Raw genomic sequence first — 114,131 nt, 5'->3', positions numbered from 1 at the left:
ATTGGTAAAAAACTCGATCATCAGCTCCCCACCCCTTCCGTAATGGCGAGGAATACATCCTCCAGGTTTTCCCGCGATTCGCCAAAATGCACCACAGGTACGCCCGCTTCAATCAGCATCTGCAGAAGCTTCGCCTTGTCCGCTTCTGTCCCGGTGAAGTGAAAGCGAAAATGGCTGTTTTTATTGTCCAGCCGCTTTACGTATGGAAAATCGACCAACAGCTTTTCGGCAACCTCCTGCTTTTCCAGGGCCTTCAGCTGCATGACCGAGATTCCGCGCGTACCGATGCTTACCTCGTCGACCGCTCCGCAAGCGATCAACCTGCCCTTCTCGATAACACCAATCTTGTCGCACAGCTCCGAGAGTTCCGGCAAAATATGGGAACTGATCAGGATGGTCTTGCCCATCCGCCTGAGCTCTTTGAGAATCTCCCGCATCTCGATTCGCGCCCGCGGGTCTAATCCCGATGCCGGTTCATCCAGGATGAGCACATCTGGACTGTGCACGAGGCAGCGAGCCAGGCCCAACCGCTGCTTCATCCCGCGGGACAGGGAATCGACATAGGCGTCCGCTTTGTTGGACAAATTGACCAGCTCCAAGAGATCGGCGATCAGGGACGGCCGCTTGCTTGCCGGTATGTGATAGGCGCTCGCGTAAAACTCCAGATACTCGGTCGCTTTTAAATTGTCATACACGCCAAAGAAATCCGGCATATACCCTACCGCCTGCCGAACAGCTTTTGGTTCGGCTGCCACATCGTATCCGCAGATCGACGCCTTTCCCGACGTGGGTGCCAGAAGCGTGGAGAGGATCAGCATCGTCGTAGTCTTGCCCGCCCCGTTGGGTCCGATAAAGCCAAACACTTCCCCCTGTTCAATCGACAGGTTCAGATCGGTCAATGCCTCCAGCTTTCCGTATCGCTTGGTTAACCCTTCTGTTCGAATCATCCTATCTCTCCTCCCCTTCTGCTTGGAAGAACGGAAGCGGCATCGAGAGCCGTTGGTCGGTTGGATTGTTAAAGCGTATCTGGATCGTTCCGTCGGGACCCAGGTATTGAGGGAGGTTCTCCTCCAGTATGACGCGCTGGCTGCGCTCCAGCGGCTGCCACATCCCCCGCTTCACGTCAAAAATCGCTTTCTCAAAGGGGCGGTACGGACTGAGATCAAGCGGAATCTCTACCCGTTTCACTTGCAGGTCCGCCTTGCCAACTGACAACTCATAAGTAATCGTTCCCTTCGGCGCGATGTTCCTCGGGTCGCTGTACCTGTCAAGATTGATCGTGCTGACCGGCAGCGTACCATACGGGTAGACGGTCCGTCCGTCTGGTCCCGGCATCAGCGTGATCGGCTGGGCAATGACATTCCAGTAGTGCTCGGCAAGCTGCTTGTTCTGAATGTGAAAGACCGGCAGCGCTTGATCGCTGAACCCCATCAAGTGAACGGGTGCACCGGGAAAATAGGCGCCGATATTCTGTTTCGTCAGTTCTACTCTCTCTTCCCTTGTCATCTTGAGCAGTTCGGAGGGATCGACATCACCTACCCCCGGAATGACGTACTGCTCGATTTTTTCGTCCACCTGCTTCGTTTCACCCTGTTTCAAAGGACCGAGTGAAATGCGCTGCATCCCCAGCTGAACATACGTCTGCTGCAGATCAAACGAGGTGTGGTTAGTGACGGTTCCGTGCAGTCTGAGATCGCTGACGGAAAGCTCCGCGCTAAAGTGTCCCAGATCTTGGCGAACACCGATGCCATAGGCTTGTGTCGTTGACAAATAGGGTACGTTGCCATATGTGATCCGCGTCCCGTCTTCCTCTTTTGCCAGCAAGTTTTTCAAGTCGGACTTGACCGGATAAGGCACCGCCAGAAAATCCGGTTCAGCCTTCACCGCATAATTCCCCCCTGAAATCGTCAAGAACGAAGCGGCTGAATTAACTTCTGCCATGTGGTCGTCGACGATCCTGATACTATTTACTGTAAAACTGGCGTCTTCCTTGGCTACCTGCGGGCGGCCAATCGCGTAGATGCCAATTGTCAGCAGAACCGCAAAAGCGGGTATAATGCCCCAGGCCCAGTCGCGGCGATCGAAGCGTTTGAGCAGAAAGTACAAGCCGGGTGCAACGAGGAGCAGGTAGATGATCCAAATGAGAATAATCCACTGTACGGAAGGAATCGACACCTCAGGGATCAATCTGCTGACATTCAGCAAGGGCATGTTGACGCCGTTGTAGTGGACGTCTTTTTCCAAGACACTGTCGGCGGCCTTATACTTCTGCAGAGTGTTTTTCCATAGCTGTCTGTTATACTGCCAGGAAGCAAACGGCTCGGCATTGATATCGTAGTTGACAAACAGGAACAAGCCTGAGCCTACCTGCTTATGGCTAATCAACGGAAAATCGCGATTGTAGACCGGAATCGAGTCGACCGGCAAAGAATTCTCTCCCGACAATTTTCGCAGTTGGTCAAGATCAGTCGCCATTCCGCTCCTTCCAGGCGGAATGTCCAACAGCTCGCGAAACGGCTGGACCCACTCGTCCTGGTTCGTTCCGGCAGAGACGATCAGGACACCGCCGCGGGTTACCCACTTCTTGATCGCGGCGAGCTGCCGGTCGGTGATCGCTCCGGCCGGTATACTTCCAAGCGCCAGCAAATCGATGTTATTCAAGATCCACGCCTCGTCGGGCAAGGCCTTCGGTGCGATGTTTTTTACGGTCAAGCGATCAAACGGGTATTCGCGTTCATTTCCTCTGACCGCCGATAAAAAGTGAAAAGCGTTCTGGTTGTCGTCGACCACGGCGGCGATCCGGTCAGTTTGAGCCGGCAGCGGCGGCAAGCTTCTGCTGGCCGCCACCTTGTCCCCGCGAACTAGCGTAACCACCTCTGCCTGATCGCTGAGTTCATCTACAGGCAGGTCAAAGGTAACTTGCTTCGTCTCGCCTTGCCCGAGTGTGACCTCCTGGCGGACGATGCCGCTGCGCCACTTGTTGCCTGCCGACCTGGGACCTATCCCGATCAATCCGGTAAAAGCGTCCCCCTGATTCGTGATCGTCACCTTGATTCGTGACCATTGGTTGTATTTCATCAATCCTTCAAGCGGAACATCGACAGTCAGTTCGATACTATTGTCGGCTGCTGCAGCCGGATTTGCCGATAAGCTGGCAAACAGAGCGGCAAACACGATCAGCCATTTCCACATCCGGCTTCCCCTCTTTTCTAACAGTGTAGACCTTAATCGCTGCGGACGACGGCGAAGACCAGACCCTGATTGGTCTGCTTGGCCACCAGCAGGTGCTTTCCATCCCTGGCCCATTCGGCACTTGTCAATGACACCCCTTTGTACAAGGGAACAGAGAGCGTGTCGAAGGTCCCTGTCTGCGCGTTCAAGCGGGCCTGCATCAGACGTCCTTCTGTGGAGAGGTACGTAAACCGATCCGGGCTTTGCCAGGAAGGCTTCGTACCGATCGCCGCCTTTGCCGCTGCGCCGCGAGTCAGATCGATGACCTGGATCTCTCCGTCTTGTACATAGGCAATCCGCTTGCCATCCGGGGACCAATCTGGCTGGCTTCCTTCTGCGAGCTTGTTCTCCCGGTAACTGGCCAGGTTGTTGATCCAAACCTCGACTTTATCGCCTTTTACCTTGGTATAGGCGATCTGCCGGCCATCGGGCGACCAGCTTACGTCCGCTACCTGTGCGCCTGTTTCTTCCCACAAGAGCTGGGTACTCGCTTGCCCCCCGTTGTCGTTAAATTGCATCATCCACAAGCGGGAAGCACCTTCTGTCTGCTCCAGGACGGCGATGCGCTGACTGCTGTTGGACCAGACGACAGACTCGTACCTGCCGGAGGTAGCAGGCAAGGTAAACAAATCCTTGTCCTCCGGCCGGTCGACGGGATAGGCATGCAGTTTGGCGTTGTCCGTCAGATAGGCGATCCTGTCTCCCCTCGGTGAGATGGATACCTGCTTCGCGGATTCTTCCGTCGGAATGGCAAGGACGGTTTGTTCGTGCAGCCGCAGGCCGTCCTTCGGCAAAAATACCAGCAAGGCTGCGATCGAAAGGGCCATGACTCCGCCGCCCAGCCACCAGAAACGGCGGCGGGATCGCTTGACAGGCAGCGCTCCCAGCTGAGCTTTTTGCATTTGCTGCATCTGTTCAAGCAGCCGCTGTTTTAGCTCTGCTTTTAATTTGTAATTTACGGGGACCGCCTGGCGGACATGTCCGAGGTGGGTCAGCAATTGGGCTATTTCGTGGCGTTTGTCTATCCAATTGTGCTCATTTTCCCTCATCTCGGTCACCCTCCTTGTACAACTTCTGCAGCTGCTGCAGACCGCGGTATGCAATCATCTTCACGCTTGACTCCGTTTTGCCGAGAACATCTGCCACCTGAGAAATCTTCAATTCAGCAAAGTAGCGCAGCGACAACACATCACGCTGATCTTGGGTCAGGCGGTCCAGGCGCTCCATCAGCGTGGCCAGCGTTTCTTTTGACAAAGCCTGCTGTTCCGGCTGCCAGGTGTCATCCGACTCGTCGTTCATCAGAAACTTGTCTTCTGTCGGTACCTCCCGATTTTTTCTTATGTAATCGATAAAGGTGTTGTGGGCAATCCGAAAGATCCAAGCGGCGAACGGACGTGTACGGCTGTATTGATCGAATTTTTCCAGCGCTTTTAAAAATACGGCTGTCGTCAGATCGTCCGCGTCCCAGGAATTGTAAACCCGAACGCGCAGATAACGGTTGACCCGATCGAAATACTCATCGTACAGCTCCGTAAAATCCCGCGTTTCAAAATAACCTGTTTGATCTTCGGGTGGTGAGGCGTTATGTTTCTCTTCCCGTTCCAATGGCATCCCCATCACTCTTCCTCCAAGCCTTGTTCTCTACCCTGATTGACGAGGCCTGTGCGGATATGGTCACAAACTGCGGCAAAAAAATAAAGCGGCCTCAGGCAGCCGCTTGTAAAAATGCTGTCTTCAACAGGACAGGGCCTGCTCCAAATCTTCCATGATATCTTCGGCAGCCTCGATCCCTACCGAGAGCCGAACCAACCCCATTGTAATGCCTGTGGCCTGCCGCTGTTCCTCTGTAAAAGCGCGGTGTGAAGTCGTCACCGGATGGGATACCGTCGTCTCTACACCGGCCAGGGAGGGAGCGAATTCGATCCAGCGAAGCGAGCGGTAAAACGAGTAGATCTTGCTTTCATCGGCGAGGCGAAACGAAATCATCGCCCCCTGCTGATTGCGGTGGAAAAACGCCGTTGCGTCTTCCTTCGGGTAGTATACCGCTTCAACGGCCGGATGCTGGGCGAGGAAGCCGGCCACTCGAGCTGCATTGGCGCATTGGCGTTCCATTCTGACTGCCAGCGTTTTGAGCCCGCGGGCTGTCAGCCAGGCTTCGAACGGACTGAGTGAGGCGCCATAGTTCACCACGATCTCTTGCGCCCGTCCGATCAGATCGGCGCGTCCAACCAGAACTCCCGCCGTTACATCGCTGTGTCCTCCCATGTACTTGGTCGCGCTGTGGACGACCAGATCGGCCCCATAGCGGATCGGCTGCACCAGATACGGGGTGGCAAACGTGTTGTCCACCATGGTGATCAGTCCGTGCTGCCCGGCTTGTTTCAGCCAAAATGGCAAGTCAACCACCGTGAGCAATGGATTGGTAATCGTTTCAAAATACATCATTTTCGTATTTTCTTTGACGTAAGGAGCCAGTGATTCCGCCCGATTCAAGTCGATTACGTCAAATTGAATCTGCAGCCGGGAAAGCTCTTTTTGCAGCAGTGCGTAGGTCCCTCCGTATATTTCGTGAGAGACCAGCAAATGATCCCCCGGGGACAGCACTGCTAACAGGCCGGCCATAATCGCCCCCATGCCCGAAGCGGCACTGACGCCCTTCTCCGCCTGCTCCAGACGTGCGACGGCATCCGCGAGCTGCGCCTGATTCGGGTTGCCGTTGCGTGTGTACAGGTAACCGCGTTCGCCCCGATAGTACTGTTCCACTTCCTCCAATCCCGGAAAAGAAAAGACGGAGGTTTGATAGATGGGCGTCGTTTTGCTTACATCTTTTATTTCATGGGAGCCTTTCAAGTGAACTGTTTGGGTTTCAAAGCGTTCGGTCAACGCGACCATCTCCTCGTGTATTTGTCTCTTTCACATTTTAATGTAGCGTTACCGATCGGACAATACCAACATTCTCATTAGACCTTGTATAAACAGGCTTCATATTTTTGCTATAATGAAACATGTTGGAAAGGGAGTGATGAGCTTGCAGCTCTACAGTCAAATGACATTAGCCGAACTGCAAATCGAAATGGAACGGCTCCGAAGAGAAGCAGAGGAAAGGCAGAATGCGGGAGATACCGCCAGTTTTGCCGTACTCCAGCAAAAATTTTTCATGGCGAAATCCTACTTCCTCGGAACCAAGGAATTCTTCATCGGCCAGACGTACCAGGTATACGGACACGAGCAGCCATTCACCATCGATTATTTTAATGGTGTATTTGCCTGGGGGCGGTTTGCCGGCTCGGAAGAACAGACAGGTTTTCCTGTTGGCATGCTCGAGAGAAGGTGAACGTGAGGCAGATGGATTTTACAAACCTGATCTTGCTGCTGCTGCTTGCCATTGGCATTATAGGAAATAATTCTTCCATTTCTATCTCCATTGCCGTGCTGCTGTTGATCAGACTGCTTCAATTTGACAGGGCATTTCCGCTTCTGGAACAGTACGGGCTGCAGGTCGGAATCATTATTTTGACGATCGGCGTGCTTTCCCCGATTGCAAGCGGAAAAATCAGTCCGGACCAGCTGTGGCGAACCTTCACCAATTGGCACTCGCTGGTAGCAGTCGCGGTGGGGATCCTGGTAGCCTACCTGGGCGGTCGCGGCGCCGATTACATGACGCAAAGTCCGCTTGCGGTAACGGGGCTCCTGGTCGGGACGATCATCGGCGTGGCTGTTTTCCGCGGCGTCCCTGTCGGTCCGTTGATCGCTGCGGGCATTACGGCCTTTCTTTTGCAATTTTTTCCCAAGTCCTAAAACAAGAAAAACGTTGTCCCTTAAACGGATGGACAACGTTTTTTTCACTCAACTCCAGCGTTCGCGCAGTCTCAGCCCGTAGGCGAGTATCTCGCCGGGTGTGATCAGCTTAAACCCCTGCTGCTCCACGTAGTCAATCTTCAATTGAGAAGCTCCGATAAACTGCTCCGTCTCCGGATCTACGGCGATTGACAGTCCGTCCAGCCCGGTGAGCCTGTCTGCGCTGCCGGGTTCGTCCCAGACGAGACTGTACTCTACGTTCATCCCGCAGCCGCCGACGAGCTCCCCGTTAACACGCAGAACACTGCCAGCCGGTTCGGTGTCTTTGATCTTTTCTCGTGCCGTTTTTGTCACTTCGATGTGCATAGTAATCCCCCCTCTCTACTGTAGTCAATAGAAGCGAATGCCGCAAGCTGTGTTCCCGCATGAGTCAGCCGGGCGCATTTTGCATATGATGGCAAAAAAGCGGAGAGCCTAGGTACTATGCGAAAGTGGTGCCCATGCAGCAGGATAGGGGGAATTTGCCGATGTCCACAGCAACCGAAACTGCTCAAGACCTGATTCACAAAATCCGGCGTTTCACCGCACTTGCCAACCGCAACAACCTCACGAGGACGGCTGCATACCTGTCGTTTTATCGCCGTCATCCGGAAGTAGACTGGGCCTTGCTCGCTCATCTGGTGTCCCGAAACGGCGGCTGGAGCATGACTGATCTGCGCGGCGATTGGCTGCCTAGGCTGCTTGCCGACGAAAAAACCGTCGCTTTTTTTGCCTTCCTGGAACGCTCCAACTGGCTCATCTTTCACGATGCCTACGCACAGCTTTTGCTGTACGAACGGATGAAAGCAGACAAACGGGATTTGACCCACTTGCTGCCCCCACTGGGCGTCTCCCGCTTCATGATCCCGCTCTGGCAGGAATTCCTAAGTAACGGGGACGCCACCCGGCTGACCCGCGGCTTGATCGTCAACGAGCAGCAGTACATCCACCAGCGGGTGGTGCAGCAGACTTTCTACCGGGAAGAGGTGCTCCAGTCCTTTCCCTTTCTGGCGCAATGCATCCTCTCGCTCAATCAAGTCTTGTTTCCTTACCGCGATCAGGACTGCTCCGGCCCACCCAAGCTGATTGGCATCGCCATCCGTCATTTTTCTTCTGTCACAGAGCGAATCGAAGCGGGAAAGGCTTTATATACGCTCCTCTTTTCCCATCGCGACACTCTGCAAAAGATCAAGACCTGGGCCTATCAGACTCCTCACACCGGCTCGCGTGCGGATTTTTGGCCCCACCTGTTCACACCTGTCAGGGCCACCGGAGCAGCAGCTGTGTACACGAAGCGGCTGTCAGGCGACAACCTGCTGGCCGGCCAGCCCAAGCTTTACAGTCCCCGCTTGAACGACGTTTGGGCGGACAGCGAGCAGCCGGCCGCTGACGGGACGGATTGGTACCGCGACGAGAAGTGGCTTGCTTACCTCGATGACCACGGCGACCATGTTCTCGATCCGGGCACTCCGCTGACCTCTTTGGTAAAAAATATCCAGCTCTTTTTTAGCAAACCGGGCGATCCCCTGCTGATGATGACCCAGGATGACTACGTCCAGGGGCTTAATCTGACAGATGCCGGCATTTGGCTCGCCGAGAAGCTATTCCATAGTGAGGAAAAAACAGATGAGTGAACGCCAGAACAGCCAAAAAGCTTTTATGCTGCGTTGCCAGCTGCCGAGCGGCACCTTTCGCCTGGCACCGCACAGCGACGTAATCAACCCTTACTTCACCAACATCGCGCTGACCGCTCTCGTCGAACTGGGCGAGGCAGATGCCGTCATGCGCCATCTCATGTGGTACCTCAACCACGTGACCCCCCGCGGCTACGTCAACGACTTTCGGCTGCGGGGAGAAGAAGAATGCGACACGGGCAAAGCGGACAGCGAAGACAGCTACCACGCCACTTTTTTCAGCCTGCTGCGAGTCTGGATCGAACGTACTGACCATCCAGACTGGCCTGCCGGCGTCCATGACAAACTGGCTGATATGCTGCGAGCACTGCTCCGCCTGCAGCAGCCGGACGGGTTGACCTGGGCGAAGGGGTCGTGGAGAGTAAAGTATCTGATGGACAACTGCGAAGTAGCGCAAGGGCTGGCCGATGCCAGTTGGATCTTCGCCAGACTGGGGGACGGCGAGCTCGCCGGACTGGCGCTTGAAAAAGCCGAGCAGTGCCGCCAGGGCATCCTGTCTGCCTATAGCGTAAAAAAGCAGTGTTTTCCCGTATACGATCGGGTGCTGCCCAACTGGAGGAAGTGGTACCCCGATGCCACGAGCCAGGCATTTCCCATCCTCTACGGCATCATCCCTGCAGCCGGTCCGATCGCTTCACACCTGTATGGATGCCTGACAGAACATTTCCCCTACTACGACAGCTTTATCACTGGCGATTTTTTTCCTTGGATGGTGATGGGCGAGTGGGCGGACAAAATGGGGGATCGGGAGCGATGTGTACGCATGCTCGAGCAAGCGGAGCAGCTGTACGTGTACGGCCCCCGACAAAGGTACTGGCTGCTGCACGAAGCCGGGCGCTTTCTGCGGTTGTCCCGGCAGACCGGGATGCAGCTGCCGGATTGACAAATCCGCCTGCAGCGAAATCCGAGGCATCCGCGGATGGAGCGTCAGTCCCTACGCTTTACTTTTTGACGATCAGATAGGGCTCCAGTTCGCCGTCTTTGTAAGCAAAAGGGATCGGCGTGATCGGGACGTCTCCCTTAGACGCAAAGTCGTACGCGAGGCGGGCGAGCAGCTCTGCTCCCTTCGCATCTTGTATATCAGCGATGATCAGGGAGTCTTGGTGCGGAACGGCCGCGCCGAGCATGACGCCCTGTTTCTGCCGGTCGTAATCCTCCAAGAGACCGGGAAGCAATATCCGGCTCGCCGCATATCCGTCTTGCGAACTGATAAAATACAGCCGGTTTCCGCCAAGCTCCTGGGTTCGTACAGGCACGTCAAGCCGCTGCAGATTGGCCATCGCCAGCTGGTGAAGTCCCTGTACATCCCATTTCGCTTCGTCCAGCATCGCTTGATCGATAATCAGGTAGCCCTTCTCCTGATCCAGGGCGTAGACGATGACTGTCTCCGCTGTATGCGGACGGGAGACAAGCTTGGGAGCCGCAAATGAGCTGTGGCGCAGAACCGGATAAATCCGCTGTTCCTGTCCATGCAGGCTGCGATTGGCCAGGGTGCCCTGAACCCCTGCCACAACCCGTTCAACAAAAGCGTGAAGGGCTGCCCGCCTTTCCTCAGGCTGCTGCTGGACGCGGGCAAACAGTGAGGTGAGCGAAAGGATCCGCTGTGCCGCCTCTCCTTCACGGACCAGGGTCAATTGGTCGGGTTGATCGGCGCTTTCACGGCAGCTCCACCCGTTTGGCAACGCGCGGTTGATGAGCTCTGCCACCCGCCTTCTCAACGAGTTTTGCGTGCGCTGCTGATGTTCCTCAGGCATGGTATCCTCCTTTCCGCACCGGCTTACCACGGCGGGTTGTCTTCAGGATCGTCGATTGGCCGTTCTGCAGCGGCGGCGGTCTGTGAGCGCTGTTCCAATTCCCGGACGATCTCATGGAGCTGTTTGGGCTTGAGGAATTCTACCGGTGATACCCCCCGCTCAAATTCCAGCATCTCCCCTTCGAGCAGAATCAGGTAGCGTCCATTGCTTTTGGCGATATGAATCTGGGTACCGTAATCAGCCAGCAGCGTTTTTACACTCATGTGGTCCAGTTTCAGCTTCAATTCCAACTGCGGCTGGCTATCAGCGATGATCTGCGCCGCTTCCAAGACGGTTTCATGATCCCACTTTTCCGCCAGCGCCCGCTTGGGACTGGCGGCCATCAGCTCCACCGCTTCCTCCTCCCGCTGCCGTTCCTCGGACTCATCCGGGAACGTCTGCTCAATATACTGCCGGGCCAAAGAGACGACTTCCCGGGAGACGATCTCGCCAACGGTCTCTGGATACTGGATGTACTTGAGAAATTCCTCGAAATAGCGGGCGTGGGAGAACTGATGGATCTTGACTTGGTACTCGTCCACCATGCCCGGCTCGATCAAGTGCGGGTAGAGAATAGACTTCATATTTTTCGCGTTGATCGCCATGTTGACATTGGCGATTAAGCTTTTTTCATCGGTTATCACTGCCGTTTTCTGTTCAAAATCGCACTTGAGGATAAACAAAAAGCGGTCATCGTAGCGTTCCAAAACTGCTTTGACGAACAGCAGCACCCCGCTCCGCACCTGCGATGTGCGCAGATAAGACTGAACGAACGGCTCGCAGGCGGCGGCAAATTCCTCGGGTGTTGCCGCTTGCCGCGCTTTCTGAAACAGGGCGTAATTGGGATTCGAGTCGAGTGTAAAGCCCTCTTCAATGACAAACTGCCCCAGCTTTGTCGGACTTCCCTCGCTGCGCGGATTCTGCTCTGCCTTGCGCTTGGCAATGCGGGAAAATTCTCCCTCCAAAAACGGGCGCAGCTCGCTTTGCTGATACTCTTCACGAGAGAGCGTCCTGCCAAGCCGAACGCGTTTGGGACTGCTCTCTTCCTCCTGTTGTTCAATCAAGTAAAACGATACACAATCAATCAAAAAATTCATCAACAAAATCTCCTTGCGGTTGGCCTCTGCCTCCTGACGTTCATGCCGCAGCAATGCCATGATTATACCATTCCTTTTGATGGTTCCGCCATCCGAGCGACAAAAAGCAGCGCGCAAGGGTGCGCCGCTGCTCTGCTAATAGATCTATTCCTTTATCTCCTGCTGTCTTGCCTGCTCCATCCGCTGCTTCAGCTCGGATGCTTCCCGTCTCAGCGTTTGCCGCTCGTTTTTGGATAAATCCTCGCCGCCAGCCACTCCATTCACGAGCAAATTTTCTTCGTACAGGCGGTCCTTTCGCACTCCGTTCCCTCCTTAAAGCGTTCGATTTTCTTTACGCTTATACTTTGAACGAAATGCGGGATTCTTATGTGTCTGCTCCGTCCCTTGGTTTTTCTGCGGCCGCAGCTGACTCGGTTCCACCAGTGCCCCGTGTGTCATGACCCGTTCCTCGATGGGAATCCCTGTTTTTTTGGAGAATTTCTCCACAATAAACAATTGCTTCGGTGTCAAGATGGAAAAGACAAGTCCCGCTGCACCCATCCTGCCGGTACGCCCGCTGCGGTGCAGGTAAGCGTCAGCGTCGGCGGCAGGGTCGAAGTGAACGATCAGCTCCACTTCAGGAATGTCAATTCCGCGCGCAGCCACATCAGTCGCAATCAGGACGGGGTATCGGCCCTCGCGAAATGCAGTGAGCGCCTGCTCCCGCTCCAGCTTGCTCGAATCGCGGTGAATCAGCCGGCATTCCAGTCTGTGATAGCTCAGCTTGGCCTGAATTTCCTCTACCTTGTCCAGCTCATTGACAAACACGATCGCTGCCTTGGCGTTGACCAGCCGCAGCAGCCGGCGCAGCGTATCCACTTTTTTGCGCTCCTCGCTGCGCAGGAAAAAATGCAGGACGCTGTATCCCCCTGTCGGAGCCTCCGCTTTGATCAGCTCCGGATCGGCTGTCTGTGCCAGCAGCAGTTCCCTAACAGCATCGGGTATCGTTGCCGAGAAGAACAACCGCTGAGTGTCGCGCAGCGTCCGTTTCAGGATCTCCTGAACAGGGCCGGCAAATCCCGGGTCCAGCAGACGATCCGCTTCGTCCACCACGACGCTCTTTACCTGGTGGAGCTTTAGCTTTCGCTGTTCAACCAATTCCTTTACCCGCCCGGGAGTGCCTACGACCACAGCGGGATGTGTCTTCAGCTTTTCGATTTGCCGTTTGGGGTCGGCCCCGCCGATCAAAGCGACGACGGTCCGGTCTAATGTATGTACAAGCACTTCCGCTTCCCGGGCAATCTGCATGGCCAGTTCATGGGTAGGTGCCAGGATGAGCACTTGCAGCTCTTTGTTGTTCTCGTCGAGCCGCTCACACAGGGGCAGCAGGTATGCCAGCGTTTTACCCGTTCCCGTCGGGGATTCCGCAATGACGTTTCTTCCGGCGAGTATGGCGGGTATCGCCTTCTGTTGAATGGGGGTGGGGCTCGTTATCTGTTTTTCCGCTAGAACATTCATCAATGGCAGCCGCAATTGAAACGGCAAAACCTGGTCTTCCACAAACATCCCTCTTCTCACAGCAATCAATTGTCGCACTGGTAGCATACCACGACAGAATCGCGAAAGAAAGCATAAATGGGGCCGTTTTCCAGGTTTAAAACCGCCCCATGCCTTCCCTTGGCCGATCCTAAGTGTTGGTGTCGAGGCGGGTTTCCCGCTTTTCCATCTTGTCGTGGCGATCCTTCTCGGAGTGCTGGTTGTGACTGCCTGGCGGATTCTTCCGGTATTCCTCTACCTTCTGTTGAAATTCTTTATCAAAACCGCGCAAGGGTAAATCACCTCCCGCTTGTATTGTTCCCCCCGCGGGGCGGCTCATGCTAAAGGGAAAAAGTGAAACTTTTGTCCTGACGGATCGTCATATAGGGTGCCGGCAGTGCAAAACGGACAAAGGGTGGCAAAGACGAATATGGCAGAACTTTCACGAGTCAGACAAACGCGAAGAAAAGCAAGAACCAAAAGAAGACGCCGCTGGAAGCTGGTATTTTTATCCTTTTTATCAACTTGCTTTCTGTTCGCTTCGGCAGCCCTCTTCTTTTTGTTCGCAACAGACACCGGGACGACACTGCGCGAGTGGGTGGCCGGGACGCTGCTGACAACCCAGCATGATTACCTGGCCCGCTACACCTTTTTGCCGGAAGAAAAACTTCGGGAATTAAAACGGGAGATCTCTTACCCGACTGTCGTCAACTCGGCGGCAGCAGAACAGCGAAAGCAGCAGGAGTGGACCGACACGCAAGACCCCCCGCCCCAACCGGAGAAACCGCGGGAACTCGTTGAAGTCAAGCCGGTCGAAGTTGACCGGGGGACATACTACTTTCGCGGGAAAATGATGCTGATCTCCGACCCGAATCGGGTCCATCTGCTTGTGACCAAACGGACAGAACGGGGTGACTTGCTTGATGAATTTGCCAAGCAATACAAAACGCTCGGCATCGTCAACGCCAGCGGCTTTTACGACCCGGACGGATATGCCAAGGGACAGCGGGCTTCCGGGCTGTTGATCCACGATGGAGTGCTCCTGCAGGAATACGACCCGCGGACCGGTGAAACGGCACTCGGGCTGACGTACGACGGCAAGCTGATCACAGGCAGCTACACCGGAAAACAGCTGCTCGCGATGGGCGTCCGGGATGCGATGAGCTTCCGGCCGCAATTGATCGTGGACGGCAAAAACCTGTTCGCAGGCAAACCGGCACAGAGCTGGGGCATTCAACCGCGAACGGCGATCGGGCAAAAAGCGGACGGAACCATCGTCTTTCTCGTCATCGACGGCCGCCAGCCCAACCATTCGATCGGGGCCAGCATGAATGATGTGGCAGATGTCCTGGAGCGGGAAGGCGTCGTTACGGCGATGGCGATGGACGGCGGCTCCAGCTCGATGATGCTGGAAAACGAAGAACCGATCACCAGGACGGCTTGTCCCTATCCCCGCGGCCGGTTCCTGCCAAACGCATGGGCAGTCTATTGAGAAAAAGGGCGGATGATCCGGGTTCAACTTTAAGGTTGATCTCGGTGTTCCGCCCTTTCCTGTTTGACACCCGAGGCGGCTGATTTTATAATGGTCATAGCAACTATCGTCATGATCACTATCAGGGAGGCTGCCATTGGAATTAGAAAAGTATATTGGCGTTATCGTCCACCGGGCGGATTTAAAGCTGAACAATTACTATCAAAAGGTGGTCAACCCTTTCGATATAACGGTGGACCAATGGGAAATTTTGGTTATCCTCTGGGAAAAGGAGGGGATCACGCAAAAAGAGCTTGCAGAAAGGCTCTACAAGGATCAGACAAACATCGCCCGAATGCTGCACAAGCTTGAAAAAAAAGGCTTTATTCACCGCGTAACACATGAGACGGACCGCAGATCGCTGCGCGTGTACTTAACTGCCAAAGGCCGGGACATCAAGGACGACATCCTTCCCCCCTCGATCGAAGCCTACAAGAAAACGATCGAAGGGTTAACCGAGGAAGAAGTAGAGACATTTCGAAGAATCCTGGCTGTCATGTACAATAACGTGAAGGATCTGTAGAAATGCAGCTTCGTCATAATGAGAAGCTGCGGACATATAGTTGCCATGACAACTATAGGCAAGACTATTATCATATACTTGCTATGGCAATTACCGCCTTGGCAAGTATAGAGGGGTGGAACTATGGAATTACCGCCGGTATCGGTTTCATGATTGTTGGCGTGTCACTGGTCATGGCGGCTGTAGGACTTGAGAGCGGCGGAATCGTTTTTGCCATGATTTCGCAGATATGTACCGGCTTCGGCATTGGCCTCGCCAATCCGACTACAGGTGCCATTGCGCTGCAGCACGCACGACCGGGCGAGGAAGGCGAGATTTCCGCTCATCTTCAATTCGTCGACGCCTTTTGTCCGGGACTGGGCATCGGTATAGGCGGAGCTTTCATCGCTCTCTGTGAGCACTTTAACAAAGGGATCTTATCAGGAATCATGCTGGCTTTGCTTTTGCAGCTGGTATTCGCAATATGGAGCTTCATCATTTTCTTCCGCATTGCCGAAAGAAAGCCATGAAAAAAGCTTCCCGTCACAGGGAAGCTTTTTCGTGCAGCACATTAGACCCGCATCGCGCTTTTCGCCGACTGATTGGCCCACTCTTCGACATTCCAGACCCGGGTCACCCAGTCCTGATAAAATTCCGGTTCGTGGCAGACGAGCAGCACCGTGCCTTTAAACGCGATCAGCGCCCGTTTCAGCTCTTCCTTGGCGACAACGTCAAGATGGTTGGTCGGCTCGTCAAAAATCAGCCAATTGCTCTCCCGCTGCAGCAGCTTGCACAGCCGAACCTTGGCTTGTTCGCCCCCGGATAATGCCGCCATGCTGCGGTTGATATGGTCATTGGAGAGCCCGCAGCGAGCAAGCGCACCGCGCACCTCGTGATTCGTCAAATGGGGAAAGTCATTCCACATGTCGTCAAGCGCTGTGACAGCTTTCGGCTTAACCTCCTGCTCGAAGTAAGCGGGGAACAGGAAATCGCCCCGCTCCAGTTTTCCGCCAAGCGGCGGGATGATCCCGAGCACAGTCTTCAACAGCGTGGATTTCCCCACTCCGTTCATCCCGACGACCGCTACTTTTTCTCCCCGTTCCAGACTCATCGTCAATTTTGGCATCAGCGGATGAGAGTAACCGATTTCCAGGTCTTCCGCTTCAAACAAGTATCGTCCGCTGGCGCGTGCCTCTTTAAAGATGAAGCTAGGTTTGGCCGCCGTCTCCGGCTTGTCGATCCGCTCCATCCGATCCAGCTGCTTTTGCCGGCTCTTGGCCCGGCCGCTGGTCGAGGCCCTTGCTTTGTTGCGGGAGATGAAGTCCTCCATCTTGGAGATTTGTTCCTGCTGCTTTTCGTACGCGTCGAAATGCTGGCTGCGTTTCATCTCCGACTGGGCGAGGAATGACTCGTAATTGCCGGTGTATCGCGTCAGCTTTGTGAACTCGAGGTGGTAGATCACGCCTACAACCTCGTTCATAAAGGATGTATCATGGGAAATCAGGATAAACGCGTATGGGTAATTCTTCAAATAATTTTTCAGCCAGCCGATGTGTTCATCGTCCAGATAGTTAGTCGGCTCGTCGAGCAGCAGAACCGTCGGTTGGGAGAGCAGCAGCTTGGCTAACAGCACCTTGGTCCGCTGGCCGCCGGATAAGGCCGTTACGTCCCGATCCATGCCGATTGCATCCAGCCCCAGGGCGTTGCCGATTTCATCCACCTTGGCGTCGATCAGGTAAAAGCCGCTCGTCTCCAGCCGTTCCTGAATCTCGCCCATCCGCTCCAGCAGCTGTTCCAGTTCTTCCGGACCAGCCTCGGCCATTTGCTCGGCGATTTTCATATTCTCCGCTTCCAGTTCGAGCAGAGGAAGAAAAGCTTCCTTCAAGACGTCGCGAATCGTCTTCCCCGCCGCCAACTTGGTATGCTGGTCCAGGTAGCCGTATTCCACCTTCGGCATCCACTCAATTTTGCCTTCGTCCGGAATCAGTTGGCGGGTGAGCAAGCCCATCAGCGTCGACTTGCCCGTTCCGTTCGCGCCGACAAGTCCCACATGCTCTCCTGGCTGCAGCCGAAAGGACACCTCTTTAAACAAGGTCCGATCGGCAAATCCGTGCGATACATTTTCTACGATCAAAACGCTCATGTGATCCTCCTAAAATTACTGCATATCTACTCATTGTAATCGATGGGAAACCGGATAAACAACAGGAAAATGACGTCTGCACCGCGTTACCGGAATCTCTTCCAATCGACCCATTTTTTTAACCGCATGCACCTGGGACACCCTTTCACATACTACCAGCAAGGAGCTGATCCCATGCGCAAAGAACCAACAGAAAATCCGCACCAGACGTACAACAACCAGTACCGCCCGGAACAGACCGGCGAACCGCTGTCCGGATCGAAAAAAGTAAAGCAAGCCAACCATTCGCGGCAAGTGATGACACGAGAAGGCTAGGGGCAACCCGGCCTTTTGTCATTTGTGTTTGCTCAATTTTTGCATTTTTACGAAAGGTCGTCGTTGAATTGTCCCACATTCCTGCGTATGATGAGAAAAGGAGAAAGCGCGAGGAGGAAAAAACGATGATCACAATTGGCCTAACCAAGATGCAGAACATGCGACCTGTTGTACGCTACGGCGTCTCTCCCTTGTTCGAGATGGCAGTCAGCTTGCATACGCTCAGCAGCCAGTCGCCGCCTATCCAGCATTACAACTGGGTAAAACAAACGATTGACCGGCTTCGGCAAGAAAATTTGTACCGGGAATTTCTGTACTTTTCTCCCTTGTTCATGGAATCGACTCCGCGCTTTTTCGATCCGGATGCGACTGATCATGTCAAGGGTGTGGACGACCTTTACGAGTATTTGCTCGCACTGCCGCAGGGAGAGTTCGTCGAAGGGGTAAACGAAGCGCTTCTCGCCGCCAAAAAGGGCTCCGCTGACATCATTTACCCGATTGAAAAGGGGCTGCGAGACGATCCGGCCGTGATCAAAAGCAGATTTACCCTGTTAACGGCTTCCTACCTGCAGGCGGTCTTCATGGCAAAATGGGAAGAACTGGCTCCCAAGCTGGTGGCCGAGGTAGAGTGGGCCGAGCAGGAGTTGTCCACAGCAAACGATGTCGGAGTGTTTTTACAACGTCTGGTTCCAGAGATAGGCTATAACGAGGAAGACAATCACCTGCTGATTCAACAGGAGGACGGGGCAGAAGCTCACTACGACATCACGGACATCGTCTTTCAGCCCAGCCTCTTTTTCTCTACACCTCCCAGGTACTCCCTTTCAGGGAAGACGCTGCACGTCACCTACAATGTAAACAGCCGTAGAGTCGAATAGCAGAAGCGACTCAACAAGCCGCTGCAGCCGATTTTCTCCGTCTGACGGAAAAAATCGGCTGCACTTGCTAGGAGAGGCCGCCCCCCGCCCAGTATCCGGCAAAGGCCAGCAGGATCCCGACGGTATAGCTCACCGCCAGATTGACTGCGGCAATCACGCGTCCTGCCTGCAGGCTCTCCCAGTTTAACGTTGAAAATGTGGTGAAGGCGCCTGTGAAGCCCGTTCCCAGAAACAGCAAGGCAGCCGAAGTGAGTCCTGTCCCCGTCAGCCACCCCAGCAGGAACGAGCCAAGCAGATTGACCGTCAGCGTTCCATAGGGAAACCGGCCGGGGACTTTTCTCCCCATCCAGCGGGTAATGCCATAGCGCAGGATCGCACCCAAAAATCCGCCTGCAGCCACCAGAAAAACTTGCCACTGCATTCGTACGTCCCCCTTTAGCCTTTCTTGGCCACAGCCGAGCGATATCCCAGCCAGGCAAGCGCCAGGCCGCCCCATAGGCTAGTCATGACGTATAGAAGCGCGGTCAGGGAATGTCCGGTGTGAACCAATTGAACCGTTTCCACGCTGAATGTTGAAAATGTCGTAAAGGAACCGATCAGGCCAGTCGTGATTCCGAGACGCAGCCATTCCGGTACAGGCCTGCCAACGACCCGGGTAGAAAACCAGGCCAGCACAAAACAGCCGATGTAATTGGTGACCAGCGTGCCAAGCGGAAAGGGGCCTGCCCACCACTCATGCGACCACAACCCTATGTAATAGCGCAGTAATGCTCCAATCGAACCTGCCAAGCCGATAACAAGGTACGCCATCTCTTTTACCGCTCCTACGATTGTTTCGCCGAACAGCAAACTCCCGCCTGGAAGAGATGGGCAGGAGTCTTTCACGAGCTTATGCCTATGCTTAAAACGGCAGAGGGGCAAACTTGACTGCCACCATCAGCAGGATGACCAGATCCAGCACCAGGCTCAAGACAAACGCCTTCTTTGCGCTGGCCTGGAACGATTCGTTTCGGCCTGCCGTATCCTTGACCGTTTTCAGCGCCTTGGAGATGATTCCGAGAAGAGCGGCAATCGCCAGAAACAGGATAAAGACAATCACGAGCCATAGCGTAATCCGGAATCCCCCGGCCCAGTATACGGCTAGTCCCGTTATAATGGAAACAATCAAAACAAAATGCGGAATCCGCAAGAGACCCGCCAGCTTGCCGGCGCGCTGCGCTGCTGCCTGAGCGTCCCTCGAAGCCAATGTTCCCGTGCCAAACGGCAAAAACAGGCAGAGCAGAATGAGAACAGCAGCCAACCGGTGGATCATAAACATCGCAACCATAGTTTCCCTCCTTACAACAATGGGAGAAGGGATTGTCCCCTTCTCCCAGTATTATACCTATTTATTTAACACATGGATAGGGCGTCCAAGCGTCATTTCTGCCGCTTCGACCGTCACCTCGGCCAAGGTCGGATGGGCGTGGATGGTCAGCTCGATATCTTCGAGCACAGCCCCCATCTCGATGGCTAAGCCCATCTCCGCAACGAGATCGGACGCCCCCGGTCCGACGATTTGCGCTCCAAGCAGGACATGTGTCTCCTTGTCGGCGATCAGCTTGATGAAGCCCTCGCCCGCGTTGACCGAAAGCGCACGGCCATTGGCAGCAAACGGGAAACGGCCGGAGATGATGTCGAGTCCCTGTGCCTTCGCATCGCTTTCGCTCAGTCCTACACTGGCGATTTCCGGATCAGAGAAGACAACGGCTGGAATCGCCTTGTAATCCACTTCCGCCGGATGTCCGGCGATCGCTTCCGCGGCTACCTTGGCTTCATAAAACGCTTTGTGCGCCAAGGCCGGCCCCTCGACGATGTCGCCGATGGCATACACGTTCGGAATGCTGGTTTGACCTTGTTTATCTACTTCGATCAAGCCCTTGTCAGTCAGCTTCATGCCGATATCGCGAACGCCCAATTCATCCGTATTGGGTCGGCGGCCTACAGTGACAAGCACGTATTCCGCTTCAAAGGTCTTGGCCTCGCCTTTTACCTCAGCCTTGACGACCACGCCGCTCTCCGTCTCTTCCATTCCCTGGGCCAATGCCTTCGTATGGATTTCCACATTGGTTTTCTTCAGCTTCCGTTCGACCCAACGCGTCATTTCCGCTTCAAATCCAGGAAGAATGCGGTCGCCGCCTTCCAGAATCGTCACTTTTGTACCGAAACGGGCATACATGCTGCCCAATTCGACGCCGATGTAGCCGCCGCCGATGACGACCAGGCTCTTCGGCACTTCAGCGAGGTTGATCGCTTCCGTGGACGAGAGCACGCGTTTGCCAAACGGGAAGGCTGGCAGTTCGATCGGACGAGAACCGGTTGCGATAATGCAGTGGTTAAACCGGTAGCGGTTGACATCGTAGCCGTGGAAGACGCGAACTTCGTTTTCGTTGACGAACAGCGCTTCTCCCTCGATCACTTGAATCTTGTTTCCTTTAAAGAGCGAGCTGACACCGCCGGTCAGTTGTTTGACAATGCCTGCTTTCCACTCCTGCACTTTGGCGAAGTCCACTTTCACGTTCTCGGCGCTGATTCCCATCGCCTGCGCGTTATGCATCTCCTCATAGGTGTGCGAGGCGTGGATCAGGGCTTTGGAGGGGATACAGCCGACGTTGAGGCAGACGCCTCCGACAGCCCCTTTTTCCACGACGGTGACGGTTTTGCCGAGCTGTGCGGCACGGATGGCCGCTACATAACCGCCTGGACCTGCTCCAATAACCAGTACGTCGACTTCAGTCGTAAATTCTCCCACTACCATGTGCTTATCCCTCCATGACCAGCAGTGTCGGGTTTTCCAACAGCTGTTTCAGGTAGTTGACGAAGCGCTGTGCCGGTTCTCCGTCAATCAGGCGGTGGTCAAAGCTCAGCGACAGCGACAGGACGGGTGCGACGACGATCTCGCCGTTTTTCACCACCGGTTTTTCTGCGATTCGGCCTACGCCGAGGATCGCTGCATCCGGATGATTGATGATCGGGGTAAAGAACATGCCCCCGGCTGAGCCGATGTTGGTGATGCTGAAGGTGGAGCCTTTCAGCTCGTCGGCAGACGCTTTGCGGTCGCGGGCCTTTGTCGCCAATTCGTTGATTTCCGCTGAGATTTCAAAGATGGATTTGCGGTCTGCCGCCTTCACGACGGGCACGAGCAGTCCGTCGTCGGTAGATGTGGCAATGCCGATGTTGTAGTATTTTTTATAGATAACTTCTTGTTTTTCATCATCCAGCGAGCTGTTCAGTACCGGGAACTTCTTCAGCCCGGCTACAACAGCTTTGACAATGAACGGCAGGTACGTGAGCTTGAGGCCTTGTTCCTCGGCCAGCGCTTTTCCTTGCTTGCGCAGTGCGACCAGCTCGGTCACGTCCACTTCGTCGAAAATCGTCACGTGCGGCGCTGTATATGCCGATTTGACCATTGCTTTGGAGATCGCTTTGCGCATGCCCTTCAGCGGTACGCGTTCTTCCATTTCGCCCGCTTGCGCCGTGTAGTGAACGGTCGGAGCCGCTGCTGCAGCTGCCGGAGCAGCCGGTGCTGCCGTCTCTGCTGCCGGTTGTCCTGCTGCTGGTACTGGTGCCGCTGCCTGCGCCACGCCGCCGGAGAGGAAGCTGTCCACATCTTGGCGCGTGATCCGGCCCAGTTTGCCGGTACCCGGTACCAGTGCGATGTTCACGCCCTTTTCCCGCGCGTATTTGCGCACGGACGGGGTTGCCAGCACATGCTTGCGGTCCACCGGTGCTGCAGTCGCTACAGCCGCTGCGGCTGCCGGCGTGTCAAGCGGCTTGTTTGCGTTTTCGCTGATCTGAGCACCAATGTCACAGCCCGGCTCCATGCCGCCGGCTGCCGGTTCGCTTTTCTCCTCTGCCGCAGGCGCTTCCCCGTGCACCGGCAGATTCGGCACTTCCCCTTCCGCCTCGAAGACGACCAGCGTATCGCCGACGACGGCAACGGTTCCTTCCGAGACCTTCAGCTCCAACACTTTTCCTTTTACAGGGGACGGAATTTCCACGACAGCTTTGTCATTTTGCACTTCTAAAATGACTTGGTCTTCCTCTACCGTATCGCCCTGCTTCACGTGCCACTTGACGATCTCGCCTTCGTGGATTCCTTCCCCGATATCCGGGAGTTTGAATTCAAAACGACTCACACGTGTTCCCTCCTATTCAAATTCGCTTTGCAACTCGCGGAAAAGAAGGCGGAAAGCACTCTTTCCGCCGTTATATCATTAAAAATCCAGTACTTTATTCAGAGCTTCAACGACGCGCTTCGCATCCGGAAGCCAGATGTCTTCTGCTTGGGCAAACGGGTAAACCGTGTCCGGAGCGGTCACGCGCAGTACGGGAGCCTCCAGATGCAGGATGGCTTTTTCGTTGATTTGCGCAATGATCTCAGCGGCAACGCCGGAGGTTTTTTGCGCTTCCTGGACGACGATCGCACGGTTCGTCTTTTGTACCGAAGCGATGACCGTATCCATATCGAGCGGGTTGATCGTGCGCAGGTCGATTACTTCTACTTTGGCTCCACGCGCCTTTTCCAGCTCTTCCGCCGCTTTCAGGCTGGTGTGAACCATGGCGCCGTAGGTGATGATCGTCACGTCGCTGCCTTCACGCACCACGTTGGCACGGCCGAGCGGGATCGTGTACTCCCCTTCCGGCACTTCGCCGCGGAACGAACGGTACAGCTTCATGTGCTCCAGGAAAATGACCGGATCGTTGTCGCGGATGGCAGAGATTAAAAGACCTTTGGCATCGTATGGCGAGGAAGGAATTACGACCTTTACGCCAGGCGTTTGCAGGAACAATCCTTCGAGAGAATCGGCGTGTAATTCTGGCGTCTTCACCCCGCCGCCAAACGGCGAACGGAACGTGATCGGGCTGTGGTAACGTCCGCCCGAACGATAGCGCATCCGCGCTGCCTGGGAGGCGATAGCGTCAAACGTCTCAAATACAAACCCGAAAAACTGGATCTCGGCAACCGGACGGAAGCCGTTGACGCCCAAACCGACTGCAAGTCCGCCAATACCAGATTCCGCCAAAGGAGTGTCGAACACGCGGTTCTCGCCAAATTCAGCCTGAAGGCCGTCTGTGGCGCGGAATACGCCTCCGTTCTTCCCGACGTCTTCCCCGAACACAAGTACTGTTTCATCGCGCTTCAATTCGGTGCGCAGCGCATCCGTTATCGCTTGAACCATTGTCATCTGTGCCATCGGTTACTTCGACTCCTTCTCCAGGTATTCTGCCTTCTGCGCTTGCAATTCTGCCGGCAGTGTTTCGAACATCACGTCAATCAAGTCGGTCACTTTCATTTTCGGATATTCGTCCGCTTTCTTCATCGCGTCGGCAACCGCCTGTTTCGCTTCTTCGATGACCGCTTCTTCGTCTTTTTCGCTCCACAGTCCCTTGCCTTCCAGGAACTTGCGGAAGCGGATCAATGGGTCGCGCTGTTCCCATTCACCTTGTTCTTCCCCTGTGCGGTAGCGGGTCGGATCGTCCCCGGCCATCGTGTGGGGGCCGTAGCGATAGGTCAAAGCTTCAATCAAGGTCGCTCCGTCGCCGGCCAGGCCGCGCTCCTTCGCATCTTGAACGGCTTTGTACACCGCAAGAATGTCCATTCCATCCACCCGTGCGCTGGCAATGCCGGCAGCCTTTGCCTTCACAGCGATATTTTCAGCGGCCGTCTGCTTTTCGAATGGAACCGAAATCGCATAGCCGTTGTTTTGCGAGAAGAAGATGGCAGGAAGTTTGTAGACTCCGGCGAAGTTCATACCCTCGTAGAAGTCGCCTTGAGAGGTAGCTCCGTCACCGAAGTAGGTAATCGCTACGCGCTTTTCGTTGCGCAGCTTGAAGCCCATGGCAACGCCAGTCAACTGGGTGCACTGGGCTGCAATGATAATTTGCGGCATGAGAACGTTTACGCCCTCGGGAATTTGACCACCATGTACATGACCGCGAGAATACAGGAAGGCCTGATACATCGGAAAACCATGCCAGACCATTTGCGGAATGTCGCGATAGCTGGGCAGGACAAAGTCTTCTTTGGCAAGGGCCGCTTCCGAACCGATCATCGCTGCCTCTTGTCCGGCAACAGGAGCGTAGAAGCCAAGCCGTCCTTGGCGGTTTAAGCTGATCGCGCGCTGATCCCACACGCGGGTAAACACCATTTTACGCATTAATTCACGCAATTCGTCATCAGATAACTGAGGCATCATCTCTGGTCGAACGACCGTACCGTCTGGGGCCAGAATTTGCAACGGATTGTTGTTGCTGGCTTGCTCTACAGCGGTTGAAACACTCATCATCTTCACCTCTTCTATCAAAATAGAGTGGAAAAACATGGGAAAACGGCCGTTTTCAGCAACCGTTTTCATTTCTGTTATAGTGCAGGGATGTTGTCTGTTCATATTGTTGCAACAGCTCTATAACAGGCTTTATTTCTACCCTGTTATCATTTAATATAAATTCTGTATCAATTTTTTTCAAGCGTTAAAGTGCAACTTCTTCCGAAAACGGCTATGATGTTGTTCCTACCTAACCATGAAAGCCTTGCGAACTGAGGTGTGTGCCGATGACAGATTACATGAAGCGAACCATCGTCAAACAAGAGGTGCCGAGCGGGATACTCGGGGAATCGCGGCCGGTAAAAGTATACCTTCCCCCCGGATACAACGACATGCTCTCCTACCCTGTCCTTTACTGCCAGGACGGCAATGACTTTTTTACGATGGGGCGGATCGCCACGACCGCCAACAAGCTGATCCTCGAAGAAAATATGCAGCCGATGATCATCGTCGGGGTTTCCGTCGAACGTAGGAAGCGGACGAGCGAATACTCTCCGGTCGGAGAGCTCAACGCCTCCTACAAACAGTTCTTCGCCACGGAGCTGCTCCCTTATATCGAATCTAACTTTCCGGTCAGGCGACAGCCGCAGGATCGGGTCTTGGCCGGCGATTCGCTTGGCGGAACAGTCTCGCTGCACCTGGCCATGGATTATCCCGATCTGTTCCACAACCTGCTTTCGCTCTCCGGCGCATTCCTCTCGCCGACGGTAGAGGGCATCCGCACGGCGGCCGACATGCCCCGCCTGAACGCCTGGATGATTGTCGGCCTGCAGGAAACCAGCGTTGAGACACACATGGGGACGTTTGACTTCGTGTACTGGAACCGGGAGGCAAAAGAAGCGTTGGAACGGAAAAAAGTCCGCGTCACCTATGCGGAACTGCGCGGCGAACACACATGGGGCCTGTGGCAGCAGGTGCTCCCGAACGGTCTGCGCCACTTTTTCCCGGCAACCGGCTTGTGACGCACCACCATTATGTACAAGGCGGGACGGGGGATGTTAGTAGACCCCGTTGATCTCCCGGATATCTGCATAATCGTAACGACGGCCATCGCGCATGACGATTCCCTGGTGGTCGGCGTGTTCAATCTCGCCGGCCACCTGTTGTTCGTTGGCCAGCACAATGTTGACTATCTTGCTTTCGTCCCGGTGCAGCTGTTTTTGCACCAGTTCACGCTGCTTCGCCGATATCAACTGTGACCCTCCTTTGGCAGAAAGTGTTTTTCTCTAGTATCCCAACTCCCACTCTTGTTTAACCCCGGATTTGCCATCGGATCGCCGAAAGCGGCCATACTTGACCAGGATGAGGAGGCTATACCATGTACACGATCATGATCGTCGAAGACGACTTTAAAATAGCAGAACTGCTTCGGACCCATATCGAAAAATACGGTTATCGGGCCGTTATCGCGAGGGAATTCGGCAGGATCCTCGCCCTGTTTGGCGAGGTGAACCCCGACATGGTTCTGCTGGATATCAACCTGCCGGAGTACGACGGGTATTACTGGTGCCGACAGATCCGCAGCCAGTCCAAGTGCCCGATCATATTCATCTCGGCCCGGGCTGGAGATATGGATCAAATCATGGCATTGGAAAACGGAGCGGATGATTACATCGCCAAACCGTTTCACTACGAAGTCGTCATGGCAAAAATCCGCAGCCATTTGCGCCGCACCTACGGGGAGTACGCCTCTCGCAATGAAGAACGAATCGTCGAACACGCCGGACTCACTCTATTCCCGGAGCGAATGGAAGCCGGCTTGAACGGCAAGGTCGTATCCCTGACGAAAAAGGAGTCAGATTTGCTGGAGATGTTGATGAGCCGCTACCCCCGTGTGGTGAGCCGGGAAACGCTGTTGGAAAAACTGTGGGATGACCAATCGTATGTCGACGACAATACGCTGAACGTAAACATTACCCGCGTCCGTAAAAAGCTGCAGGAACTCGGAATCGAGGATAGTATCGAAACGGTGCGCGGCTCCGGATATCGCTTGACCGTGTCGTGGGGGGAAGATCAGTGAAGCTTTTCCTTCGCGAGTCACTCCCCCTGTTCTTGGTTAATTTGGCCCAATTGCTGATCGTCTCGCTAACCTTCTGGCTGTCCGGCTCCTGGAACACGAAGATCACCTTGTACGGGCTGTTTCTGGGGATCTTCCTGCTCGCTTGTTACCTCGTTTACCGCTATGTAAGCAATCGTTATTTTTACCAGCGTTTGTCAACCCAGCTTGAATCATTGGATGCGTTCTCGATGCCGGCAGGTTCGGGACCGCTTAACCAGGCGCTGCATCGGCTTATGCAGGGCCAGTACCGCCTCTACCAAGCCAAGATACACGACTACGACCGAAAAAAACGGGAACATGTGACGTTTATCTCCCAGTGGGTCCATCAGATGAAAACGCCTCTTTCCGTCATCTTGCTAACTGTGCAGGAGGAGGACGACCCGCGTTCCCAGAGCATCCGGGAAGAGGCTGACCGGCTGGCCAAGGGACTGGAGATGGTCTTGTACGCGACCCGGATGGACGTGTTCGAGCAGGACTTTCGCGTTGAGCGCGTCGTGCTGCGGGAGCTTGTTCACAAGGTAATCCAGGAAAACAAGCGGCTGTTTATTCGGAATTACGTCTATCCCGATTTGCAGGTGGAGCCCGGCCTGACCGTGGAATCGGACGCGAAGTGGCTCTTCTTCGTCGTGGGTCAGCTGATCACCAATGCCATTCGCTACTCCTCCGGGAGCCAGCAAAACATCACCGTGTCCAGCGCCATCCGCGGGAACAGCGTGGTACTGGAGGTCCGCGACCGCGGCGTCGGCATTCCTTCGGCGGACATCAAACGTATCTTCCGTCCCTTTTTTACCGGAGAAAACGGCCGGGTCTTTCAGGAATCGACGGGGATGGGGCTGTACCTGGTGAAGGAGATCTGTACGCGCCTCAACCACCTGGTCGAAGTAGAATCTGAAGTGGGCGTAGGGACAGTCATGCGGATCGTGTTTCCGAACGCCAGCCAGCAGCGATAAAAAAGCAGCCGCTTCCCTCTCAAGAAGCGGCTGGGCTCTTTTCTGGCGCAACGAAAAACTCACAGGCGAACGCCCGACAGATCAGCGGCATTCCCGCCCAAGAGCGACAGCACATCGATGATCTGCTGGAAGAAGGCCTGGCGGTTTTCTCCGCGGTGAATTTCGTTATACAGTTCCCCGTCTTTGATGAAGACGACACGGTCGCAGTAGCTGGCGGACGACGCATCATGGGTGACCATCATCATCGTGGTGCCGTCCGTCCGGTTGATCTGCTCCATCGTTTCCAGCACGTCCCGGGATGCTTTGGAATCGAGGTTTCCCGTCGGCTCATCGGCCAGAAGCAGCTTGGGTGCGTGAATGATCGCCCGGGCGATGGCGGTTCGCTGCGCCTGACCGCCGGAGATTTCATAGATCCGCTTGTCGAGGATGTGTTCGATGCCAAGCTTCGCTGCGGCCTCTGCTACCCGCCGGTCCATCTCTTTCACACTGACACCGTCCAGCGTCAGCGGCAGGACGATGTTTTCCCTGACTGTCAGCGTATCCAGCAGATTGAAATTCTGGAACACAAAACCCAGCTCCCGCCGGCGGAACAAGGCCAGCTGGCTTCTTTTCAACTTATGGGGGTTTTTCCCGTTGATCAATACCTCTCCCGATGTCGGTGAATCGATCGTCGACACCATATTGAGAAACGTCGTTTTTCCGCTGCCGGACGGGCCCATGATCCCGACAAATTCTCCCTGTTCAATCGTCATATTGATGTTGGTGAGGGCTCGGTACGAAACCTTCCCTTCGTAGATTTTCGTGACATTGACCACTTGCAGCATGTCCATTTGTCTGTCTCCTTCCTTTTTGACCAGCTTTTTTCTTCATCCATCTAGGCCATCGATCCCGCTGCCTGTCTGTAGTGTTGGATAAACTGCTTTCTCGCCCGAAAGATTTTGATTTTGACACTGTTCGAAGAGCATCCTGTCAAATCGGCTATTTCTTTGTAGCTGTATCCGTAATAGTCTCTTGCAAGTATGACATTTCGGTAGTGAACGGGCAGTTTCCCCAGCACCTGCCGGATCTCCTCGGTGAGTTCGACATCTTGCTCAAAAGCCCGGCCCGTTTGCAATTGGCCGATGGTTTCTTCATCCTCGTACAAGGCCGGTTTGGCTTTCCTCCAGCTGTCGATCAGTTTGTTCCTGGCGCTTTGCCTGAGATACTGTTTGGTATATCGCAAATCGATCAGCAGATCCGATTTATTGATCAGGGTGGCGAAGATATCCTGAATGATGTCCTCGATCAGCTGCTTATCCGGCGTCTGGGTCGAGAGGAAATTCAGCAAATACCGGTAATGCTCTTTGTACATCTGTTCAATTTGCTGGACTCGTTCCATCTTTTGCTCCATTTTTCATCACATTCCCTTTCTTCCCAACGGTTCACAAAGGCTTTATCAATAGACCGCTTCCTTGATCTGCCGCAAATACATCGACCGAACAAACAGGAAATAGATGATTTGCACCAGGAAGAAGCTGCCCAAAACGATTGCGGATGACGTGAACACGGTGTACTGGAGAAGGTTGTGCAGTGCGACGAATGCGACTGAGCTGTGAATCACCGCCACGATCGTCGGTACGAAGAACAGCAGCAGCATCTGAGTTGTAATCACCTTGTCCAGTTCGCGCTCGGTAAGGCCAATCTTGACCAGCGCCCGGAACTGCCGTTTATCGCGCTCCAGATCGGTGTAGAGACGGAAGTAGAGAAAGCTTCCCGCCGCAACAAAGAAGATGACACCGACGAACAAACCGACGAACAGAACGGCACCGAATGTCTGATTCACTAGCAACAGAACAGAAGCCAATGCGAAGAAGGTGTATGCGTCATCGTAGCCGATCGCCTCTTCGAGCTTCATGCCAATTTCGGCCGTATCTGACAGGTGATCTACTTGAAAGCCAAAGAACGTCTCTTTTTTCCCGGATGCAGACGCCTCGTTGTAAAATTGGTCGGAGACAACAAGTCCGGTCGCCCGCGGGCTTAAGGCTTTGATCACATTTTTTTCGACGGTACCTGTCGTTTGCACGGACAAACCGCTTTCCTTTAATTTGATCGTCTCACGGGCCGGCTGCTGTCCTGCCGCTCCCCCCAGCTCCTGTGCTGCCGGCAGCCTCAGGGCTTCGCTTCCCTTTACCTCTGCCGTCGGATACCCCAATGTCCGGGCCAGCCGATTGTAGTCGGATAATCGCAACAGTGTGACATCACGACCAGATGTTTCATTCGTCTGGTGGTTCATGACTGCCTGTACCTCTTCGTACTGGATGTGTTGTTCGGCCAGTTCTTTTTCGATCAGTGACACGTGTTTTGCTTCCTGCGGGTTTCCTGCCTCCGACAAATAGCTAATCGCAAACGGGTTCGATTCTGTCTGCACCTCGATGATCATGTTCTTGAATCCCGCCAGTGACCCGATGGCGCAAAAGGCCACGGTGGAGACAATCGAAACCAGGAAAAACATGCGGGCGTTGTCCTTCATGCGGAAAGCCAGATCGGACAAACTGAGCAGGTTGGTCTTATGCCAGTAGAACAGGCGATTTCGCTTCAGCATTCGGATGACAAATACGTTGAGCTGAGTAAACATAAAGTACGTCCCGAGAATGACGATCACGATGACGGGTATCATGGCGATAACCACTTGCACCTGCTGGACCAAGAAGGAGATGACATACCCTGTCAGGATGAGCACAGCAGCCAGCAAGGACAACAGGACAGACGCCTTCGGCTCGCTCTTCGGCTTGCTTCCGCCCTTCAAAAGCTCGATCAGCTTGCTTCCGCGAACGAACACTGCAGTAAACACCGAGATAAACAGAAAAAGAGCGGTAAACGAGATGGACGTAATCAGTACGGCAGTCCATGACAGGTAAAACGGCAGAGCTTCTGTCTTCAGCACATAGGCCGCAGCCAACAGGAACAGCTTGGAGAAGATCAGGCCGACTCCGATCCCGGTAGCGATCGCTGTGAGTCCGATGATCATATTTTCCAAAAAGATGAGCCGCTTCAACTGGGCCGACGACATTCCGTGCATCATGAGAATCCCGAATTCTTTTTTTCGCGACTGCAAAAAAGCGCTCATGGAGTAAAACACAAAGAAAATGGAAAACAGGTAGATGATGTATTCCGATATCCCCATGACCGTTGTGGTCGTTCCCCCAATCTCCTCCCGCTGCAGCCCCGGGTGAAACACGAACATGGCAAAGATAAAAAATATCATGACTGAAAACGCGCTGCTGAAAAAGAATGCCGCGTATGTACGCTTGTTGCGCGTGACGTTGCGCAGCGCGAATTGGCTAAAGGTCATCACATATTCCTCCTGACACCCAAATTGATTTCGCCGTTGATATGATCAGCATGACTTTATTGTAATGAGAAGGCGGATCGATTCCCATCGAATAACCTTACAGCTACCTTACATATTTGTAAGCTTGCGCAAAAAAACACACAAGAAAAATCCCTTTCGAAAAATAGCCGCCACTTGCAGACGGCCGTTTTTCAAAAGGGATCGTTTGATTGTCTGTCTTTTACATTTATGGACGGTTTTATTATCCGAGCAGGCGGATAAACTCGCGCATGAAACCAGGCAGATCAGGCCAAGCATGCCCGGAAACCAGCTTGCCGTGAACGTGCAGAGTCTCCGTCTTGTACACGGCGCCGCACGCTTCGACATCGGGACGGCAGGCTTGGTAAGCCGTCATCTCCCTGCCCTCCAGGTGCTCTTTGACCAACGCCAGCACCTGTGAACCGTGGCAGATCGCGGCAACAGGCTTGTCCGCCTCAAAGAAATGGGCGACGATCGGCTTCAGGTGCGGATTCAAACGGATGTACTCCGGAGCCCGCCCTCCGGGGATGATCAAGCCGTCAAACTCTTCCGGACGGACATCTTCGAATGCGGTATGTGAAGGAAGCTGGTAGGCAGGTTTTTCTGTGTAGGTCTCGCTGTGGGCCTCGAAATCGTGACAAACCGTGTGGAGGGTCTTCTTGGTCGGCGAAGCGATCACCGTTTCAAAACCTTCCTCCAGACAGCGGTAATACGGATAAAAAACTTCTAGTGCCTCGACCGCATCACCAGTGACAATCAACACCTTTTTACTCATCCAAAGGCCTCCTCTTGTGTTTCAGTATTTGAATCCATGTTACCCATTTTCTCTGTCCAAAGCCGAATTCCTGCACGGTTTCCTGGACGAAAAAAAGACACCTGAAACAGGTGCCGCATTGAAAGTTTTGAAGAAGTGGTGCCGGCGATAGGACTTGAACCCACAACCCCCTGATTACAAGTCAGGTGCTCTACCAATTGAGCTACACCGGCAGAAACTGGCGGATGGGGTGGGATTTGAACCCACGAGGCGAGTTATCCCCGCCTACACGATTTCCAATCGTGCTCCTTCGGCCTCTCGGACACCCATCCAGTTACGGAAACGACAAGATTTAGTCTACTATGTTTGATTCTGAAAATCAAGATACTTTTTTGAGAATTCTCGGGATGATTTCTAGCATTCTGGGTAAAATGTTGTCTGAAAGGAGGATGAGTAATGGATCCCAACCGATATGTCGAGATTTCGGACATGCCCATGTACGACCTCTACGAGCTGTCTTATCCCCTCCGTGATGAGGAAATGTACCGGGACGAGATGATTTGGACCGACCCGACAGAGTTGAACTAAACGCCGGCGGCGCGGTCTTTTGCGCCGCTTCGCTTTTTATGGAACTTGTGCGAAAAGGACCTGGCAGTGGCGCAAAGCCGGACAACTTTGATATGATAGAGTGAAGTCATATTCACGAGGAGAATGTTCGCATGAAATGCAAGATTACGCGCAATGCGGCCAAGAAGCTGAACGAGGTGCTGGAACAAGAAGAAGACAAGACGCTGAAGCTGCGCGTCTACGTCACTCATAAACACGGAAGTCACGCCCATTACGGAATGGCGCTGGACGTTCCCACCGAGAACGATTTGGTCGTATCGACTGATAAAGGAATTGACCTCATTCTACAGAAGGACGAAGAGCTGCTGGACGGCGTGGTCGTCGATTACCTGTACATGCCGGAAGAGGGCTACGTCATCTCCAACCCGAGCAAAGGAAACCACGGGGATCACTAGACAAAACGCCGCAAGGCCATTCCCTGGCGCAAGATGTCGTATCCAATCAAGGACAGCCACGCTTCCTTGATTGGATACTTTTCGTTTTGCCGCCTACAAGCTGATCTTAATGGCGATATTCTTGACTTGCGTATAGTACTTCAACGCCTCCAGCCCCTTCTCCCGGCCAAAGCCGCTCTTGCGGTATCCTCCAAAGGTCATCTCTACGCCGCCGCCGGCACCGTAGTTGTTGACGAATACCTGCCCCGCTCGGAGCCGCGATGCCAGCCAGTGCGCCTTGTGAATGTGATTGGTCCAGATTCCCGCCACCAGTCCGTACTCTGTGCCGTTGGCGATCGCCAGTGCCTCCTCAATGGTGTCAAACGGCAGGACGACCAGCACTGGTCCGAATATCTCCTCTTGGGCCAGCGGACTCGCTGCCGATACATGCTCCACGACAGTTGGTTCAAAGAAGAAGCCCGCACCCGCTGACGGGCAGCGCCGGCCGCCGATGCGAATCTCCGCCCCTTCCGTCTGGGCGAGACGCATGTACGATTCGATCCGCTCCAACTGTTTTTGCGAAATAATCGGTCCCACATCGGGGTTATCCAGTCCCGGACCGATGCGCAGCTGTTTCATTTTTTCCGTCACCAGCGCGACGAATTCTTCGCGGATCGGCCGTTCGACCAGCAACCGCGAACCTGCCGAGCACGTCTGCCCCGCATTCTGTACGATCGACCGGACCACCCACTGAGCCGCTTCATCCACATTGGCATCCGCAAAGACAATGTTGGGAGACTTCCCGCCTAATTCCAGAGTGACAGGCTTGATGTTCTCAGCCGCAGCCTTCATCACCGCAGTCCCGGTAGCGACCGATCCGGTAAACGTAATGTGGTCGATGTCCGGATGAACTGCCAATGGCGCTCCTGCCTCTGTCCCAAAGCCGGTGACGACATTAACCACTCCGGCTGGTACGCCAGCCGCTTCCGCGATCTGCGCCAGCTTCAACGCGGTGATCGGGGTGTCCTCCGCCGGTTTGATGACCATCGTATTCCCCGCTGCCAGAGCCGGAGCGAGGCTGCGCGCGGCGATTTGGATCGGGTAGTTCCAGGGGACGATATGAGCAGTGACGCCAAGCGGCTCCCGGACGGTATAATCCAGGACGTCGGAACGAACGGGAATCGTCTCCCCGAGGATTTTGTCGGCTACCCCCGCGTAGTACTCGCAGTAGCGGGCCGCCACTTCCACATCTGTTTGGGCCTGGGCCAGCGGTTTTCCCGTGTCGAGCGATTCCAGGCGGGCAAGCTCGGCCTGCTGCTCGCGGATGAGCTGTGCCATCCTGTACAGCATCCGCCCCCGTTCCGCAGGCAGCATCTCCTGCCAGTCCCGTGATTCAAACGCGTTCCTCGCCGCCTTGACGGCCCGGTCAATATCCTCGCTTCCCCCTCGCGGAACCTCGGCAAGCGGTTGGGTCGATGCCGGGTCAATCGAGAAAAACGTCTCCTGCGAAATGCTTTCTGTCCACTCTCCGCCGATGTACATCTGCATGCGTTTCACTGTCATCAATCTCTCCCTCCGACTGCTTCATTGCCATGTTCTCTGGCCCTCTAATTGACGATGATGGACGCTCTCGTAATCTCCCGGCTGGCTGATTTGTCCAGGGCAACGCCGATTTCTTCCAAGTGGAAATCGGCGTCAAGCATCTCTGCGAACGGGTATTTCCCGATCGTTTTGGAGAGGAACGCCAGTGACTTGTTCAAGTACCAGGGGTCATACCGGATGACCGGAATGATCTGAATCGACTTGCGAGTCATCAGTCCAGGGTCAAAGGGGGCCAATTGTCCCGGTGAGATATTGCCGATGCTGACGTACCTCCCGCCCATTCTAAGCAGGTGGATGCCCTCGAGGAACGCTGCCGGCACCCCGGTCAGTTCCATCGCGACATCTGCGCCTTTGCCTCCCGTGATTTCGTTGACGGCGTTCACCCGCTTCTCCAGCGTATCGCATTCCTGCAGATTGATCAGATAATCGGCGCCAAACGCCCGCGCTTTTTCCAAACGGCTTTGTACAGCATCGATGACGATGACGGTCGCGCCAAACTCTTTTGCCAGCGCGCAGGCGTTCAGCCCAAGACCTCCTGCCCCCTGGACTACCACGGCGTCCCCGTAGTGAACGTACGCCTTCTCTAGTCCGTAATACACCTGGGAGAGCGCGCAGTTGGCGCTGGCGGCCGCGGCATCCGGCACATTTTCCGGCACCTTGTAAAAATACTGGTCAGGGTGAATGTAGTAATGGGTGGCAAACGAACCGTGAAAATGAGGCGCTTCCTCAGCATCCTTGGTCCAGTACTTGTACGCGTTCTCGCAAAGGTGGAACTGACCCTGCTGACAGGGCCGGCATCTTCGGCAGGTCAAAAAGTACGCAGCGGCGATGCGGTCGCCCACCTTCACCGGATTGCCGGCGTAGTCGGTTTCCACCCCTGCTCCCAGCCTCTCGATTCGTCCCACCATCTCGTGGCCCATTACTCCGGACTTCTTGGTGGGATGGTGCCCCTGCCAGATGTGAAGCTCCGAACCGCAGACATTGGTGCGAACCACTTTGACCAGCACGCTGCCAGGACCGGCCTCCGGCAATTCGTACTCGGCAAACTCAAGTCTCCCCGGCTCCGTCATGATCGCTACTTTTCCTCTCATTTCTTTCCCTCCCCGCTGCTCGTTCTTATTCGTAGTATCCTTCCGTCGACTTGATAAACTGTTGGAACTGTTCGCCGTCGTGGCCAAACCAAACCTGTGAATTGGTCCTGGCGGCATACGCTTTAATCCGCTCCACGGTATTCACAAAGCCGATTGAGTCGTAGATGATGCCGGGTATTTTCACCGGCGGACCGTAGTTTTGCGCCGAATAGACCGCATCAGAGGCAAGGATGATGCCGCCCGCTCCAGGCAATTGAACATGCAGCCCCAAGAGGCCCCAGGCGTGGCCGGCGCCAAAGTTGAGGATCTTCACGCCGTCTGCCAGCGGCACCTCGTCTTCTCCCGGCTTGATCGGATGCCAGTTTAGGCCGTTTTTTACCCAGGCGTCGATGTCAGCCCAGACGTAGGCGCCCATGTCCTTGTTGATCGCGTACGTTTTCATCGTGTTGGCCAGTTCTGTCTCATGAACGATGATGGTCGCATTCGTAAACATTTCCAGACATCCTGCATGGTCGAGGTGCAAGTGCGAGGCGACCACGTACCTGATATCCTCCGGGCGTACCCGCAGCTGTTCCAAACGGTTGATCAGATAGCATTCTTCCGAAGCGTAGTAGGGGAACAATTGCTGCACACCTTGCGGCCAGCGGCCCTGCTCGCCCATCCCCTCCGGATTGCAGCCGGTGTCAAAGAGAATTTTTCCTTCCGGGTGATCGATCAAGACAGCGTAGACGGGAAACTCGACAAACTCGGCCGGGGTGTTGGGGTCGAGCACTGAAGCCGGTTTGTGCATCGCCACCATAAACCCTTTATCCATTTTCATCCTGCCGGTATCCAGCACGTACAGTTTCGGTGTTGCCATCGCCGCACTACCTCCCTGAATTCATATTTTGCCGACACAGACCCATCTGTCTGATTCGACATGCAGATCCTTTTTTTAGAAGATCCCCCCTGACGTGTTTCACAACGTAAATAGCAAGCTGCGAGCCAAAAAAACCAAAGCGAAAAAACCCGGATACAGCGATAGAATTCGAAATATTGTGTATAATCGCACCAACAAGGAGACTCGTACCGCAAGAGTCGCGATGCGCTGCCGTACCGGCTGGTGTGTCCTACACCACTACTCTATGAGGAAAGGAGAGGTGATTATGAGCAAAGGTTCCATGTCCTGCCCCCGCCCGATCAAGCTGGTCATCCCGAAGGTGTCCCTTCCCGACGTCCTGACACCTGTTCCTGCGGCAGGACATGAAGAAACCCGGCGGAGCGCCGGGCTGAAAGAACGGCTCAGGCTGACGGAGCAACAACTGATCTACGAAGAACTGCAGCGGCATCCCAGTGTCCGTCAGGCGGCTGCCTCGCTGAAGATCGACCACTCCACACTGCTTCGCAAGTTGAAGAAAATGCCCCGGGAGCCTTTAGGTTCATAAAGGAAAAGGAGTATGAGGTTACACCAGGCCGGCCAGCAGCGGCGTCGGGCTCTGGACGGCATAGAGAAGCAACCGGTGCACCGGGCGTGTCATCACGACGTACATTAGCTTGGCATCCTGTTCATTTAGCCCGTAGTGAGCTTCATCTGCATCGAGCAAAATGACGACGTCAAATTGCAGCCCTTTGGTCAGATAAGCGGGAAGAATCGTCACTCCCCCGGGGTATTCTGCATCTTTGTAGCTTAAAAGCTGTACTCCCTCAAGATGAGGCTGCAAAGCTTTCAAGGCTTTTTTTCCTTCTGAAACGGTTTTCGTGACGATCGCAATCGAGGAGTACCCCTCGCTTTGGTATTGACCAACCTGCTGAACCACATCGCCGAACACCTCGGACTGCGTATGGGGACGCAAGAACACAGGCTTCTCTCCGTGGCGCAGAACGGGCTTGGCGAAGGTGATGCCGCTGATCTGGCCGCGCTCCAGGACGTGGTTGGCCCAGTGCATAATCTCTACGGTGGAGCGGTAGCTCTGTTCCAGGGTGTAGTATTCCTGTGGTTGTCCGGCAAACAGCCCGTCGGTCAGCTCCGTCCAGCTTTGCATGCCGCGGTACGAATGGATGCCCTGGGCCATATCGCCGACGACCGTGACCGAGCTTTGCTTGGTCATCAACGTAATTAGTGCAATTTCCAGCGCACTTAGGTCCTGTGCTTCGTCAACAACCGCGTGGTCAAACCGTCCCAGCTTGTCCAGCCCCTCGAACAGGTGTTTGAGGTACAGCAGGGGAGCCAAGTCCTCCGCTTCCAGCCGCTCCTTGGCAAAAATCTCCGCAGAAGTCTGCGTGACGGACTTCACCGTCTCTTCACTGACCGATACGGGAACTGACTGGCGAAGGCTGACCGGATCGGACATTAATTTGATGTAGGCAGGAAAGAACGCAAAGCTCGGCCACTGTTCGAAATAACCTTGAACGATCTGCTCTAACTGGGATTCAAACCTGGTGAGCGCCCTTTTGTCCAAATCGATCTTATGTTCTCGCATATAGGCGAAAAACTGCTTGTTCATCTGTTGTTTGAGGTGCTTGTAGAGGGTGTCGACCCGCTCTTTAAGCGGCTGTTGTCTGTACTCTTCCACGAACAAACGGCGGATTTCGCTTCCCGGAATCTCGAAGACCTGCATCGTCTTTTTGTACGCGAAGCGGAGCGATTTAAACCGGATCTCTTCCTCGACAAGCTTCTTTACATAGGTTTCCATGGTTTGACGACAGGCGAGCGAACCCTTGAACCCCATCCGCTGCCGGGCCGCTTCCGCCTGTTCCGGCGAGACCCCCGGCTCAAAAAACACCAACTGGGACCGCGACGGATCATAGATCCGCCACCCCTTGGGAAAGTCCTTCTTCAGCAGTTTTACCGCCCAGTCAAAAAAAGTGGTCTGCTGGACGTCTTCTACCCCCAATTCCGGGAGGACATCGGATATGTAATGCAAGAAAAGCCGGTTGGGAGCAAATACCATAAACTTCTTCGATGACATGACGTGATGGTAGTTGTAAATCAAATACGACAGGCGGTGCAGGGCGATCGTCGTCTTGCCGCTGCCGGCTACCCCCTGGACCACGACAGGCTGGTTTTTTTCCGCGCGTATGATGCTGTTCTGCTCCGATTGTATGGTGGCGACAATGTCCTTCAAACGGTTGTCATTTGTCTGATTGAGATGGGAAGCGAGAAATTCGTCGATATACCCCTCGTCGAGGAACTCGTCCGGCGCCCCTGCTTCCCGGTTGATCGTTTCTTTTAGCGCTCCGTCGTAAATTCCCTTGATCTTCCCGTCTTCAATCGCGAAGTTGCGCTTTAGCGTTACTTCCCCCCTGACGATTCCTTGCGGGGTGCGGTAGGAAGCCTGTTTGCTCTCGCCGCTGTAATACAAGCTGGCGATCGGAGCGCGCCAATCGACCACGACGGATTGAAAGGAATCGCTCTTGACGATCCCCCGCTTTCCGATATACACCTGATCTCGTTCAAACGTTTCATCCCGGGTGAAATCGATGCGGCCGAAATACGGCTTTAGCCGTGCCTGTTCCAAATAGCGGAGCTCTTTAGACTGAGCGGCAAGCACGACCTGCTTGACGTAATCGTCCGTTGCTTCCCTCAGCCCCTCGCGCAGATCGTCTATTTCTTTATCGATGACAGCGATCGTCTCGTCCAAGTGCATTTGTTCGTCCTGAAAGGCCGGATGGCGGACTGTCACGGTACCTCCTCCTTACACGGCAAAGTTTCCTTTTTATGGTATCAAATTGAGCGGGGCAGCGGCAAATACATCTTTATGGACGGCAAATCCCCTCATCCCGAGTGCATGTACCGGAATGAGGGGGTCTGCCGTAAGTCAATGCTTTATATCGTTCTCATCCACAAAGCGGATGGAGTCCAAATTGGCCTTCAATGATGAGCGTACTGCAGCGATGTACTTCTGCCGAAGCCGCTGTTGTTCCTGTTTTTCCTCGTCGCTTAGTCCTGATTCCTTCGACTTTTTCGCCAACTCGTTAATCCTTTTGATCTCCGCGTCAGTAACCACATCTTTCCCTCCATCTCAGCATCGTCTGTCTATTATAACACACGAATGCCCATTCGTTTACTTTTGTAGGGGAATGATCAGCGTCTGCCCGGGATAGATCGTCGGATCCTCCAGATGGTTGACTTCTTTAAGCAATTGGACGTAATCCCGGATGTCCGCTTTATCCGGGTCGCGGTACTCGGCTGCCAGCTTCCAGAGGCTGTCGCCCTGCTGTACGGTCACTTCCATCCGAATGGCCGCCTGCGGCTCAGAAGCAAAGACAAGACCGCTTAATATGTAAAGGATAAAACAGAAGGTAAACATCATCAATAAGGCTTGTCCGCGCCTAATTCCCAATCGACCCTTGCTTTTATGTACAGTGTTCATCGTAAACAACACCCCACAAACATTTGTTCTGTATTTGTCTTTATCATAATGCGAACATGTGTTCATGTCAACAAAAAAATCGAACTTATGTTTGTCGAACGCAAGATCCCATGGTATAATGTAGAAAAAGATCAGGGAATTGAGGTGTCACTTGTGTCCAAGCTATCCCAACGTCAGCAGGCAATTATCGACTTTATCCGCAAAGAAGTAAAGGACAAGGGCTACCCTCCATCTGTGCGCGAGATCGGTGAAGCCGTCGGGCTGGCTTCCAGTTCCACGGTTCACGGCCACTTGGAACGACTGGAAAAGAAGGGGCTGATCCGCCGCGATCCGACCAAGCCCCGGGCGATCGAGCTGCTGCAGGAAGGCAGCCGCTTCCAGGAAGAGTTCGAACAGCCTGTCGTGCGGGTTCCGGTCGTCGGTAAAGTAACAGCGGGCCAACCCATTACGGCAATCGAAGATGTGGAAGACTACTTCCCCCTGCCAGAACATATCGTTTCGTCCGACAAAGTCTTCATGCTGCGCGTATCCGGAGACAGCATGATTGAAGCGGGCATTCTGGACGGCGACTACGTCATCGTCCGCCAACAGAGCGTAGCCGACAACGGCGACATCGTCGTCGCCATGACGGAAGACGACGAAGCGACCGTGAAGCGCTTCTTTAAAGAGAGAACCCACTTCCGCCTCCAACCGGAAAATGCGGCACTCTCCCCGATCATCCTCGACAGCGTGTCGATTCTCGGCAAGGTGATTGGTGTCTATCGCATGATTCATTAATGCAAAAACGTTCTGTCAAAAAGACAAGGGCTGTACCAAAGCGGACAAATCCGCCTCAAGGTACAGCCCTGTTTTGTATGGCTTGCACTTTTTGCCCCTGCTTGCTTTCGACCGGTCAGATCGCGACAAAAAACCAGATGATCATGATGATCTGGACAGCCACCTTCATCACGGCACTGCTGAAAAAGGCGACCAGCGACCCCAGCCCTGCCATCAACGCCCTCTCTGCCGGCTGATTCTGGAAAATCATCTCGATGGCAAAGACGATCAAGAACGGGAATATGACGATGCCAAACGGCGGGAAAAGGAAAATCCCGAGAATGACACCAGCAATCGCCCCTAATGAAGACCACTTGGAACCGCCGTACTTTTTCACGAAGTACATGCTCATCAATATGTCAGCGCCAAAAATCAAAACGCTCAGCACCGCCATTCCCCACCAGAACGAAGCTGGCAAACCCGCCCCCGGCCCGGCGATGGCAAACTGGTACAGCAGAAAACCTCCCCAGAGAAGCAGGGTATCCGGCAAAACTGGCATGAATACACCGGCGATACTGATCACAAACAAGGCAACTACAATGATCCATAACAATATCTCCATCCCGCTGCCTCCTTTCCTAATACTCTCCCCATTTTTACGTACAGGCTGGCATAAAAGTTACAAATTACCCCGATTTATGCGGCAAACGGCGGCAAAACGCAAAAATGCAGCCTGCTGCTGCCATTTGGCAAGGCTGCATTTTTGCTGCTTCCGGCGACAGCCAGCCAGCTCTTTTCTGCCGAAATGTATACTCCCGTTTCTGCAAATTTCTTAATACGGGTTCCAATTTCATCGCGGACTCGTTGAAATTCCGACCATTCTTTTCCCGCAGGATCGTCAAATCCCCAATGGACACGTTTTACATGAGTTGGTGTGGTTGGGCAAATGGAATCTGCATGGTTGCAAAGTGTCACGACCAGATCCGCTTTGTTTAAAATGGCCGGATCAATAACATCTGAAGTTTGATCGGAAATGTCTATTCCTGCTTCTTGCATCGCTCTGATGGCATTCGGATTGACACCATGAGCTTCAATCCCGGCAGATAGTACATTCCACGTGTCACCTAAGTATTTCTTTCCCCATGCTTCTGCCATTTGACTTCGACAAGAATTCCCTGTGCATAAGAAGTAGATCGTTTTTTTGTTTTCCATGATGTACTCACCTTTTCTGCCTCAATTCGGGTATGTGTTGGCAAAATACTTCCGTTTGAACCATAATGCTACCTGTACCAATGCAATCATTACTGGCACTTCAACAAGAGGACCGATGACAGCTGCAAAAGCGGCACCCGAGTGAATCCCAAACACACCGACTGCTACAGCGACTGCCAACTCAAAGTTATTACTGCCTGCTGTAAACGCTAAAGTCGTAGTAACCGGATAGTTAGCGCCAATTTTCTTCCCCATGTAGAAAGAAATAAAGAACATCACGATGAAGTAAATCAGCAGAGGAATCGCAATGCGAACGACGTCTATAGGTACGCTGACGATGCTTTCCCCTTTCATGGAGAACATGACAATGATGGTAAAGAGTAAAGCAATCAATGTGATTGGACTTATTTTGGGAATAAACACGTTTTCATACCAATGCCTGCCTTTTGCTTTTACCAAAGATAAACGAGTCAGCATCCCTGCAAGAAAAGGAATACCCAGGTATATGAACACCGATTTGGCCACTTCTGACATTGTAATCGAAACAATTGCTCCTTGGATGCCAAGCCATTCTGGAATGATGGTGACAAACACATAAGCATATACAGAAAAGAAAAGCATCTGAAACACAGCATTGAATGCGACAAGGCCCGCTGCATATTCTGTATCCCCTTTTGCCAGGTCATTCCAAACAATCACCATGGCAATACAACGCGCCAAGCCAATCATGATCAACCCTATCATATATTCCGGCTTATCTGGCAAGAAAATGATGGCCAGCAAAAACATCAAGATAGGGCCAATCACCCAGTTTTGTATAAGGGACAGGAAAAGAACCTTTCGGTCGTCAAATACACGCCCCATCTCCTCGTAACGAACTTTTGCCAAAGGAGGGTACATCATCAGAATTAAGCCTGTGGCAAGGGGGATGGAAGTTGTGCCAATTTGTAAGCTGTTCAACCCGCTTGTGAAAGCAGGAACAAAAGTTCCGATAATAATTCCTATAGCCATAGCAAGGAAGATCCAGAGGGTCAAGAAACGATCTAGAAATGATAATTGTTTCATCAAATACTCCTTTTTGGTTTAACAGCAAGAAGCTTTGTTACTTTCTGTATTTGCATCTGTACAGCAAGCTGTGGATTCAATTTTATGAACGTCACGATCAGCCTTTGTGTAAAAAAACTCCCATTCATTGCCGTCCGGATCTGTGACCCAAAATTTATCCTGTAAAGCATAACAGCATGTAGTATCCATCTCGTCACGCGTGAAAAAGCCTTCCTTTTCTAGCCTTTCCTTATGAGCAACGATTTCTTCTGCACTTTCAACTTGGAATCCGAAGTGATTAACTTGATTTCCGCTAACGGCGTCCCGAACATTTAATGTAAAGTTAAGTCCCGGGTTTTCCAATAAGAACTTCGCATAATCTGTCTTTACCTTTACAGGTTCCACTCCAAATACTTTCTGGTAGAATTCAATCGATTTCTCCAGATTCGTTACATGAATCCCAACGTGAACATACTTCATTTCTTACTCCTCCCTTAATTTAGATAATATAAATCAAAAAAAATTGATATAAGTTCTAAAAAAATTAGCAACAACTTCCTTTACCTGTTTTCCTGAAGATACAACAAAGCTCTTCCGATAGCAGTTGATTCACTTCGTCATCATTCAAATCGTAATAACTCCATGTACCTTTTGTCTCTTTCATAATCAGGTTGGCGTCCAGCAAAATCTTGAGATGATACGAAAGCTTGGATTGTGGCATATCAAAAACTTCTGTTAGGTCACATACGCACGTTTTTCCTCTTTGGCAAAGCTCATACATAATTTCTAATCGTTTCCGATCGGCGAGAGCTTTGAATTTCTTCTCGTATTGTTCCATCTTTTGTTTGATATCGTTCATTGGAGATGACCTCATTCATCAATTTTTTTTGATAAACTTATTATAAGCACGGTTCCAAGGAAGATGCAATCATTAGCTTTAAGAAGAACCAGCAAGTTTTGCTCAACAAGCGCATTCCGGTGTGTTACCTTCGCCTGCTCCTCTGCTTTTGCGAAACTGAGAGCTGTTTGCTCTGCCTTCTTAACCATTCCAGTTGGTAGATTAACCTGCTTCTCTTCCCTGACTTCCAAAATTACTTTTAGGTGTTTATGCTCTGACCGGGGCTTTATTTCTGAATATAATGCTGGCGAGAATAGAAGGGAGTGAAAATGGAATGGTTTATCCAACACAGGCACCAACATCCCCGCCACCACAGTATATCCCCCCAAAACCGTCCGTTTCCTATATCGTTGATTGTTTGTACCAATACACGTATGTTTGGCTCTTTAATGGTGATCGTTTTTGGTTTTTTCCGACTCGAGTAGAGTACGGTGAAGTTTCAGGCTATAGATGGAACGGTGCGTTCTGGATTTTTTACGGAATTGACCCTAGATTGGTTGATGCTGTATCTTGCTATCCAACCCCTACCCCTTATTAAGGGATGGGGGTTTTTTCCATTTACCTTTATGCCATTTCCACCACAAGTCATTAGCGCATTTTCATATTCGCCATCACTAGAAAAATGAAGCCGAATAATGTAGTGATGGAGGTGAGTTTACATGAAATACATCAGAAGCAAAATGTTGAAAGGGAAACCCTTAATGAATGATCGTGTCCTGTCCCGTCACGTGCCGGCTACCCGTTGGTATCGTGATACCACTCTAATCAGGATGCTCAGGACCTTCCCCGTATTGTATATCAAACCAGATAAAGGGTCTTTGGGAACCGGGATAATCCGTGTTAAGAGGCTCAGCCGCTCCAAAAGCTTGATTTCAATCAATAACTGGTCTAAAAAGTGCCCCAGTAAAAGTCTCGTAACAGAAGTAAAAAAGAGAATGCTTCGCGGGAAAAAATATCTGATCCAACGGGGTATTCCACTAGCTACCTATCATAATAAGCCTTTTGATCTGCGGGTTGTTCTTCAGAAGCCCTCCAACCGGTGGGTACTTACCTGGATGAGTGCCAAGGTCGCACCAAGGGCTCGTTCAGTCGTCACGAATGTGGCAAAAGGGGCCCGAGATGCACGAATAATGGAAGTCCTGCGAGGAGCCGACCAATCATTTCATGTTTCCAGGGTACTGAAGAAGTTAACCGTCGTCTCCTACAAAATCGCTTATAAATTAGGCTCTCGTTTCCCCATTAGAATCGTCGGATTGGATATGGGAATCGATAAAAAAGGGAAGGTATGGTTTATTGAGGCTAACACCAATCCGGACTTTCGCGGGTTGAAGAAGCTTGATCCTGTTCAATACCGAAGATATCTTCGTGCAAAGCGGCAAATAGAAGCGAAGACCCGTAAAAAGATTTCCCCAAAACGTGCCATCCATACTTCTCCCAAGAAAGTTTAATCCCGCCCTTTTTTAGTAATGCAAGCAGTCATGCTAAAGAAAATAAAATTCCCCTTTCACCTACACAAAAGAAAAAACCCTCACACCTACAGGTGCAAGGGCTCCCTCCCATCAATACATCGTCATGTACTGCTCGCGCTCCCAATCGTGTACACGGGTGCGGAACATATCCCATTCGATTTCTTTCGCTTCGATAAAGTGAACCAGTGCATGCTCGCCCAGCGCTTCGCAAATAACCGAATCGTCCTTCAAGCATTCGATCGCTTCTTTCAAGGTCGCCGGCAGATTGGCTACGCCGTTTTCTTCCCGCTCCTGCTCGCTCATCACGTAGATGTTGCGGTCGACGGCTGGAAGCAGCGGGAGTTTGCGCTTGATCCCGTCGAGTCCTGCTTTGAGCATGACGGCCAGCGCCAGATACGGGTTGGCTGCCGGGTCGGGATTGCGGACTTCGATCCGTGTGCTGAGGCCGCGGGAAGCGGGAATCCGCACGAGCGGCGAACGGTTTTTGCCTGACCAGGCCACATAGCAAGGAGCTTCGTAACCAGGCACCAATCGCTTGTAGGAGTTGACCAGCGGATTGGTGATCGCTGCAAACCCGCGGGCGTGAGCCAGGATTCCTGCCAGGTAGTGTTTGGCGGTAGTGCTCAGGCCGTATTCATCCGACTCGTCATAGAACGTGTTTTCGTTACCGGAGAACAGCGACTGGTGTGTATGCATCCCGGAGCCGGCAACGCCGAACAGCGGCTTGGGCATAAAGGTGGCGTGCAGCCCGTGTTGGCGGGCGATCGTCTTGACCACCAGTTTAAAGGTAAGGATTTGATCGGCTGCTTTCAGCGCGTTCGCGTATTTGAAATCGATCTCGTGCTGTCCAGGGGCTACCTCGTGGTGAGAGGCTTCCACCTCAAATCCCATTTTTTCCAGTGTCAGAACGATGTCCCGGCGGCAGTTTTCGCCCAGGTCAAGCGGCGCGAAATCAAAGTATCCGCCCTGGTCGTTCAGATCCAGGCTGGGATCGCCCTTCTCATTTAATTTAAACAGGAAGAATTCAGGTTCGGAGCCTACGTTGAACTTCGTAAAGCCCATATCCTCCGCTTCTTTCATCGCCCGTCTGAGGATGTAGCGCGGATCCCCCTCAAACGGCGTACCATCCGGATTGTAAATGTCACAGATCAGGCGTGCCACCTTCCCGTGATCATTCCCCCAGGGGAAAACGACCCAGGTGTCGAGGTCCGGATAGAGGTACATGTCAGACTCTTCAATGCGGACGAACCCTTCAATCGATGAGCCGTCGAACATCATTTTGTTGTCCAGCGCTTTCGGGAGCTGTGACAGCGGAATTTCTACGTTTTTGATCATCCCCATCAAATCCGTAAATTGCAGGCGAATAAAATTGACGTTTTCTTCTTCTGCCAAGCGCAAAATTTCTTCTTTCGTGTAACGGCTCATGGTTTTTCTCCTCCTGACTGGATTCTCTATCTATTTCTTCACTAAAAATCAGTGAAAAAAACGTGAAAGTTCGCCGCGGTTCAATAACGTCTCGGGAGAAAGGGAAGGATTGAACAACTGCTGCTTCAGCAATTGGCGCAGCTCCTTGTCGCTCAGTTCTTTCTTTGCCGCTTTCTCCTTTGGTGCCGACAGGACCTGCTGTGGTACAGCCGGCGGCATTTTCAGCACCTGTTTGATCCCCGCGATGTTCAAGCCCTTGTCCAGCAGCTCCTTTATTTCGAGCAGGCGATCCACATCGTTGAAGGAAAACAGACGCTGCCTGCCTTCCGTTCGGGCGGGCTGGATCAACCCATTCTGCTCATAGTAGCGAATCTGTCTGGCGGTCAGCTCTGTTAGCTTCATGACGATACCTATGGGAAAGAGAGCCATGGCGCGACGGTCCTGATCACTCATGCATTACCCTCCCCTATGCTATTCCTTGTTTTTCATTCTACATGAATGTTATCTTTCATGTCAATGCATGTCAGGAAAATTGACATCAAAATTTACACTGCTTTTCACTCGGGCAGCTTGAGCAGTCCTTTAACCAGCAGTTCATCCAGCGCTGTAAGGATTCCCACCTTTACATGGGAGTAGGTCAAGCCCCCCTGCACAAAGCCCAGATACGGCGGCCGGATCGGTCCGTCTGCCGTAAATTCAATGCTGGCGCCTTGGATAAACGTACCCGCCGCCATGATGACCGGGTCCTTGTAGCCCGGCATATCACTGGGCTGGGGCAAGACGTGGGAGTCGACGGGAGAGGCTTTCTGAATCCCCTGGCAGAAGGCGATCAACCGTTCGGCCGAACCGAATGCGACGGATTGAATCAAGTCCGTCCGCGGATCGTTCCAGAGCGGGTTCGTTCTGAAACCCAGCCGCTCCAGCAAGGCCGAAGAAAAAATCGCCCCCTTCAGCGCTTCTCCGACGACGTGCGGAGCCAAGAAGAAGCCCTGATACATCTCCAGCAGGGAGTAGAGAGACGCTCCTCCTTCCGCTCCGATGCCAGGCGCCGCCATTCGGTAGGAAGCGAGTCGGACCAGTTCCTCCCTGCCCACGATGTATCCGCCGGTCTTGACAATCCCGCCGCCGGGGTTCTTGATCAGGGAGCCTGCCATGATGTCTGCCCCTGCTTGCAGCGGTTCCCGCTCTTCGGTAAACTCGCCGTAACAGTTGTCGACGAACACGATCAGCTCGGGATTAAGCTCCTTTACAAACGAAATCATCTCTTCCAGTTTGGCGATAGGAAAGGATGGCCGATCGGCGTATCCGCGCGAACGCTGAATGCCGATCACCTTCGTCGCCGGTGTCAACGCCCTGGCGACGGCGTTAAAATCGACCTCCCCCTCCGCTGTCAGCGGGATCGCCTGATAGCCGATGCCGTACTCCTTCAGCGAGCCTTGCCCGTGTCCGCGGACGCCGATGACCTCCTCCAGGGTGTCATACGGCTTGCCGGTGATGTACATCAGTTCGTCGCCGGGGCGCAGCAGCCCAAACAGCGCGATGGCGATGGCGTGCGTGCCGGAGACAATTTGCGGCCGCACCAGCGCCGCTTCGCCGCCGAACACGTCAGCGTAGATCGCTTCCAGGGTAGCTCGTCCGACATCGTCATACCCGTAACCGGTAGACGGAGCGAAGTGAAATTCGTTTACCTGACGGTCCTGAAACGAGCGCAGCACCTTCAACTGATTGTAATCAACCAGTCTGGCAATCTCCCGGTGCCCCTGCTCGATGAGCTTTTCTACCTCTTCGACGATTGGCCTCAGTTTTTCTCCGTGTGTGAATAAATGAAACATGGCATCCTCTGTCCTTTCTTCGGTGGATGTGCAGCGCAAAAGCAAAAAGCGGCTGGCCGTCAGCCGTCCGCTTTCTCATTCATACTCTTCAACAGATCGGGGCAGGTCCACTCGAAACGATTGTATCCGACCGTATACCGGATTCTCTTGATTGATTCGCGCCTTGATCAGGTACGAGCCTTCTGATTCGGAAAATTCCTGCTCAAGCTCGATTCCTTCGCGATACAACAGCGACAAGATATCTCCCCGCTCCGCCGGCACCTGCAGCGTCATCTCCTGAAACGACTTTCGCACATAACCCTCGATGCGGGCAAGGAGCCGCCCCAGATCTTCATCCGAGAGCGCAGAGATCGTGATCGCATTCTCCATCCGGGGAATGTAGGTGTCTGGCATCACCAGATCTGCCTTGTTGAAGACGATGCACTGCGGAATGGTTTCCGCCTTCAGGTCCCGCAGCACCTTTTCCACTACTTCCAGATGGATTTCAAAGTCCGGGTGATGAGCGTCGACGACGTGCAGAATCAAATCGGCTTCCTTGACCCCCTCCAGCGTAGAGCGGAAGGCGGCTACCAGCGCCGTGGGCAAATCTTGAATAAAGCCGACCGTATCGGTTAAAAGTACGTCCATCCCGCCGGGCAGGTGCAGCTGGCGGGTAGTCGGATCAAGCGTGGCGAACAATTTATTTTCCTGCAGGGTATCAGCATTTGTCAAGCGGTTTAGCAGTGTCGATTTGCCGGCGTTGGTATAGCCTACCAGGGCGATCTGAAAGACGTTGTTCTTCTTCCGCCTTTCCCGGTGCAAGCTGCGCGTCCGCATGACGTCCGCCAGCTGCTGTTTCAGTTCGCTGATCCGCCGGCGGATGTGGCGCCGGTCGCTCTCCAGCTTGGTTTCACCCGGACCTCTGGTGCCGATGCCTCCGCCAAGCCTCGAGAGCTGCTTGCCCTGCCCGGCCAGCCGGGGCAGGAGGTAGTTGTACTGGGCCAGCTCCACCTGTATCTTCCCCTCGCTGGAATGGGCCCGCGTGGCGAAAATGTCCAGAATGAGCTGGGTGCGGTCGATTACCTTGCACGAAAATGCCGCCTCCAGGTTGCGGTTTTGGCTAGCTGAAAGCTCGTCGTTGAAGATGACGACATCTGCCTCAAGCTGACTTGCCCTGGCGGCAATCTCTTCTATTTTCCCGCTGCCCAGATACCAGGCCGGGTCGATTCGCTCGCGGTTTTGGGTAATGACCTCCAGCACCTCAACACCGGCTGTGCGGGCTAGCTCGTGCAGCTCTTCGAGCGACAAGCGGGAGCGTTCCTCATCGCGGTAATCAAGCTGGCAGCCGACCAATATCGCCGTTTCCCGCGTTTTGATCTGTTCCGTTCTCATGTATCTACATCCTTTCCATGCGCATCCAGAGGGCGTCCTTTGTACGCCTTCTAGTGTACCACAAACCTTAGCCGTCACTGCCGAAAGACAAAATCCTCGGCGGCCAGCTGCAGCAGCTCATCCCTGGTCGGGGCGTTCACGGCAAGCAGCCGAACGGCTTGCTGCCTGATCGCATCCTCGATCGCGTTGCGGATGAAACGGGCATTGCTGAAATTGCTGCAAAACGGGTCGTTCCTGCTTTTGGCGATGTGTTCCTTCAATTTCTCCTTCGCAGGCGGAGTAAGTTGGTACTGTTTATTTTTCACAATTAATTCAGAAATCTCCATCAGCTCATCGATACTGTAGTCCTCAAAGCTTAATTGGATGGGAAAGCGGGAGGGAAGTCCCGGGTTCAACTCCATAAAAGAGTCCATCTCATCGTGGTATCCGGCTAGAATGCAGATAAAGTCGTTCTGGTGGTCTTCCAGCGCCTTCGTCAGGCAGTCAATCGCCTCTTTGCCAAAATCCTTTTCTCCTCCTCGGGCAAGCGAATACGCTTCGTCGACGAAGAGAATCCCGCCCATCGCCTTCTTCACCAGTTCCCTCGTCTTTTGCGCGGTATGGCCGATAAACTCTCCTACCAGATCCGCCCGCTCCACCTCGATCAAATGGCCTTTGCTCAAAATCCCCATTTCTTTGAAAATACGTCCAAAAATCCGAGCAACCGTCGTTTTTCCCGTACCCGGATTCCCCTTGAAAATCATGTGAAACACCTGTTTTTCAACCTTCAACTCCTGCTTCGTCCTCTCCTTGTTGATCCGAAGCAGGGCGTATATATCGTACATCACCTTTTTTACCTTTTTTAATCCGATCATCTGTTCCATCTCGTCGAGAACGGCGGTCAAATTCGGACTTGCCGTGACCCTTACGGCATCTGCCAGCGTTCCCGGCGGCTTCACTCTCTGCGGACGGTTAAGCACGATCTGAATCCGGTGGGGATGCCTGTTGATCACATCCGCGGTATCTGCTGACGAGTTTGGTGACTCCTTCACAAGTATCACCTGCCTTCATGTCATACCATTAGTATACTCGTCAGGCGGGGAAAACCTGCGCGAAAATTTGCCCGGGCTTTTTGGCGCTCGGACATGAAAAAGCCCGGAATCTGCGAGAGTTCCGGCCTTATCATCTGTCACTGCTGATTGTTTTCCGCTGCCATCAGGGAGACAGGTCGCTGCGGGGTAAACGTGGAGATCGCGTGCTTGTAGACAAGCTGCTGTTTTCCGTCCGTATCGATTACGATCGTAAAGTTATCGAATGCTTTAATGTAGCCCCGCAATTGAAAGCCGTTGACCAAGTAAATGGTAACCGCGATGTTTTCCTTACGCAGATGGTTTAAAAACGTATCTTGGATGTTGATCGTCTGTTTCATGGTCAATACCCCCTAAAAGGACTTGTAAGTTATATATTCGGCAGTTGGTGAAACTTTCCTGCCAATGTTTGGCTGATTCTCTCCACTACCGATGAATATTCTTCCGAGTCGGTAACGTCGAACCATTGAATATCTGACATGCGCCGAAACCATGACAGCTGACGTTTGGCAAAGTGACGGGTACGCTGCTTGATCGCAGCCACCGCCTGTTCCAAAGGAATTTCACCATATAAATACGGAACCAGTTCTTTATAGCCAAGTCCCTGCATCGACACCGCGGCAGGATCCACGCCGCTGTCGAGGAGCTGCCTGACTTCTTCGACCAGGCCGGCCTCGATCATCAGATCGACGCGCTTGTTAATCCGTTCATACAACACGGCGCGATCCATCGTCAGCCCGATCATGACCAATTGGTAAGGGGAATGCTCCGCCCGCACCTGAAAATCCGACATGCGCTGTCCGGTGACCTGGTAAATCTCGATGGCCCGGATAACCCGTTTCTTGTCGTTGGGATGCAGCCGTTCGGCAGTGAGCGGATCGATCGCTGCCAACTGTCGGTGCAGCGCTTCCACGCCTTCCAACTCTGCAATCTTTTCAAGCCGTTGACGTAATTCAAGATCTTGCCCGGCTTCCGAAAAGTGAAAGCTGTGTGTGACTGATTCTATGTAAAGTCCGGTACCGCCGACGACAAAGGGCAATCGGCCGCGCCCGTTGATTTCCGCAATGAGCTGCCTGGCCATCGCCTGGAAGTGAACTACAGAGTATTCTTCATCCGGATCGATGATGTCGATCAAATGATGCGGAACCATCCGTCGCTCCTCAGGCGTCGCTTTCGCTGTGCCGATGTCCATCCGGCGGTAGACCTGCATGGAATCTCCCGATATGATTTCGCCGTTAAACATCTGGGCAAGCCTCAAACTGAGTGCTGTCTTGCCGACAGCAGTAGGCCCGACAATCACGACTAACTTTTCCTTCGCTTGCACGTCACTCCCCTCCAGTTACCTCTCTATAGCTGTATACAACCTGATGTTCCTTCTTCCGGTATGGCGTGAACCCAAACTGCCGAAAGTACTCGCTTGTCTTCCCCTCTTTCAACACCACACGCCTGCGGGCAACACGGAGGGCCTCTTGCATCACCTGTTTGGCAAGCGGCTCCTGATTGGCAAATGGGCGAAGCGCGGCGATTCCGCTCGAAGCGTCAACACCTGCCACAAACATCGGGTCAAAGTAGACGACGTCCCACGAACGGTCAGACTGCCGCCGAAGAAACTCGTAATGGTGGGAAGCGACTACCTCTACCCGCCTCATCGCTTGGATCAGCGCTTCCGATCCCTGACTCCAGCGGCGCAGTCCGTCCTCTACCATCAGCGCGACTGTCCGCTGTGACTCGATACCGACGACTCTGCCCGACTTGCCGACTGCATAGGCAAACACGATGGCGTCGGCCCCCAAACCAAGTGTAGCATCCAGCACGCGATCACCTGGTTTTATTTGGCAGGCAGAGAGCATAGTATCAGTATCGCCGCGCTCAAGCCGCTTTATACGGAACGCAGCCGTATTTGGATGAAAAAAGAACGGCGGTGAGCCCGGCGATTCAAGCCGTACCCCTTTTGCCGAGACGACGAGCAGCATATCTTCCCCGCTGCGCCGCCGAACTGCCGCAAGTGAATCGAAACGCCGCGGTATGAGCGGTATTCCGAACCGCTCAGCCAACGCTTTGGCGTGTTCCAGTGTCTCTTCACTGGGTTCCAACCCCGTTGTCAGGATCAAGTTGCATCACCCGTTTCAATAATAGCATGTTATCGATAGGAACTAATAGATATATGTGAATTTAGTGCCTAAGCAGTAGATTCCCATTCACGTAAATTTATATCTTTTCCTTCTATGTGTTGTCAAATGTGGAATCGAATCTAATGAAGATTGGGGCAATTAGCCGGCTCCTAGCTTTTTTGGTTCCAAGCCGGGCCGCAGCAAAAGAAGCCCTCCCCCGGTTTCAGAGCCGGCAGGAGGGCAGTATTTACATCACCCGCTTAAACATTTTTTCCAGTTCATAGGTAGAAAAGTGGATGATGATCGGTCTGCCATGCGGGCAGGTAAAGGGGCTTTTGGTCTTCCGCAGGCGCTCGAGCAGCGCCTCCATCTCCGCATGGGTCAGAAAGCTGTTGGCTTTAATCGAAGCCTTGCACGACATCATGATCGCCGCCTTTTCCCGCATTTCCCTGATGTCGATGCGGGCCTGCTCACCCGCCTCCAAAACGAACTGGATCAACTCGTCGATCACTTCCAATTCGCTGCCTTGCGGAAACCAGGAAGGGTGAGCCCTGACGATGAACGTCCGGATTCCGAACCACTCCGCCTCCAGACCGAGGGACTGAAGCAGTTCCAGCCGTTTCAACAGGCGGGCTTCTTCCGCCGCCGTACATTCTACGGTGTGGGGAAACAAGAGCAGCTGGCTGGACGCGCTCTCCTCTCGCAGCTTCTCCATAAAAAATTCGTAGTAGATCCGCTCCTGTGCCGCATGCTGGTCGATCAGGTACATCCCGGTCTCATTTTGCGCGACAATATAGGTCCCGTGTACCTGTCCGACCGGGTAAAGCATCGGGATCGCAGCCGCCGCCACAGAGGCTTCCTCTGCAGACGTGTTCCCCTGGCCCGCAGAGGATTCCGAATCGAATGCCGCTTCTGCTTCAGCCGCAGGAGCTGCCGGATCGAATGCCGCTTCAGCTTCAGCCGTAGAAGCTGCTGTATCGAACGCCGCTTCAACTGCTGCCGCAGGAGCTGCCAATTCGAAATCCATCCTAGCCGCAGCCGCGGGAGCTGCTTGTACAGATGATTCTGCCTCTGCAGCGGGCTCGGTTTCGCGGAACGCGGTTTTTACCCGCTGTTCCGCAGTGGGCTGCTCCGACAACACGCTCTCCTTCACCAGGAACCTTTCGCGAACCTCCGCCTCCGGCGGAAGCCTGCGGGACTGGCCGAATACAGAACCGTCTGCTTTGTCCAGCTTGACCGCAGGCCTGGTATACCCTGCCGGGTTTAGGTCAAACTGAGGCTGGAACAGGGACTCGCCTCGTTCCCGCCCCCTGCGCTCCGCCTGAAGCGGCTGCACGATTCGCAGGCCCTGGCGGAGTGCCGTCTTCACGGCCTGTTCGATGGCCTCGCACAGCTCCTGCTCTTTGCTAAACCGCGCTTCCAGCTTTGCGGGATGCACATTGACATCGACGAGGGTCGGATCCATCTCCAATTGCAGAGCCACAATCGGAAACCTTCCGATTGGCAAAAGCGTGTGGTAGCCGCGCATAATCGCATTGGTCAGCGGATAACTGCGGATGTAGCGCCCGTTGACCAGAGTGGAGATATAGGAACGGTTGGCCCTCGTCACTTCCGTCTTGGCAAGAAACCCGCTCCAGCGATAATCGAGCGTCTCCCCGCTAAATGGGAGGAGCAGCTTGGCCACCTGGACGCCGTAGATCGCCGCCATGACATGCAGCAGTTTGCCGTCTCCGGAAGTTTGCAGCAGCACTTTTCCATTGTGGGTAAGCGTAAAGGCGATCCCGGGGTAAGCCAGCGCCAGGCGATTCACAAAATCGGAGATATGTCCGATCTCCGTGGAGATCGACTTCATATACTTCAGCCTTGCCGGCGTATTAAAAAACAGATCGCGAATGACGATTTGGGTTCCCTGCACGGCGGCAACGTCCGTGACGCCTTGTACCTTGCCGCCTTCGACCACGATCTGTGTTCCCACTTTCCCGCTTGCATCTGTACTAGTCAGCTCGACGCGGGCGACGGAGGCGATACTCGGCAGCGCCTCGCCGCGAAACCCCAGCGTACGAATCTGAAACAGGTCGCGCGTCGTGCGGATCTTGCTGGTCGCGTGCCGCTCGAATGCGAGCAGACAGTCGCTGCGCTCCATCCCGTGTCCGTCATCGACGATGCGGATGGAACCCAGCCCGCCTTCCTCGACGTGGATTTCGATTCGCTTCGCCGATGCGTCGATGGCGTTTTCGACCAGCTCTTTGACCACGGAGGCAGGGCGCTCCACCACTTCTCCCGCAGCGATCATGTTGCTCAGCTGATCGTCCATCACCTGGATGATTCCCATCTCCTCCGCCTCCTTCTCACGTTCCAGTCAATGTTTGCTTCCACTCTGACAGCAGCAGCATCGCCTGCAGCGGCGTCAGGTGGTTAATGTCGATCGAGCGCAGCTGGTCAAGCACTTCTGCCGTTTGCGGATCGATGGCAGGCTCCGGCTTTTCTTCTGCCGCCGCGGCAAACAGCATGTCGAACGTCATCTGCTCCGGTGCGGCCGCAACTTGCTTCGCCTCCAGCTCATGGAGGATCTGCCGGGCCCGGGAAATGACGGAACGAGGCATCTCGGCAAGCTCCGCTACGTGGATGCCGTAGCTTTTGTCAGCGCGTCCCTCGGCAATTTTGTGCAAGAACAGCAGCTTTCCGTCTCTTTCCTCACATCTGGCATTGACGTTGACCACGCGCGGCAGGCTTTCCGCCAACTGGGTCAGCTCGTGGTAGTGCGTGGAAAACAGCGTCTTGGCGCCAATCCGGTCGTGGATGTGCTCAATCACTGCTTGGGCCAGCGCCATGCCGTCATAGGTGGAGGTGCCTCGGCCGATCTCGTCCAGCAGGATTAAACTGCGGGACGTCGCCTTCACTAGTGCCTGCTTCGTCTCCAGCATCTCCACCATAAACGTGCTGTGGCCGCCGACCAGGTCGTCAGCCGCGCCGATGCGGGTAAAGATCTGGTCGACCAGCGAGAGGCTGGCTTCTTTGGCCGGGACAAAACAGCCGATCTGCGCCATGATCGCCATCAGGGCGATCTGCCGCATGTACGTGCTTTTCCCCGCCATGTTGGGCCCGGTTATCAGCAGTACCTGCCGCTGCTCCTGGTCGAGGGCGACGTCGTTGGCTACGTACTTTTCCTTGGACAAAACGGCTTCCACGACCGGATGCCGTCCTTCTCGAACGACAAATTCGCCGCTTGTGACGATCTGCGGCCGAACGTAGCCGCGTTCATAGCTTACCGTGGCGAAGGACTGCAGCACGTCTACTGCGGCCACTTTTTCGGCGAGCGACTGCAATCTGGCGACATGCTGCGCCAGTTCGCTGCGGACCTGGACGAACAGTTGGTACTCCAATTCCACCATCTTTTCTTCCGCTTCGAGGATGAGCGCTTCCCGCTCTTTTAACTCCGGCGTGATAAACCGCTCCGCATTGGCCAGTGTCTGTTTTCTCTCATAGCGCCCCTCGGGAACGTGGGACAGGTTGGCGCGGGAGATTTCGATGTAATAGCCAAACACCTTGTTAAACCCTACTTTCAGGGAGCGGATGCCGGTCGCTTCCCGTTCAGCTTGTTCCAGCTGGGCGATCCAGTCCTTCCCTTCCCTGCTGGCCAGCTGCAGCTTGTCCAGGTAAGCGTCATACCCCGGGCGGATCAGTCCGCCCTCGCGTACAGAGAGCGGCGGATCCTCGACCAATGCCTGCCGCAGCAGGCTGACGAGGTCGTCACATGCGTCCATGCCATCGGCCAGCTCCGAGAGCACCGGCAAACCGCTGTCGGCGAGCCTCACTTTCAGTTCGGGAATGTGTTCCAGTGAAACGCGCAGCTGAACCAGATCCCTGGCGTTCGCATTCCCGTACGCAATCCGCCCGGTCAGCCGCTCGATGTCATACACCTCGTGAAGCGCGGCGCGGATATCGGACGCCAGCAGCAAGTCTTCGTACAGATGATGGACGGCATCCAAGCGCCGTTCGATCTCCGCGCGATCCAGCAGCGGCCGCTCAATCCAGCGCCGCAGCTGACGGCCGCCCATCGCTGTTTCGGTCCGGTCGAGCAGCCAGAGCAGCGATCCCTTTTTGCTCTTGTCGCGAATCGTCTCCGTCAACTCCAGATTGCGCCGGGAAAAAGCGTCCAACTGCAAAAACTGTGCGGTTTCATACACTTCCAGCTGGCGCAAGTGGGAAAGTCCCCGCTTTTGCGTCGTGCCGATATACTGCAGCAGCGCGCTAATGGCCAGCTTTTGGGACTCACCCAGCCCGGCTGCCTGTTCGCCGTACTGGCTGTCGGCGAGGCCGGAATCAATCTGGTCCGGCGCCAGCTTCATGAACGGCAGGTGCAACACACCTTCCGCGATCTCTTCTCCGCACAGCACAAGCTCCTTGGGCTGGTACCGCAGCGCCTCTTCCCAGACTGCATCTGCGCGCGGAGTGGTGACGTACATCTCGCCCGTACTCATATCACAGGCGGCGATGCTTGCCCGGCCGCCGCTTGCGCCGATGGAGACGATGTAGTTGTTTTCCTTGTCGGTTAGCCACTGACCTTCCATCATCGTCCCGGGCGTGATCACTCGCGTCACTTCGCGGCGGACAACACCCTTGGCCGCCTTCGGATCTTCCACTTGCTCGCAGACGGCCACTTTATACCCTTTTTTTAACAGCTCAGCTATGTATGTATCTGCGGAATGGTGGGGAACCCCGCACATCGGGATTCGCTCCTCCCCCCCGCCTTCGCGGCCAGTCAGTGTAATTTCCAGCTCGCGGGACGCTTTTACCGCGTCTTCAAAAAACAACTCGTAAAAATCTCCAAGGCGAAAAAATAAAAAAGTATCGGGATACTCTTGCTTGATCGCCAGATACTGCTGAATCATCGGCGTATATTGTGTCATTGGTACACGACTCCTAGCTTTCCAATCTCGCCCCTTATTATAGCATGGTTATTTTGGGATGTAGAGGGTAAGAGTCCCCAGGCCGGGCGAAAATCCTGCCCGGCTGGCCAACTTTTCCCGGACGTAAGAAAGCGGAAAAACGGTTCCAGCACCTGTTCATAGTGCCGATACATCGGCAGGAAGGTCATTTCTTTCAGCAAATCACGAACAATTGGGCGCAAAAAAGCGGTATCCGCTTTGTAATAAGCCATTTGAACACCGAGATCTGTCGAAGGCATCCTGGACAATAGCCATTGCTGTTCCGCAACCAGCTTCGCCATAGTGAGCACTCCCCTGGCAATCTGAGGCGTGACCAGCCAGCTCGGCAGCGTCCGGTATTCAAATCCGCCATACGGCTGTTTTCGCACATCTCCTAAAAATCCGTATTTCGGCCGGCGCTCCCGGCTTCCTGAATCCTCCACCAAACTAAGCGGCAAGCTGAGGTAACTATCCAGCTTTCTCGCTAAATGAAAAGTCGGGAGAACGCCGCTGAAATGGATGTGTCCGCCGATCGGAAAACCTTGAAACGGCATGCCGCCGGCAATCCACTCCCACGATTCGTCTATTTTGCTTCGGGCAATTTGCATGGCCCGAAAGAGATGGCGGAGCAGCAGATCTGGCTCGTCAGCGGGCTCGGGGCGCAGCTCGACCAGCGGAAAGCGATTTTCCAGGCGATTTTCTGTCCGAGCGAAATCGCATCCCGCGATGCCGTGTTTTCCCAAAAAGGCAGACGCGATCCCCATTTCACCCGTCTTGCTGCGCAGGGCAAATTCGGGGTCGGCCCCAAGCGTTACACCCGTCTGCTTCTGCTGTTCATCGCCGACTTGTTGCAGGAAATTCCGCAGCGCTTCGGCATACACTAATGATAGCGGCTCCCCTCGCTCCATTCCGGGAGCTACATCCATGACCCGGATGCGAGTCGGCGACAAGGCAGCGATGAGGACGGAGCCGTAATCCAGCCCTACAGCATACAAGCTGCGAATCGCACAGGCGATGACCCGCTTGATCTCTGCACCCTCCCGCTTCTGCGCGGGGAGAAAAGCAAGCTCTTCCGGGTTGACCACCTGCCCCATAAGCCACACACCCTGGGATTCGGCCATGCCCAACCCCAGAACGCGTTGCTGAAACAGGTGAACCAGGTAACTGCGCTGGGGCCTGCTGCCAGCTTCACCTACCTGTCCGCGCTGCCGGAGCAAGAGCGTCGGTATTCCGTGCAGCTTGAGCACGGACATCATCCTGCGATAGTCGCGGCACAGTTCAAGCGCCGGCACGGGGTTAAGCAAAATCGACATTGTATTTGCTGTTGTCATCCTGTGTCTCCCCTCCGCCTACATCTTATGCAAGAACCCAGCAAGCGGTGAGGGTCGCATTTTCTGCTCGCAAGCAAGCAAAAAAGAGAGGAGTGTGGTTCTCCTCTCTTTAGTCGAGATCGTCAAACAGGGCATCGGCCGATTCAAAATCGTCATAATCCTCGCTGCTATCGCTAAAATCATCGATGACAAAGTCTTTATCATCACAACCGCCGGAGCAGACGACGACACACATCTTCGTTTCGCCGATGACTTCCACCGCGTACTCCATTTCGATACGGATGGTGACCGTACCCCCGCCGGAAATCTCGGCCTTGACGCATTTCGGCTGCTCAACAGCCCGGGCGATGATCTCCAGATCGCCGCGGCAGTTCGTATCGTAGTAGGAAAGCGGCACTGTTTCATGATAGGAAACAGTTTCTTTCTTTACTTCCGTCTGCGTGTTGTCAGCGAACGAATACCACAAGTTGACGTCACAAGTACCGGTAATTTCAATAGCATCTCCGACTTTTTCCGCTTGGAAACTGTTGTTAATCAGCCAGCATCCCAAAATTGTCGAAGGTGTATGAGACGGCAAAATGGTCTGTGTCGTAGTGGAGTATTTCTGGCCTTTGCCACATACGGCTTTTGCGATGAGTTCCCGGCACTGCAGGTCTTTATCTATACCCGACATTTCGTTACCTCCTCCATACAACGTTTCTGTACATTTGTATGCAGGTCATTCGTCTAGGGTGCAAGAAAAGCTTATGCCGAGTTTTGAAAAGCCCATTTTGCGACGATGGCCGTTGCCGAAGGCTACAAGCCCGTCAGCAGCCGCAGCAGCTGTCCGAGTCCTTGCGCTCCGGCCCTCCCCCTGTCTGTCCGGTCAACGGATTGCCGCCGGTGTCCAGGATAATCCGCTCAGACACTGTGTTTGTGATGACGTTTGTCACCATCTGCAGCAAATCGTTCACATCGATTTGCGATTGCTTAAACTCGGCGACGATCGGGATACTGTCCAATTCGTCATGCAGTTGGTTGTACTCCGCCTCTACCTTCTTGGCCAGCTCCTGATTGTTCATCGACTCAAACATCACGAGTTCCTTCTGTTTCCGCTTGAGCTGGCTGATCAACTCCTGCACCCGCTCATTATGCTTGATCTGCTGCTCCGCCCGCTTGTAGAAGTCAACTTCCTTCGACCGGGAAATCATCGCAGCCAATTCACGCGCCCTCGCTAAGATATCTTTATCCGTAATCACTTGGTTTTGTTCCATCATCCTACACTCCTACCTTGGTTACGATTTCACCGTGCAGCGTCCACGTCTTCGCTTCCGTGATACGCACGTGCACAAACTGGCCTATCATGGATTTGTCGCCTGTAAAGTGGACGAGCTTGCCTGTGCGGGTACGGCCGGACAGGACATCGGGGTTCGTTTTGCTTTCCCCTTCGACGAGCAGTTCCACTACTTCGCCTTGCAGGGCGAGATTTTTTTCCAGACTGATGCGATTTTGCAGATCCATCAAGCGCTGCAGGCGTTGTTTTTTCACTTCAGGCGGAACGTTGTCCTCCATGACCGCCGCAGGCGTCCCTTCGCGAGGGGAATAGATAAACGTATAGGCAGAGTCATAGCCTACTTCTTCCACCAGGGAGAGCGTCTCTTCGAACTGTTCGTCCGTCTCACCTGGGAACCCGACGATGATGTCTGTCGTCAAAGCAGCATGCGGAATGGCGGCTTTAATCTTTCGCACCAGCTCAAGATAATGCTCCCTGCTGTACTTCCGGGCCATTTTTTTCAGGACCTCTGTGCTGCCTGACTGCACCGGCAGGTGAATCTGCTCTACCAGATTGCCGCCTTTGGCCAGCACTTCGATCAGATGGTCGTCAAAGTCGCGCGGGTGGCTGGTGGTAAAGCGGATCCGCGGGATGTCGATCTTATGCAGATCGTCGAGCAAATCGCCAAAGCCGTAGGTGATGTCCTCAAAATCCTTGCCGTAGGCGTTGACGTTTTGCCCGAGCAGCATAATCTCTTTAAAGCCCTGCCGCGCCAATTCCCGCACTTCGGCGATGACGTCATCCGGACGGCGGCTCCGCTCTTTCCCGCGTGTATACGGCACGATGCAGTAGGTGCAGAATTTGTCACAGCCGTACATGATATTGACCCACGCCTTGATGCTGCCCTCGCGAAGCTTTGGCATATTCTCGATGATGTCTCCCTCTTTGGACCACACCTCGACGACCATTTCCTTGCTGAACATCGCGTCCCGCAGCAAATGCGGCAAACGGTGGATGTTATGCGTCCCAAAAATGAGATCCACGTGCTGGTAGCTCTTCAGGATCTTGTTTACGACGCTCTCCTCCTGGGACATGCATCCGCAGACACCGAGAATCAGGTTGGGGTTGTTGTGCTTCATCCGTTTCATGTGGCCCAATTCGCCAAACACCTTATCCTCGGCGTTCTCGCGAATGGCACAGGTGTTGAACAGAACGATGTCAGCCTCTGCCTCATCGTTGGCAGGAGCATATCCCATCTGTTCCAAAATGCCGGAGATCGTCTCGCTGTCGTGCTCGTTCATCTGGCATCCGTACGTACGGACCAGGTAACGCTTGCCCTTTCCGATCCCTTCCATATCCTCTGGAATCGAGAAGTTGTAGTGGACGGCAATCTCTTCCTTGCCGCGTTTCTTCGCCTCTTTTAAGGAAGGAGGCTGAAAATAGATCGAGTAATCTTTCTTGCTATTCGACTTTTGGGCGGATTTTAAGTCCGGTGTCGAACTCCCCGATGTTGTCATGATCTATCACCTCAAAATGATTGTTAATGGGTTCACATCAAGACATTATACCACAATTACCAGCTGGACACCTAGAAGCAGCATTAGCAGCGGCTGAAATTGGAATATTGTGTTGGGTAAATTTTACCATAGTCTATTTTTTCTGGGACTTGCAACTTTCCCTCGTCCGACGACGTCTAAAGGAGCAAATCAACCACATTCAAGGAGGGAACCATGCGTAAACTAGCGTTATTTTTTCTCGCCGGCTTGTTGCTGTTTGCCATGATGCCGCTTGCGCAGGCACAGGCTGCAACAACATTCAAAGACGTGCCGCGCAACCATTGGGCATATGAAGCCATCTCTGCCATGGCCGAAAAAGGGATTATCCAGGGGTACACCGATGGCACCTTCCGCCCCAACAATAAAATCACCCGTGCGGAATTTGCCAAAATCATGATCGCAGCAGCAGATATCGAGATCAAAAAGTCCAGTTCAGTCAAACAGACATTTAAAGATGTGGACCGCAACCACTGGGCCTTTTACTATGTGGAGCTGGCAAAAAATTATTTGACCGGCTACAAATCAGGTACGACTTACCTGTACAAACCTGATGAATACGCTGTCCGGGAAGACATCGCCGTCGCCCTCGTCCGGTTGATGGGGTACGATCAGAGCAAGAAAGCGGACCTGTCGATTTTATCGCGCTTCCGCGACTATTCCAAGATATCGCCGAACCTGCAGCCGTTCATCGCCATCGCCGTCCAAACCGACTTGATCAAGGGCTTTGATGACAGGACATTCCGGCCTCAGGATCCGATTACCCGAGCAGAAGCGGCATCCCTGTTGTACCGTGCCGGGTTGGATGAGACAAAGGTCGTCTTCCCGCCGGACGATTCAACAAAACCAAAACCGGAAGATCCGAAAAAACCGATCTCGATCAGCGATTCCTTTTCCAACAAGAACCTCGACAATTGGCTGACAAAGGAAGCAACCGGAAACTGGGGAGTGGTTGGCGGCCGGGCAACAGCCGTATCCAATGAATCCAAGCTGTACCACTACTTCTTGCCTTTAAAATGGAACGAATCGGCCAAACCCGAAAATTATGAAATACAGGTAGACGTTATTGCAGACGGGACAGAAGGTTTAGGCGGACTCTTCTTCAACGGCAAGGACGGCGAGGCAGACGTGGTGACGATCGGCAAAAAGGCAATCACCGTCTCACACGTCAAGGATGCAAAGAACAAGAATACGACTACGTTGGCAACCGTCGCCTACAAACTGCAAACCACCAATAAACTGAAAATCTCAGTTAAAAAGAACAGTTACTCGATATACGTCAATGATTCATTTGTCTTCGGCCAACAGGATTATTCGATTGATGGAACATCACTCGGCCTTTATCTGCACAAGGACGCCACCAAAGATGTACCAGACAAAATGACCTATTTCGATAACTTCCAATTTAAGGAAGTTACGAAATAAGCAAATACGCAAAAGCCGCTTCTTTTCGGAAGCGGCTTTCCTGTTTTTCTTGGTTATGAAAAATTCACAACTAGAAAAAATATAAGGGTACGTGTATAATAATATCCGACTTTTGCCGGTCAAGCTGGCAATTCGGAAGGAGTATTACCTTGTCTGACCTTCGCGTTTCGCAACCTTTTCGCTGGATGGACTCTGGTATCCATACGGCGAACCCAATCGATCCGCTCGCGTTCGATGAAGCCTTGGCCAACAGCCTCGGCAAACCGGGTGCGCTGCCCATTATTCACTTATGGATATACGATCGCGCGCTCTACCTTGGCCGCCGCGATGCCAGGCTGCCCTATTTGTCACAGGGGCTGAAATTTGCTGCCGAACGCGGATTTGGCTGTGTGCTGCGCTCCTCTGGTGGAGCGTGTGTCCCGCTTGATGCCGGCGTGTTGAATGTGGCGATTCTCTTGCCCGATACACGCATTTCCATCGACGACTTCTTTCGCCTCTCGGCAGCGATCATCAGCACAGGGCTTGAGAGTTACGGCCCGGTTGAAATCGGGGAAGTGGCTGGTTCCTACTGTGCCGGCGACTACGACTTCGCAATCAGCGGAAAGAAGCTGGGCGGTATGGCACAGCGTCGCACCCGTCACGGCTCCATCCTTCAGCTGTGCATAAATGTAGAAGGAAGCGGGCTTGAACGCGGAGAGCTGATGGACAATTTCTACAGGGAAGCCGGACTGGCCGAGATGCTTCAGAACAAACCGATTCCCTGGATTGACCCGGCGACGATCGGCAGTCTATCGGAGTTGACCGGCCGATCTGTGACGCTTTCAGAAGCAAAAGAACACCTGTTAGCTGCTTGTGAGAAATTCTGGGCAGTTGAAAAAGTTCCGTTTTCTCTGCCCGTTGCAGACTTTTCAGAAGCACGCACACATCTGACTGAACGCCTTGGTCTTTACGGATACTCGAGCGAGGAATTAAAACAGGCCGACTCACTGTCAAACAGCTGAAATATCCATCTCAGAAGGGGGGAGGATCCATGGAACAGAACCGCAGAGGCTCTTTTACAGATGTAAATGGACTATTTGTCTTCGGTGCCTTCACGGTTTTGGTTATTCACATCCTCGGTTTTTTCATTGCAGCGAGCCAGGACTTTCCGGGAAATTACGATGCACAGGCCCTCTCCATCATTTTGTTGCGGTTTGGCCGTTCTCTCTTTATTTTTGGCACGGGTTTGCTGATGTTCTACTGGTACGCCAACCGGGAAGTGGATTGGCGCAAATTTTGGCGGAAGCGTTGGATCAATGTACTGGTTCCGTACCTGATTTGGACAGGAATCTACACCTGTGTCCGCTTTCAGACCTTGCAGCCGGAGATTGTCGTTCCCGAATTTTTGAAGAGCGTACTGACAGGGAGCGCATTTTACCATTTGTACTATATCCCTTTGTACCTGCAGTTGAACATTTTGTTCATGCTTTTCAAGCGGTTGATCGAACAAAGGCTGCGCTTTGTTCACGTGCTGATCGTCTTCGCCGTTCAGGCAGTCCTGTACGCCTGTTACCGGTACGTATTTGTCACGCCGGGCGTACCTATTGACTGGAATGCATCCGCTTTGATGTCTTTTCTGCAGCAGATCTACAGCTACGGTCAAAATTACGCGTTTATGTACCTCTTTTACTTTCTTCTTGGCTGTTATGCCGGGCTGAACATCGACAAGTGGCGGATATGGGTACACCGCTTCCGATACGTTGCTTTGCTGCTGTTCATTGGACTTACGGCCGTTATTGCCGGGAGTTACCTGACAAGCTATATCAGCTATGAGGAAGGACTCAACATCTTCAGTCCGCTCTACCTGATCTATACGACCAGTTTTATCCTGGCATCCTACCCCTTTCTGGCACACCTTGGGAAGCTGCCTGTCATCAGCGGATGGCTCGCCAAGCTGGCCAAGTACAATATGGCGCTGTATTTAGTCCACCCGATGATTCTGTTTTTGCTGGAGAGTTACGTCATCTACCGCCTGCCTTGGTCGACGCCGGTGTTGGTCGCAGCCATGTTTTTGGTTACCGTCCCGGCCAGCATCTTCCTGTTTCAGCACACCTCCATCGCATTTTGGCTCCAGCGGAAACAAAAGCGGGACAAGCGGCAAACGTCAACAGTGCGTTCCTATCAAACCTGAATGCATCCTCGTCCTGACGGGACTTTCATACCTTGATCCGTCGCCTGGCGTCAGCCGGGCATACTTTTGTCTCGCCATTTGAAAGCCCTTTCAATTCAGGCTGTTTTTAGGGCTCTTACCCTTTACAAACCTACGCATACAACGTATGATGAAGCGGGAGCTAATTTGGTTGCAAAGGAAGTGAAAGTTGTGAATCATCCACAATTCAGCCGGTTGCTTGAACATGAAATTAGTGAACTCATGATTCCAGCATCAAAAGTAGCTCATGTACAGCTGGGAAATTCTCTGGAACACGCCCTTTTGGTGTTGATTAAATCCGGCTACTCTGCTGTACCGGTGCTCGATCTCGATTACAAAATCCACGGACAAATTAGTACAACCCTGATTATGGAATCCATACTTGGCATTGAGCGAATTGAATATGAAACGCTGCATGAACATAAAGTTGAGGAAGTGATGAACCCTAAAATCCCGCGAATCAGACAGCAGGAAAATTTTATGCGGGCGCTTGAGCTTTCCATTAACCATCCGTACGTTTGCATTGAAGACGATCAAGGCGTCTTCCTCGGCATCCTCACCCGGCGGGCGATCCTGGCGATCCTGTACCGGTACTTCCGGGAGAGTTAATCAACTGGCAGAACTGGCCGAAATCTTCGAACCGTTCAAAACGGCAGGGGCATTGCTCCCCTGCCGTTTTTGCCTAACCTGCCTGTCATGTTTCCCCTTCCCACAGTGAAGGGCTTACGTCATCCTCCAATGAATCCACATGCAAAAGCGGCTGTGAGAGCAGCCTGCCCTCTAACAAGCTTTTCCCGTACTCTAAAGGGGTTTGGTACGTCTTTCTGAACATACCCAACTCACCTGCTTTAAAGAAAGAATAACGCTGATCCCGTACGTTTACCTCAATCATGTAAGGTTTTCCTTGGGAGTCAATGCCCATGTCAATACCAATATCGGCGAGTGACGGGTTCTTCAATTCAAGCTGTTTGGCGATGAGAATGCCAACTCTGGCGATATCGAGCTTGATCTTCCTGACTTCTGCCTCAGAAAACATGGAAAGCAGGACCGTGTCGAGCTTTTCAGCACTTCCTCCCTGCGCCAGGTTGCTGAGTTTATTATATCGGTTTGCCAGCTTGGCTACCATTCCCGAAACGGACCACAAGCGCTTCCCATTTTTCTGTATCGATACCCGAATGTCAAACGTTCTATCCTTGTAATGCGCCAATTTTATCCCTTGCTGGATAAGAAATCTGCGGTTGCCCACCCATTTTCTCGCCTGCTGGCGCAAACCGCTGCGGAGGAACGGTTTCTGCTGAATGGATGAAGACGTCCAAAGATATACAGAGCCGCTCCGTTCTATCCGAACGACTCCTTGGCCGACCGAACCAATGACCGGTTTCAGGTAGACAACCTGGTACTGGCCGAGAAGATCCATGAGTCCATCCCATGTGTATGATCTGGAGATTGGAAGATGGGGGCGCAAGGCGGAATTGCTGAATAACAGTCTGTGAACACTTAACTTGTTCCGGACGATGAGGCCGTTATACACCCGCCCGATCGTCCCTAGCTTGCGGATCATTTGCTTCGTAAGTGGGTTTCCTTCCAAAACGCGGTTATGCATCACTCTTGGAATTTTAACCCTTTTGCTAACCAACCTACCTCTTACGAGGACAAGTCCTCTTACTTCCCTGGTTTTCAAGTTGACCTGGCGGGGATGATAAAAAATAGGCTCAAGTCCTAATTTTTCGCCTAACAGCTTATAGTAGCTAAGCCGTTCGTACGTCTGCTTTCCCGCCAAAGCCAGCTTCAGCACCTTCCAATCGAGCATAACACCGATGTTTTTCACATTGATTCCCCTCTTGCACCAAAGATAGAAGGAATATTGCCTGCTTGTTACAAGGTATGTTGCATGCATAGCAAAAGAGTGCCTATTTTTTGGCCGAAATGAAGGCTACGCCTCCCGACTTTCGATCGCCAGCAGGAAGGGGGCTTGGTTTTGCTGGTTTACATATTGGTATCGCAGGACGAGGAACTTGGTTTGATCCAGCGTCCGGCAGTAGTTTTCCACGGCTTCTTTTTCTCCTTTTCCGGCCTCATGCCCCCAATAGACGACGACGGTCATGATGCCGCCGGAACGGAGTGCCTCCAAGCCGGCTCCGATGGCCCGGATGGTGCTCTTTGCTTCCGTTGTCACGCTCTTGTCTCCCCCTGGGAGATATCCGAGATTAAACATGACGGCCCCTACCTTCACTTCAACCTCGCTGATCTGTTCATGACTTTCCCTGTGAAGCTGGACACGCGCCAGTACCCCTTCACGCTCCAGCCGCAGCCTCGTCTTTTCGACTGCCTCTTGCTGGATGTCATAAGCGATAACCAGGCCCTCATCACCGACAAGTTGGGCGAGAAACAAGGTATCGTTGCCGTTGCCCATCGTCGCATCAATGACGGTCTCGCCCGGACTGACCCGCTCGCGGATCAACTGTCTGGCTACCTCCAGTACATTTGGAAACATCTTCTTCTCTCCTTTCTGGGTTTCATCTGCTCAATCTGGGTAAAACGCATGATTGGTGATGCCTGGTCATAAGATGGGAGTAATAAGGGACAAGAGGCAGGAGGCCAAACATGCCAAGCACATGGAAACAAGGCTTGCAAATTGCTTTTACCTACATCGGAACAGTGGTCGGCGCCGGCTTTGCATCAGGACGGGAGATTATCGAGTTTTTCGTGCAATACGGCACGCAGGGACTGATCGGCATCTTTCTGGCATCCTTGCTCTTTGCCTGGAGCGGTGTGCAGGTGATGTTGATCGCCCACCGTCTGCAGGCTAACTCCTATCATCAGATCAGCACGTATCTGTTCGGAAGGGCGCTCGGCACCCTCTTCAACATCATCCTGATCGCCGTCATGCTCGGAACGACCTCCGTTTTGCTGGCGGCCAGCGGTGCCGTCTTCGTCGAAACCTTCCAGGTTTCCGCACAGATTGGCATTTGGTTTAGCATGGCCTGCATTTTCCTGGTTGCTGCCAATGGATTAAAAGGCATCCACTCGGTTAACAGCCTGTTCGTCCCCACCCTTATCTTGTTTACACTGTTTGTCTTTCTCTACAACCAGCCATGGCGATTATCCGAAGGAGATTCCGTCATCCTCGAGGTGATCAAACCGTGGATCTGGTTAAAATCTCCCTTGTATTATGTAGCGCTCAACGTTTGCCTCACCCAAGCCGTACTCGTCCCAATCGGCAAGGAAAGCAAAAGCGAGCGCCCCTTGATTATCGGCGGGGTGCTCGGCGGGCTCGGCATCGGCCTTTTGCTTTTTTTGTCCTACTGTTCCATGCAAGTGCACCTGCCCAACGTTCTGCTGGCGGAAATGCCCAATATCTACATGCTGTCCGGTGTGGGAAAAGGCATCTCCATTGCCTTCGCCCTGCTCGTATACGCCGAGGTATTCTCTTCCTTGGTCGCCAACGTCTTCGGACTTGCCCAGCAAATGAACCGATGGGTCACCGTCTCCCCTTCGCTCGTTCTGCTCGGCATTCTGGGGATCAGTTACCTGATCAGTTTTGTTGGATTTTCCAGTCTGCTCACTTTATTGTACCCGCTTTTCGGGCAAGTTGTCGTCTTCTTTTTGCTGATGCTCGCCGTTCGCCAGTGGAGGTACAGGTATTAAGAAAAAACGCCCCCGCAGTACGGAGGCGTCGGGAAGCTGAGAGTTAAGCGAACTCAGCCATCAATTTATCGAACTCTTCAGCAGACAAGCGAATATCTTGGTTTGCCAATCCTTGCTCTTTAAAGCCGGGAACAAGCGCGTCATACGACGGCTGCTCTGTATCTTGATAAATCAGGCCGGTAAGCATGCCTTTATTCGCCATGGAATAAGACATCGCCTTGATCCGGTCGTGCGAATCGTACCCTTCGATGCTCTCAACCGGTACGATGTTTTCCTTGAACCAGTCATACGTGTTGATCTTGTTGTAGGTGACACACGGGCTGAAGACGTTGATCAGGGAGAACCCTTTGTGTTTGATCCCTCTTTCGATCAGGTCAGTCAAACCTTTCAGGTCGCTGGAGAAAGATTGGGCAACGAAGGTTGCTCCTGCCGACAGCGCCAATTCAATCGGTGAAACAGCCGATTCGATCGAACCCGCAGGCGTCGACTTAGTGACAAACCCGGACGCAGAGCGCGGAGAGGTTTGACCTTTGGTCAAGCCGTAGATTTGGTTGTCCATTACGATATAAGTAATATCCATGTTGCGGCGAATCGCATGGATTGTATGCCCCATCCCGATGGCAAAGCCGTCACCGTCACCGCCTGCAGCGATTACAGTCAGTTCGCGGTTGGCCATTTTCAAGCCTTGTGCAATCGGCAGTGCACGTCCGTGTACGCCGTGGAACCCGTAGCAGTTCACGTAACCAGAGATACGGCCAGAACAACCGATCCCGGATACAACCGCCAACTGTTCCGGTTCAAGACCTACGTTTGCAGCAGCACGCTGAATCGAAGCTTGTACGGTAAAGTCGCCACAGCCTGGGCACCAGTTTGGCTTAACATTATTGCGAAACTCTTTGAACGTCGCCATGTTTGATCAGCCCCTTAATTCCATTATAAACATCTGACGGCAAGAACGGATTTCCGTCGTATTTCAATACAGATTTAATCTTGTCAGCGTTGCCCACGTGCAGCTTCAGCAAATTCGCGATTTGCGCTGTTGCGTTATGTTCCACGACGATGACCTGTTTTGCACTTTCCACCAAAGGCTTGATAACCTCTGTCGGGAACGGATGCAGCAGGCGAATTTGGCCGTGGTTGACCGAAATGCCCTCTGCCTCAAGCCGCTCTTTTGCTTCCTCGATCGTGCCGCCTGTAGAGTTGATGCCCAGTACAAGCACGTCTGGATTTTGGTGCGGAGCATTCATCACGACAGGGTTCGGGAATTTCTTGACAAGGTTGTCAAGTTTGCCCAAACGCTTGTTCATTTGGTCAACGTGGTTCTTCGTACCTTCGTTCGGTCGTCCGATTTCGCTGTGCTCAACACCGGTTACGTGGTGCAAACCGTACTTCTGACCAGGGATCGGACGCGGAGAGATTCCGTCTTCCGTCAACTCATAGCGTTTGAACTGTTCGTCCGGACCCATTTCCGGAAGCTCCTGGCCTGCCAAGAGTTTGCCGCGGCGGATCTCAACCCGGCTGAAATCAAGCGGCTCTACGCTTTGCTTGCCGAGCGAAAGGGCAATGTCCGTCACCATAATGACAGGCACCTGATACTCTTCCGCGATGTTAAAGGCCTCAACCGTATCGTAGAAGCACTCTTCGACAGTGGAAGGAGCCATGACGACTTTCGGAATTTCCCCGTGGGTTCCGTGGATCATCGCATTGATGTCGGATTGCTCGATCTTGGTCGGCAAACCGGTGGACGGACCGCCCCGCTGCGTATCGACGATGACAACAGGGGTCTCCGTCATACCAGCAAGACCGATCGCTTCCATCATCAGGGACAGACCAGGCCCTGCAGAGGCTGTCAGCGTACGAATACCGCCGTAGGCAGCGCCGATTGCCATCGTGATAGCGGCAAGCTCATCCTCCGTCTGAATGACGGTACCGCCAAATTTCGGCAATTTTTTAATCAAGTATTCCATAATCTCGGAAGCCGGGGTGATCGGATAGGCCGGCATGAACCGTACACCAGCAGCGACACATCCCAGGCCGATGGCATCGTTACCGATCATGAACAGGCGCTTTTTGCCGTCGGCTTTATCCAACCGGAATTCCGGCAATTGCCCGCCGGTCAAGCCAGCGACGAATTCCGCACCGCGGGAAATGGCTTCCATGTTCTTTTCAACCACTTTTTCCCCTTTGCGCAGGAACATATCCTCCACAATATTACGGAAGTTTTCTACCGGCATTCCCAATATCGCACTAGTCGCCCCGATCGATACCATGTTTTTCATCAGAGACGTACCAAGTTCATCAGCAATTTGTGTCAACGGCACTACGAACAGACGTACAGGTTTAAGCCCCTCCGGAAGAGTCGGATTAAACTTGGCGTCTGCGATGATGATGCCGCCTTCACGAAGTTCGTGTGCATTCAGGTCGATCGTCTCTTGGTCGAACGCTACCAGAATGTCGAGAACATCGGATACAGCCCGCATCGGCTTTGTACTGACGCGGATTTTGTTGTTGGTATGCCCCCCCTTGATCCGGGAAGAGAAGTGACGATAGCCATACAGGTAATAACCCATACGGTTCATTGCTGTGGAGAAGATTTCACCAGTACTTTCGATACCTTCCCCTTGCTGTCCTCCAACTTTCCATGAAAGTTGACTAATCATGTAATTCCACTCCTTTAGCGACTGTGAAAGGCGTCCATTCTGCTGCATGCACCTTAAAGGGAAACAACAAAATGTGTATGAGCTTTACCAATTGTAGTCCTAGCTATTCAAAATTGCAAGTGCTTTCACTAGAATTACTATTAGAATTGATCTTTGAATGTACCAGGTACATTAATGTTTTACATCTCCTATTGTAACACGCTTTTAAAAACGCGCAACCAGTTTTCGTACATGAATTTCTTTACTTCCGCTTCTGTATACCGCTTTAACAATTCTTCGACCAAAAGCTGGTATTTGCCGGCTGAGCTGAGATCGCCAAAGGTCTTGTCAATCCCGTCAAAATCAGAGCCAAAACCGACGTGATCCACGCCTCCGAGCGAGCAGACGTGATCGAGGTGCCGAAGCAGATCGTCGATCCAGACGGTACGCTTTTCGCTTGTATTAAAGAACGGTACGAAAGACAAACCGATAACGCTCTCCTTCTTTATTAATGCCCTAATTTGCTCATTGCTAAGGTTCCTTTTATGAGAACAATATTCCATCGTATTGGAGTGCGAAGCGATCACGCTCGACTCGGAAAGCTCCATGACGTCCCAAAACCCCGGCTCTGCCAGATGGGATACGTCGATCATCATGCCCAAGCGATTCATTTCTTTGATCACTTGTCTGCCAAACAAAGACAAGCCGCTTGGATGCGGCTCCTCGCAGCCGTCAGCAGCCTCTGTGCGGAAATTCCAGGTAAGTCCCATGCCCCTGACGCCTAAGCGGTACAGTGTTTGCAGATACGTAAGGCTCCCTTCTAACGGATGGGCCCCTTCCAGGAACAGTATGGCGCCGCGGCGGTTGCCGTTCATCACTTCGTCGATATCCTGTCTTCCGTAGACGGGCTGCAATCCGGAACCGACGACCTGTTCGTGAAACAGCAGGGCCATTTCCAACGCAGTGTGAAACCGGCGCCCCGGAGGAACGTTCATCGGAACAAACACAGCAAACACCTGAAGCTGGACATCGCCTTGTTCCATTTCGGGAAGGCTGACATGCAGTTGCCGGTCTTCCTTCGCGAAACGCAGGTCGCGGTTTTCCCACAATTTTAAAAGCGCATCACAATGTGTATCGATTACTTTCATATCCATTCCCCGCTCTATTGTAAAAATAAACATGAAAAAACCTGTTCATTCAACGAACAAACAGGCATGTTCACTCGGTCTACAATTCCATCATCTGGGTTCCACGATTAATTTGATTGCTGTCCGCTCTTCTCCGTCAATAACAATGTCTGTAAAGGCCGGAATGCAAATAAGATCGACTCCACTAGGCGCTACAAACCCTCGTGCAATCGCTACTGCTTTCACAGCTTGGTTAAGCGCCCCAGCCCCGATGGCTTGAATTTCAGCCGCTCCGCGCTCACGAAGCACTCCAGCAAGGGCACCTGCGACAGAGTTGGGGTTGGACTTTGCTGAAACTTTTAATACTTCCATCCTTATTGAACCTCCCGTCTGATAGAATATCTACCATCAATAGAATGATATGCACTTAACCCCTAAAAATTCCTGCTCGGACAGCAATTATTCGCAAAATTCCGATCTAATCATATTATTCCATAAACGGGTGGTCGGCGTCAATGCGGATTCTTTCGACCTTACGGGTATAGCCAGTGGATTTGTCAAGGGTAAACAGGACACCGTTTATCTGCGTCTGCCCCTCAGCCACCTCAAAGCGTACTGGCAGCTGTGTCAAAAACTTCTTGATGATCGTCTCCTTCTCCATCCCCAATATGCCGTCCCGCGGCCCGCACATGCCTGCGTCGGTGATGTAACCCGTTCCTTTGGGCAGGATGCGCTCGTCACCCGTCTGAACGTGGGTGTGTGTCCCGACCATGGCACTGATCCGGCCGTCGAGATACCAGCCCATCGCCTGCTTTTCCGAGGTTACTTCCGCGTGGAAATCGACAAAGATGAACTTGGTTCGCTTCTTTGCCTGTTCAATCAGCTGGTCGGCAGTGACAAACGGGCAGTCCAACGGGGGTAAAAACGTTCTTCCCTGCAAGTTGATGATCGCCGCCTCGCCTGCTGACGTTTTGACAAATGCAAGTCCGGTTCCAGGCGTGCCGGCGGGGAAGTTGGCGGGACGGACGATCCGCTGGTCGTCGTCGATAAAGGAGAATACTTCCTTGTTGTCCCAGGTGTGGTTCCCCAATGTAATCGCATGAACACCGTGCTCATACAATTCCTTTGCAATCTTTTCGGTGATCCCTCGTCCATGGGCGGAGTTTTCACCATTGACAACAATCAGGTCGGGCTGGTATTTCAGCTTGAGCCGCGGCAGATATTCGATCACCATCTTCCTGCCGGGCGAGCCGACAATGTCACCAAGAAAAAGCAGTCGCATTCAATCCGCCTCCTGTTCTTTTGTAATGATATTAAAATAAAGTGGCAGTTTCTGCCACTTTATTTTGCATACTCGACGGCCCTCGTCTCCCGAATAACGGTGACTTTGATGTGGCCAGGATAATCGAGTTCATTTTCAATTCGTTTTGTGATCTCTCGCGCCAATCGAACGGCTTCAGCGTCGTCGATTTTTTCCGGTTGTACCATGACGCGCACTTCGCGTCCTGCTTGGATGGCATAAGACCGCTCCACGCCCTCAAACGATTCGGAGATCTCTTCGAGTTTCTCCAGCCGTTTGATGTAGGTCTCAAGCGTCTCGCGCCGAGCACCGGGTCTGGCTGCCGAGAGTGCGTCTGCAGCGCCTACCAGCATCGAGATGACGGATGTCGGTTCCGTATCTCCGTGGTGGGAGGCGATACTGTTGATCACTACGGGGTGCTCTCCGTATTTCTTCGCTAATTCTACGCCTATTTCAACGTGAGAACCTTCCACTTCATGGTCAATCGCCTTGCCAATGTCATGCAACAGCCCAGCGCGTTTCGCCAGCTTTACGTCTTCGTTCATCTCTGCTGCCATCAGGCCGGCCAGATGGGCTACTTCCATCGAGTGTTTCAATACGTTTTGCCCATAGCTGGTGCGGTATCGCAGGCGTCCCAATATCTTGATCAGGTCTGGATGCAAACCGTGAACGTCCGTTTCAAAAGTAGCCTGTTCCCCGTATTCGCGAATCCGCTCATCCACTTCACGGCGAGCTTTATCGACCATCTCTTCAATTCTGGCGGGATGAATCCGGCCGTCAGCAACAAGTTTATCGAGAGCAGTTTTGGCGATCTCGCGGCGGATTGGGTCAAAGCCAGAAAGAATAACCGCTTCCGGTGTGTCGTCAATGATCAGATCGATTCCCGTCAACGTCTCAAGAGCGCGGATATTGCGGCCTTCGCGTCCGATAATGCGCCCCTTCATCTCATCATTCGGCAGCGTAACAACGGACACAGTCGTCTCGGCTACATGATCGGCAGCACATCGCTGTATGGCTGTCGTGATGATCTCGCGTGCCTTCTTCTCGGCTTCTTCCTTCGCCTGAGTCTCAATTTCCCTGATCATAACAGCCATTTCGTGGCGAACGTCGTTCTCCACATTCGATAGGATAATTGCCTTCGCTTCTTCCTGGGTCAAACCGGAAATCCGTTCCAGTTCGGCTACTTGGTCTTTATATAATTGCTCAACGCTTGCTTTCAGTTCTGTGATCGATTTGTCTCGTTCGGCCAGATCTGACTCCTTGCGCTCCAGCTGCTCGAGCTTGCGGTCGAGCGTTTCTTCCTTTTGCAGAATGCGGCGTTCCTGACGCTGAATTTCATTCCGCCTGTCGCGCAGCTCCTGTTCTGCGTCTGTGCGAAGCTTGTGAACTTCGTCTTTCGCTTCCAGGACCTTCTCTTTTTTGACTGCTTCCGCGTCGCGTTTGGCTTCCTCGACGATTTGCTTGGCAGCCTCCTCTGCGCTGGAGATCTTCGCTTCTGCAATCGACCTGCGCACGAAGTAACCGACGATAAAACCTGCCACCAGAACAACGATGAGCAATATCAATGTAATCGGATTTAATATTGTACCCATAATCGTGCTTTTTTCACCTCCTTGGCGTGTGACATCTCCCCGCTTTCTAAGCATTCAATTTCCAGTCATCACCCTGCGAATTTCGTGTTGTGTCAAGAAACAAATGTATATTCGTCAGGTACATTCACTGGCTTCCAAGTCAGAGGGGAAGCCTAAAAAACAAGACCGATGCTACTCGGTCCGCTGAATCCACGCAGTGATGCGCGGTTGTTCAGTTTTTCCACTGCGAATTAGCAAAAGAAATAGCGAAAAAGTATGATACACCTCATAACACAAACCTATTTTATTATTTGATGACAAGACTTGTCAAGAAGCACCCGGATGCCGCCGGGGCGAAGACAGGCGCCAAGAGTCTGTACGGGCAGGCAGCCTTACTCCAGCGGAAATCGGCCGTCCCTCAGCTCCCGGCGCAGCACCTGCACCGCAGCAGGGCTAAATCCCCGACGCAGCAGAGCTGCCAGCAGCTTCTGTTCTTTTGTCCGGTCCAGCGGCAGAGCTTCATTCCTTAACTTTTTTCGTGCAAACTTCCGGGCCGCCTCCAGTTCTTCCTCCTGTTTTACCTCTCCGAGCGCATCGCCGATAATTTCCTGCGGGAGACCTTTTTGTTTGAGTTCCATCCGCAAGGCGTACTTCCCGCGGGGATTATTGCGCAGGCGTTCCGCGACCCACTGCCTGGCGAAGGTTTCGTCGTTCAGATAGCCCTGAGCGGCACAGCGTCCGCTGACCTGGCTCGCGATCTGTTCGGAAAACCCTTTTTGCACCAGATACTGTTCCAGTTGATGGGTTGTTCGCGGCCGAATTCCCAGGTAGCGGAGAGCCAGCAGGTAAGCCTTTTGGCATTCTTCCGCCTGCAGGACTTCCCGTCCCATTGTTTCATCGATGTAGGTGCCCTTTAATAAGTGATATTTGATCAGTATGTCTTCGTGGACGTCAAAGGCATACTCATCGTCGATGTATACCTGGTAGCGGTGCCTGTTTTTTTTGTCCTGACAGATAGCGGTAACCTGGCCGCTCTTCATCGCCTCACTCCTCTCTTTAGGTCCGGTACAGTGCTGCAGCCTGTCGGACGGCGACAGGCTGCTGTGGTTGACTGCTTATTCAAAATCAAAAACCGGCTCTTCCTCTTGCTCCGGATCGACAACCGCGTCGTCAGTCTGCGGCACCGCACTCGGGTTGAGGCTGAAGTATTCGCGCACCTTGGCCTCGATCTGGCTGGCGATCTCCTGGTTTTCCTTCAGGAAGAGCTTGGCGTTCTCGCGCCCCTGCCCCAGCCGTTCGTCGTTAAACGAATACCAGGCGCCGCTCTTGGCTACGACGTCAATCTCGGCGCCGATATCCAAAATGCTGCCTTCGCGGGAAATTCCCTCGCCGTACATGATATCCACCTCTGCCGTTTTAAACGGCGGAGCTACCTTGTTTTTGACCACTTTGATTTTCGTCTTGGTGCCGATGACGTCATTCCCTGACTTGATGCTTTCCGCCTTCCGCACATCCAGGCGCACGCTGGCGTAGAATTTGAGCGCCCGGCCTCCGGGAGTGGTTTCCGGATTTCCGAACATGACGCCTACTTTCTCGCGCAGCTGGTTGATAAAGATCGCGATTGTCTTTGACTTGTTGATGGCGCCGGAGAGTTTGCGCAGCGCTTGGGACATCAGGCGAGCCTGCAAGCCCACGTGGGAATCCCCCATCTCTCCCTCGATCTCCGCTTTCGGAACGAGCGCCGCGACCGAGTCCACGACAATGATGTCGACGGCACCGGAACGCACAAGCGCTTCCGCGATCTCCAGGGCTTGTTCTCCAGTGTCAGGCTGCGAGAGCAGAAGATCCTCGATGTTGACGCCCAGCTTGGAGGCGTAGACCGGATCGAGAGCGTGCTCTGCATCGATGAATGCCGCTTGTCCGCCCTGTTTTTGCACTTCGGCAATGGCGTGAAGGGCAACCGTCGTCTTACCTGAAGATTCCGGCCCGTATATCTCAATAATCCGGCCGCGGGGAAATCCGCCCACTCCCAAAGCGATATCAAGCGCCAATGCCCCGCTGGACACGGTGGAAACCTGCATCGTTCCCATGTCACCCAATTTCATAATGGAGCCTTTTCCAAATTGTTTCTCTATTTGCCGTAATGCGTTTTCTAAAGCCGCGCGACGATCAGACAATACTGACACTCCCTTTCACTTCGTTTGATTACCTGTAATCATCATACATCGAGATAGAAGCACTTGCCAAGTATTTTTTGCGAACAAATATTCGCATAACGTTTTTTCGGAAAAAAAGCCACCTGCATCTGGTTTGATACAAGCGGCTCTCTCCCCTTTATGGCCCCATCCAGGGCAGTGTATTACCTCTTATTGCGCGGTTTCGCCGGTTCCAGGTTGATTCGTTTGCCGTTGATGCGGGTCTGGCGAAGCGCCTCGTAGACGAAAGGAGCGACCTCCTCCGGCACTTCGACAAACGTAAAGTTTTCGAAGATGTCGATCCGGCCGACCGCTTTGCCGGGTATACCTACCGTTTCGGATATCTCCCGAACCAGATCCTGCGGTTTGACATTCGCGTTCCGGCCGACGTTGAGGAAGAAGCGAACCATGCCTTTAGCCGCACCGGTTTCGCCGAAGTCGTACACTTCCGTTTCCGTGCCGTCCCCGATTTCGTTGTGGAAGGCGAGGTGAAGCGCCGCTGCAGCGATCTGCTCTGGCGAGTAGTCGGCAGCAAGGTTCTGTGCGACCTTCTCGTACATCTCGGCGATTCCATCACTTTCGATCAGGTTGATCAACTGTTCACGCAGCTGCTCCTGCTTCCGTTCGGCCACTTCTTCCAGCGTAGGAACGTTGCGGGAGACGATCGCTGCCTTTGTCTGCTTCTGGATGATCATCATCTGCCTCATCTCGCGCGGCGTCACCAGCGTCATCGCAATCCCCTTGCGGCCTGCACGCCCGGTACGGCCGATGCGGTGCACGTAGCTCTCGGGATCCTGAGGGATGTCGTAGTTGATGACGTGGGTCACATTGCCCACATCAATGCCGCGGGCGGCTACGTCCGTCGCGATCAAGAACTCAATCGTTCCCTCGCGGAAGGCTTTCATCACCTTGTCGCGCTGTGCCTGCGACAAGTCGCCGTGCAGGCCGTCTGCGAGGTATCCGCGCGCCTGCAGGGCCTCCGTCAGCTCGTCCACGCCCCGTTTGGTGCGGCAGAAGATAATGCCCAGCTCGACGTCCTCGCTGTCGAGGATGCGGCACAGGCTGTCCAGCTTGTTTCGTTCAAACATCTTGTAATAGACTTGCTCGATCAGCGGAGCCGTCACTTCTTCGCGGCTGACAGCCACTGTTTCCGGCTTTTTCATATAACGGGTAGCAAGGCGTTTGATCTCAGCCGGCATCGTCGCCGAGAAGAGCAGGGTCTGACGGTCTTCGTTCAGATGGCTGATAATCGTCTCGATATCCTCGATAAAGCCCATGTCAAGCATCTCGTCCGCTTCGTCGAGGACCAGCATCGTCACGTTGTCCAGCCTAAGCGTCTTGCGGCGAAGATGATCCAACACACGGCCCGGCGTACCAATCACCACTTGGACGCCCTGTTTGAGCGCGCGAATCTGGTGGCTGATCGACTGGCCGCCGTAGATCGGCAGCGTGCGGATGCGCTTGTACTTCGCGATCCGGCGCAGCTCTCCAGAAACCTGGATCGCCAGTTCACGGGTTGGCGTGAGCACGATCGCCTGGATGGTATTGGCGGTCGTCACTTTCTCGATCAAGGGAATGCCGAAAGCAGCTGTTTTCCCCGTACCTGTCTGGGCCTGGCCAATCAGGTCGACGCCGGTCAGAATCCGCGGGATGCACGCCGCTTGAATCGGGGACGGTTCTTCAAACCCCATGTCGTGAATGGATTGCATGATACTTTTATGTAGCGCAAAATCAGTAAAATTCGTCATCTTAGTCACCTTTCTTTTAAACGTTGAAGCGTGTAAAACATTGCGTATTTGGCAGCACGCCCGACGATCGCCCGGCGCTGTCCGGCCAGCTGAAGCTCTTTCACAACCGTCGGCATCCCCTCTGCAGCCAGTCCGATGTAGACGAGACCGACGGGCTTTCCTTCCACGGTCCCCGGACCGGCAACCCCGGTAACGGAGACGCCGTACGTCGTGCCGATTTTTTGTCTGACGTTCTCGGCCAGGTATCTTGCGGCCGCTTCACTTACCGCACCGTCATGGTCCAATACCCTTGCCGGCACCCCCAAGAGGTCCCGCTTCGTTTCGTTGCTGTAGCAAACGACTCCTCCGCGAAATGCCTCGGAGCTGCCCGGAACAGAAGTAAGCAAGGAAGCGATCGATCCTCCTGTGCAGCTCTCCGCACAGGCTATTGTCTCCTGCCGCTTCCGCAGTTCGGCGATCAACACTTCATGCAGGGAGGTCTCACCGACGGCGTAGATGAACTCGCCTACCCGCTGACGAATGGCAGCCTCAACAGGCGCAATCAAACTCTCCGCCAAAACTCCGGAAGCGGCCCGGGCAGTGATTCGACAGGTTACTTCAAATTCTTTCGCATAGGGAGCAATGGTAGGGTTCGTTTGCTGTTGAATGAGGTCTGACAATTTGTCTTCCAAAGCTGACTCCCCGATGCCGAAGAAGCAGAGCACGCGGGAGTGAAAAACTTGTTTTTCCGGCTGCAGACTTGCCAGAAACGGCATGAGGTAATTCTCTGTCATCGGGCGCATCTCACTGGGTGGTCCGGGCAGGAGAACGAATGTCTTGTCCAAAGCGGTCAAGCCCATGCCGGGAGCCATGCCGTGGTCGTTGTTGAGGACCGTGCTCCCTTCGATCACCAATGCTTGTTTGCGGTTGTTTTCCGTCATCGGAATTCCCCGTTTGACAAAGAAGGCCTGAATGCGCGAAAGCGCCAACTCGTCCGTGACTAATCTGCGGCCGACATAGTCGGCTACCGCCTCTTTCGTCAAATCATCCTGGGTGGGGCCCAACCCTCCGGTAAAAATAACCGCATCGGAACGGCTGGCAGCAAGCTCGATCGCTTGCGTAAGTCGTTCGTAATTATCGCCAACAACCGTATGAAAATAAACATGGATCCCCAGCTCAGCCAATTTTTGCGATAAAAACTGGGCATTGGTATTGGCGATTTGCCCCAGCAACAATTCGGTTCCAACAGCTACAATTTCCGCTCTCATCTGTATCCTTCCTATTCCACTGCCAAATATGCCTGCAATCAGGAGTAGTGAATGACATTGCGATTCTTCGCAAAGTAGTCATAACCGGAATAAAGCGTGATGATAACCATTGCCCAAGAGGCAATGACGTCAAACGGGATGTGAAAGGGTTCGAAGGGGAAGTTGCGAATCATCAGCGCAACAATCGCTACGATTTGCACCCACGTCTTTAATTTGCCGAGTGCGCTGGCAGCGATGACCTGCCCTTCCGCAGCAGCCACCAGACGCAGACCAGTCACGGCAAATTCGCGGCTGATGATGACAATCGCGATCCAAGCCTCCAGCCGGTGCATTTCCACAAGGGAAATCAGGGCTGCGGATATCAGCAATTTATCCGCGAGAGGATCGAGAAATTTCCCGAGATTGGTAACGATTTTCTTCTTGCGAGCGATGTACCCGTCCAATCCGTCCGTACTGGCAGCTAGTATAAAGACCAATGCGGCAATCACCTCATTGTAGGTCATGCTGATGTTGCCGACAGTAAAGGTGCCGAACTTGTACTGGACCAGCATAAAAAACATCACAACGGGTACAAGGAAAATTCGAGCCAAAGTGATGCGATTGGCAAGATTCACCTACAAAACCTCCCCGGCTAAGTCGTACTCATACGAATGGGTGATCCTCACTTTCACAATTTTGCCCAGTTCGCCTTTATAACCGGAGACAAAGACTTCTCCATCAATTTCCGGGGCGTCAAATCCGCTGCGTCCAACGAAGACATCGCTCTTCCCTTCGTAACGTTCGATCAAGACATCCAGTTCCTTGCCGACAAAACGGTCGTTCTGCTCCCGGGAGATCTCCCTCTGGATTTCCATGATCTGATTTGCCCGTCTCTCTTTGGTCTCTTCGTCTACGTGATCGGGAAGTCTGACAGCCGGCGTGTCGTCTTCACTCGAATAGGTGAAGACACCCAGGCGGTCAAATTTGATCTCTTTGACAAACTCGCACAGATTCTGAAAATCCTGTTCAGTCTCCCCGGGGAAGCCGACGATAAGGGAAGTCCTCACCGCTACATCGGGAACTGCTGCCCGGATTTTCGCGACCAGCTCGCGAATGTCACGCTGGCGGCCGGGACGGCGCATGCGTTTTAGAATCGTATCCTCCGAGTGCTGCAAAGGCATGTCAATGTATTTGCAAACTTTGGGGTTGCTTGCAAAAACCTCGATCAACTCATCGGTGAAAAAACCGGGGTAAGCGTAATGGAGGCGAATCCACTCAATTCCTTCCACCTCGGACAGGCGGTTCAACAGCTCTGCAAGCATGTGTTTGCCGTCGTACAGGTCTGTCCCGTAGTTGGTAGAATCCTGCGCAATCAGGCTGATTTCCACGACCCCTTGCGAAGCCAGGTGCCTTGCTTCTTCGATGATGGATTCCATCGAACGGCTGCGGAAGGCGCCGCGCATCATCGGAATGCTGCAGAAAGTACAAGCGTTGTCGCAACCTTCGGCGATTTTGATATACGCGGAATAGGTGCCGGTTTTGACTTTGCGCTTGACCACTTCTTCATAGGAAAACACCGGATTGCCAATGCGTACGGGCCTTTTCCCCACCAGCGACTCTTCGATGATGTCAGTAATCGACATGAAGTCGCCGGTTCCCACAATTCCGTCCACTTCAGGAATTTCCTGCAAGATATCTTCTTTATAGCGCTGGGTGAGACAGCCGGCCACTACCAGTGACTTTACTTTTCCAGACTCTTTTAGATCCGCCATATCCAGGATCTTGTTGACCGACTCTTCTTTGGCGGCATCAATAAAACCACAGGTATTTACTATCACAACAGTAGCCTGCTGCGGATCGTCTACAAGTTCATATCCTTTCTCATCAATCAAGTGAGCCATCATATCCGAGTCTACGAGATTTTTTTCGCAACCCAATGTAACGATTGCTACTTTTTCCCGCGCGGAAGCTTTTTCTGCCATTCTCTTTCCTCCATTTAGTCACACCTGCCCAATATACACTTAAACAGTATAATATATCGGCCAGAGCAGTGTCAAAAACTAAAGACAAGCGGAAATACATTCCGCTTGCCTTCTCCGGAACCATTGTCTATTCAACTTTCAGTTCGACAAAGGATGGGTAGTGTTCCATATTCGCTGTCGAGACGGCTTGCCCATTCACTGTAAGTTCAACCGCTTTCGGGTCACCCAATTTGAGGTAGGCAGATTTTTCCAGTTCATAGCCCTGCTCCTGCCCCTGCTCCATCATCAAGCTGGCTACTTTCTTCCCGTTCTTCGCTTGATACACTTCCACCCAGCATCTGCCTTTCGACGTCTTCAGATTGATCGAGAGCTTGTCTGCTTGCTGCAGCGCAAAGCTGTAGACAGAGCCGTTCTGGGAGACCGGCGTAATTCCGCTCTGCTGGGAGCCCGTATCGCCCGGCGGCGTGTTGTCGCCTGGAGCCGAACTGCCGCCGCCAACCCCTTCATTGGCTGGGGGCGTATCAGAACCGGATGGAGTATTCACAACAGGTGGAGGAACGGGCGGCGGCGGCGGCGTTGATCCTTCGACTGTGTCTACACCTGATGGAGAGACAGCTGTACCAGATGGTGTCTGGAGTCCGCCGTCGTGCTTGGCTGCGTACGAGTAGATCAGTGCGGAAACCAGTACGATGAACAGCACTACCAAAGACTGGGTTAACCATTTTCCCGCTTGCAGCGGGGTTTTGGCGACAGTGGCACGGCGGCGCCGCAGCCTTTCCAATTGCTCTTGCGGCGGTTGTGCCGGCAGATCGGTTTGGAAGTGGGACAAAACTTGGTTGGAATCGAGCCCAACAGCTTCCGCATAGCTTTTTATAAAGGCACGAGCATAGAAATGACCGGGAAGAACGTGAAAATGTCCTCTCTCTATGGCCTCCAGGTAACGTCGTTGGATTTTCGTGACCGTCTGGATCTCGTCGAGTGATATTCCCTTTTCCTCCCTGGCTCTTTGCAGCACCTGGCCCAGTTCAGACACACTGTTCCCTCCTTACGTCACGTCAAAATCATTAAGAGCCTGATTGTTGAGCATTTCATAGGTGATCTCCTCATCGGGGTTGTGACGAAGTTCAATAATATACTGAAAATCATCAAGTTCATACTCTGATTCCCTGACGAAAATATCAGGGTGTTCAATAACCTTGGCCGCCGGGAAATTCATGATCTCCCTAAGCAGGCAGTGATGCCGTTCGGTAGAGCGAAGTGTTGAGACGATCCCATCAATTAAATATACATGATCAGTGGACATTTCATCAACTGCTAAGGTACTGCGGACTGTCTGGCGCAGCAGCGTTGAAGAGATAAAGGTCCAGCGCTTGTTCGCCGATACACTGGCGGCAATCATCGATTCGGTTTTGCCGACGCGGGGCATGCCCCGGATGCCGACTAGCTGATTGCCTTCTTTCTTAAATATTTCTGCCATAAAGTCAACCAATAACCCCAGCTCGTCACGAATAAACCGGAACGTCTTCTTGTCTTCCGTGTCACGGGCGATGTAACGTCCGTGACGGACAGCGAGACGATCCAGCATCGTCGGGGGGCGGAGCCTTGTTATGGTTATATTGTCCACTTTGTGGATAATGTTGCGAAGAACTTCTATTTTTTCGTCATCATCAGCCATGACCAGCATTCCCCGGCGATTATTTTCAACACCGTTGATCGTGGTGATATTGATATTGAGCATCCCCAGCATCGAAGCCAAATCCCCCAGCAGACCAGGCCGGTCTCTCTGGATTTCGTACTCGATATACCACTCTTTTTTATCTTTTATGTCCACGAGTGACTCCCTCTCTCACGTGATAAATGATCCTCCTCAGTATACCATCTGTGAGCGAGTCGACAAAGGGTGAACGTAAAAAAATCCCCGGTATTGGGGATTTTCCACTGTACCCTTATTTTTGCACGAGTTTTACCATCATGGAAGCGAGCGCGCGCTTCTGCTCCTCGCTGCCCACTTCCCACAGCTCCTTGAGCAGGCGCTCCTGGTCGTTCTTGGGCTGAACCTGTTCAGCAAGATAATCTCCTACCTGAAAGGCTACATTGTGAACCGTTTCGCTTTCCATTCCCGCATCTTTGGCTGATCCAAGGCGTTCACCCAGAAATTGTTTCCAGTCAGAAAAGTTGTCTAGAACCGACATCAAACGTTCCCTCCTCGAGATAGTACCTTCGGGCTTTTTGCCCTGATAGGAATAGAGTGCCATCCCGAGCGCAAAAATATACGTTTTTTTCCTCTCAATTGCTTCGCCGAACTCAGGTGTACCAGCCGCCGTTCGGACTGATCACCTGTCCAGTAATGTAACCTGCTTCCGGCGACAACAAATAGACGGCGAGAGACGCAACCTCCTCCGGCCGACCGAGCCTGCCAGCCGGAATCGCCTCTACGATCTCCTGCACATCCTCGGGGGAGAAGCGGTTCATCATCCCCCCCTCGATCGCTCCCGGAGCAATCGCGTTTACGCTAATGCTGCTGGGGGCCAGCTCTTTCGCGAGCGCCTTGGTAAACGCCAGGACGGCCCCTTTGGTCGTGGAATACAGCACTTCACAGGCACTGCCTGTCAAGCCCCAGATCGAAGACAGGTTGACAATGCGTCCGTACTTCGCCTGAATCATCGCCGGCAGGGCGGCTTGTGTCACGAAGAACGGAGCCCGTACATTGGTGTGCACCAGATTGTCAAACTGCTCTGGTGTCACATCGTGGATCAGCCCTACGTGATCGACCGCGGCATTGTTTACCAACAAGAGCGGCTTTACCGGCATCTGTCCGAACATGCGGTGCACCTGCCCCGGGTCCCGCAAATCTGCTTGGAGCGGGTATGCCGGCACCCCCAGCTCGGTTGCCAGTTGCAGGACCCCCTGCAGTTTATCGCCCGCCAGGTGGTAATGCAGATACAGCGGGATGCCCCGCTTGACCAAAGCGATGCTGACCGCCTGACCCAGCTCGCCTGACGCTCCCGTCACAAGTCCCCACATCGTTTCTCCTCGCACGGCAGACTTCTACTCCTGGTCCGCAGCGGAACGGACAATCGAGACTGCCATCTGGTCAAACCGGAGGTGCTCGCCCATCCGCTCCGTTACATCTTGCAGCGTGATCGACTCCAGTACCGGCACCACCGCAAACAAGTCGGTTCCGTTAAACGTATAGCTGGTGAACTGGTTGGCGATGTACTCAATCGAATTGAGTGAACGAAGGAACTGGCCAATCTTCTTCCGTTTGCTCCGTTCAAATTCGTCCTTGGCAATACCCGCCTGCAGGTAATGGCTGATCTCTTGCTGGATCATTTCTTTCAGCCGTTCGGGATCAGGCGTGTCCCCGCCCAGGAGCGAGTAGGCATAATCCTGTTCACACGTGTAGTCAAAATCGAAGCTCTCCGTGATCAGTCCTGCCTCATACAGTTTTTGGTACAGGGCGGAACTGGTGCCAAACAGAATATCCAGCAGCAGCTTGGTGGTCATCTCCCGGCGCAGCAGTTGTTCACCGGTCAGCCCGACATGTGCGTCCTTGAAGCCGATCATGCATTTCGGCAGCCCGACAGACAGGTGATTCTCCACCTGCTTTTGGGCCAATGCCGCTGGTTCCTGCGGGAAAAACCGCTCGATTTTGGGCGACGGCGAGAATGACTTGCCCTCCTGGTTTTTTCTCACTGTCTGCATGATTGACTCCGGGTCAAACGAACCGACCACAAACAAGATCATATTGCTCGGATGGTAAAACGTCTCATAGCAGTCGTACAAGGTATCTTTGGTTATTTTGGCAATTGACTCAACCGTCCCGGCAATTTCGATCCGCACCGGGTGTTCCTGATACATCGCCTTGAGCAAGCTCATGTACACCTTCCAGTCCGGATTGTCATCGTACATGCGAATCTCCTGGCCGATAATGCCTTTCTCCTTCTCCACGCTCTGTTCGGTAAAGTACGGCTCCTGGACAAAGTCCAGCAAGATGTTCAGGTTGTCTTCCACCAGGTCGGTGCAGGAGAACAGGTACGCCGTCCGGTTAAAGGTGGTAAAGGCGTTGCAGGAAGCGCCGTTGCGCGAAAAGTCCTGAAAGACATCGCGATCCTCTTTATCGAACATCTTGTGCTCCAAAAAGTGGGCGATCCCGTCGGGCACGTGGACCTCTGCCCCGCCCGAGATGCGAAAGTGGCTGTCAATCGAGCCGTACCGCGTGGTAAAAACGGCGTAGGTTTTGCCGAACCCCATTTTCGGCAGCAGGTAAACTTTTAACCCGTTTGGCAGCTGCTCTGAGTAAAGAGTCTCGTTCACCTGTTGAAACGTCTTCGTCTGCACGTTACACACTCTCCTTTCGGTCACGCAGCAGGTAAATCGTATCCATCTGGATCTTGGCCGCCACCCGCTTGACATCCTCCAGAGTGGTGTCGGCAAACGCCTGCAGCATCTCTGTCAGCAGCCGTTTTCGTCCGCTGAGGAGACCGTTGTACGTAAAATCGATCATCATCCGGGCGCTGTCGAGGAGTTCGCGAAATTGATTCGTCAGCGTCGCCTTCGTCAGGTTCAACTCTTCATCGCTGATCTTTCCGGCTTTCACCTGTTCCAGCTGCTCTTTCATGATCGATACGGCCCGCTCGTAATTGGCCACATCGATCCCCGACATCATCATCAGCACGCCCTTGTGGCTCTCCAGACGGGATACGGCGTAGTAAGCCAGACTCGCCTTCTCGCGCACGTTGATAAACAGCTTGGAGTGGGGAAACCCGCCGAGCACGCCGTTGCAGACCTGCAGGGCCGGATAATCTTCATCCTTATAAGTGACATGGGTGCGGCAGCCGATATTCAGCTTGCCTTGGCTGACATCGAGCCGGTCTACCACCTCTCGCACCTGCTGCACATCCTTCTGCGTGTTGGCTGCAGGGAGCGTGACAGGTTGGCTGCGCTCCGGCTGTACGTGTGCCTTGACGTATTCCTGTATCTGTGTGCTCTCCACATCGCCGACGACAAAGACGTCGATCGGATTGTGCGCCAGCAGTTCCCGATAGTATTGGTACAGGCCGGCTCCGTCGATCGCGGCGAGATCCTCGCGCCTGCCGTAGACCAACAGGCTGAACGGCTCGTCTTTGAACATCTCTTCCGTGATGCGCTGATTTGCGTACCTCATTTTATCGTCGATCAGGCTTTCAATCCGCTTCCGCAGCGACTCTTTTTCCGTATTCAGGTACTTCTCCGCAAATGCCTGATTTTCCAGATACGGATGGACCAGGACCTCTCCGGCGAATTGAAACGCTTGTTCCAGCAGCGGGACTGAATCCGACAGGTACTTTTCATTCGGCACTTCCAGATAGACTTGCAGAATTTGGCGCTCCCCTTTTTTGACGACATCTATATCAAAAATGGCCCCATAGAGCATATCCAGGTGTTCGCTGAGCTTCCTGGTATCGGGAAAGCGGGCCGTCGCCCGTTTCAGAACGTGAGCCAGCAGCGCTGTTTTCGTCACATATGCCTGTGACAGCTCCTGCTCTATCATGATCACGATGGTCGTCGTCTTAAATTTCTCTGTTGGCATGATATGCAGATTCAACCCGTTCACCTGGGAAGATTGAAACGAGATCTCTTTAACTGGTGCTGCCATAACCTTCCAACTCCCTTCCACTGGTTTTCTCTTCCTATTGTAACCAAACAAATGGCGATTCAGCAAAGCAAAAGAGAAAAAGGCGCCGCATTGGCGCCTAAAAATCCGAAGAATCCCACTCGTATAGAGCTTCCTTGCTTTCCTCAGCCGAGTCAAACCTGCCGCACTCCGGATTGAGGCAAAGCATCCCCTGCAGCTGGCTGTCGGCGAAAGGCTGACCTTTCACTTCGCCACAGTACGGACACCTCCACATGTTTTTTCCTCCTCGTCTATGCGAATGTGCAGGTAGTTTTCCCGACTCCGTCCGCTTCTATAAGAAAAGCTTCCATCCGGGGAAGCGGCTGCATTCTGCGTGAGAGAAGGAAATCCCGCCAAAAAAAGGCTGCTCCGCGTCATGCGAAACAGCCTTGCTTTCCACTGTTTATCTCGATCCCGTCTCATACGGCTTGCCTGAGGCCGCCGGCGCATTGGAGCGGCCGACGAATCCGGCCAGGACAAGAATGGTTAAAATGTACGGCAGCATGAAGATGACTTCTACCGGGATGTACTGCGTCCATCCATACACCTGCAGAAGAGACATGGCCGCCTGCGCCATCCCGAAGAACAGGGCCGCCCCCATCGCGCCGGATGGATGCCACTTTCCGAAGATCATCGCCGCCAGGGCGATAAATCCTTGACCGGAAACCGTATTGTGCGAAAAGTTGCTGGTCGTCGTCAGCGTAATTGTCGCTCCGCCCATGGCGGCGAGAGCTCCGCTGATCATCACCGCGATGTAACGGATTATACGTACGTTGATTCCCGCCGTATCTGCCGCACGCGGATGCTCGCCCACGGAGCGAAGGCGCAGCCCGAATGGCGTTTTGAAGAGGACATACCAGGAGATGATCACCAGCAAAAAGGCCAGGTAGCTCGTCGGATACCCTTCAAATACGGCGTGTCCCAAAAGCGGAATATCCTTTAAGCCGGGGATGCTCCACTGGGTGAAGACGGCTGCGAGCGTGCTGGTCTGCCCCGCGCCGTGGAAGATGATTTTGGTCAGGTACAGCGTCAGCCCTGTCGCCAAAAAGTTGAGTGCCACACCGCTTACGACTTGATCCGCCTTGAAGGTGATCGAAGCCACTGCATGGGTCAGGGAGAAGATGACACCGGCGATGATCGCAGCGACAAAACCAACCCACGGCGCGACCCCGGGCGACGCCGTTTCGAAGAAGAAGGTCACGACCGCCGCGACAAACGCGCCGATCGTCATCAGCCCCTCGAGGGCGATATTGACGACCCCGGAACGCTCCGAAAAGACGCCGCCGAGGGCAGCGAAGATCAGCGCTGTAGAAAACACGATGGTATCATGTACCAAGTTGCTTACCAACAAACCCCAATCCATTTCCTACAGCACCTCCTTTTTCTTGGCCAGGACCGGTTTTAGCAGGTAGCGAACGATGCCGTGCGCGGCCACGAAGAAGATGACAGAGGAAATGACGATCCGAATCAACTCCACCGGCACTCCCGCTCCAAACTTCATCCCGGCAGCGCCAAAGCTGAGCGCCCCGAACAAAATCGCTCCGAGCACGACGCCAAGCGGCGTATTTCCGCCGATCAAGGCAACGGCGATACCGTCAAATCCGTATCCCGGCAGAGCCGAGGCAATCGCCTGATAGTGGAAGACGCCCAATACTTCGCAAGCGCCGCCCAAGCCGGCGAACAGACCGCCGATAAACATCGCTTTGACCACGTTCTTGTTGACGTTCATCCCCGCGTATTCGGAGGCGTGCGGGTTAAACCCGACAGCCCGCAGTTCAAACCCGGTTTTCGTCTTCCACAGGATAATGTAAAAGACTACGGCAGCGGCCAGCGCGATCAGCGTCCCCCAGTGCAAGCGGGCGCTGTCAAACATCTCGGACAGCCAGCCGATCGAGATGGATGCAGATTCGTGGATATCCCGTGAACGCTGCTGTCCTTCGGGAACCAGGAAGGTTTTTAAGATGTAATTGGAAAAGTACAGGGCAACCCAGTTTAACATGATAGAGGTGATGACTTCATGGACACCGCGCACCGATTTCAAGTAGCCGACGATGGCTCCCCACAGTCCGCCGACAACTCCGCCGACAATCAGAGCCAACGGGACGTGTATGTAAAAGGGAAGATCAAGCATGGCGCCGACGCAGACGGAGGAGACCATCCCCATGATGAACTGCCCCTCGGCCCCGATGTTGAACAGGCCGGTACGGAAGGCAAAAGCGACGGCAAGACCGGTAAAGATCAACGGCGTAATCTGACGGATGGTTTCGCCAAAGTTGTACAGATTGCCAAACACCTTGATAAACAGCGATTCATAGGCGATCAAAGGGTTAAAACCGCCTGCCAGCATCGCGATCGCACCGACGATCAGGCCGAGCAGGATGGCAACGACAGGAACGAGAAACGATTCCTTGATAAAAATCTGGGCGACTTTATTCATCCACAGTTCCTCCTTGCATCCGCTTTCCACCTGACATCATCAGACCCAGTTCCTGTTCTGACGTCTGTTTTGGATTTACTATCCCGACGATCTGTCCTTCGTAGATGACCCCGATGCGATCTGAAAGGTTCATAATCTCGTCTAACTCCAGAGATACCAGCAAAACGGCCTTTCCTTTATCGCGCTGCTCGATCAGCCGCTTGTGGATAAATTCGATTGCACCGACATCAAGTCCTCTGGTCGGTTGGGCAGCGATCAGCAGATCCGGGTCTTTATCCACTTCGCGGGCAATAATCGCCTTCTGCTGGTTGCCCCCTGACAGCGCACGAGCCGCCGTGTATATGCTGGGCGTCCGCACGTCGAATTCTTCAATCAGTCTTTTCGCCTGCTGATCGATTTCCTTGTAGTCAAGGAAGCCGCTTTTGTTATAGGGCTTGTGATAGTAGGTTTCCAGCACCATGTTTTCGCTCATGGTAAAATCGAGAACCAGGCCGCGCTTATGCCTGTCCTCGGGAATATGCGACAGTCCCGCTTCCGAGATGCTCCGCGGCGATTGGTTCATGATCTCTTTGCCGTTTAGCTTCACACTGCCCGACTGGGCTTTGCGCAGACCGGTCAGCACCTCGATCAGTTCACTCTGTCCGTTCCCGTCTACCCCGGCGATGCCAAAGATCTCACCTGATTTTACTTCCAGCGAGATTTCGTTCAGGGTTTTGACGCCGCGGCTGTCCAATGCCGTCACCTTTTCGACGGAGAGGACCACGTCTTTGGTGTTAGCCGGCCGCTTTTCTACAGAAAAGGTCACTTCCCGGCCCACCATCTTTTCAGCCAGGTCATCCGGATTTGTTTCGGCTACAGCAAGCGAGTCGATCACTTTGCCGCGCCGTATGATCGTGACGCTGTCGCAAACCGCCATGATCTCTTTCAACTTGTGGGTGATCAGAATGATCGTCTTCCCCTCGTTGACAAGGTTGTGCATAATGTCGATCAGCTCTTGAATCTCTTGCGGGGTGAGTACTGCGGTCGGTTCGTCAAAGATGAGAATTTCAGCGCCGCGATACAGCGTTTTCAAAATTTCCACCCGCTGCTGCATGCCGACGGATATATCCCGGATTTTGGCGTAGGGATCCACCTTCAGACCGTAACGCCGGGACAGTTCTTCCACCTCTTTGGCGGCTTTGCGGATATCTATAGATAAACCTTTTTTCGGTTCGTTTCCGAGGACGATGTTTTCTGTTACGCTGAATGGTTCCACAAGCATAAAATGCTGGTGCACCATTCCGATGCCCAGGTCGTTGGCGACATTCGGGTTTGCAATCACGACGGGCTTTTCGTTAATCAGGATTTCCCCTTCATCCGGTTGATACAACCCGAAGAGGATGTTCATCAGGGTAGATTTTCCCGCACCGTTTTCACCGAGAAGCGCGTGAATTTCCCCTTTTTTTACTTTCAAACTGATATTGTCATTGGCAATAATACCGGGAAACCGCTTGGTTATACCGCGCATTTCGACGACTGTCTGTACGTCACTCAAACATGTTCACCCCGTTCTTTAATTAAGAAAAGCTATCTAAAGAAGTCCTTTCGAAGAAGCTGGTCCTTCTTTATCGGTTGCTTTTCATGCCGTATCAGGAAGCTGGTTCAGGAAGTGTAAGCTTTCTGATACTGTAAGAAAAGCTATCTAAAGAAGTCCTTTCGAAGATGCTGGTCCTTCTTTAGCGGTTGCTTTTCATGCCGTATCAGGAAGCTGGTTCAGGAAGTGTAAGCTTTCTGATACTGTAAGAAAAGCTATCTAAAGAAGTCCTTTCGAAGATGCTGGTCCTTCTTTAGCGGTTGCTTTTCATGCCGTATCAGGAAGCTGGTTCAGGAAGTGTAAGCTTTCTGATACTGTAAGAAAAGCTATCTAAAGAAGTCCTTTCGAAGATGCTGGTCCTTCTTTAGCGGTTGCTTTTCATGCCGTATCAGGAAGCTGGTTCAGGAAGTGTAAGCTTTCTGATACTGTAAGAAAAGCTATCTAAAGAAGTCCTTTCGAAGATGCTGGTCCTTCCTTAGCGGTTGCTTTTACCGAAGCTAATGCCGGATGAAGCCGCTTGGGTACTTCAGAAAAACTCCAGGTAGGAATGGCAGCGAGGTTTCTTCCGTACTGATCTGACAGGAAAAGATTCTATGTATTTCATAAACAAGTATTTTCCGCAGGTATAGAGGACGCTTTCAAAGCAGGATAAACAGGCGTTTTAACAGGTTGTCCTTTTATCCTGTAAGAGAGAACAAGGCTAGTTTGCCAACTAGCCTCGTTCCATGGAAATCCGTGTAAGCTTTACTTTTCTGGAACAGTAATTTCACCGCTGATGATTTTTTGTTTAAACTCGTCAACCTTTTTCAGGATGTCTTCCGGTACATTCTTCGTCGAGGTGTCAGCCAGGCCTACACCGTCTTCTTTCAGGCCAAGGACGACAGAACCGCCTTTGAATTTGCCGTCGGCAAGATCCTTCGACACCCGGTACACGGCTTCATCTACACGCTTCACCATAGACGTCAGAGTGATGTCATCGCCGAATCGAAGCGATTGGTCTTTGTCAACGCCGATGACCCATACGTTCTCGCCTTTGGCTTTGCGGGCTTTCGCTTCGTTGAACACGCCGTCACCCGTAGCACCGGACGCGTGGAAGATGATGTCTGCTCCTTTTCCGTAGATCTGCGATGCGGAAGCTTTTCCAAGGTCCGGCTTGTCGAATGCCCCCGTATAGACGGTAATGACTTCAACATCCGGTTTTGCCGCCTTTACGCCGGCGACAAATCCTTTTTCAAAACGCTTGATAACCGGAATTTCCGCCCCGCCGACAAAGCCTACCTTATTCGTCTTGGTCATTTCAGCTGCGACCACACCAGCGAGGAAAGAACCCTCGTTCTCTTTAAACGTGACTGATTCTACGTTTGGAGCGTCCACAACATCATCGATGATCGCCAGTTTGGCATCTGGATTTTCTCCCGCCACTTGTTTCACGTGGGCAGCCATTAGCATCCCGATACCCCAGGTCAGATCCCATTTGTCTTTGACAAACTGGTTCAGGTTGGGAACGTAGTCTGAATCGTTTTGGCTTTGCAGATAGTCAACGTCGTTTCCGGTATCTTCTTTAAACTTCTGCAGACCTTCCCATGCACTTTGGTTAAAGGAGTTGTCGTTGACGCCGCCAACGTCTGTAACCATCCCGACTTTAATTTTAGCCGCTCCGCTCCCGGCTCCGGCTCCTCCCGTATTGCCCTGCTCGGCAGGCTTATTGGTGTTTCCGCTGCCGCAACCGGTCAGGACGAGCGAAAGGCTCAGCGTCGCAACAGACAGAACGGAGAAAAGCTTCTTCATTCTCTAATTCCCCCTTATTTTGTCGACGGACAAGAAAACAGGACATCGAATGATCGCATACACGGTGATCCCGATTCCTTGAATCCGTAGAAATTTTAACCCATGGCACACAAAACGACAAGTCATTTTTTGATAAATACTTTATCCAGACCCATTAGGAAATATTACTCTCTGCTGAAGGACGCGGCAGGCGCACCTCGCGCGGTTTGCTTCCCTCATACGGACCCACGATACCCTGCGCCTCCATCATGTCAATCAAGCGGGCTGCCCGGGTGTATCCGACCCGAAGCCGCCGCTGCAGCAGGGAGGCCGAGGCCGTCTGGGCTTCCGCGACGATTTGCACGGCTTGATCGTACAGTTCGTCGTCGATGACCGTCTGTACTTCTTCCGCTGCTTCATCCGGGATCATCTCCTGGTTGTACTTCGCCTCTTGCTGCTGCTTGACAAAGCTGACCACCTCTTCGACTTCCTGATCGGAGACGAACGCCCCTTGGATGCGGACCGGTTTGGAGGCACCCATCGGCAAAAACAGCATATCGCCGCGGCCGAGCAGCTTCTCCGCTCCGCCCATGTCGAGGATGGTGCGGGAGTCAGCCATGGATGAGACTCCAAAAGCAATCCGCGACGGAATATTCGCTTTGATCACTCCGGTAATGACGTCCACGGACGGCCGCTGCGTCGCGATGATCAAATGGATCCCGGCTGCCCGGGCCATCTGTGCCAGTCGGCAGATCGCATCTTCCACGTCCCCGGGAGCTACCATCATCAAATCGGCCAGCTCATCGACGATGACGACGATGTACGGCAGCGGGTTGTCCGTTACCTGCTGGTTGTACATCTCGATGTTTCTGCTGCCCATCTTGGCGAACAGATTGTAGCGCCGCTCCATTTCGGCCACCACTTTCTTCAGCGCCACGGAAGCGCGGCGGGGATCGGTCACGACTGGCGCCAAAAGATGGGGGATTCCATTGTAGACATTCAACTCTACCATTTTCGGATCGATCATCATCAATTTTACTTCATGCGGTTTTGCCTTAAATAGAATGCTCATAATCAAACCGTTAATGCAGACCGACTTTCCGCTTCCGGTAGCCCCGGCTACCAGCAGATGGGGCATTTTGGCCAGGTCCGCGACAATCGGTTCACCGGAGATATCCCGTCCAAGCGCCACAGTCAACTTCGCTGCGGCATCCCGGTAACTGCCTGATTCGAGTACTTCCCGAAGCGTCACCACGGCAACCTCAGTGTTGGGAACTTCGATCCCGATCGCCGACTTGCCGGGAATCGGCGCCTCGATGCGAATGTCCTTGGCGGCAAGCGCCAAAGCCAGGTCATCCGTCAAACTGACGATCCGGCTTACCTTCACACCTGTCGCTGGCTGGACTTCGTAGCGGGTAACCGCAGGCCCGCGGTGCACCTCCGAAACGATCGCACTGACGCCAAAGCTCTTTAACGTGTGAACAAGCTTCGCCGCGTTGGAGTTGTGGTCGACATCTTTTCCTGCGGCATGCGGCTTCGGACGGGATAGCATCTGCAGGTTGGGTATGACGTACTTGCTGTCTTCGCCGGCAGAATGGAGCAGACTGTCGAATCCGCTGTCCGTATTGTCATCCGCAGAGCTGTTCTGCGCTTCTGAACGCCCCGGCTGCTTTGGCTTTACCTTTATCGTCAGGGTTGAATTGACCTGTGGCGGAGAGGCAAGCGCTCCAGCCGGCTCAGGTTCGTCATCCAGCCGCTCCGTAAAGTCGCGAATGACCGGAGCAACCGGTACAGCCGGGTTCTCCTCCTCTTCAGGTTCACCCTCATCCCAGTCCGCCGTATGGGAAGCGGCGCCCTCGCTGCCAGACGAGGCATGTGCATCTGCCGCCTTCGCCTGTTCCGACCGTTTTTTCCGTTTTTCCTCCTGTCGCTGTTTGCGCTTTTCTCCCTCTTCGGTCAACAACTGCACGGATTCTTTGATCGAATCTTTTGTCTTCCGGTATGTATTTTGCAGCTTTTCCTTGAAAAACAGCAGAATGTCCACATAGGAAAGGTTGAAGATAAACATCAAACCGACCAAAAAGAGCAGTCCGATCAGCAACCCTGTGCCAATCATGCCAAACAGCCCTTGACTAAACGCGAAGAGAACGGCTCCGATCATACCGCCGGCTACCTCTGTCGTCGACACGTCCTGTTTGTGGTCAAGCATCAAATGGTCAAACGTCACGCGGATGATGCTCTGCCCTGCAAAGCTACCATTCGCCGTAATCTCCTTGTAGAACAGCTGGTGGTCCCACGTCAGCACCGCCATAAAAATCAACAGGCAGCCGAACAGCTGCGGCGTCAACCGCGGCGTCTTGCGGGTGAACATCAGCCGCAAGGAAAAGGCGATCAAGAGCAGCGGGATGATGAAATCCCACGAACCGGCGGCGAAGCGAAACAAAAAGCCGAGCACATTTTTTCCAAACCAGCCGCTCTTCCACAGCCCGATCAGGGATAACACAATGATCACAAGGCCCGTTAATTCCAAACGAAGGACTGAGGACCATGGTGTTTGATTTTTTTTTCTTCTGGCCATGGCACGCCTCCTTCCCCGGTACAGAATGAAAAGGCAGCCGAGAACATGCCGGCTGCGTCTCTTATCGAATCTAGTATACCACAGGAAAATAGAAGAAATACAGATAGTCTACGAGAAATCAGGACGAAAGGCAATTTTTTGGCCGGGTGCGAAACGCGGATTCAGATAGTCCTGCGGATTGGGGCTGATCAGACGCACGATTTTGGCTTCGTAATGACTTACAGGTTCTACCAGCATCGTTGCGGAGCCGAGGGTGATCTCGCGAATCTCTTGCTTTTCTACCTGATCCATGTTTTCGAAGACGATGTCAAGCGGCATAGTCGTATAGAGGATCACTGCATCACCTGCTCGCTCGTGCGCACGCTGTCCATCAGTGCGTTTAATTTGGCGATCGCTTTGCCAAGTCCGCCCACTTCGTCAATCAACCCGTATTTCACCGCGTCCGCTCCGATCACATTCGTGCCGATGTCACGCGTCAGTTCTCCGGTCCGCAGCATGAGATCCTTGAATTTCTCCTCGGTGATTTTCGAATGGCGGGCGACGAAATGGATGACGCGATCCTGCATTTTGTCGAGGTATTCGAAGGTCTGCGGAACGCTGATGACCAAACCGGTCAACCGGATGGGATGGATCGTCATCGTCGCCGTTTCCGTTATGAAGGAATATCTGCCGGCTACGGCAATCGGCACTCCGATGCTGTGCCCCCCTCCCAGCACGAGCGTCACCACCGGCTTGGACAAGGAAGAGATCATCTCGGCGATTGCCAGTCCTGCTTCGACGTCACCGCCGACCGTATTGAGAATCACCAGAACCCCTTCGATTTTCTTGTTCTGTTCGGCTGCGACCAACTGTGGAATGATATGTTCGTATTTCGTCGTCTTGTTCTGAGGAGGCAGTTGTACATGTCCTTCTACCTGACCGATGATCGAGAGGCAGTAGATATTGCTTTCCAGCTGCGGCACGTTGGTTTGCCCCAACTGTGTGATCGTGTCCAGAATCCGCTTCTTCGAGTCGTCATTCCCGGGATTTTCGTCAGGTGACGGCTGCTGTGGCGGGTTGTCGTTCGTCAGCATTTCCATACCTCCTTCGCTGGGCATCTCGCCTTCATAGTATGGATTGCCAGCCGCCAAATCATGCGTTATTCTCTCATGCAAACAGGCAGCGAATGATCGCTGCCTGCCGTTTTTTATACCTCCATGATGATCGGAAGGATCATCGGACGCCTTTTTGTCTGCTCGTACAGAAAACGCCCCAACGCATCTTTCACGTTGTTCTTTAAAGAGGACCATTCATTTACATTTTCATCCATGCATTTTTGCAGTGTTTGGGTGACAAGGCGATTTGCTTCATCAAGCAGTTCCTCCGATTCACGGACGTAGACAAATCCGCGAGAGATGATATCCGGACCGGATAGAATCGTGCCATTTTGTTTGCTGAGTGTAACAACAACCACCAGTATTCCGTCTTGTGATAGTAATTTGCGGTCACGCAATACGATATTCCCTACATCGCCTACACCCAATCCGTCGATCAACACGTTTCCGGAAGGCACCTTCGGCCCGTAGCGGGCGACACCGCCGGAAATTTCGACTGTATCCCCATTGTCCAAGAGAAAGATGTTGTCCGGTTCAATCCCGACTTGTTCCGCGAGAATGCTGTGCATCCGCAGCATGCGAAATTCACCGTGGATGGGAATAAAGTACTTCGGTTTGATTAAATTGAGCATGAGCCGCAGGTCTTCCTGACTGCCGTGACCAGATACGTGAACCGTACCGTTGGGACCGTGTCCGCCATATATGACATCTGCCCCCGCCCGGTAGAGCTGGTCGATCGTCCGGGCGACGTACTTTTCGTTTCCAGGAATAGGTGTTGCTGCAATGACAACTGTGTCACCTGGCAGGATGTCTATTTTCCGATGGGCGGATCGGGCCATACGGGTGAGCGCAGACATCGGCTCTCCCTGACTTCCTGTAGACAGTATGACAACTCTTTCGGCTGGAAGCTTGTTTATTTCTTCCGGTTCCACAATGATCCCGTTTGGAACGCGCAGATAGCCCAGGTCCATGCTGATGTTCATCACGTTTACCATGCTGCGCCCGACTACGGTTACTTTTCGATTATGCTCCACCGCTGCATCGATCACTTGCTGGATGCGATGAACGTTGGATGCAAAGGTGGAAACAATGATCCTTCCCGTCGCCTTGAGGAACACATCCCGCAGCGCCGTTCCTACGGTCCGCTCCGAGGCCGTAAAACCAGGCCGTTCGGCATTGGTGCTGTCCGAAAGCAGACACAACACGCCGCGCTCTCCGATCTCGGCCATCTTGGCAATGTCAGCGTTTTGATTGTTGACCGGCGTCATGTCAAACTTGAAATCGCCCGTGTGAACAACCGTGCCTTCCGGCGTTTCTACACAGACGCCGACAGAATCGGGAATGCTGTGATTTGTTCGAAAAAACGTGGCCTTGAGTTTTCCAAGGGTAATCTCTGAGTCTCCATTGATAAGATGACGCTTGGTTTCATTCAGTATGCCCGCTTCTTTCAGTTTTGCTTCGATGAGTCCCAGAGTGAGTTTGGTTGCGTACACAGGTACGTTGAGGTGTCGCAAAACGTAGCTTAAACCGCCGATGTGATCCTCATGCCCGTGCGTAATGATAATTCCGCGTACTTTTTCGCGGTTTTCCTCGAGGTACGTGATATCCGGTATGACCATGTCAATTCCCAGCATTTCTTCTTCAGGGAATTTTAGGCCAGCATCAATAACGACGATGTCGTCATCAGCCTGAATCACGTACATGTTTTTCCCAATTTCGCCTACTCCGCCCAGGGCGAAAATGAGAACTTGATGATTGGACTTCGCCAAATTCTTACCTCCTATATTTAGTTGTCGTTACACTTACTAAACCGCCCCAAATCACTTATGTATATTATACCCGATAATAAAAAGAAAAAACAAGAACAATACAACGTCAGAATGTCGTGTTGAAAAGAGAGCATCCGGGCGGGGTCCAACCCCGTAAAAAAACGCTCCCGATACGTATCGGAAGCGTTGAGACACTTTTGTTTGTCTATGCGTTGTCAGAGAGGAGCGAATGGATAAAGGCCCGTTCCTCATCGCTGGCCGGGACGAGGGGCAGCCTGACCCCGCCGACAGCTACGCCCATCTGCTCGAGGGCCGTCTTCGTCGGCACCGGGCTGGGAAAAGCGAACAGCCCTTCAAAAATGGGCAGCAGCTTTCGATGAAGCGCCGCTGCGGCGTCCAATTTTCCAACAAAGAAAGCTTGGATCATTTCCTGCATCTGCGCCCCGACAACGTGGCTGGCTACGCTGACAACTCCTACACCGCCGATCGACAGAACCGGCAAGGTGATACCGTCATCACCGCTGTAAACTTCAAAGCCTTCCGGCGCATGTTCGATAATCTTCGCGATTTGCGACAGATTGCCGGATGCTTCTTTCACGCAGACGACATTGGGCAGTTTCGCCAGGCGCAGGGTCGTTTCCGCTGTCATGTTGACCGCTGTTCTTCCCGGTACATTGTACAGCATGACAGGCAGGCGAGTCGACTCTGCGAGTGCTCTGAAGTGCTGGTATAAACCCTCCTGGGATGTCCGGCTGTAGTACGGAGCGACAAACATGACGGCGTCCACTCCGGTAGCCTCGGCGGCCTGGGTGAAGGCGATGCTGGAAGCCGTATCATTGCTCCCGGTACCGGCAATGACCTTGCAGCGACCGTTCACATACTGGACAACATGGCGAAATAGCGCCAACTTCTCTTCTGATGAGAGCGTCGGCGACTCTCCCGTCGTGCCGCTTACTACCAGCGCATCGGTGCCGGTCGACAGAAGATGGTCAATCAGGCGCTCGGTTTTTTCAAAATCAATCTGTAATTGCTGGTCAAAAGGAGTGACCATTGCTGTAGCCAATCGGCCAAAAAGTGCCACGATTTCATTCATCCTTTCTCTACTCTACAGTGGTACAGCGTACCGGTTATCCGCTTAGATGGAGTTGAAATTGGCGATGCAAGGATCGGACCGCTTTCACCATGTCTACTTGGCGAACCAGTACCCAGATTGTAGTGTGGGAGTCTGCTGATTGTAGTATTTGAATATCCTCGCTTGTCAAAGCTTCGACGATCTGTGCCATGACGCCCGGCACCCCGGCGATTCCCGCGCCAATGACGGATACTTTGGCACAGCCCGGAAGGATTTGCGGTTCGTAATCCATGCCGTTCAGAATCTTCGCAGCCCTCTCGCCCATCCTGTCGTGGACTGTGTACGCGACACAGCGCGGATTGACATTGATAAAATCAACGCTGATTCCGTTGGTCGCCATCGCTTTAAAGACCTGAAGCTGGGTATCGTACCTGCCTTCCTTGGAAAACACCTTGATCTGGGTAATGTTAGGCACATGGGCAATCCCCATGATCAGGCGGTCGTGAACCGAGATGTTTCGCTTCTCTATGTCGTGCAAACTGGTGACCATCGTGCCGTCATCATCTGTAAAAGTAGAGCGGACACGGATCGGCACGTTACCCTGCATCGCGATCTCCACTGCTCGCGGGTGGATCACTTTGGCGCCCAGATGGGCCATATTGCAGATCTCCGTGTAGGTAACGGTCGACAGCGGTTGGGCTTCTTCCACAATCCGCGGATCGGCAGTCATGATTCCTTTCACGTCCGTGAAAATATCGACCATCTCCGCCTGCAGCGCAACGCCCAGCGCGGTCGCTGTCGTATCGCTTCCCCCGCGGCCGAGCGTCGTGATCTCCCAATCTTCAGTGCGCCCTTGGAAGCCGGGAACGATAACGACATAGCCGCGCTTGAGTTCGTGAAGGATGCGCCCCGGGTTGACGGAATGGATCTGGGCATCCGAGTATTCGTCCGATGTAACGATGCTCGCCTGGCCGCCGGTCAAAATCGTGGCCTTGATGCCACGGGACTGCAGCAGGCTGCACATGACGGATGCCGAGATGATCTCACCGGTGTGCAGCAGCAAATCTGTCTCCCGCGGAGGAAGAGAGTCGCCGTTTTGCGAAATGAGTTGAAGCAAGGTATCCGTGGCGTAAGGATCACCTTTTCGTCCCATGGCGGAAACGACAACCACTAACGCGTAACCTTCTTTGATCGATCGTTCCACATGATGCAGCGCTCTGTTACGGCATTCTTCGGTCGTCAGTGATGACCCACCAAACTTTTGGACGAGAATTTTCATCAAAGATCCTCTCTCCTATTGTCTCGCCTTCAGCATTTCCTCGGCGATTTGGACAGTGTTCCAGGCCGCTCCCTTCAACAGGTTGTCGGATACAATCCACATGTGCAGACCGCGCGGGTGGTTGAGATCACGCCGCACTCGGCCGACAAAGACGTCCAGCTTGCCCACGGCTTTAGTCGCGAGCGGATAGCGCTGCTCCTCTGGCGAATCGACCAGCACGAGGCCGGGGGCATTGGCGAGCAGCGCCGTGACATCCTCCAGCTGGTACTCTTCCTTCAGTTCGACGTAGACCGACTCGCTGTGGCCGCTGACGACCGGGATTCGTACACAGGTAGCGGCTACCTGGATGGAATCATCTCCAAATATCTTCTTGGTCTCATTCACCATTTTCATTTCCTCAAAGGTAAAGCCGTTATCCGTAAATACATCGATTTGCGGAATCGCGTTAAAGGCGATCTGATGGTGAACCGGCAGTTTGCCTACCGGGAGAATTTTCGCCTCTGGCTGTTTTCCTTCCAGGACATCGGCACTCTGGTTGAGCAATTCCTGGATCGCGGAAGCTCCGGCACCAGAGACCGCCTGATAGGTGGAGACGATTACCCGGTCTATTCCATAACGGTCATACAAGGGTTTCAAAGCGGCAACCATCTGAATGGTCGAGCAATTTGGATTGGCGATAATTCCCTTATGCTGCAGAGCCGCATGCATGTTGACCTCGGGAACGACCAGCGGGACCTCCGGTTCCATCCGATAGGCGCTGGTGTTGTCAATGACGACCGCTCCGTGAGCGACAGCGTGCGGCACCAGTTCCTTGCTGATAGCTCCTCCGGCGCTGAACAAAGCAAAATCCACACCGGCAAAGCTTTCCGGTTTCGCCTCTTCAATGGTGACATCCTGGCCCTTGAAGCGGACGGTCTTGCCTGCCGATCTCCCGGATGCGAGCAATTTCAGCTGGGCAATCGGAAAATTACGCTCCTCCAAAAGTGAGACAATTTGCTGTCCCACCGCTCCTGTCGCACCTACCACTGCGACGTTAACCTTCATCTGGTTCTCCATCTTTTCCTCTCCTCCTATGACACTAACGAAATCTAATAGTTGAATCTTTCTATTAGCAAAGGCTGCAATTGACGCCCCTCCAGGGCTGCCTCGCATGAGTCTTTGATCAAGTCCATGTGAGCCACCAGTGAAGTAGGCTTTTTGTCAGGTGCATCCTGGCCAAACGGAACGAAGTAAATGTTTTTTGCGTTGAGCAATTTCCCGATGTTCATGGCATTGAGGCCAAGTCCGTCATTCGTGGAAATGGCAATGACCACGGGACGCAGGTTGCGCATCGTCGCCTTTGCCGCCATCAACACGGGGCTGTCCGTAATCGCATTAGCCAAACGGCTGGTGGAATTTCCTGTACAAGGGGCAATGACCATCACATCCAGCAGTTTAGACGGGCCCAGCGGTTCCGCTTCGGGAATTGTCGAGATGATCTTTTCACCCGTAATCTCCATCAACTGTTTTTGCCAACTTTCAGACGTTCCAAAACGCGTATCCGTCGTCATCAGCGTATGCGTTACGATCGGAATGACCCTTGCACCCGCGTCGACCAGCCGCCGGATTTGCGGCATCGTCTCCTCAAAGGTGCAATGGGATCCGGTTAATCCCCAGCCGATTGTTTTGCCACTCAGGTTGCTCATGATGGTTCCCCCCGGTCCTTGGATTGATCCGCAATCAGGCGGGACACCGTGTTGGCGATGATCTGTCCAGCCGTTTTGGGAGCAACGATTCCGGGTAACCCAGGTGCCAGGAGTGCCTTGATCCCTCGTCTTTCAGCGTATCGAAAGTCTGTTCCGCCCGGCTTGGAAGCCAGGTCAATGATCAGCGTGGCCTGCGGCATCTGTGCGATCACTTCAGCGGTAATCACCAACTGAGGTATCGTGTTGAAGATGATGTCAGCATTTGCAACTTGCGGTCGCAGCTCACTTAGATGAAACGGAGTGAGACCCATTTCATGAATCCTTGCCATGTGCTCCGGACGTCTGGCACCTACCCGAACGCGGGCACCGAGAGCATGAAGGCTGCGGGCCAGGGACATTCCCGTCCTGCCGAGTCCAAGCACGATCACCTGTGAACCGTGGATCGTAATGTCCGTGTTTTGGATTGCCATCATGAGCGCGCCTTCTACGGTCGGGATGGAGTTGTAGATGGCCACTTCATCTCGGTCGAGCAATTCTACCAGAGTGATTTGCTGTCTTAACAAGAGTGTTTTCAGGTATGATTTCGCCATACCCGTATAGACGACGCAGTGCTTCTTTAGGCAGGCGGCATGCTCACTGAGAAACTGCAGCGGTTTTGAACAGAAAACACTCTCGACGAATCCGTCATTATCTGTGCCGACAATAGGCAGGATAAGTGCGTCCACGTCTTTTAACACATCGCATGTTAAAGGTTTTTTCGTTGCCCCGGTAAAACTGCTCTCCAGGTTGTCGAAGCCGATCAGCGTTACAATCGCGTCTAGTTGAATGCACTTTTTGATGACTTCCAACTGGCGGGCGTCACCCCCGATGAAGGCAACATGAATACCCGTTAGCATGCTGTGTTCCCCTTTCCAAACATTTTACTGCATAAACGGTGAAACGCAAATGGTTTTTCCTAGGGCAGAGGGTTTCCCGGAAATCGTTACGGTCTACCCCATCCTATTCGCCGCCAGATCGTCCGGTGACAATCGTCGTCTATGATAGGTGATCGGCATGCCCGCGAAGCGAGACAATCAGCGTATCCGGACCGATCTTGACGATGTTTTTCCACGGGATGACAAAGTCCTCACGGCGCTTCCCCCAGCCGAAAAAAGAACTGCCCGGCAGGACGATCGCCGATATTTCACCCGTACCGGGATCAATTTCCAGATCGGAATTTCGCAATTCTCCCATTCTCTCGCCGTTGTCAAGGCCGATAATCTCCTTGTTGCAAATTTCGCTAAACCGCATGCTTCCGCCCCCTTTTCCCTTTCACAATAAGATTTATACTGCCTTATTGCGAAAAAAATCCGGTCTTGGCCCGGATTATTTCTACTTGATCAGTACATCGTTCTGCACATTGGCTGGGAACTGTTCCAGCGGACTTACCATCGCAATCGCCAGCTGGTTGTGAAACAGCTGTCTTGCTGCCGCCAGTATGGAGTCATGGGTGACGGCGTCGATTTTTTCCGTCATTTGGTCGAGGCTGAGGTGGCGGCCGAGCAGGAGTTCATTTTTGCCCAAGCGGCTCATCCTGCTGTTCGTGCTCTCCAGGCTTAGCATCAGACTGCCTTTCAACTGTTCCTTTCCCTTGCTGAGCTCTTTGGCGGTAATTCCGTGTTCGGTGACATCACAAAGAATGTTCGTGACGATGTCAAACACCTCACCGACCTGATCGGGCGCGGTTCCCGCGTAGACGGTATACATCCCCGTTTCCTTGTACGCCGTATGATAAGAGTAGACAGAGTAGGCAAGGCCCCGCTCTTCGCGGATCTCCTGAAACAGCCGGGAACTCATGCTGCCTCCGAGTACGTTGTTCAGCAAAATCAGCGAGTAGATATCGTCATGGCCGGCCTGAAAGCCTGGGAGCGACAAGCAGAGATGCGCTTGCTCCGTCGCCTTGTGGCGGGCGGTGGTCCTGGCGACGAACGCTGGTTGTTCCACCCTGGCCTGCCCGCCTGAACGCCTGAAATGTCCAAAGCGCCGCTTAATTTCCTCGATCAGGCCGTCGTCGAAATTGCCGGCTACCGCTACCACAGTATTGTCGGGCGTGTAGCGCTGATCGATGTAGCGGACCAGGTCATCCCGCGTCAAGCTGCGCAAAACGCCTTCCGTGCCGAGGATGGAATACCCGAGCGGATGGTCTGCGAAGCTGGCGCGTGCGATCAGGTCGTGAACCAGGTCGTCGGGAGTGTCCTCATACATGCTGATCTCCTCAATGACGACATTCTTCTCCTTCTCCAGCTCGCCTTCGTCAAATACGGAGTGAAAGTACATATCGGCCAGCACGTCGAGGGCGAGCGTCGCGTGCTGATCGAGCACCCGGGCGTAGTAGCAGGTATACTCTTTAGAAGTAAAGGCGTTCACATTGCCGCCGATCTCGTCAAAAGCCTCTGCAATCTCCTTCGCGGAACGGGACTCGGTTCCTTTAAAAAACATATGTTCAAGGAAATGGGAAATTCCGTTATTGCTCTCCTGCTCAAATTTCGATCCGGTTCCCACCCAGATGCCGAGCGCAACCGAACGCACGGAGGGAATTTGCTCCGTTACGATGCGCAGTCCGTTTCCACAGTCATGTCTTTGAATCACGCAGATCCTCCTCTATGAACCAAGCTGGGGCGGCATTGCATGGATGCCCCAAAAGATGCCAACGATCGAGATAAACACGTTTAACTATAACAAACTTCGCGGGTCACTACAACCTTCCAAAGAGGTCTCTACGGCAGATCGAGCCGCTTGCTGGAAATCACTTCGGAGACCGTCATCGGCGCGAGCCCTTCCGCTTTAGCCATTTTGATCAGCTGCTCGAGGGCAGACGAGGAGGAGGCTGTCGGATGCATCAGAACGAGGACGCCGTTGTCCATTTTTTTGCGGACGCGCTCGATTACCGTACTGACAGGCGGATTTTGCCAGTCAATCGTATCAGCCGTCCACATGATCGTCTTCATCTGGAATTCGTTTGCCGCAATGTCCACCACTTGCTGGTTGAAGGCGCCGGACGGGGGAGCAAACAGCGTCGGCCGGAAGCCGATCGCTTCCTCGATCACCTTCTGTGTCCTGCCGATCTCTTCGCGGATCCGCTGGCTGCCAATCGCACTCATGTCAGGATGGGAGTATGCGTGATTGCCGATTTCATGTCCGTGTTTGGCAATTTCACGGGCCAGCTCAGGATTCCGTTTGACCCAGGAACCGTCGAGAAAAAACGTCGTTTTGATCTTGTACCGATCCAGCGTTTTGAGCATCGGTTCCAGGTACTCGTTGCCCCAAGCCACATTGATCATAAAACAGATCGCCGGTTTTTTGGGATTGCCGCGGTAGACGGGATTGGGTCCAAGCTGCTCCAGCGTAACGCCGGGAAGCACTTCCTTGTAGACCAACTGGTCCGGGGTGGTCATGCCCGTCGACCGCATCTGCCGGATCGACGCCTCAACGTCGACCAACCGTCCGTTGTAACCGGGGACAGCTGACTTCCACGCCGGATCGATCTTGGCGTCGATCGGCTGCTCGTCCTTCTGCTGCTTCCACTCCAGCACCTGCCTGCGCAGCGGATCGTCCTGGCCGGCCGGCTGTGCAGGCTGGCCTGTGCTTGTCTCCCGTTTGATCACACTGACGTATTCATCAATCGGATCCGAATTGACCGCCGCGTAGAGAAAAAAAGCCCAGATGACGCCCGCAGCAATCAATTTTCCCGTCTGTTTGTTCATCGTACCACCACCCGCTCCCCCCAAACATTCGTACAAAGCTGCATACACTCTTTGTCCAAATGTATGAATCAGAACGTGGCGGTAGAAGCAAAAAACGCCAAAAGATGCGCAAAGAAAAAAGCTTTGCCTACTCGAAGCGTTAAACTCGTGTAGCGAAGCTTTTCGTCTTGCACCTATTCTGTTGTTCTACTCTGCCTTTGCCGGAGCTCCTTCATCTGCCTGCTGCTCCTTCAAAACCGCTTTGCGCGACAGATTTACCCGCCCCTGATCGTCAATCTCTGTCACCTTGACGAGAATTTGATCGCCGACCTGAACGACGTCTTCCGTTTTGGCGACTCGCTCCATGGCCAACTGGGAAATGTGGCACAGCCCCTCTTTCCCTGCGAACAGTTCGACAAACGCACCATATTTTTCCACGCGCTTGACTGTTCCCAGGTAGGTTTGGCCAACCTGCACTTCGCGGACGAGATCTTCGATGATACTCTTCGCACGCTGGTTTGCTTCCGCATTGACAGAGGCAATAAAGACGCGGCCATCCTGTTCGATATCGATTTTCACGCCGGTCTCTTCGATGATTTTGTTGATCACGCGTCCCTGCGGCCCGATTACGTCGCGAATCTTGTCCGGATTGATCGTCATCGTGAGAATCTTCGGCGCGTACGGCGACAGCTCCTTGCGCGGTTCCGGAATCGCCTCAAGCATCTTTTGCAGGATAAACATGCGGCCTTCTTTCGCCTGCGTCAGGGCCTGCTCCAGAATCTCGCGGTTGATCCCCTCGATCTTGATATCCATCTGCAAGGCGGTTACGCCTTTTGCCGTACCAGCCACCTTGAAGTCCATGTCGCCGAGATGGTCTTCCATCCCCTGGATGTCCGTCAAAATGGAGAAGTGTTTGCCTTCCGTATCCATGATCAGCCCCATCGCGATCCCCGCAACAGGCGCTTTGATCGGCACACCCGCATGCATCAGGGCGAGCACGCTGGCACAGATGGACGCCTGTGAAGTGGAACCGTTCGATTCGATCACCTCTGATACAAGGCGAATCGTGTACGGAAACTCGGTCTCAGGCGGGATGATCGGCTCGATCGCCCGCTCGCCAAGCGCACCGTGACCGATTTCGCGGCGGCCAGGAGGACGCAGCGGACGCGCTTCCCCTACGCTGTACGGCGGGAAGTTGTAGTGATGCATAAAGCGCTTTGACTCTTCCAGTCCGAGGCCGTCAAGAATCTGCACATCACCGAGAGCACCCAGTGTACAGACGCTCAGCGCTTGTGTTTGCCCGCGGGTAAACAGGCCGGAACCGTGCGTTCTTGGCAGGATGCCCACTTCACAGGAAATTGGACGAATCTCATTCAGAGCTCGGCCATCCGGACGAATTTTCTCATGGGTGATCAAGCGGCGAACTTCTTCTTTGACGATGTCGTGCAGGACTTCGGCAATATCGGCAGCTTGATCGGGAAATTCCTCAGCGAAGCGAGCCTGAGTCTCGGCATTGACAGCCTCAATGGCATCAGCACGGGCCTGCTTTTCTTCGATGCGGATCGCATCGCGCAGCTTGGCGTCGGCATAGGCGCGGACCGATTCGTTGATAGCTGGATCAATCTGGTGCAGGACAACCTGCATTTTCGGTTTGCCGATTTCCTCGACGATTTTCTTCTGGAAGTCGATCACCTGCTGGATGACGCTGTGGCCAAACATGATCGCCTCGAGCATCACCTCTTCCGGCACCTCGTTCGCACCCGCCTCGACCATGTTGATCGCGTCGCGGGTTCCCGCTACTGTCAGGTGAATGTCGCTTTTTTCCGCTTCGGCAATCGTCGGGTTAATGACGAATTGCCCGTCGATCCGGCCGACGATGACACCGGCGATCGGTCCTTTAAAGGGAATCTCGGATACGCAGAGAGCCGCCGAGGTGCCGATCATCGCGGCGATTTCCGGCGAGCAGTCCTGATCGACGGAGAGGACGGTATTGACCACCTGTACGTCGTTGCGGAAACCTTCCGGGAACAGCGGTCGAATCGGCCGGTCGATCAAACGGCTGGCCAGGATCGCCTTCTCGCTGGGGCGTCCTTCCCGCTTGATGAAACCGCCGGGAATTTTCCCGACTGCGTACAACCGCTCTTCGTAATTGACCGTGAGTGGAAAGAAGTCGAGATCTTTTGGTTCTTTGGAGACGGTGACAGCCGAGAGAATCGCGGTCTCACCGTAGCGAACCAGGACCGAACCTTGCGCCTGCTTGGCCATTTTGCCGAACTCAAGCGTTAATTTTCGGCCTGCCAGTTCAAAATCGTATGTACGGTATTGCTCCATTTTGCTAGCAGTCCTCCTTTGTGACAGTTCTGATATTTGTTTTTCTGCTTCTACGTATTATTTCCTGCTGCCAGAGAAATAAAAAGCCGAAAAGAAAAAGCGGGTCTCCCCCGCTTTTTTAAGTTGCTATTAGCGACGCAGACCCAGTTTGTCTACCAGCGTACGGTAACGGGCAACGTCTTGGTTTTTCAAGTAATTTAACAGGTTACGGCGTTGACCAACCATTTTCAACAAACCACGACGACTGTGGTGGTCTTTCTTGTGCGTGCGCAAGTGCTCGTTCAAGTTGTTGATGTTTTCGGTCAGAATCGCGATCTGCACTTCCGGCGAACCTGTGTCGCTTTCGTGCGTGCGGAATTCATTGATCAACTGTGTCTTGCGTTCTTGTGTAATCGCCATCTCAACTCACCTCCCTAATAAAATCCCCAACAGCCGAGTCTCCGCCGGTGAGAGTCGGTAAACCAAGCTGTGGTTGGTAACACAACAAAGAGATTATAGCACAGAGGTTCGGCAGAAGTAAAGAATTTCTGCTGTCTTAAAACGCTTCCGTCGCTAAGCGCCGCCGGGCTTCAGTCACATCCTGTTCAATCTGGGCAATCAGCGACTCCACCCCGGCAAATTTCTGCTCGTCCCGCATGAAAAAGAGGAATTCCACTTCGACTTCTTTTCCGTAGATGTCCTCGTCGAAGTCGAACAAGTGAACTTCCAGCGACTTTAGCTTCTTTTCCAGCTCGAATGTCGGCTTGATGCCGACGTTCATTACACCTTGGTACGCCCTTCCCTCAAGGGTGAAGCGGACGCCGTAGACGCCGTTTTTCCCGATCAGATACGGCTTATCTACCCGGATGTTGGCTGTCGGAAAACCGATCGATCGGCCGCGCTTGTCCCCGTGAACTACCGTGCCTTTCACCTTGTACGGCCGGCCCAGCAAGAGGCGCGCTTGTTCGACGTCCCCGTCGTGCAAGTATTCGCGGATGACCGTACTGCTCACTTTTTCACCCAGGCGGTTGACCGGTCCGATGATGTCCAGCCCGTACCGTCCGGCGCTTTTTTCCTGCAGCGTAAGGGCCGTTCCCATCCCCCGGTAGCCAAAGGTATAGTCAAATCCGACGACGACGTGCTTGACCTGGAGCGGCATGAGGAACTCGTTAATGAAATCTTCCGGATAGATCGACGAAAAGGGAATGTCAAACGTGACGATATAGACGATATCTACACCCATTTTTTCTATCTGTTCCAACTTTTCTTCAAGCGGTGTCAAGTAGCGAGTATACCCCGTTTGGCCCAGCACTTCCCGCGGATGCGGATCAAATGTCATCACAGCGCTCCGCCAGCCGCTCAATGCCGCAACGTCAATCGCCTTCTGAATCACACGGCGATGCCCAATGTGCACACCGTCAAAATAGCCCAGCGCCAGGGAACAAGGGCCGGCGTCAAGCTCGGCCGGCAAGGGGTATGAGAGTCGAATCGTTTTCACTTTCCCACCTCAAGACTGAAAGACTTTTTCTGCTTTGGCAAAAGGCCCACGCGGCCCCATGCAAACCCGGTGAATACCGAGCAGCGCTTCACCCGCGTACAGCCGAATCAGGGTTCCTTCCGCGTATTCCGCGCCCGGCAAGGCCGTTTCCAATCCGTTCAAGACCGCTTTTCGGCGGTGCTCCGGGACCTCGCAGCGGGGCAGAAACGACAGCGCCTCATCGATGCTGACCAGTACCCCGGTCAGGTCTTCTCCGCTCTGACACAGGGTTTCCAGAGAATCCAGCGTGACTGCCTGTTCCAGCCGAAACGAGCCGCTTTCGACCCGGATCAGCCGGGCCATATGGGCAGGATAGCCCAAGGCGGCGCCCAGGTCAACACAGAGGGTGCGGATGTACGTACCTTTGGAGCAGCGGCAGTAGAATGAAATGTCGATTGCATCGGCATAGGCGATATGGTGCAGCAGCAGTTGGTAAACCGTTACCTTGCGGGACGCTCTTTCCACCACTTGTCCCTGCCTGGCCAGCTGGTGCAGCCGTTGGCCGTTTACTTTTACCGCCGAGTACATCGGCGGCACCTGCTCGATCTCGCCGGTAAACTGCTCAAACAGGGAAAGGACGCGCTCGGCGGTAATCGCTGATGCATCCACCTGGCTGACCTCGACTGCTTCGCCCCCCGCGTCCTCTGTCGTCGTCGACATGCCAAGCCGCAGGACCGCCTCATACGCTTTCGGCAAATCCTGCAGGTATTCGACGATCCTCGTCGCCTTTCCGATACAAATCGGCAAGACGCCCGTCACATCCGGGTCAAGCGTGCCGATGTGGCCTACTTTTTTGGTTTGAAACAAGCGGCGCACGCGGGACACGCAGTCGTGTGAGGTCATCCCCGCCGGTTTATGTAGGACGAGAACACCGCTTGGCTCAGTCACGCAGACCCACTCCTGCCAGCGCCTCGCCGAGCTTGGCAAGCACGAGTTCTTCCGCCTGCTCCAGACCGCCCTGAAGCGTACAGCCCGCGGCCCGTGCGTGACCGCCGCCCCCGAGGCTTTTCGCGATCTCGGCGACGTCGACTAGGCTGCGTGAGCGTAGGCTTACCTTGACGACTCCTGGTGCGTTTTCCGTCAGCAGCACGCCGACCTCGACACCTTCGATATTGCGCCCGTAGTTGACAAGGCCGCTCAGGTCTTCCGGCGAAGCGTTCGTTTCTGTCAGATCGGCATGACTTACCTTCAATGCGGCAACGCGGTTGCGGTAGTGAAGCTTCAGCGCCCCGAGAGCCCGCTGAAGCAGGTGCACATGCTCTAGCGTGATCGATTCGAGACAGCGTTCTGCGATCTCGCCCGGCTTGACGCCGTAGGCAAGCAGGCGGGCGGCAATCTCCATCACGCGTGGCGTAGTGTTGGAATAGCGAAATCCTCCCGTATCCGTAAGCAAACCCGTGTAGATGCAGGTGGCGATCGACTCGTCTACGGGAAACTGGCCGGCGGCAGCCAGTTCGTAGATAATCTCCGCAGTCGCAGCGGCATCCGTGCGGATGACGTTCACCTGACCGAAGCGGTCGTTGGTGGGATGATGGTCGATGTTGACGACACGGGCGTCCGGCGCCAGCAAGGAAGCCGCCTCGCCAATCCGTTTGGAATCAGCGGCGTCAACGGCAATAACGCAGGAAAACGTCCTGCCCAGCGGCTGCTCCCGGAGGTTGACGATTCGTTCAAACCCCGGCATAAAGCCGAATTTTGCCGGCGTCTCCCCTTCGTTGACCAGCGTACAGCGCTTGCCTAATTGCTCCAGCATCAGTCCGACTGCCAGTGCCGATCCTGTCGTATCCCCGTCCGGACTGACATGGGAGATGATCAGGAAGTCGTCGTGTTCCCGCATAAACCGGGCAGCATCCTGAAGCCGAGCGGTGTACTCGCTCATCCCTTGTCCTCCTCTTCAACGGAAATCTTGCGCAGGATGGACTCGATCTTATTGCCGTAGTCGATGGATTCATCCAATTTAAATATGAGATCGGGAACGTGGCGCAGTTGAATCCTCCGGCCGATCTCCGTGCGCAGGTAACCCTTGGCTTTGTGCAGGCCGGCGAGGCTGGCTTCCCGCTGCTCAGGGCTGCCAAATACGCTGACGTAGACCTTTGCCTGCTGCAGATCGCTCGTCACTTCCACTCCGGTCACCGTGACGAAGCCGATGCGGGGATCCTTCATCCCTCGCTGCAGGATGAGGCTCAGCTCTTTTTTGATTTCCTCCCCCACACGGCTCATTCTTGTTTTATTCATACTCATGTTCGTTCACCTCCAGCAAGGCCTAGTCGTAGTATTCCGTCTCGCTGCGGA

General features: G+C 53.5%; 116 protein-coding genes, 2 tRNA genes and 1 pseudogene (2 of these 119 only partly in view). 22 read left to right on the top strand and 97 right to left on the bottom strand.

All coding sequences use genetic code 11. The features are described from left to right. The 6 genes from ACI7RC_RS02615 to ACI7RC_RS02590 form a co-directional block, all read right to left on the bottom strand. Positions 1-21, bottom strand: the beginning of a protein-coding gene (locus ACI7RC_RS02615) for an ABC transporter permease (protein WP_408106643.1). The gene continues 846 nt to the left of window position 1, outside the view; the window shows 21 of its 867 coding nt (coding positions 1-21); it begins with the start codon at positions 19-21; the stop codon falls past the left edge of the window. Further along, the gene (locus tag ACI7RC_RS02610; RefSeq protein ID WP_408106642.1) at positions 21-947 is read right to left on the bottom strand and encodes an ABC transporter ATP-binding protein; all 927 of its coding nucleotides are present in this window, start codon (positions 945-947) and stop codon (positions 21-23) included. Before ACI7RC_RS02610 ends, ACI7RC_RS02615 begins: the two co-directional genes overlap by 1 nt. 1 nt (position 948) lies before the next feature. After that, complete coding sequence (locus ACI7RC_RS02605; RefSeq protein ID WP_408106641.1) at positions 949-3,192, bottom strand: hypothetical protein; 2,244 nt, start codon at positions 3,190-3,192, stop codon at positions 949-951. Between the two features lie 32 nt (positions 3,193-3,224). Further along, positions 3,225-4,280 carry a TolB-like translocation protein gene (locus ACI7RC_RS02600; protein ID WP_408106640.1) on the bottom strand — a complete coding sequence of 352 codons (1,056 nt, stop codon included), beginning with the start codon at positions 4,278-4,280 and terminating at the stop codon, positions 3,225-3,227. Beyond that, positions 4,267-4,842 (bottom strand): RNA polymerase sigma factor, encoded by a 576-nt coding sequence (locus tag ACI7RC_RS02595; protein ID WP_408106726.1) that lies wholly within the window; start codon positions 4,840-4,842, stop codon positions 4,267-4,269. Before ACI7RC_RS02595 ends, ACI7RC_RS02600 begins: the two co-directional genes overlap by 14 nt. Positions 4,843-4,965: 123 nt before the next feature. Continuing rightward, on the bottom strand, positions 4,966-6,123 hold the full coding sequence (locus ACI7RC_RS02590; RefSeq protein WP_408106639.1) for a trans-sulfuration enzyme family protein: 1,158 nt from the start codon (positions 6,121-6,123) through the stop codon (positions 4,966-4,968). A gap of 136 nt (positions 6,124-6,259) precedes the next feature. Between ACI7RC_RS02590 and ACI7RC_RS02585 the strand changes: the two genes are divergently transcribed. Then, on the top strand, positions 6,260-6,565 hold the full coding sequence (locus ACI7RC_RS02585; protein ID WP_408106638.1) for a DUF1811 family protein: 306 nt from the start codon (positions 6,260-6,262) through the stop codon (positions 6,563-6,565). Between the two features lie 11 nt (positions 6,566-6,576). Continuing rightward, positions 6,577-7,029 (top strand): DUF441 domain-containing protein, encoded by a 453-nt coding sequence (locus tag ACI7RC_RS02580; RefSeq protein ID WP_408106637.1) that lies wholly within the window; start codon positions 6,577-6,579, stop codon positions 7,027-7,029. A gap of 48 nt (positions 7,030-7,077) precedes the next feature. On the opposite strand, the gene ACI7RC_RS02575 is transcribed toward ACI7RC_RS02580, so the two are convergent. After that, the gene (locus ACI7RC_RS02575; protein ID WP_408106636.1) at positions 7,078-7,395 is read right to left on the bottom strand and encodes an iron-sulfur cluster biosynthesis family protein; all 318 of its coding nucleotides are present in this window, start codon (positions 7,393-7,395) and stop codon (positions 7,078-7,080) included. A 161-nt stretch (positions 7,396-7,556) separates the two neighbouring features. On the opposite strand from ACI7RC_RS02575, the gene ACI7RC_RS02570 reads away from it, so the two are divergent. Next, positions 7,557-8,702: a DUF2515 family protein gene (locus ACI7RC_RS02570; RefSeq protein WP_408106635.1), complete on the top strand. Its 1,146-nt coding sequence runs from the start codon at positions 7,557-7,559 to the stop codon at positions 8,700-8,702. After that, entirely contained in the window at positions 8,695-9,645 is a 951-nt protein-coding gene (locus ACI7RC_RS02565) for a hypothetical protein (protein WP_408106634.1), read from the top strand. The genes ACI7RC_RS02570 and ACI7RC_RS02565 overlap by 8 nt, the downstream gene beginning before the upstream one ends. 58 nt (positions 9,646-9,703) lie before the next feature. On the opposite strand, the gene ACI7RC_RS02560 is transcribed toward ACI7RC_RS02565, so the two are convergent. From ACI7RC_RS02560 to ACI7RC_RS02540, 5 genes are all read right to left on the bottom strand, one after another. Next, a complete protein-coding gene (locus ACI7RC_RS02560) occupies positions 9,704-10,516 on the bottom strand; it encodes a DUF1444 family protein (protein ID WP_408106633.1) in 813 nt (270 codons plus the stop codon). Positions 10,517-10,539: 23 nt separating this feature from the next. Further along, a complete protein-coding gene (locus ACI7RC_RS02555; RefSeq protein ID WP_408106725.1) occupies positions 10,540-11,652 on the bottom strand; it encodes a DUF3900 domain-containing protein in 1,113 nt (370 codons plus the stop codon). Positions 11,653-11,796: 144 nt separating this feature from the next. Next, entirely contained in the window at positions 11,797-11,952 is a 156-nt protein-coding gene (locus tag ACI7RC_RS02550) for a hypothetical protein (protein ID WP_408106632.1), read from the bottom strand. 12 nt (positions 11,953-11,964) lie between these two features. After that, positions 11,965-13,191 carry a DEAD/DEAH box helicase gene (locus ACI7RC_RS02545; protein WP_408106631.1) on the bottom strand — a complete coding sequence of 409 codons (1,227 nt, stop codon included), beginning with the start codon at positions 13,189-13,191 and terminating at the stop codon, positions 11,965-11,967. A 127-nt stretch (positions 13,192-13,318) separates the two neighbouring features. Beyond that, complete coding sequence (locus ACI7RC_RS02540; protein ID WP_408106630.1) at positions 13,319-13,459, bottom strand: hypothetical protein; 141 nt, start codon at positions 13,457-13,459, stop codon at positions 13,319-13,321. Between the two features lie 138 nt (positions 13,460-13,597). Between ACI7RC_RS02540 and ACI7RC_RS02535 the strand changes: the two genes are divergently transcribed. From ACI7RC_RS02535 to ACI7RC_RS02525, 3 genes are all read left to right on the top strand, one after another. After that, positions 13,598-14,659, top strand: coding sequence for a phosphodiester glycosidase family protein (locus tag ACI7RC_RS02535; RefSeq protein WP_408106629.1), 1,062 nt, complete (start codon positions 13,598-13,600; stop codon positions 14,657-14,659). Positions 14,660-14,795: 136 nt separating this feature from the next. Beyond that, a complete protein-coding gene (locus ACI7RC_RS02530) occupies positions 14,796-15,221 on the top strand; it encodes a MarR family winged helix-turn-helix transcriptional regulator (RefSeq protein ID WP_408106628.1) in 426 nt (141 codons plus the stop codon). Positions 15,222-15,223: 2 nt separating this feature from the next. Beyond that, entirely contained in the window at positions 15,224-15,730 is a 507-nt protein-coding gene (locus ACI7RC_RS02525) for a hypothetical protein (RefSeq protein WP_408106627.1), read from the top strand. Between the two features lie 41 nt (positions 15,731-15,771). Here the strand turns inward: ACI7RC_RS02525 and ACI7RC_RS02520 are convergent, their stop codons facing one another. Continuing rightward, positions 15,772-17,343 (bottom strand): ABC-F family ATP-binding cassette domain-containing protein, encoded by a 1,572-nt coding sequence (locus tag ACI7RC_RS02520; RefSeq protein WP_408106626.1) that lies wholly within the window; start codon positions 17,341-17,343, stop codon positions 15,772-15,774. Positions 17,344-17,517: 174 nt separating this feature from the next. Here ACI7RC_RS02520 and ACI7RC_RS02515 point away from each other — a divergent pair, with 174 nt between their 5' ends. Both ACI7RC_RS02515 and ACI7RC_RS02510 read left to right on the top strand, forming a co-directional pair. Beyond that, a complete protein-coding gene (locus tag ACI7RC_RS02515) occupies positions 17,518-17,658 on the top strand; it encodes a small acid-soluble spore protein P (protein ID WP_408106625.1) in 141 nt (46 codons plus the stop codon). 125 nt (positions 17,659-17,783) lie between these two features. Then, positions 17,784-18,536 (top strand): hypothetical protein, encoded by a 753-nt coding sequence (locus tag ACI7RC_RS02510; RefSeq protein WP_408106624.1) that lies wholly within the window; start codon positions 17,784-17,786, stop codon positions 18,534-18,536. Positions 18,537-18,603: 67 nt separating this feature from the next. Here ACI7RC_RS02510 and ACI7RC_RS02505 read toward each other — a convergent pair whose 3' ends face one another. The 7 genes from ACI7RC_RS02505 to pdhA form a co-directional block, all read right to left on the bottom strand. Then, positions 18,604-18,957: a fluoride efflux transporter FluC gene (locus ACI7RC_RS02505; protein ID WP_408106623.1), complete on the bottom strand. Its 354-nt coding sequence runs from the start codon at positions 18,955-18,957 to the stop codon at positions 18,604-18,606. Positions 18,958-18,971: 14 nt separating this feature from the next. After that, positions 18,972-19,346, bottom strand: a complete 375-nt coding sequence (gene crcB, locus ACI7RC_RS02500; RefSeq protein ID WP_408106622.1) for a fluoride efflux transporter CrcB — start codon at positions 19,344-19,346, stop codon at positions 18,972-18,974. A 91-nt stretch (positions 19,347-19,437) separates the two neighbouring features. After that, positions 19,438-19,863 carry a hypothetical protein gene (locus ACI7RC_RS02495; RefSeq protein ID WP_408106621.1) on the bottom strand — a complete coding sequence of 142 codons (426 nt, stop codon included), beginning with the start codon at positions 19,861-19,863 and terminating at the stop codon, positions 19,438-19,440. A gap of 57 nt (positions 19,864-19,920) precedes the next feature. Then, on the bottom strand, positions 19,921-21,333 hold the full coding sequence (lpdA, locus tag ACI7RC_RS02490; protein ID WP_408106620.1) for a dihydrolipoyl dehydrogenase: 1,413 nt from the start codon (positions 21,331-21,333) through the stop codon (positions 19,921-19,923). A 4-nt stretch (positions 21,334-21,337) separates the two neighbouring features. Beyond that, positions 21,338-22,714: a dihydrolipoamide acetyltransferase family protein gene (locus ACI7RC_RS02485; RefSeq protein ID WP_408106619.1), complete on the bottom strand. Its 1,377-nt coding sequence runs from the start codon at positions 22,712-22,714 to the stop codon at positions 21,338-21,340. 78 nt (positions 22,715-22,792) lie between these two features. After that, a complete protein-coding gene (locus tag ACI7RC_RS02480; protein WP_408106618.1) occupies positions 22,793-23,773 on the bottom strand; it encodes an alpha-ketoacid dehydrogenase subunit beta in 981 nt (326 codons plus the stop codon). A gap of 3 nt (positions 23,774-23,776) precedes the next feature. Continuing rightward, complete coding sequence (gene pdhA, locus ACI7RC_RS02475) at positions 23,777-24,862, bottom strand: pyruvate dehydrogenase (acetyl-transferring) E1 component subunit alpha (RefSeq protein ID WP_408106617.1); 1,086 nt, start codon at positions 24,860-24,862, stop codon at positions 23,777-23,779. A 269-nt stretch (positions 24,863-25,131) separates the two neighbouring features. Between pdhA and ACI7RC_RS02470 the strand changes: the two genes are divergently transcribed. After that, a complete protein-coding gene (locus tag ACI7RC_RS02470; RefSeq protein WP_408106616.1) occupies positions 25,132-25,866 on the top strand; it encodes an alpha/beta hydrolase in 735 nt (244 codons plus the stop codon). Between the two features lie 36 nt (positions 25,867-25,902). Here ACI7RC_RS02470 and ACI7RC_RS02465 read toward each other — a convergent pair whose 3' ends face one another. Continuing rightward, on the bottom strand, positions 25,903-26,097 hold the full coding sequence (locus tag ACI7RC_RS02465; RefSeq protein ID WP_408106615.1) for a hypothetical protein: 195 nt from the start codon (positions 26,095-26,097) through the stop codon (positions 25,903-25,905). Positions 26,098-26,222: 125 nt separating this feature from the next. On the opposite strand from ACI7RC_RS02465, the gene ACI7RC_RS02460 reads away from it, so the two are divergent. Both ACI7RC_RS02460 and ACI7RC_RS02455 read left to right on the top strand, forming a co-directional pair. Beyond that, on the top strand, positions 26,223-26,924 hold the full coding sequence (locus ACI7RC_RS02460; protein WP_408106614.1) for a response regulator transcription factor: 702 nt from the start codon (positions 26,223-26,225) through the stop codon (positions 26,922-26,924). After that, a complete protein-coding gene (locus ACI7RC_RS02455; protein WP_408106613.1) occupies positions 26,921-27,913 on the top strand; it encodes a sensor histidine kinase in 993 nt (330 codons plus the stop codon). Before ACI7RC_RS02460 ends, ACI7RC_RS02455 begins: the two co-directional genes overlap by 4 nt. Positions 27,914-27,972: 59 nt before the next feature. On the opposite strand, the gene ACI7RC_RS02450 is transcribed toward ACI7RC_RS02455, so the two are convergent. The 6 genes from ACI7RC_RS02450 to ACI7RC_RS02425 form a co-directional block, all read right to left on the bottom strand. Next, the gene (locus ACI7RC_RS02450) at positions 27,973-28,737 is read right to left on the bottom strand and encodes an ABC transporter ATP-binding protein (protein ID WP_408106724.1); all 765 of its coding nucleotides are present in this window, start codon (positions 28,735-28,737) and stop codon (positions 27,973-27,975) included. A 50-nt stretch (positions 28,738-28,787) separates the two neighbouring features. After that, on the bottom strand, positions 28,788-29,291 hold the full coding sequence (locus ACI7RC_RS02445; protein ID WP_408106612.1) for an RNA polymerase sigma factor: 504 nt from the start codon (positions 29,289-29,291) through the stop codon (positions 28,788-28,790). A 57-nt stretch (positions 29,292-29,348) separates the two neighbouring features. Next, the gene (locus ACI7RC_RS02440; RefSeq protein WP_408106611.1) at positions 29,349-31,244 is read right to left on the bottom strand and encodes an FtsX-like permease family protein; all 1,896 of its coding nucleotides are present in this window, start codon (positions 31,242-31,244) and stop codon (positions 29,349-29,351) included. 241 nt (positions 31,245-31,485) lie between these two features. After that, positions 31,486-32,037 (bottom strand): DJ-1/PfpI family protein, encoded by a 552-nt coding sequence (locus ACI7RC_RS02435; RefSeq protein ID WP_408106610.1) that lies wholly within the window; start codon positions 32,035-32,037, stop codon positions 31,486-31,488. A gap of 136 nt (positions 32,038-32,173) precedes the next feature. Beyond that, positions 32,174-32,249 (bottom strand) — tRNA-Thr (locus ACI7RC_RS02430). Positions 32,250-32,255: 6 nt separating this feature from the next. Further along, positions 32,256-32,348: transfer RNA gene (locus ACI7RC_RS02425), tRNA-Ser, on the bottom strand. 124 nt (positions 32,349-32,472) lie between these two features. Here ACI7RC_RS02425 and ACI7RC_RS02420 point away from each other — a divergent pair. Beyond that, positions 32,473-32,604 (top strand): hypothetical protein, encoded by a 132-nt coding sequence (locus ACI7RC_RS02420; RefSeq protein WP_408106609.1) that lies wholly within the window; start codon positions 32,473-32,475, stop codon positions 32,602-32,604. Between the two features lie 131 nt (positions 32,605-32,735). Beyond that, positions 32,736-33,038, top strand: coding sequence for a HesB/IscA family protein (locus ACI7RC_RS02415; RefSeq protein WP_408106608.1), 303 nt, complete (start codon positions 32,736-32,738; stop codon positions 33,036-33,038). Between the two features lie 93 nt (positions 33,039-33,131). Here ACI7RC_RS02415 and ACI7RC_RS02410 read toward each other — a convergent pair whose 3' ends face one another. The 3 genes from ACI7RC_RS02410 to ahlS are packed head-to-tail and all read right to left on the bottom strand — an operon-like array spanning position 33,132 to position 36,569. Beyond that, on the bottom strand, positions 33,132-34,580 hold the full coding sequence (locus ACI7RC_RS02410) for an aldehyde dehydrogenase family protein (protein WP_408106607.1): 1,449 nt from the start codon (positions 34,578-34,580) through the stop codon (positions 33,132-33,134). 44 nt (positions 34,581-34,624) lie between these two features. Further along, a complete protein-coding gene (locus tag ACI7RC_RS02405) occupies positions 34,625-35,710 on the bottom strand; it encodes a zinc-binding dehydrogenase (RefSeq protein ID WP_408106606.1) in 1,086 nt (361 codons plus the stop codon). 25 nt (positions 35,711-35,735) lie between these two features. Then, entirely contained in the window at positions 35,736-36,569 is an 834-nt protein-coding gene (gene ahlS / locus ACI7RC_RS02400) for an AhlS family quorum-quenching N-acyl homoserine lactonase (protein ID WP_408106605.1), read from the bottom strand. 286 nt (positions 36,570-36,855) lie between these two features. On the opposite strand from ahlS, the gene ACI7RC_RS02395 reads away from it, so the two are divergent. Further along, positions 36,856-37,134, top strand: a complete 279-nt coding sequence (locus tag ACI7RC_RS02395) for a hypothetical protein (protein ID WP_408106604.1) — start codon at positions 36,856-36,858, stop codon at positions 37,132-37,134. 18 nt (positions 37,135-37,152) lie between these two features. Here ACI7RC_RS02395 and ACI7RC_RS02390 read toward each other — a convergent pair whose 3' ends face one another. From ACI7RC_RS02390 to yneA, 3 genes are all read right to left on the bottom strand, one after another. Continuing rightward, complete coding sequence (locus tag ACI7RC_RS02390; protein ID WP_408106603.1) at positions 37,153-39,372, bottom strand: HelD family protein; 2,220 nt, start codon at positions 39,370-39,372, stop codon at positions 37,153-37,155. Between the two features lie 135 nt (positions 39,373-39,507). After that, positions 39,508-39,696 carry a DUF896 domain-containing protein gene (locus ACI7RC_RS02385; protein ID WP_408106602.1) on the bottom strand — a complete coding sequence of 63 codons (189 nt, stop codon included), beginning with the start codon at positions 39,694-39,696 and terminating at the stop codon, positions 39,508-39,510. A gap of 57 nt (positions 39,697-39,753) precedes the next feature. Further along, positions 39,754-40,062, bottom strand: a complete 309-nt coding sequence (gene yneA / locus ACI7RC_RS02380; protein WP_408106601.1) for a cell division suppressor protein YneA — start codon at positions 40,060-40,062, stop codon at positions 39,754-39,756. Between the two features lie 153 nt (positions 40,063-40,215). Between yneA and lexA the strand changes: the two genes are divergently transcribed. Beyond that, entirely contained in the window at positions 40,216-40,839 is a 624-nt protein-coding gene (lexA, locus tag ACI7RC_RS02375; RefSeq protein WP_408106600.1) for a transcriptional repressor LexA, read from the top strand. Between the two features lie 115 nt (positions 40,840-40,954). On the opposite strand, the gene ACI7RC_RS02370 is transcribed toward lexA, so the two are convergent. From ACI7RC_RS02370 to ACI7RC_RS02345, 6 genes and pseudogenes are all read right to left on the bottom strand, one after another. Beyond that, positions 40,955-41,440 (bottom strand): DUF456 domain-containing protein, encoded by a 486-nt coding sequence (locus ACI7RC_RS02370; RefSeq protein ID WP_408106599.1) that lies wholly within the window; start codon positions 41,438-41,440, stop codon positions 40,955-40,957. Positions 41,441-41,631: 191 nt separating this feature from the next. Further along, positions 41,632-42,030 (bottom strand): annotated as a pseudogene (gene arsC / locus ACI7RC_RS02365) (arsenate reductase (thioredoxin)); the annotation flags it as partial. A 21-nt stretch (positions 42,031-42,051) separates the two neighbouring features. Next, on the bottom strand, positions 42,052-43,095 hold the full coding sequence (gene arsB / locus ACI7RC_RS02360) for an ACR3 family arsenite efflux transporter (protein WP_408106598.1): 1,044 nt from the start codon (positions 43,093-43,095) through the stop codon (positions 42,052-42,054). Positions 43,096-43,113: 18 nt separating this feature from the next. Continuing rightward, complete coding sequence (locus tag ACI7RC_RS02355) at positions 43,114-43,554, bottom strand: ArsI/CadI family heavy metal resistance metalloenzyme (RefSeq protein WP_408106597.1); 441 nt, start codon at positions 43,552-43,554, stop codon at positions 43,114-43,116. A 64-nt stretch (positions 43,555-43,618) separates the two neighbouring features. Further along, positions 43,619-43,933: an arsenical resistance operon transcriptional regulator ArsR gene (arsR, locus tag ACI7RC_RS02350; protein WP_408106596.1), complete on the bottom strand. Its 315-nt coding sequence runs from the start codon at positions 43,931-43,933 to the stop codon at positions 43,619-43,621. A gap of 11 nt (positions 43,934-43,944) precedes the next feature. After that, entirely contained in the window at positions 43,945-44,286 is a 342-nt protein-coding gene (locus ACI7RC_RS02345) for a hypothetical protein (RefSeq protein WP_408106595.1), read from the bottom strand. Between the two features lie 345 nt (positions 44,287-44,631). On the opposite strand from ACI7RC_RS02345, the gene ACI7RC_RS02340 reads away from it, so the two are divergent. Then, on the top strand, positions 44,632-45,420 hold the full coding sequence (locus ACI7RC_RS02340) for a YheC/YheD family protein (RefSeq protein WP_408106594.1): 789 nt from the start codon (positions 44,632-44,634) through the stop codon (positions 45,418-45,420). Positions 45,421-45,531: 111 nt separating this feature from the next. On the opposite strand, the gene glnA is transcribed toward ACI7RC_RS02340, so the two are convergent. The 14 genes from glnA to miaB form a co-directional block, all read right to left on the bottom strand. Next, positions 45,532-46,866, bottom strand: coding sequence for a type I glutamate--ammonia ligase (glnA, locus tag ACI7RC_RS02335; protein ID WP_408106593.1), 1,335 nt, complete (start codon positions 46,864-46,866; stop codon positions 45,532-45,534). Positions 46,867-46,914: 48 nt separating this feature from the next. After that, positions 46,915-47,319 carry a MerR family transcriptional regulator gene (locus tag ACI7RC_RS02330; protein WP_408106592.1) on the bottom strand — a complete coding sequence of 135 codons (405 nt, stop codon included), beginning with the start codon at positions 47,317-47,319 and terminating at the stop codon, positions 46,915-46,917. A 104-nt stretch (positions 47,320-47,423) separates the two neighbouring features. After that, positions 47,424-48,698 carry a methionine gamma-lyase family protein gene (locus ACI7RC_RS02325; RefSeq protein ID WP_408106591.1) on the bottom strand — a complete coding sequence of 425 codons (1,275 nt, stop codon included), beginning with the start codon at positions 48,696-48,698 and terminating at the stop codon, positions 47,424-47,426. A 75-nt stretch (positions 48,699-48,773) separates the two neighbouring features. Next, entirely contained in the window at positions 48,774-50,069 is a 1,296-nt protein-coding gene (gene hflX / locus ACI7RC_RS02320; RefSeq protein ID WP_408106590.1) for a GTPase HflX, read from the bottom strand. A gap of 74 nt (positions 50,070-50,143) precedes the next feature. Continuing rightward, complete coding sequence (locus ACI7RC_RS02315; RefSeq protein WP_408106589.1) at positions 50,144-51,100, bottom strand: AAA family ATPase; 957 nt, start codon at positions 51,098-51,100, stop codon at positions 50,144-50,146. 137 nt (positions 51,101-51,237) lie between these two features. Further along, positions 51,238-51,477 carry an RNA chaperone Hfq gene (gene hfq / locus ACI7RC_RS02310; protein WP_019119216.1) on the bottom strand — a complete coding sequence of 80 codons (240 nt, stop codon included), beginning with the start codon at positions 51,475-51,477 and terminating at the stop codon, positions 51,238-51,240. Between the two features lie 29 nt (positions 51,478-51,506). Next, complete coding sequence (gene miaA, locus ACI7RC_RS02305) at positions 51,507-52,460, bottom strand: tRNA (adenosine(37)-N6)-dimethylallyltransferase MiaA (RefSeq protein WP_408106588.1); 954 nt, start codon at positions 52,458-52,460, stop codon at positions 51,507-51,509. A 1-nt stretch (position 52,461) separates the two neighbouring features. Further along, positions 52,462-53,247, bottom strand: coding sequence for a class I SAM-dependent methyltransferase (locus ACI7RC_RS02300; RefSeq protein ID WP_408106587.1), 786 nt, complete (start codon positions 53,245-53,247; stop codon positions 52,462-52,464). 247 nt (positions 53,248-53,494) lie between these two features. Beyond that, positions 53,495-55,579: a DNA mismatch repair endonuclease MutL gene (mutL, locus tag ACI7RC_RS02295; protein WP_408106586.1), complete on the bottom strand. Its 2,085-nt coding sequence runs from the start codon at positions 55,577-55,579 to the stop codon at positions 53,495-53,497. Between the two features lie 16 nt (positions 55,580-55,595). Beyond that, positions 55,596-58,157 carry a DNA mismatch repair protein MutS gene (gene mutS / locus ACI7RC_RS02290; protein ID WP_408106585.1) on the bottom strand — a complete coding sequence of 854 codons (2,562 nt, stop codon included), beginning with the start codon at positions 58,155-58,157 and terminating at the stop codon, positions 55,596-55,598. Next, positions 58,154-59,506, bottom strand: coding sequence for a putative amidoligase domain-containing protein (locus ACI7RC_RS02285; protein WP_408106584.1), 1,353 nt, complete (start codon positions 59,504-59,506; stop codon positions 58,154-58,156). Before ACI7RC_RS02285 ends, mutS begins: the two co-directional genes overlap by 4 nt. A gap of 109 nt (positions 59,507-59,615) precedes the next feature. Then, a complete protein-coding gene (cotE, locus tag ACI7RC_RS02280; RefSeq protein WP_408106583.1) occupies positions 59,616-60,179 on the bottom strand; it encodes an outer spore coat protein CotE in 564 nt (187 codons plus the stop codon). Positions 60,180-60,312: 133 nt separating this feature from the next. Next, complete coding sequence (locus ACI7RC_RS02275; RefSeq protein ID WP_408106582.1) at positions 60,313-60,759, bottom strand: YlbF/YmcA family competence regulator; 447 nt, start codon at positions 60,757-60,759, stop codon at positions 60,313-60,315. A gap of 4 nt (positions 60,760-60,763) precedes the next feature. Then, complete coding sequence (gene miaB / locus ACI7RC_RS02270) at positions 60,764-62,275, bottom strand: tRNA (N6-isopentenyl adenosine(37)-C2)-methylthiotransferase MiaB (RefSeq protein WP_408106581.1); 1,512 nt, start codon at positions 62,273-62,275, stop codon at positions 60,764-60,766. Positions 62,276-62,488: 213 nt separating this feature from the next. On the opposite strand from miaB, the gene ACI7RC_RS02265 reads away from it, so the two are divergent. The 4 genes from ACI7RC_RS02265 to cbpB all read left to right on the top strand — a co-directional run bounded on the left by ACI7RC_RS02265 (position 62,489) and on the right by cbpB (position 66,533). After that, positions 62,489-63,736, top strand: a complete 1,248-nt coding sequence (locus ACI7RC_RS02265; protein WP_408106580.1) for an S-layer homology domain-containing protein — start codon at positions 62,489-62,491, stop codon at positions 63,734-63,736. A 185-nt stretch (positions 63,737-63,921) separates the two neighbouring features. Further along, positions 63,922-64,737, top strand: coding sequence for a lipoate--protein ligase family protein (locus ACI7RC_RS02260; RefSeq protein WP_408106723.1), 816 nt, complete (start codon positions 63,922-63,924; stop codon positions 64,735-64,737). Positions 64,738-64,766: 29 nt separating this feature from the next. Further along, positions 64,767-65,906, top strand: coding sequence for an acyltransferase (locus tag ACI7RC_RS02255; RefSeq protein WP_408106579.1), 1,140 nt, complete (start codon positions 64,767-64,769; stop codon positions 65,904-65,906). Positions 65,907-66,095: 189 nt separating this feature from the next. After that, positions 66,096-66,533: a cyclic-di-AMP-binding protein CbpB gene (cbpB, locus tag ACI7RC_RS02250; protein ID WP_019119204.1), complete on the top strand. Its 438-nt coding sequence runs from the start codon at positions 66,096-66,098 to the stop codon at positions 66,531-66,533. An 85-nt stretch (positions 66,534-66,618) separates the two neighbouring features. On the opposite strand, the gene ACI7RC_RS02245 is transcribed toward cbpB, so the two are convergent. Together ACI7RC_RS02245 and mnmM are read right to left on the bottom strand one after the other, a co-directional pair. Further along, positions 66,619-67,752, bottom strand: a complete 1,134-nt coding sequence (locus ACI7RC_RS02245; protein ID WP_408106578.1) for a YheC/YheD family endospore coat-associated protein — start codon at positions 67,750-67,752, stop codon at positions 66,619-66,621. A gap of 105 nt (positions 67,753-67,857) precedes the next feature. Continuing rightward, entirely contained in the window at positions 67,858-68,418 is a 561-nt protein-coding gene (gene mnmM, locus ACI7RC_RS02240) for a tRNA 5-(aminomethyl)-2-thiouridylate-methyltransferase MnmM (protein WP_408106577.1), read from the bottom strand. A 110-nt stretch (positions 68,419-68,528) separates the two neighbouring features. On the opposite strand from mnmM, the gene ACI7RC_RS02235 reads away from it, so the two are divergent. After that, positions 68,529-69,572, top strand: a complete 1,044-nt coding sequence (locus ACI7RC_RS02235; protein WP_408106576.1) for a YkvI family membrane protein — start codon at positions 68,529-68,531, stop codon at positions 69,570-69,572. 43 nt (positions 69,573-69,615) lie between these two features. On the opposite strand, the gene ACI7RC_RS02230 is transcribed toward ACI7RC_RS02235, so the two are convergent. From ACI7RC_RS02230 to ACI7RC_RS02025, 42 genes are all read right to left on the bottom strand, one after another. Further along, entirely contained in the window at positions 69,616-70,482 is an 867-nt protein-coding gene (locus ACI7RC_RS02230; protein WP_408106575.1) for a 2-oxoacid:ferredoxin oxidoreductase subunit beta, read from the bottom strand. After that, positions 70,454-72,232, bottom strand: coding sequence for a 2-oxoacid:acceptor oxidoreductase subunit alpha (locus ACI7RC_RS02225; RefSeq protein ID WP_408106574.1), 1,779 nt, complete (start codon positions 72,230-72,232; stop codon positions 70,454-70,456). Before ACI7RC_RS02225 ends, ACI7RC_RS02230 begins: the two co-directional genes overlap by 29 nt. Before the next feature lie 188 nt (positions 72,233-72,420). Continuing rightward, positions 72,421-73,359: a dipeptidase gene (locus tag ACI7RC_RS02220; RefSeq protein ID WP_408106573.1), complete on the bottom strand. Its 939-nt coding sequence runs from the start codon at positions 73,357-73,359 to the stop codon at positions 72,421-72,423. Between the two features lie 90 nt (positions 73,360-73,449). Beyond that, a complete protein-coding gene (gene spoVS / locus ACI7RC_RS02215; RefSeq protein ID WP_003385776.1) occupies positions 73,450-73,710 on the bottom strand; it encodes a stage V sporulation protein SpoVS in 261 nt (86 codons plus the stop codon). Positions 73,711-73,825: 115 nt separating this feature from the next. Continuing rightward, positions 73,826-74,620, bottom strand: a complete 795-nt coding sequence (locus ACI7RC_RS02210) for a TIGR00282 family metallophosphoesterase (RefSeq protein ID WP_408106572.1) — start codon at positions 74,618-74,620, stop codon at positions 73,826-73,828. A gap of 59 nt (positions 74,621-74,679) precedes the next feature. After that, positions 74,680-76,230: a ribonuclease Y gene (gene rny / locus ACI7RC_RS02205; protein WP_408106571.1), complete on the bottom strand. Its 1,551-nt coding sequence runs from the start codon at positions 76,228-76,230 to the stop codon at positions 74,680-74,682. Between the two features lie 371 nt (positions 76,231-76,601). Then, entirely contained in the window at positions 76,602-77,249 is a 648-nt protein-coding gene (locus tag ACI7RC_RS02200; RefSeq protein ID WP_408106570.1) for a RecX family transcriptional regulator, read from the bottom strand. Between the two features lie 75 nt (positions 77,250-77,324). Further along, on the bottom strand, positions 77,325-78,386 hold the full coding sequence (recA, locus tag ACI7RC_RS02195) for a recombinase RecA (RefSeq protein WP_408106569.1): 1,062 nt from the start codon (positions 78,384-78,386) through the stop codon (positions 77,325-77,327). 182 nt (positions 78,387-78,568) lie between these two features. Then, positions 78,569-80,152 (bottom strand): DEAD/DEAH box helicase, encoded by a 1,584-nt coding sequence (locus tag ACI7RC_RS02190; protein ID WP_408106568.1) that lies wholly within the window; start codon positions 80,150-80,152, stop codon positions 78,569-78,571. Positions 80,153-80,157: 5 nt separating this feature from the next. Further along, entirely contained in the window at positions 80,158-81,399 is a 1,242-nt protein-coding gene (locus ACI7RC_RS02185; protein WP_408106567.1) for a competence/damage-inducible protein A, read from the bottom strand. A gap of 38 nt (positions 81,400-81,437) precedes the next feature. Beyond that, complete coding sequence (pgsA, locus tag ACI7RC_RS02180) at positions 81,438-82,013, bottom strand: CDP-diacylglycerol--glycerol-3-phosphate 3-phosphatidyltransferase (RefSeq protein ID WP_408106566.1); 576 nt, start codon at positions 82,011-82,013, stop codon at positions 81,438-81,440. After that, positions 82,014-83,360, bottom strand: coding sequence for a 30S ribosomal protein S12 methylthiotransferase RimO (gene rimO / locus ACI7RC_RS02175; protein ID WP_408106565.1), 1,347 nt, complete (start codon positions 83,358-83,360; stop codon positions 82,014-82,016). Between the two features lie 127 nt (positions 83,361-83,487). Further along, a complete protein-coding gene (locus ACI7RC_RS02170; RefSeq protein ID WP_408106564.1) occupies positions 83,488-84,393 on the bottom strand; it encodes a helix-turn-helix domain-containing protein in 906 nt (301 codons plus the stop codon). 12 nt (positions 84,394-84,405) lie between these two features. Next, positions 84,406-85,185 carry a YmfK family protein gene (locus ACI7RC_RS02165; protein ID WP_408106722.1) on the bottom strand — a complete coding sequence of 260 codons (780 nt, stop codon included), beginning with the start codon at positions 85,183-85,185 and terminating at the stop codon, positions 84,406-84,408. Between the two features lie 121 nt (positions 85,186-85,306). After that, complete coding sequence (locus tag ACI7RC_RS02160; RefSeq protein WP_408106563.1) at positions 85,307-85,552, bottom strand: DUF3243 domain-containing protein; 246 nt, start codon at positions 85,550-85,552, stop codon at positions 85,307-85,309. Between the two features lie 112 nt (positions 85,553-85,664). Then, the gene (gene ymfI, locus ACI7RC_RS02155) at positions 85,665-86,384 is read right to left on the bottom strand and encodes an elongation factor P 5-aminopentanone reductase (RefSeq protein ID WP_408106721.1); all 720 of its coding nucleotides are present in this window, start codon (positions 86,382-86,384) and stop codon (positions 85,665-85,667) included. 24 nt (positions 86,385-86,408) lie between these two features. Next, positions 86,409-87,701 carry an EF-P 5-aminopentanol modification-associated protein YfmH gene (yfmH, locus tag ACI7RC_RS02150; protein ID WP_408106562.1) on the bottom strand — a complete coding sequence of 431 codons (1,293 nt, stop codon included), beginning with the start codon at positions 87,699-87,701 and terminating at the stop codon, positions 86,409-86,411. 1 nt (position 87,702) lies between these two features. Beyond that, positions 87,703-88,998: an EF-P 5-aminopentanol modification-associated protein YfmF gene (gene yfmF, locus ACI7RC_RS02145; protein WP_408106561.1), complete on the bottom strand. Its 1,296-nt coding sequence runs from the start codon at positions 88,996-88,998 to the stop codon at positions 87,703-87,705. 97 nt (positions 88,999-89,095) lie between these two features. Continuing rightward, positions 89,096-89,251, bottom strand: a complete 156-nt coding sequence (locus ACI7RC_RS02140; protein WP_408106560.1) for a hypothetical protein — start codon at positions 89,249-89,251, stop codon at positions 89,096-89,098. A 168-nt stretch (positions 89,252-89,419) separates the two neighbouring features. Continuing rightward, positions 89,420-90,379: an ABC transporter permease gene (locus ACI7RC_RS02135; RefSeq protein WP_408106559.1), complete on the bottom strand. Its 960-nt coding sequence runs from the start codon at positions 90,377-90,379 to the stop codon at positions 89,420-89,422. A 3-nt stretch (positions 90,380-90,382) separates the two neighbouring features. Continuing rightward, positions 90,383-91,453 carry an ABC transporter permease gene (locus ACI7RC_RS02130; protein WP_408106558.1) on the bottom strand — a complete coding sequence of 357 codons (1,071 nt, stop codon included), beginning with the start codon at positions 91,451-91,453 and terminating at the stop codon, positions 90,383-90,385. After that, the gene (locus ACI7RC_RS02125; protein WP_408106720.1) at positions 91,446-92,960 is read right to left on the bottom strand and encodes an ABC transporter ATP-binding protein; all 1,515 of its coding nucleotides are present in this window, start codon (positions 92,958-92,960) and stop codon (positions 91,446-91,448) included. Before ACI7RC_RS02125 ends, ACI7RC_RS02130 begins: the two co-directional genes overlap by 8 nt. Before the next feature lie 810 nt (positions 92,961-93,770). Next, positions 93,771-94,814, bottom strand: a complete 1,044-nt coding sequence (locus tag ACI7RC_RS02120; protein WP_408106557.1) for a BMP family lipoprotein — start codon at positions 94,812-94,814, stop codon at positions 93,771-93,773. Between the two features lie 154 nt (positions 94,815-94,968). Next, entirely contained in the window at positions 94,969-97,371 is a 2,403-nt protein-coding gene (locus ACI7RC_RS02115) for an FtsK/SpoIIIE family DNA translocase (RefSeq protein WP_408106556.1), read from the bottom strand. Between the two features lie 108 nt (positions 97,372-97,479). Beyond that, entirely contained in the window at positions 97,480-97,707 is a 228-nt protein-coding gene (locus ACI7RC_RS02110) for a YlzJ-like family protein (RefSeq protein ID WP_408106555.1), read from the bottom strand. Beyond that, on the bottom strand, positions 97,704-98,444 hold the full coding sequence (locus ACI7RC_RS02105; protein ID WP_408106554.1) for a ClpP family protease: 741 nt from the start codon (positions 98,442-98,444) through the stop codon (positions 97,704-97,706). Before ACI7RC_RS02105 ends, ACI7RC_RS02110 begins: the two co-directional genes overlap by 4 nt. Before the next feature lie 113 nt (positions 98,445-98,557). Further along, positions 98,558-100,234, bottom strand: a complete 1,677-nt coding sequence (locus ACI7RC_RS02100) for a ribonuclease J (RefSeq protein ID WP_408106553.1) — start codon at positions 100,232-100,234, stop codon at positions 98,558-98,560. A gap of 205 nt (positions 100,235-100,439) precedes the next feature. Further along, positions 100,440-101,315, bottom strand: a complete 876-nt coding sequence (gene dapA, locus ACI7RC_RS02095) for a 4-hydroxy-tetrahydrodipicolinate synthase (RefSeq protein WP_408106552.1) — start codon at positions 101,313-101,315, stop codon at positions 100,440-100,442. 46 nt (positions 101,316-101,361) lie between these two features. Beyond that, on the bottom strand, positions 101,362-102,585 hold the full coding sequence (gene dapG / locus ACI7RC_RS02090; protein ID WP_408106551.1) for an aspartate kinase: 1,224 nt from the start codon (positions 102,583-102,585) through the stop codon (positions 101,362-101,364). A 15-nt stretch (positions 102,586-102,600) separates the two neighbouring features. Continuing rightward, positions 102,601-103,641 carry an aspartate-semialdehyde dehydrogenase gene (locus ACI7RC_RS02085; RefSeq protein ID WP_408106550.1) on the bottom strand — a complete coding sequence of 347 codons (1,041 nt, stop codon included), beginning with the start codon at positions 103,639-103,641 and terminating at the stop codon, positions 102,601-102,603. A gap of 32 nt (positions 103,642-103,673) precedes the next feature. Beyond that, complete coding sequence (locus ACI7RC_RS02080; RefSeq protein WP_408106549.1) at positions 103,674-104,270, bottom strand: dipicolinate synthase subunit B; 597 nt, start codon at positions 104,268-104,270, stop codon at positions 103,674-103,676. After that, complete coding sequence (dpsA, locus tag ACI7RC_RS02075) at positions 104,267-105,166, bottom strand: dipicolinate synthase subunit DpsA (RefSeq protein WP_019119173.1); 900 nt, start codon at positions 105,164-105,166, stop codon at positions 104,267-104,269. Before dpsA ends, ACI7RC_RS02080 begins: the two co-directional genes overlap by 4 nt. Positions 105,167-105,305: 139 nt before the next feature. After that, the gene (locus tag ACI7RC_RS02070; protein ID WP_408106548.1) at positions 105,306-105,560 is read right to left on the bottom strand and encodes a YlmC/YmxH family sporulation protein; all 255 of its coding nucleotides are present in this window, start codon (positions 105,558-105,560) and stop codon (positions 105,306-105,308) included. 81 nt (positions 105,561-105,641) lie between these two features. After that, positions 105,642-106,898: a M16 family metallopeptidase gene (locus tag ACI7RC_RS02065; RefSeq protein ID WP_408106547.1), complete on the bottom strand. Its 1,257-nt coding sequence runs from the start codon at positions 106,896-106,898 to the stop codon at positions 105,642-105,644. A gap of 128 nt (positions 106,899-107,026) precedes the next feature. Further along, a complete protein-coding gene (locus ACI7RC_RS02060; protein WP_408106546.1) occupies positions 107,027-108,013 on the bottom strand; it encodes a polysaccharide deacetylase family protein in 987 nt (328 codons plus the stop codon). 186 nt (positions 108,014-108,199) lie between these two features. Beyond that, positions 108,200-110,323: a polyribonucleotide nucleotidyltransferase gene (locus tag ACI7RC_RS02055; protein WP_408106545.1), complete on the bottom strand. Its 2,124-nt coding sequence runs from the start codon at positions 110,321-110,323 to the stop codon at positions 108,200-108,202. Positions 110,324-110,452: 129 nt separating this feature from the next. Then, positions 110,453-110,722: a 30S ribosomal protein S15 gene (gene rpsO / locus ACI7RC_RS02050; RefSeq protein WP_408106544.1), complete on the bottom strand. Its 270-nt coding sequence runs from the start codon at positions 110,720-110,722 to the stop codon at positions 110,453-110,455. Positions 110,723-110,858: 136 nt separating this feature from the next. Further along, positions 110,859-111,800 (bottom strand): bifunctional riboflavin kinase/FAD synthetase, encoded by a 942-nt coding sequence (locus ACI7RC_RS02045; RefSeq protein WP_408106543.1) that lies wholly within the window; start codon positions 111,798-111,800, stop codon positions 110,859-110,861. Positions 111,801-111,809: 9 nt separating this feature from the next. Then, positions 111,810-112,727, bottom strand: a complete 918-nt coding sequence (gene truB, locus ACI7RC_RS02040) for a tRNA pseudouridine(55) synthase TruB (RefSeq protein WP_408106542.1) — start codon at positions 112,725-112,727, stop codon at positions 111,810-111,812. Then, positions 112,720-113,718: a DHH family phosphoesterase gene (locus tag ACI7RC_RS02035; RefSeq protein WP_408106541.1), complete on the bottom strand. Its 999-nt coding sequence runs from the start codon at positions 113,716-113,718 to the stop codon at positions 112,720-112,722. The genes truB and ACI7RC_RS02035 overlap by 8 nt, the downstream gene beginning before the upstream one ends. Then, positions 113,715-114,074 (bottom strand): 30S ribosome-binding factor RbfA, encoded by a 360-nt coding sequence (gene rbfA, locus ACI7RC_RS02030; protein ID WP_408106719.1) that lies wholly within the window; start codon positions 114,072-114,074, stop codon positions 113,715-113,717. Before rbfA ends, ACI7RC_RS02035 begins: the two co-directional genes overlap by 4 nt. A gap of 28 nt (positions 114,075-114,102) precedes the next feature. Beyond that, positions 114,103-114,131: the 3' portion of a DUF503 domain-containing protein gene (locus ACI7RC_RS02025; protein WP_408106540.1), read on the bottom strand. Its footprint extends 253 nt past the window's final position; only the last 29 of its 282 coding nucleotides appear in the window; its start codon lies beyond the right edge, outside the window; the stop codon is at positions 114,103-114,105.

The organism is Brevibacillus sp. B_LB10_24 (assembly GCF_046036945.1).
In the GTDB taxonomy this organism is placed as follows: domain Bacteria; phylum Bacillota; class Bacilli; order Brevibacillales; family Brevibacillaceae; genus Brevibacillus_C.
This window is presented reverse-complemented; position numbering and strand designations above follow the sequence as displayed.

What these genes read in the sequence shown, in the direction of transcription:
- ACI7RC_RS02060 (WP_408106546.1), bottom strand. Translation starts at nt 108,013, where the DNA reads ATGAACAAACAGACGGGAAAATTGATTGCTGCGGGCGTCATCTGGGCT.
- arsR (WP_408106596.1), bottom strand. Translation starts at nt 43,933, where the DNA reads ATGAACGATATCAAACAAAAGATGGAACAATACGAGAAGAAATTCAAA.
- ACI7RC_RS02560 (WP_408106633.1), bottom strand. Translation starts at nt 10,516, where the DNA reads ATGCCTGAGGAACATCAGCAGCGCACGCAAAACTCGTTGAGAAGGCGG.
- ACI7RC_RS02285 (WP_408106584.1), bottom strand. Translation starts at nt 59,506, where the DNA reads ATGACAACAGCAAATACAATGTCGATTTTGCTTAACCCCGTGCCGGCG.
- ACI7RC_RS02070 (WP_408106548.1), bottom strand. Translation starts at nt 105,560, where the DNA reads ATGCGGTTTAGCGAAATTTGCAACAAGGAGATTATCGGCCTTGACAAC.
- yneA (WP_408106601.1), bottom strand. Translation starts at nt 40,062, where the DNA reads ATGAACACTGTACATAAAAGCAAGGGTCGATTGGGAATTAGGCGCGGA.
- glnA (WP_408106593.1), bottom strand. Translation starts at nt 46,866, where the DNA reads ATGAGCCGTTACACGAAAGAAGAAATTTTGCGCTTGGCAGAAGAAGAA.
- ACI7RC_RS02255 (WP_408106579.1), top strand. Translation starts at nt 64,767, where the DNA reads ATGGAACAGAACCGCAGAGGCTCTTTTACAGATGTAAATGGACTATTT.
- spoVS (WP_003385776.1), bottom strand. Translation starts at nt 73,710, where the DNA reads ATGGAAGTATTAAAAGTTTCAGCAAAGTCCAACCCCAACTCTGTCGCA.
- ACI7RC_RS02130 (WP_408106558.1), bottom strand. Translation starts at nt 91,453, where the DNA reads ATGAATAAAGTCGCCCAGATTTTTATCAAGGAATCGTTTCTCGTTCCT.
- yfmF (WP_408106561.1), bottom strand. Translation starts at nt 88,998, where the DNA reads ATGGCAGCACCAGTTAAAGAGATCTCGTTTCAATCTTCCCAGGTGAAC.
- ACI7RC_RS02600 (WP_408106640.1), bottom strand. Translation starts at nt 4,280, where the DNA reads ATGAGGGAAAATGAGCACAATTGGATAGACAAACGCCACGAAATAGCC.
- ACI7RC_RS02405 (WP_408106606.1), bottom strand. Translation starts at nt 35,710, where the DNA reads ATGAGAGGAAAAGTAGCGATCATGACGGAGCCGGGGAGACTTGAGTTT.
- ACI7RC_RS02450 (WP_408106724.1), bottom strand. Translation starts at nt 28,737, where the DNA reads ATGCTGCAAGTGGTCAATGTCACGAAAATCTACGAAGGGAAGGTTTCG.
- ACI7RC_RS02445 (WP_408106612.1), bottom strand. Translation starts at nt 29,291, where the DNA reads ATGGAACGAGTCCAGCAAATTGAACAGATGTACAAAGAGCATTACCGG.
- dapG (WP_408106551.1), bottom strand. Translation starts at nt 102,585, where the DNA reads ATGAAAATTCTCGTCCAAAAGTTTGGTGGGTCATCACTGACGACCGAA.
- rny (WP_408106571.1), bottom strand. Translation starts at nt 76,230, where the DNA reads ATGGGTACAATATTAAATCCGATTACATTGATATTGCTCATCGTTGTT.
- lpdA (WP_408106620.1), bottom strand. Translation starts at nt 21,333, where the DNA reads ATGGTAGTGGGAGAATTTACGACTGAAGTCGACGTACTGGTTATTGGA.
- ACI7RC_RS02605 (WP_408106641.1), bottom strand. Translation starts at nt 3,192, where the DNA reads ATGTGGAAATGGCTGATCGTGTTTGCCGCTCTGTTTGCCAGCTTATCG.
- ACI7RC_RS02510 (WP_408106624.1), top strand. Translation starts at nt 17,784, where the DNA reads ATGATCACAATTGGCCTAACCAAGATGCAGAACATGCGACCTGTTGTA.
- ACI7RC_RS02035 (WP_408106541.1), bottom strand. Translation starts at nt 113,718, where the DNA reads ATGAGCGAGTACACCGCTCGGCTTCAGGATGCTGCCCGGTTTATGCGG.
- ACI7RC_RS02160 (WP_408106563.1), bottom strand. Translation starts at nt 85,552, where the DNA reads ATGTCGGTTCTAGACAACTTTTCTGACTGGAAACAATTTCTGGGTGAA.
- crcB (WP_408106622.1), bottom strand. Translation starts at nt 19,346, where the DNA reads ATGGCGTACCTTGTTATCGGCTTGGCAGGTTCGATTGGAGCATTACTG.
- rbfA (WP_408106719.1), bottom strand. Translation starts at nt 114,074, where the DNA reads ATGAATAAAACAAGAATGAGCCGTGTGGGGGAGGAAATCAAAAAAGAG.
- ACI7RC_RS02575 (WP_408106636.1), bottom strand. Translation starts at nt 7,395, where the DNA reads ATGCACATCGAAGTGACAAAAACGGCACGAGAAAAGATCAAAGACACC.
- rpsO (WP_408106544.1), bottom strand. Translation starts at nt 110,722, where the DNA reads ATGGCGATTACACAAGAACGCAAGACACAGTTGATCAATGAATTCCGC.
- mnmM (WP_408106577.1), bottom strand. Translation starts at nt 68,418, where the DNA reads ATGTTTCCAAATGTACTGGAGGTAGCCAGACAGTTGATCCGCGAGCGG.
- ACI7RC_RS02235 (WP_408106576.1), top strand. Translation starts at nt 68,529, where the DNA reads ATGCCAAGCACATGGAAACAAGGCTTGCAAATTGCTTTTACCTACATC.
- ACI7RC_RS02495 (WP_408106621.1), bottom strand. Translation starts at nt 19,863, where the DNA reads ATGGTTGCGATGTTTATGATCCACCGGTTGGCTGCTGTTCTCATTCTG.
- ACI7RC_RS02355 (WP_408106597.1), bottom strand. Translation starts at nt 43,554, where the DNA reads ATGAAGTATGTTCACGTTGGGATTCATGTAACGAATCTGGAGAAATCG.
- cotE (WP_408106583.1), bottom strand. Translation starts at nt 60,179, where the DNA reads ATGTCGGGTATAGATAAAGACCTGCAGTGCCGGGAACTCATCGCAAAA.
- ACI7RC_RS02265 (WP_408106580.1), top strand. Translation starts at nt 62,489, where the DNA reads ATGCGTAAACTAGCGTTATTTTTTCTCGCCGGCTTGTTGCTGTTTGCC.
- ACI7RC_RS02440 (WP_408106611.1), bottom strand. Translation starts at nt 31,244, where the DNA reads ATGACCTTTAGCCAATTCGCGCTGCGCAACGTCACGCGCAACAAGCGT.
- rimO (WP_408106565.1), bottom strand. Translation starts at nt 83,360, where the DNA reads ATGGCAGAAAAAGCTTCCGCGCGGGAAAAAGTAGCAATCGTTACATTG.
- ACI7RC_RS02590 (WP_408106639.1), bottom strand. Translation starts at nt 6,123, where the DNA reads ATGGTCGCGTTGACCGAACGCTTTGAAACCCAAACAGTTCACTTGAAA.
- ACI7RC_RS02230 (WP_408106575.1), bottom strand. Translation starts at nt 70,482, where the DNA reads ATGGCGACGTTCAAAGAGTTTCGCAATAATGTTAAGCCAAACTGGTGC.
- ACI7RC_RS02470 (WP_408106616.1), top strand. Translation starts at nt 25,132, where the DNA reads ATGACAGATTACATGAAGCGAACCATCGTCAAACAAGAGGTGCCGAGC.
- mutS (WP_408106585.1), bottom strand. Translation starts at nt 58,157, where the DNA reads ATGACACAATATACGCCGATGATTCAGCAGTATCTGGCGATCAAGCAA.
- ACI7RC_RS02565 (WP_408106634.1), top strand. Translation starts at nt 8,695, where the DNA reads ATGAGTGAACGCCAGAACAGCCAAAAAGCTTTTATGCTGCGTTGCCAG.
- pdhA (WP_408106617.1), bottom strand. Translation starts at nt 24,862, where the DNA reads ATGAGTGTTTCAACCGCTGTAGAGCAAGCCAGCAACAACAATCCGTTG.
- ACI7RC_RS02435 (WP_408106610.1), bottom strand. Translation starts at nt 32,037, where the DNA reads ATGAGTAAAAAGGTGTTGATTGTCACTGGTGATGCGGTCGAGGCACTA.
- ACI7RC_RS02505 (WP_408106623.1), bottom strand. Translation starts at nt 18,957, where the DNA reads ATGCAGTGGCAAGTTTTTCTGGTGGCTGCAGGCGGATTTTTGGGTGCG.
- ACI7RC_RS02420 (WP_408106609.1), top strand. Translation starts at nt 32,473, where the DNA reads ATGGATCCCAACCGATATGTCGAGATTTCGGACATGCCCATGTACGAC.
- ACI7RC_RS02480 (WP_408106618.1), bottom strand. Translation starts at nt 23,773, where the DNA reads ATGGCACAGATGACAATGGTTCAAGCGATAACGGATGCGCTGCGCACC.
- ACI7RC_RS02525 (WP_408106627.1), top strand. Translation starts at nt 15,224, where the DNA reads ATGCAGCTTCGTCATAATGAGAAGCTGCGGACATATAGTTGCCATGAC.
- ACI7RC_RS02515 (WP_408106625.1), top strand. Translation starts at nt 17,518, where the DNA reads ATGCGCAAAGAACCAACAGAAAATCCGCACCAGACGTACAACAACCAG.
- ACI7RC_RS02220 (WP_408106573.1), bottom strand. Translation starts at nt 73,359, where the DNA reads ATGAAAGTAATCGATACACATTGTGATGCGCTTTTAAAATTGTGGGAA.
- hfq (WP_019119216.1), bottom strand. Translation starts at nt 51,477, where the DNA reads ATGAAACAGACGATCAACATCCAAGATACGTTTTTAAACCATCTGCGT.
- ACI7RC_RS02185 (WP_408106567.1), bottom strand. Translation starts at nt 81,399, where the DNA reads ATGAGAGCGGAAATTGTAGCTGTTGGAACCGAATTGTTGCTGGGGCAA.
- ACI7RC_RS02595 (WP_408106726.1), bottom strand. Translation starts at nt 4,842, where the DNA reads ATGCCATTGGAACGGGAAGAGAAACATAACGCCTCACCACCCGAAGAT.
- ACI7RC_RS02460 (WP_408106614.1), top strand. Translation starts at nt 26,223, where the DNA reads ATGTACACGATCATGATCGTCGAAGACGACTTTAAAATAGCAGAACTG.
- ymfI (WP_408106721.1), bottom strand. Translation starts at nt 86,384, where the DNA reads ATGTGGGGACTTGTGACGGGAGCGTCAGGCGAGCTGGGTCAGGCGGTC.
- ACI7RC_RS02325 (WP_408106591.1), bottom strand. Translation starts at nt 48,698, where the DNA reads ATGTTTCATTTATTCACACACGGAGAAAAACTGAGGCCAATCGTCGAA.
- dpsA (WP_019119173.1), bottom strand. Translation starts at nt 105,166, where the DNA reads ATGCTAACGGGTATTCATGTTGCCTTCATCGGGGGTGACGCCCGCCAG.
- arsB (WP_408106598.1), bottom strand. Translation starts at nt 43,095, where the DNA reads ATGAAACAATTATCATTTCTAGATCGTTTCTTGACCCTCTGGATCTTC.
- ACI7RC_RS02410 (WP_408106607.1), bottom strand. Translation starts at nt 34,580, where the DNA reads ATGACAGTGAAACGCATGCAGATGTACATCGGCGGAGAGTGGACAGAA.
- ahlS (WP_408106605.1), bottom strand. Translation starts at nt 36,569, where the DNA reads ATGGCAACACCGAAACTGTACGTGCTGGATACCGGCAGGATGAAAATG.
- ACI7RC_RS02415 (WP_408106608.1), top strand. Translation starts at nt 32,736, where the DNA reads ATGAAATGCAAGATTACGCGCAATGCGGCCAAGAAGCTGAACGAGGTG.
- ACI7RC_RS02200 (WP_408106570.1), bottom strand. Translation starts at nt 77,249, where the DNA reads ATGAAGAGCGGCCAGGTTACCGCTATCTGTCAGGACAAAAAAAACAGG.
- ACI7RC_RS02120 (WP_408106557.1), bottom strand. Translation starts at nt 94,814, where the DNA reads ATGAAGAAGCTTTTCTCCGTTCTGTCTGTTGCGACGCTGAGCCTTTCG.
- ACI7RC_RS02570 (WP_408106635.1), top strand. Translation starts at nt 7,557, where the DNA reads ATGTCCACAGCAACCGAAACTGCTCAAGACCTGATTCACAAAATCCGG.
- ACI7RC_RS02190 (WP_408106568.1), bottom strand. Translation starts at nt 80,152, where the DNA reads ATGACGAATTTTACTGATTTTGCGCTACATAAAAGTATCATGCAATCC.
- ACI7RC_RS02135 (WP_408106559.1), bottom strand. Translation starts at nt 90,379, where the DNA reads ATGGATTGGGGTTTGTTGGTAAGCAACTTGGTACATGATACCATCGTG.
- ACI7RC_RS02125 (WP_408106720.1), bottom strand. Translation starts at nt 92,960, where the DNA reads ATGCGCGGTATAACCAAGCGGTTTCCCGGTATTATTGCCAATGACAAT.
- ACI7RC_RS02370 (WP_408106599.1), bottom strand. Translation starts at nt 41,440, where the DNA reads ATGGAGATATTGTTATGGATCATTGTAGTTGCCTTGTTTGTGATCAGT.
- ACI7RC_RS02520 (WP_408106626.1), bottom strand. Translation starts at nt 17,343, where the DNA reads ATGAGCGTTTTGATCGTAGAAAATGTATCGCACGGATTTGCCGATCGG.
- ACI7RC_RS02275 (WP_408106582.1), bottom strand. Translation starts at nt 60,759, where the DNA reads ATGGAACAAAACCAAGTGATTACGGATAAAGATATCTTAGCGAGGGCG.
- ACI7RC_RS02140 (WP_408106560.1), bottom strand. Translation starts at nt 89,251, where the DNA reads ATGTGGAGGTGTCCGTACTGTGGCGAAGTGAAAGGTCAGCCTTTCGCC.
- ACI7RC_RS02115 (WP_408106556.1), bottom strand. Translation starts at nt 97,371, where the DNA reads ATGGCCAGAAGAAAAAAAAATCAAACACCATGGTCCTCAGTCCTTCGT.
- ACI7RC_RS02535 (WP_408106629.1), top strand. Translation starts at nt 13,598, where the DNA reads ATGGCAGAACTTTCACGAGTCAGACAAACGCGAAGAAAAGCAAGAACC.
- ACI7RC_RS02340 (WP_408106594.1), top strand. Translation starts at nt 44,632, where the DNA reads ATGAAATACATCAGAAGCAAAATGTTGAAAGGGAAACCCTTAATGAAT.
- ACI7RC_RS02055 (WP_408106545.1), bottom strand. Translation starts at nt 110,323, where the DNA reads ATGGAGCAATACCGTACATACGATTTTGAACTGGCAGGCCGAAAATTA.
- ACI7RC_RS02085 (WP_408106550.1), bottom strand. Translation starts at nt 103,641, where the DNA reads ATGGAGAACCAGATGAAGGTTAACGTCGCAGTGGTAGGTGCGACAGGA.
- ACI7RC_RS02610 (WP_408106642.1), bottom strand. Translation starts at nt 947, where the DNA reads ATGATTCGAACAGAAGGGTTAACCAAGCGATACGGAAAGCTGGAGGCA.
- ACI7RC_RS02395 (WP_408106604.1), top strand. Translation starts at nt 36,856, where the DNA reads ATGAGCAAAGGTTCCATGTCCTGCCCCCGCCCGATCAAGCTGGTCATC.
- ACI7RC_RS02080 (WP_408106549.1), bottom strand. Translation starts at nt 104,270, where the DNA reads ATGAGCAACCTGAGTGGCAAAACAATCGGCTGGGGATTAACCGGATCC.
- ACI7RC_RS02330 (WP_408106592.1), bottom strand. Translation starts at nt 47,319, where the DNA reads ATGAGTGATCAGGACCGTCGCGCCATGGCTCTCTTTCCCATAGGTATC.
- ACI7RC_RS02105 (WP_408106554.1), bottom strand. Translation starts at nt 98,444, where the DNA reads ATGCTGACGAACGACAACCCGCCACAGCAGCCGTCACCTGACGAAAAT.
- ACI7RC_RS02555 (WP_408106725.1), bottom strand. Translation starts at nt 11,652, where the DNA reads ATGAATTTTTTGATTGATTGTGTATCGTTTTACTTGATTGAACAACAG.
- ACI7RC_RS02210 (WP_408106572.1), bottom strand. Translation starts at nt 74,620, where the DNA reads ATGCGACTGCTTTTTCTTGGTGACATTGTCGGCTCGCCCGGCAGGAAG.
- ACI7RC_RS02225 (WP_408106574.1), bottom strand. Translation starts at nt 72,232, where the DNA reads ATGATTAGTCAACTTTCATGGAAAGTTGGAGGACAGCAAGGGGAAGGT.
- hflX (WP_408106590.1), bottom strand. Translation starts at nt 50,069, where the DNA reads ATGAGAACGGAACAGATCAAAACGCGGGAAACGGCGATATTGGTCGGC.
- miaB (WP_408106581.1), bottom strand. Translation starts at nt 62,275, where the DNA reads ATGACAACATCGGGGAGTTCGACACCGGACTTAAAATCCGCCCAAAAG.
- ACI7RC_RS02260 (WP_408106723.1), top strand. Translation starts at nt 63,922, where the DNA reads ATGGACTCTGGTATCCATACGGCGAACCCAATCGATCCGCTCGCGTTC.
- ACI7RC_RS02580 (WP_408106637.1), top strand. Translation starts at nt 6,577, where the DNA reads ATGGATTTTACAAACCTGATCTTGCTGCTGCTGCTTGCCATTGGCATT.
- mutL (WP_408106586.1), bottom strand. Translation starts at nt 55,579, where the DNA reads ATGGGAATCATCCAGGTGATGGACGATCAGCTGAGCAACATGATCGCT.